Raw genomic sequence first — 98,182 nt, forward strand, 5'->3', positions numbered from 1 at the left:
GGGATGCCGCCGGAGAGCCCCCGATCTCCGAACGGATCCCCGGCCGGAGCGCCAGCGGAGAGCCGGGGCCTACTCTCCTCGCAACCTGCCGCGAGGCCCTGTTTTCTCGCGTGATCTTGACGCGGCCGTGAGGCGAGTAGGTCCCGGATCGGCGGCCCGGCGGGCCTTGTCCGGGATTGCGGTTGGGGGGTGGAAAGGGGCGGGGGATGCCGCCGGAGAGCCCCCGATCTCCGAACGGATCCCCGGCCGGAGCGCCAGCGGAGAGCCGGGGCCTACTCTCATGGCTACTTACCGCAGTGCCCCAAATTCACGCGTGATCTTGATGCCGTTGCGACGCGAGTAGGTCCCGGATCGGCGGCCCTTCGGGCCTTGTCCGGGATTGCGGTTTCGAGTGGGGGATGGCGGCGGATCGCCCTCAACCTCCGCCTCCGTCAGCCCAGGCTCTTGCCGTGGGTTTCGAGGCTGGCGGCAAGGGGGGTGGTGCCGGCGCCGGGCTGTTCGGGGCGGACATAGCGGCCGTCGACCACCCGGATCGGCTCGGCGAAATGGTCCTTGATCCAGGGGATGTATTCCAGGATCGAGGAGGCCGGGTGCCAGAAGCTCAGATGGACATGGACCTGACTCATCTCGCCGGCATGCGGGGCGACCGGCAGCCGGTGCGCGAGAGCGAGGTCGGCGACCTCGATATATTCCGTGATGCCGCCGAGCCGGGTCACGTCGGGCTGGACGAAATGCACCGCCCCGGCATCGAGGAAGCTGCGGAAGGCGTCGAGCGTGTAGAGCTGTTCGCCGAGGGCGACGGGGATGCGGCTGGAACGGGCGAGCGCGGCATGCGAGGCCACGTCGTCGTACCAGAGTGGTTCCTCGAACCATAGGATGTCGAGCGGTTCGGCGGCGCGGGCGAAGCGCAGCGCGGTCGGCAGGTCCCACTTGCCGTTGCCGTCGATGGCCATGGTCACGTCGGGGCCGATGGCGCGGCGCACGGCCTCCAGCCGGCGCACGTCGCGCATCGGATTGTCGTGGCCGACCTTGACCTTGATGCGCCGGAAGCCCTCCTCCTCGACGGCCTTCCGGCAGAGATCGACCAGGAGATCGTCGCCGAAGGAGAGCCAGCCGATATCCGTATTGTAGGCGTCGAGATGCTCGCGGGTCGCCCCGCCGAGATGGCGCCAGAGCGGCAGGTCGGCGCGCTTGGCGGCCAGATCCCAGAGCGCGATGTCGACGGCCGCCACCGCCAGATGGGTGATGCCGGCGCGACCGACCCATTGGGTCGCCGGATTGCGGGCGAGCTTCTTCCAGAGCCGGCGATGGTCGCGCGCATCCTCGCCGAGCAGCAGCGGGGCGTAGCAGTCGCGGATGCAGGCGGTGATCAGGCGGTCGGAGGCAAGATGGGCGTGGGTGCCGGTGAAGCCCCAGCCCTCCAGGCCGTCCTCGGTGCGGATGCGCGTCCCGACCACGCCCCAATGGGTGATCGAATGGGTCGAGTCCGCGATCGACGACGCCGTCAGCGGCAGGTGCATGATGAAGGGATCGACGGCGGTGATCTTCATGGCGGGGACGCGCTCCATTCTTCCGGAGAGAAACATCGGCCGCAGGGCTTGGCAATAAAAAATTTTCTGTTTTTTATTTTAATAGGCAAAACGAGGAGACCGCCGTGAGCCTGAGCAGAGCCACCCTTGCAGATCGGGCCTATGCGGAACTGCGCGACCGGATCCTGTCCGGCCGCCTCGGCGGCGGACGCCGACTGCTGCCGGAGGAACTGGCGGGCGACCTGGACATCAGCCCGACGCCGATCAAGGAGGCGCTGATCCGGCTGGAGGCCGATGGGCTGGTCGAAAGCCCCTTGCGCAAGGGCGCTTTCGTGCGCCGTTTCACGGCGCGGGTGGTCGAGGAACTGTGCGAGGCGCGCATGATGATCGAGCCGCCCTCGCTGCTGAACGCCTTCGTGTCGGGCGGCATCACGGCCGAACTGGTCGCCAGCCTGCGGCGCAATCTCGCTCTCCATGCGCGCCACGCGGAGGGGGGCACGCTGGACGACCTGCAGATGGCGCTGGCACTCGACCGCGAATTCCACGAGATGATCGTCGCGGCGGCCGACAACGAGACCGTCAGCGCCTGGCACGCGAAGCTGCTCTGTCAGACCCATACGGTGCTGGTCTGCCGGAACGATTCCTATGGAAGCGCGATCGGGGAACATGCGGCCATCGTGGACGCAATTGCCGAGGGCCGCCCCCAGGAGGCTGCCGAGGCCTTGCACCGGCATCTGCACGAGGCGATGGCCAACATGCTGCGCGCGGTCCGCCTCTACGAGGACCGCTCGACAAGCCGCGGGTGAAACGAGCGGGCGCGCCCGCGCAGGTGGGACGAGCCGTATCCGGCATTCCCAAGCATGTATCCGGGGCTTTAGGGTCGAGGCCGTCCGAAACCATCGTGGGGCCGCCATGCCGCTTCCCTTCCGGCAGACCTTCGCCCGCACGCTCGATATCCTCGTCGCCGCGACCCGGCCGGGCGAGACGGTCGAGGCCTGGACCTTCGACGACGCGGCAGCGCGGCGGGCGGCGGAACGGCGGGTCGCCGCAGCCGGCGGCCATGCCACATTCCGCAGCGCCTACAAGCCGCTCGTCACCTTCTTTCGCGAAGAACTCGAACTCACCGATTGCCGGAGCGTGACCGTGCGCTATCCGGTCCACCCGGCCGCGCCCGCGACCCGCTTCCGGCTCGAGGCCTATCCGCTCGCCGCGCTGCTGGCGCCGGTCCCCCTGTACCTGGAGCCGCTGCCCGCCGGCGAGGACCTGCACTACCGGGTCGAGATCGAGCGGGCTGCCGGCATCGAGCATCATCGCGTGTTCGCCCCCAACCATCTCCGGACCGATCATCTCGGCGCCGAATGCCTGACGCCGACCGGCTGGGCGCGGCGGATACGGGCAGCGGAGGGGGCCCTGGATGGGAATGGCGCGGGCCTCGCGGACGGGCAGGACGCACGGCTCGAGACCGACTACGAGGCCCTGTTCGGGGCGGCGCTGGCGGCCGTCGCCGACCATCCCTGGCCGGAGACCGAGCCCCATTACGAGGAACTGCTCCTGCGCGTCCGCATCCCTGCCGCCGACGAACCGCTCGGCGTCGGCCACGAGACCCTGAGCCTCGCCGAGGCGATGCACGAGGAGCTCTATTTCTCGATCCTGGAAGGGTTCGGCGCCCGCTCCGGACGCCCGCCCGGCGACCGGCGGCTGCGCCCGGGCCAGATCGTGCCGGAGGTCGCGGTCGGCGCCGGCCCGCCGGAGATCGAGATCGCACTCCGGCCCTTCGCCGTCGACGAAGCCGAGGCGCCGGGCCGTTTCGACGAGGCCGACGACGGCCCGCCGTCGCCCGTGACCATCGCCGCCGAACTCGACCGGCTCGGCGGTGTCGCCTTCCAGGTCCGCAGTCGCGCGGGGCGCCCGGTCTGGGCGCGCCATTTCGCCGGGTCGGATGCGGCCGTGATGATCTCCGCCGCCCAGCATGCCAACGAGACCACCGGCATCGCCGGCGCGCTCGCCGCGGCGGGCGCGATGGAGCCTTGGCCGGGCCGGCATTTCACGCTCTGCCCTTTGGAGAATCCCGACGGCCACGCGCTGCACCGGCGCCTCTGCGGCGAGCATCCCGCCCACATGCACCATGCCGCCCGCTACACCGCACTCGGCGACGATCTCGAATATCGCGAGGCCGGGCCGGACGGCACCGGTCTCTACGAGAAGGCGATCCGCCACGAGGCGGTCCGGCGTTCCGGCGCGCGGCTGCACGTCAATCTGCACGGCTACCCGGCGCATGAATGGACCCGGCCGCTGACCGGCTACATTCCGCGCAACTTCGCGCTCTGGACCATCCCGAAGGGCTTTTTCCTGATCCTGCGCCATCACGCCGGATGGGCGGCGGCGGCCGAGGCGCTGCTCGACCGGGTCACGCGGGACCTTGCCGAGTTCGACGGACTCGTCGCCTGGATTGAGGCGCAGCGGCGGCAGTTTGAGACCTATGCTGGCGCCGTCGAGGTCCGGATGGTCAACGGCCTGCCGTGCCACGTCTCCGCCGACGATCGCGGCGTGGTGCCGGTGACGTTGATCACCGAGTATCCCGACGAGACCATCCGTGGCGATGCCTATCGCCGCGGCGTCGCGGTGCAGAAGGCGACGGTGCTGGCCGCCTACCGGGCCTGGCAGGCGGTCGCCCGTGCCGGTCTGGCGCCCGGGGGCGGTTAGCTCCCGGGGTCGGATGACGCAAGGGCTCAGAGCCGCTCGATCGCCAGTGCGATGCCCTGGCCGCCGCCGATGCACATGGTGATCAGTGCCCGCCGGCCGCCGGTGCGCTTTAGATGCGAGATGGCCTTCACGGTCAGGATGGCGCCGGTGGCGCCGACCGGGTGACCGAGCGCGATGGCGCCGCCGTCCGGGTTGGTCTTGGCGGGATCGAAGCCGAGATCGCGGGCGACGGCCAGCGCCTGCGCGGCAAAGGCCTCGTTCGATTCGACCAGATCGAAATCCTCGATGGTGAGGCCGGTCCGCGCGAGCAGGCTGCGCACCGCCGGCACCGGGCCGATGCCCATCAGGCCCGGTTCGACGCCGGCATGGGCGTAGCCGATGATGCGGGCCAGTGGGGTCAGCCCAGCGGCGGCCGCGCGGCGCTCGGAGGTCAGCACGACGGCCGCCGCGCCGTCATTGATGCCGGAGGCGTTGCCGGCCGTGACCGTGCCACCCTTCCGGAAGACGGTCGGCAGCTTGGCGAGGCTTTCGACGGTCGTGTCGGGCTTTGGATATTCGTCGACCGCAAACGAGACCGTGGTGCGGCCCTTCTGCACCTCGACGGCGAGGATCTGGTCGGCGAAGCGGCCGTCGGCGAGCGAGGCCGTCGCGCGGCGCTGGCTTTCGGCGGCGAAGGCGTCCTGCTCGGCGCGCGAGATGCCCCATTTCTCGGCGACGTTTTCGGCCGTGATGCCCATGATGCCGCTGCCGAACGGGTCGGTCAGGACGCCGGTCAGGCCGTCGGCGAGCGTGGTGTCGCCGAGCCGCTGGCCGAAGCGGCCGGAATTCAGATAGTGCGGCGCCCGGCTCATCACCTCCGCACCGCCCGCCACCGCGACCTCGACATCGCCGAGCATGATCGACTGTGCGGCGGAGACGATCGCCTGCACGCCGCTGCCGCAGAGCCGGTTCAGCGTCATGGCCGGGGTGGATTTGGGGATGCCGGCGTCGATGCCCGCGACCCGGGCCAGATAGGCGTCCTGCGGGCCGGTCGGGATGACGTTGCCGAACACGACATGGCCGACCTGTTCGGCCTCGACCGTCGCGCGCCTCAGCGCTTCCGCCGCCACCTTGGCGCCGAGCCCGGCCGGCGTCTCGCCCGAGAGGCTGCCGCCGAAACTGCCGATCGCGGTCCGCGCCGCGCCGACGATCACCACCTGTTCGGTCATTCCGCCCCTCCTACTTCTTTCGTTCTGTGTCGTTTGCGGCTCAGGTCCGCTCGGCGATCGAGGCGGCGACGAGGCGCGGATAGTGGGACCGCATCTCGGCCGCAAAGGTCTCGATCGGCATGTCGTCGTAGCTGCCGCGGTCGAGCACATAGTCCATGTGCCGGCGGCCGTCGGGGTCGAATTCGTGGAAGATCGAGTCGCTGCGGCCGTCGAAATCGAGCGGCTTGACGTTGAACTTCCGGCAGAAGGCCAGGTCGAAGGCCGGCGTCGCCTTGACCCATTGGCCGTCCAGGTGAAGCACCGTGTAGGCGTGCCAGTAGAAGACGTCGGTGCCGATCAATTCGAGCATGCGCGGCGTCGAGAGATGGTTGCGCACGTCCGCAAAGCCGATCCGGGCCGGGATGCCCGCCGCTCGCGCCGCCGCGGCCAGCGCGATCGCCTTGGGCACGCAGAAGGCCGCCGGTGCTGCCAGCACGTTGGAGGCGACGAAAAGATGCGGCTCGATGCCGAAATGGCGCATGTCGTAGGGGATGGCATCGCGCATGGCGTAGTAGAGGCGGATTGCCCGTTCGCGGTCGCTGCCCGTGCCGGCATGCCGGGTCACGAAATCCCGCACCGGTTCGGACTGCGAATCGATGAAGGCCGTCGGCTGCAGTGCCGCGTTCCCGTCAGCCTCGCTCATGGCGCCCATCTCCCTATGCCGTTGCGTCTCGGCGCTCGCCGAGCCGCCAGGCGATCTGCGGCAGGCGGTCCGCTCCGAAGAAGCCCTCGCCGTCGACGACCGCGTAGGGCGAGCCGATCACGCCGATGCCGGCCGCCTCCTCGATCGCCGCCGCCAGCCGGCCGCGGCCGTCTGCCCCGTCGATCATCGCCTGAACCGCCTCCGGGCCGAAGGCTAGCACGCTCGGCAGGTCGGCCAGCACTGCCCGATCGGCTATGTCGCGGCCCTCGACGAAGAAGGCGCGGAAGATGTCGCGGGCGAGCGGCAGCGCCAGGTCGGGACGCTCCGCGGTCGCAGCGTGATGCAGCCGGGCGGCGAGATGGGCCGAGATCTGCAACGGATCCGGCATCCGGTACGGCACGCCATAAAAGGCGGCCGAGCGCGCCACATCCAGGTCGAAATAGGCGCGCCGGGCCGGCTTTTCGAGCGGATTGCCGACGCCCTGGCCCTTGAACACCGCCCAGAGCAGGATCGGGCGCAGTTCCAGCGCCCGGCCGTGGCGTGCGGCCAGTTCGGCCAACGGGTCGAGGGCGAAATAGGCGTAGGGCGAGGCGAAGTCGAAGTAGAGGCGGATCGGTTCGGGCATGGTCAGAACCTGAAGACGCCGTAGCCCGGAGGTCCGAGCGGGGCATTGAGGGAGGCCGAGAGGGCAATGGCGAGGGCGTTGCGGGTGTCGACCGGATCGATGATGCCGTCGTCCCACAGTTCCGAGGTCGAGTAGTAGGCCGACAGCTGTTCCTGGTAGGCCTTGCGGGTCTCTTCCCAGACCTGATCGACCGCCGCCTGATCGAAGGTTCCGCCGGCCCGCTTCATCTGGTTGGCCTTGACCTCGGCCAGCGTGTTGGCGGCCTGGTCACCGCCCATGACGCCGATCTGGTGGTTCGGCCAGGCGAACAGGAAGCGGCCGTCGAAGGCGCGCCCGCACATGCCGTAATTGCCGGCGCCGAAGGAGCCGTTGCACATCACGGTGAATTTCGGCACCCGCGAGCAGCTCTGCGCCATGATCATCTTGGCGCCGTCCTTGGTGATGCCGCGGCGCTCGTATTCGCGGCCGACCATGTAGCCGGTGATGTTCTGCAGGAAGACCAGCGGGGTGTTGTTCTGGTTGCAGAGCTCGATGAAGTGGGCCCCCTTCAGCGAGCTGTCGTTGAACAGCACGCCGTTATTGGCCAGGATGCCGACCTTGTAGCCCCAGATGTTGGCATAGCCGCAGATCAGCGTGGTGCCGTAATTGGGCTGGTATTCGTGGAAGCGGCTGCCGTCGACCATGCGGGCGATGATCTCGCGCATGTCGAAGGCCTTCTTGATGTCGTCGGGCACGATCCCGTAGATGTCCTGCGGATCATAGAAGGGATCCTCCGGCGCCTCGCGCTGCAAAGGCCAGCGCTCCGACCGGTCCCATTGCGCGACGATCTCGCGACCGATCGCGATGGCGTGCTCCTCGCTGTCGGCCGGGTAATCGCAGGTGCCCGACACGCTGGTATGCATCTCGGCGCCGCCGAGATCCTCGACCGAGACATCCTCGCCGGTCGCGGCCTTGACCAGCGGCGGCCCGCCCAGGAACACCGCTCCGGTGCCGCGCACGATAACGCTGTAGTCCGAGAGCCCGGGAATGTAGGCGCCGCCGGCCGTGCAATGGCCGAACACCAGCGACAGCTGCTTGACCCCCATCTTGGACAGGATCGACTGGTTGCGGAAGATGCGGCCGGCCATGTAGCGGTCGGGGAAGACTTGGCTCTGCAGCTGCAGGAAGCCGCCGGCGGAATCGCACAGATGCACGACCGGCAGGCGGTTCTCCATGGCGATGTCGAGCGCCCGCACGATTTTCTTGGCGGTCAACGGATACCAGGCGCCGCCCTTCACGGTCGGGTCGTCGGCGCGCACGATCACCTCGCGCCCCGACACGATGCCGATGCCGACGATCGAACTCGCCGACGGCGCCTCGCCGCCATAGGCCATGTTGGCGGCGAGCGAGGACAGTTCCAGGAAGGGTGTGCCGGGATCGAGCAGCTTCTCGATCCGCTGGCGCGGGGTCAGCTTCTTCTGACGGGCGAGCCGGTCGAGGTCGCGCTGCGGCCGCAGATGGCGGGCGGCCTCCTGCTTCTCGCGGAACTCCGCGACCAGGCGCCGATTGTGCGCCTCGTTGCGGCGGAACTCGGCCGAGGCGGTGTTGATGGAGGATTCGATCCGTCGCATGGGGTCAGCGCTCCTCGGTCACCGGCTGCAATCGCGCCAGGACCGCATCCTTGTCGAACACGTCGCCCTCGCGCACCGCGACCTCGGCCAGGATGCCGTCGCGCGGGGCGGCCAACGCCATCTGCAGTTTCATGCTCTCGATGGTGATGATCGCCTCGCCGCGGCGCACCGCATCACCGGCCGCCTTGTGGACGGCGACGACAGCGCCGGGCATCGGCGCGCGCACGCGATCGGACCCGCCGCCGCTCGCCGCGGCCTCGGCGGCCGGGTCGTAGGGCCGCGCCTCGTAGGTACGCCCGTCCAGGCGGATGTCGACGCCGCCGCCGGCGCCGGGCGCGCGCGTGAAGGCGACCGGTCGGCCGTCGATGCGCAAGCTCTGCGGTCCGGACCGGCCGTCGCACAGGTCCTCGACCCGGTAGCGGTGGCCGCCGATCTCGACGAGGAGATGCGGGCGGCGGGCCACGATCGCGATGCCGTGGACCTGGCCGTCGATCATGATCTTGAAGGTCATGGTCAATTCCTCCAGGCGCCGATGGACGCGTGCGGCTCCGGCACGTCGAGGACGAGCGCGCGGAATTCGCGCAGGCCGAGCGCGGCGGCGATCAGCGCCTCGTGCAGTCGTCCGGTCTCCGGTGCGCCGGAGGCGAGCGCCTCGCGGTGCTCGGCGACGAAGCCGGTGTGAAGGTCGCCGGCGCGGAAGGCCGGATGGTCGAGCACCCGGGCCAGATAGTCGATGTTGGTCGTCACCCCGAACAGCGCGAGGTCGCCGAGCGCGGCGATCGACCGGTCGATGGCTGCCGTGCGGTCGGCGCCATGGGCGACCAGCTTGGCGAGCATCGGATCGAAATCGGCCGTCACCTTCTGGCCGCGGTCGAGCGCGTTCTCGAAGCGCAGATAGGGGGCTTCGGGCACGGCCAGATGCTGGATGGTGCCGGTCTCGGGCAGGAAGTCGCGCTCCGGATTCTCTGCGCAGATGCGGCACTCGACGGCATGGCCGCGGGCGGTCACGGCGTCCTGGCCGAAGGGCAGGCCATGGCCGGCGGCGATCTCCAGCTGCAGCCGCACGAGATCGAGGCCCGTGATCATCTCGGTGACCGGATGCTCGACCTGGAGGCGGGTGTTCATCTCCAGGAAGAAGAAGCGGCCGTCGGCGCCGAGGATATACTCGACCGTGCCGGCATTGCGGTAGCGCGCGGCGGCGGCGAGACGAACCGCGGAGGCGCAGATCTCGTCGCGCAGACCCGCCGGCAGGTTGGCGGCCGGAGCCTCCTCGATGATCTTCTGGAAGCGGCGCTGCACCGAGCATTCGCGCTCGAACAGATGGATCGCGCCGCCTTCGCCATCGCCGAAGACCTGCACCTCGATATGACGCGGCCGTTCGACGAAGACCTCGGCATAGACGCGACCGTCGCCGAAATAACGCTGCGCCTCGCTCGAGGCGATGCGGGCGGCGCCTTCCAACTGGTCCGCCGAGCGGACGATGCTCATGCCCTTGCCACCGCCGCCGGCTGCCGCCTTGATCAGGAGAGGGAAGCCGATCGCCTCGGCGCGGCGAACGAAATCGGCCAGATCGTCGGTCGGCATCACCGACGGGGCGACCGGGACGCCATGCTGGTCGGCGAAGTTGCGTGCCGAGATCTTGTCGCCCATCAGCGCGATCGAGGCCGCATCCGGCCCGACGAAGACCAGGCCGGCCTCCGCGACGGCCCGCGCAAAGCCGGCATTCTCGGACAGGAAGCCGTAGCCCGGATGGATCGCGTCCGCCCCGGTGGCGAGCGCCGCGGCGACGATCTGACGGATGTCGAGATGGGCGGCGACCGGGGTGTCGCCCTTCAATTCGACCGCCTCGTCGGCGAGCCGGACATGCTGGGCGCGCGCCTCGACGGCATGATGCACCGCAACCGCCGCGATGCCCATCTCGCGCAGGGTCCGGATGATACGGCAGGCGATCTCGCCGCGATTGGCGATCAGCACCTTGCGGAATGGGACGTGACGCGACGCCCGCCCGGCAGGATCGGAGGAGGAGAGGCTCATCGGCGGGTTTCCATGGCGGCGACACCTTCGAGGCGGCCACCGGGTTGGAGCCAGGCAGCGGGCACCGGCACGGGCATGTCCATCAGCACCTGCGCCATGGCCTTGCCTTGCGGATCGTAGCGCAGCGACGCGATGCCGCCGCCGCCGAGCGCGCGGTGCAGGAGGAAGTTGAAACCGTCGAGGCCGGGCCAGTCGAAGCGCTCGACCGGGCCGCGGACGTGGTGGGCGAACCAGCCGCGCACGGCTTCCGCCGTCAGCGCGCGGGCGATCGGCGCCACGAAGTCCGGGTGCCGCGCCATCACGCCGATATTGGCGATGTCGCCCTTATCGCCGCTGCGGGCCGTGGCCAGAGCGACCAGCGGCACGGCGACGGTCGGTCCATCCGGCACCGGCGCCGTTGCGACCTCGCCGGGGGCGGTCTCCGGGACGGAGCGCTCGGTTCCCGGCGCGGTCGCAACCTCGATCGCGGCGTCGCCGGTCTTCACCGACACGACGACATCGCGCTTGTCGATCAGGAAGGAGAACAGCCGCACCACCGGCTGCGGCTCGGGCCGGCCGCCGGCAAAGCCGGTCAGGCTCTGCGCCATCGCGGTGGCGGCGGGATAGATCTCGCGGGCGAAGATCTGCAGCGCGTCCCGGCTGGCATGGCGCACGCCGACCTTCAGGATCACCTCGCGCGCCGGCGAGGCGGCGGGGGCGACGCCGTAGCTGGTCTCCGCGCCGAGCACTTCGATCGACGTTTCCGCAAACCGGTCGAACCCTGCCGCCGCGATCAGCCGCTCGGAGCGGGCCAGGATCGCCGTGCCGACCTTCTCGGCCCGCAGCGCCGCGTCGCGGCCGACGATCATCATGGTCGCGGTGCAGCGCCAGCCGTCCGCATAGGTGGCGCTGACCTTGTAACTCGGCGTCGGCGGCAGGCCGCGCGCGCCGGTGACCCGGACCCGGTCCGGCCCGACGGCCTCCAGCCTGACGTCCGACCAGTCGCAGATCACGTCGGGAAGCAGATAGGCGGCCGGATCGCCGACCTCGTAGACGACCTGCTCGGCGACGATTGGAGGCGTGATCCGACCGCCGGTGCCGTCCGGCTTGCCGACCTCGAAGCTGCCGTCCGCCCGGCAATCGGCGATGGGGAAGCCCATGTCGGCCCAGTCGTCGGCGACCGCGCGCCAGTCGGTCGTGATCCCGCCGGTCGCCTGCGCGCCGCATTCCAGGATGTGACCCGCGAGGCTGCCGGCCGAGAGCTGATCGTAGTCTTCCGGCGTCCAGCCGAACTCGTGGATCAGCGGCCCCAGCACCACCGCGCTGTCGACGCAGCGGCCGGTGACCACCACGTCGGCGCCGGCATCGAGCGCGGCGGCGACGCCGAAGGCGCCCAGATAGGCATTGATGCTGGCGGTCTTCGCCGGGAAGGGGGCGCCCGAGAACATCTCGGTGACGCCGGCGGCGCGGAACTGCTCGGCCCGGTCGGACAGGTCGTCGCCGGTCACCACCGCGACCTTGAGATCGACCCCGACTTCCGCGAAGGCGGCCAGCAGTGCGTCACGGCAGGCTTCCGGATTGACCCCGCCGGCATTGGTGACGACGCGGATGCGCTTCTCCGCGATCTCGCGGGCGAGCGGTTTCATGACCAGCGACACGAAGTCGGTCGCATAGCCGAGGGTCGGCGTCTTGGCCTTCATCCGGGCCAGGATCGACATGGTGATCTCGGCCAGATAGTCGAGCACCAGATAGTCGATCCCGCCGGAGCGGACGAGCTGGCGCGGGCCTTCCGGGCTGTCGCCCCAGAAGCCGGCGCCGCAGCCGATGCGGATGGTGTCGCGCATGGCCGGCCTCACTTGCCGGTCCACACCGGCGGGCGCTTCTCGGCGAAGGCGGTGAAGCCTTCGCGGGCGTCCTCGGTGCGGGCCATGTTGGCGAGCATGAATTGCGCATATTCGAGCGCGGCGTCGGTCGACATCTCGCGGATCTTCGCGAGCGCCTGCTTGCCGAGACGGATGCCGGTCGGCGACTTGTCGACGATGCGGCCGATGAGCCAGTCGGTCTTGGCATCGAGCTCGGAGGCCGGCACCGCATAGTTGACGATCGAGGCGGCCTCCGGGTCTCCGGCGCGGATCAATTCCCCGGTGATGCACAATTCGGTCAGACGGCGATAGGGCAGCACGCGTAAGAGATAGGGCAGGATCATCATCGGGAAGAGGCCGACCTTGACCTCAGTGACGCCCATCAGCGCATCCTCGCGGGCGACCACCAGGTCGCAGGCGCAGACCAGCCCGAAGCCGCCGGCCAGCGCATGGCCGTTGACGCGCGCCACGATCGGCAGGCGGCAGGCATCCATCCGGCGCAGCAGGCGGCTGACATAGTGGCGCGGATCGGCGGCGTCGATGGTGAAGGGCGTGCCGTCGGCGCCGGGCTTCAGGTCGCCGCCGGCACAGAAGGCCTTGTCGCCGGCGCCGGTCAGGACGACCACGCGCACTTCGGGATCGGCCTCGGCGGCATCGAGCGCCACCACGATGGCGGCGGCGACGGATTCGTTCAGCGCGTTGCGGCGGCTCTCGCGGTCGATGGTGACGACCATCGCGGCGCCTTCGCGACGGGTGGTGACGGCGTCGGTCACGATTCCTCCCAAGTCGGTGGGTCCGTCCGGCGCCCGAAACAGCGGCCGGCGAACTCTTCGCCTCGTAAATGATTTGAGTTCATTTGTGCTGTCAATATGCCTTCGCGGCCAATTCAGCGCTTCCCCGCGCGAAATCTGAACCTTGCCCGAAAGGCCCGGAAAACGAGTGTTGACACTGCGGTCCGGTCACTGATGAAATGCGCTCAGTAAAAACGGTCGGAACGGCCGGGTTCGCTGTCGTTGCCGGATCGGTCGCGGCGGCCGGCCCTTCCAGGGAGGAGACGAAATGAACGCTGCCAGCGGAGTTGGGGCGGGGCGCAACCAGGCCATGGCCTTCGATCTCGACGAGGATCAGCGCGCCATTCTCGATCAGGCCGACCGCTTCGGCCGCAACGAACTCTATCCTCTCTGCCGGCGCATGGACGACGAGGAGTGGTGGCCGGAGGAGGCCTTTCCGAAGCTCGGCGCGGCCGGCTTCTTCGGTGCCACCATCCCCGAGCAATATGGCGGGGCCGGGCTCGATCTGCTCGCCGCCGGCCTGGTGCTGCAGGGCTTCAGCCGCTGGAACCACGCCATGGCGCTGTCGGTGGCGGCGCACGACAATCTCTGCGCCAACAACATCTACCGAAACGGCAACGAGGACCAGCGCCGGCGCTATCTGCCCGATCTCTGCGCCGGCCGCACCATCGGCGCGCTCGGCCTGACCGAACCGGGGGCCGGCTCCGACGCGCTCGGCTCGATGCGCACCACCGCCCGCCGCGACGGCGACCATTATGTGCTGAACGGATCGAAGATCTACATCACCAACGGTCCGGTCGCCGACGTGCTGCTGGTCTATGCCAAGACCGACAAGGAGCGCGGCGCGAAGGGCATCTCGGCCTTCATCGTCGAGAAGGATTTCCCCGGCTTCCGCGTGGCGCAGAAGCTGGTGAAGATGGGCTATCGCGGAAGTCAGACCGCCGAACTGGTGTTCGAGGATTGCCGCGTGCCGGTCGCGAACCGGGTCGGCGAGGAGAATCAGGGCGTCGCCGTCGTGATGAGCGGCCTCGATCTGGAACGGGCCATGATCTCGCCGATCTGCCTCGGCGTCGCCGAGCGGGCGCTCGAGCTTTCGATCGACTATGCCAAGACGCGCCAGCAGTTCGGCAAGCCGATCGGGTCCTTCCAGATGGTCCAGTCGATGCTGGCCGACATGTATGTGCTGGTCGAGACCATGCGCAGCTTCACCTACCGGGTGCTCGCGGAAGCCGCCCCGCTGGAGATCGGCGGCGGCGGGCGCGGCGACATCCACAAGCTGACCGCGGCCTCGGTTATGTATGCCGCCGAGGCCTGCCACCAGGTGCTGGATAAGGCCGTCCAGGTCCATGGCGGCAGCGGCTACATCTGGGAATCGGAGATCAATCGCCTGTTCCGGAGCACCAAGCTCCTGGAGATCGGTGCCGGCACGACCGAAGTCCGCAAGATGATCATCGCCGGCGAACTCCTGAAGGGCATGACGCGGAATGGCTGAGGCGACCTCCGGACAGGCCCCCGAATTCGGGCTCGAAGATGCCGATCTGGCCGCGGAACCGACCGTGTTCGGCGAGACGGCGTTTGCCGGCAAGACCGTGCTGATCTCCGGCGGCGCCGGCGGCATCGGCAAGGCGACGGCCTGGCTGATGGCTCGCTGTGGTGCCGCCGTCGTGCTGACCGGGCGCGACGAGGCCAAGCTCGACAGCGCCGTGGCCGCCTTGCGCGCCGCCGGTCTGGACGCTTCGGCGAAACCCTGCAACGTGCGCGATCCGGCCTCGATCGCCGCGTTGCACGACTGGATCTGGGACGAGATCGGCGGGCTCGACATTCTCGTCAACAGCGCCGGCGGACAATTCCCTCAGCCGGCGATCGACTTCTCGGTCAAGGGTTGGAACGCCGTCATCGACACCAACCTGAACGGCACCTGGTACATGATCCAGGAAGCCGGGCGGCGCTGGCGCGACGCCGGGCGGCCGGGCAGCATCGTCTCGATCGTGGTCGTCACCCGGCAGGGCCTGCACGGGGTCGCCCATTCGATCGCGGCGCGCTCCGGCGTGATCGGGCTGACCCAGGCGCTGGCCGTGGAATGGGCCCCGCTCAACATCCGCATCAACTGCGTCGCGCCCGGGTCGATCGAGACGCCCGGCTGGCGGGTCTACGATCCGAGCGTGATCACCGCCTATCCGCGCTCGAACCCGATGATGCGCACGGCCAGCAGCTGGGAGGTGGCCGAGGCCTGCGCCTATCTGACCGGGGACGGCGCGCGCTACGTTACCGGAGAAGTCTTGAACGTCGCCGGCGGCGGCCAGCTGTGGGGCGAGACCTGGACGATCCCGCGTCCGGATTATTTCAGCGGCCCCGGCCGTACCCTGCGCCAAAAGGACGATACGCCATGACCCAGCCGCCGCTCGAAATCGGCAAGACCTATCTCACCCCCGGCCGCACGGTCGGGGAGGGCGACATCACCCTGTTCGCGGGTCTGGTCGGCGACTTCACGCCCGTCCACATGGATGCGGACTATTGCAGCCGGACGAGCTTCGGCAGCCGCATCGCCCACGGCCCGCTGACCATGGCGACCGCCATCGGCCTGTTCACCCATGTCGGCGTCCTGGGCGAACGGGTCGTCGCGCTCCTGAACCTGAACTGGGATTTCTCCGCCCCGGTGCGCATCGGCGACACCATCCGGGCCGAGGTCACCATCGAGGCGCTCCGCCCGACCTCGAAGGGCGGACGCCATGTCTGCTCCCTGCTGTTCCGGGTGCTGAACCAGACCGGCGCAGAAATCCAGCGCGGCACCATGAAGGTTCTGCTGCAGGGGCTTTGAGTCCGCAGGTGCACGGGGTGTCGGGGGCAGAGCCGCCCGGGCCGTCGCCCGGCCTTCGGCTTGCTTGTCCGGACCTCGAATCTCCCGATCTCGCAGTCTCGGTCCGGCTGCCGTCGGCGGGGCTGGGAGCCACGGGGCAGGGCGGAGGCGTTCGTGCGAACGCCGCTCCCCCGGGGAATTCGGCTACGCCGTCTTTCGAACGCGCTTCTTCGGCGGCGTTTCGGTGATCGCTTCCAGGCGCTGGGTGGCGGCGTCGAGGCGGGCGAAGAGGGTGTCGAAGGTGACGGCGCCCTTCCGGTCTGTGGCGAGGCCGCGATAGACCATGTTGGTGATTTGGTCGGCGATCTGATCGGGATCGAAATCGCCCTCGTTGCGCAGGAAGGCCCAGGTGCGATGCTCGATCGCGCCGAAGACCATGTCGCGCACTAGGCTCGGCGACGTGTCCGGGCGCAGTTCCCCATTGGCGACCGCCGCTTTCACGACATCGATGAGACGGTGGGTATAGGCCTGATTGAGCTTGAACAGTCGCGAGCCGCGATAGTCGGGGGTCGGGCGGATCTCTTGGAACATCAGCCGCGACAAGGCCGGATCGCGCCGGATCGACATGAGATGCGTGTGGACGATGAAGCGGATCTGGTTCCAGACGCCGCGAATGCCTGCGAACTGTTCGGCATCCTGGGTCAGAAGTTCCTCGAACCAGAGTTCGACGACCTTGACCAGAAGCTCGCGCTTGTTGGCGAAGAAGCGATAGATGCTGCCTTCGACGACGCCGGCCCTCACGGCAATGTCCGTGATCAGGGCTTCGCTGTAGCCCTTTTCTGTAAACACATCGCGCGCCGCCTTCATGATGTCGGAGATCCGGCGTTCCGGCGGCAGCCGGTTGACCTGTCTTTTCACCGCACTTCGTGCCATTCCGCTCCCTTTCCGGTGGTGTCTGGAATTGCCAGCGTCGGAGTTCAGCTGAGAAGATCCTTGTAGAGACGCTCCATTTCATGCCGCAGGATCTTGCCCGTGGTCGAGCGGGGAAAATCCTCGAAGCGGATGAAATGGATCGCCTTCGGCCGCTTGTAGCCGGCCAGGTGTTCCTTGCAGAGCCGGTCGATCTCCTCCGCGCCGAGACTGTCGTCAGTCCGCGCCACGAAGGCGACCGGGACCTCGCCCCAGCGGCTGTCCGCACGGCGCAGGACGATGGCATCGCCGATGCGCGCGTCGGCCAGCAGCACCCGTTCGATCTCGGCCGGATAGATGTTCTCGCCGCCGGACTTGATCATGTATTTGGCGCGGTCGACGAAGTCGTAGCTGCCGTCCGGATTGCGGCGGAACAGGTCGCCCATGCGGAAATAGCCGCCGGCGAAGTCCCGCGCATTGGTCGCCGCCGCGTTCCAGTAGCCGGAGAACACGGTCGGTCCGCGCACCGCCGCCTCGCCGGGCTCGCCGTCGGGCACCTCGTTGCCGTCCGGATCCAGCAGGCGCAGGTCGCACATCGAACTCTTGCGCTTCGACAGGCGCTCCGGGATTTTGCCCGGCGGGATCAGCATGGCGGAGGCGGGCGGCAGGCCGGTCTCGGTCGAGCCAAAGCTGTTCAGGTAGGGGGCGCCGGTCAGGCCCGACAGTTCCGCCATCAGCTTCAGCGGCACGAGGTCGGCCATGGCGCCGACCGCGCGGATGCCGCGGGGCCGGATGCCGCGCGCCTTCAGAAGTTCGACCACGGGCTCGATCGAGCCGGGCATGAGCAGGAGCCAGCCGAGCAGGTGGCGCTCCATGATCGCGACGATTCGCTCGGCGTTGAACCCGTCGACCACATGCACGATCGAGCCGGACATCAGGGCGCCGAGCATCTGGTCGGTCGAGCCCATGTGGAACATCGGCGCCCAGGCGACGAAGCCGTCGGCTTCGGTGGCGCGCATGTCCATGCGCAGCACCGCATTGCGGGCGATTTCGGCGCGGTGGCTGATGGCGGCGCCCTTGGGCAGGCCGGTCGTACCGCTGGTATAGAGGACGATCAGCGGATCTTCGGGCTCGGCGGCGACCGGCGGGGCTTCGTCCGCGGCGTCGGCGAGGAGCGCCGCATAGTCGCGCTCGATCACCAGGCTCGGGACATCGAGACCGAGCGCAGCGGCAGCCTCGGCGAAGCGCTGCGAGGCGATCAGCAACTGCGGGCCGACCAGCGTCACGCAATGGGCGAGCTCGGTCCGGCTGAGCCGCCAGTTCTGGCAGGCGACCACGGCGCCGAGCCGGGCGGCCGCAAGCTGGATCTCGATATACTCGTGCCGGTTCTCGGACAGGAGTGCGATCACCGATCCGCGCTTCAGGCCGCGAGCGGCAAGGGCGGCGGCGAGGCGGCGGACACGGGCGTCCAGCTCGGCATAGCTGCAGGCCGTGTCGCCCTGCAGAATCGCCGTGGCTGCAGGCCTGTCGCGGGCCTGGGAGGCGAAGAGCTCATAGACTGTCAGGCCGCCGGCACGGCCGATCGCTGCGCTCGTCGCTTCCGCCATCGCTTCGTTCATTCCCATCTCCCGAACGTCTTTTCATGCTTTCCGGCGGATCGGCCGGGCGACCGTGCAACGGTCTCAGGAAGCTGGCAGAATAGTCCGCGCAGCGAACCCGCGCGAGCCGGCGTCCCTGCTTCGAGGGCCTGCCCGTCTGCCGCATGGGCAGGCGCCCCAAAGGCTGTCCCGGAAGCCACGAATTAGGCCTCCGACCGCATTGACAAAGACACTGGGGTCGCCACTAATAAACATCATTCATCATCGCTCGATGCGATGCAAGTGCCTCGAAAGAAGGCACGCAATCGGGAAGGAACCGGCGTGAACAGGCGCAAAATTCGGCCACGGCAGCGCCCGATGCGGGTGCGCCGAACCGAGTTCCGCAGCTTTCAGCGCCCGATCGGGACGAGCGGGGGTGGTCGTTGATAAGTCTCGTTCATTTAGCACATGCAGCATGGTGTCGTGTCGCGCTGCGGGACGGGATGGTGGCATGCTTGCGCTGACCAACGTCCAAGTCCTCTACGATCGCTCGATACAGGCGGTGCGCGACGTGTCGCTGACCGTGCCGCAGGGCAAGGTGGTCGCCCTGCTCGGCTCCAACGGGGCCGGCAAGTCGACCATCCTGAAGGCGATTTCCGGCGTGCTCGGCCAGGAAGACGGCGAGGTCATCGGCGGTGACATCCGCTTCGAGGGCAGCAGCCTCCTCGGCGCCCCGCCGCGGGCGATTATCGAGCGTGGGCTGCTCCAGGTGCCGGAGGGGCGCGCGCTGTTCGCGACCCTGACGGTCGAGGAGAACCTGATCATGGGCGGCTACCTCCGCTCGCCGGCCGAAACGCGCGAGGGGCTGGAGCGGATCTATGCCATGTTCCCCCGCGTCAAGGAGCGGCGCAAGCAGATCGCCGGCTACCTGTCGGGCGGCGAACAGCAGATGGTCGCGATCGGGCGGGCCCTGATGGGGCGACCGCGGCTCCTGATGCTCGACGAGCCGTCGCTCGGCCTCGCGCCCCAGATCGTGGAGACGATCTTCGAGACCGTGTTGGCGCTGAACCGCGACACCGGGCTGACCGTGCTGCTGGTCGAGCAGAACGCCCAGGTGGCGCTGAAGGCGGCGAGCTACGGCTACATCATCGAGAACGGGCGCATCGTGCTGGACGGCCCGGCCGAGAAGCTGGCCGCCAATGACGATGTGCAGGAGTTCTATCTCGGCTTCGCGGCCGGCGAACGGAAGAGCATGCGCGACGTGAAGCACTACAAGCGTCGCAAGCGGTGGCTGTCATGAGCAGGATTCTCGAACTCGAAGGCGTCAGCAAACGCTTCGGCGGGCTGACCGCCGTCAACGAGGTCAGTCTCTCCGTCGAGGAGGGACAGATCTACAGCCTGATCGGTCCGAATGGGGCCGGCAAGACGACCCTGTTCAACCTGATCAGTGCCGTGCTGGCACCGACCTCCGGCCGGATCGTGTTCGACGGACGCGACATCACGCGCCTGCCGACCCATGCGCTGGCACGGCTCGGCATCGCCCGGACCTTCCAGAACCTGGCCGTTTTCAAGCACGAGACCGTGGTCAACAACCTGCTCGTCGGCCTGCACACCCATCTCGGCGCGGATCCGATCTCGGCCGCCTTCTTCTGGGGACGGGCGCGCCGGGAGGAGTTGAAGGCGCGCGAACGGGTCGAGGAGATCATCGACTTCCTGGAGATCGAGGACCTGCGCGACCATGTCGTCGGCACGCTCTCCTACGGCCAGCAGAAGCGGGTCGAACTCGGCCGGGCGCTGGCCATCGGGCCGCGGCTGCTTCTGCTCGACGAGATGGTCTCGGGCATGAACCAGGAGGAGCGCGAGGACATCGCCCGCTTCATCCTGGACCTCAAGGAGGAACTCGGAATGACCGTGTTCATGGTCGAACACGACATGGGCATCGTGATGGACATCTCCGACCACGTCTGCGTCGTCAATCACGGCCGCAAGATCGCCGATGGAACGCCGGCCGAGGTCGCCGCCGACCCGGCCGTGATCGAGGCCTATCTCGGGACGAAGCAGGCAGCATGACCGAGGCCGATCTCCTCACGACCCGGACCATGCCGCAGATCCTGGCTTGGCGCGCGGACCAGATGCCGCGCGCCCTGGCGCTGCGCGAGAAGGTGCGCGGGCTCTGGCGGCAGACCACTTGGCGGGACTATTTCGAGCGCACCCGGGCCTTCGCCATCGGCCTCCATGCGCTCGGCTTCCGGGCAGGCGACCGGCTCGCGATCGCGGCCGACGACTGCCCGGAATGGTTCCTGGCCGATCTGGCCGCCCAGATGCTCGGCGGCGCCGGGCTCGGCCTCTACCCGACCAATCCCTGGCCGGAGATGCAATATATCCTGCGTCACTCGCGCGCCCGCTTCGTCGTCTGCGGCGACCAGGAGCAGACCGACAAGGTGCTCGACGCCCGCCGTCTCGACGGCGGCCTGCCGGACCTGGAGCGGATCGTCACCATCGACCAGAAGGGCATGCGCGGATACTCCGAGGATGGGCTGACCGCCTTCGAGGCCGTCCTGCAGCTCGGTCGCGACCGCGCCGCCGAACTCGGGCCGGCCGTCGATGCCGCGCTCGCCGCCGGCCGACCGGACGACACCGCGATCATCGTCTATACCTCCGGCACGACCGGCCATCCGAAGGGCGCGATGCTCAGCCATCGCAATATGCTGCATTCGGCCGGCGAGGTGGTGCGCATCCACGGGCTGGATGCGAAGAGCTATTCGGTGTTGTGCTATCTGCCGCTCTGCCATGTCGCCGAACGCAGCTTCTCGACCGTCATGCAACTGGTCACCGGCTGCACGGTCAGCTTCGCGGAATCGATCGATACCGTCGTTGTCAACCTGCGCGAGGTGGCGCCGAAGGGTTTTCTCGGCGTGCCGCGCATCTGGGAGAAGATGCAGCAGAGCATCTTCTACAGGCTCAAGGACGCGACGCCCTTGCAGCAGCGCGTGCTGGCCAGGAGCCTCGCGCTCGGCCGCGATATCGCCTTGCGGCGTATGGCCAATGGCGGCCGCTTCGCCTCGCTCGGCGACCGGCTGACCTATGCGTCGCTGTGGATCGCCTGCTTCCGGGGCCTGCAGACCTTCCTCGGGCTCGACCGGGTCCGCGCCGGCTTCTGCGGCGGGGCGACGGTCTCGCCGGAGGTGCTGCTGTTCTTCTGGACCATCGGCGTGCCGGTCTATCAGATCTACGGCATGACGGAATCGGCCGGCGTCTGCCACACCCAGCGCCCCGGAGCGACCACGCTCGGCTCGTCGGGCACGAAGATCGACGGCATTGACGAGCGCATCGCCGCGGATGGCGAAATGCAGATCCGCGGCCCGAGCGTGTTCAAGGGCTATCTGTTCGACGAGGAGGCGACCGCGCGCGCCGTGCGCGACGGTTGGCTCCTGACCGGCGACATCGTCGAGATCGGTCCGACCGGCGAGATGACCGTGCTCGACCGCAAGAAGGACATCCTGATCACCTCCGGCGGCAAGAACATCACGCCGTCGCTGATCGAGAATGCCCTGAAGGATTCGCCCTTCATCCGTGAGGCGATCCTGCTCGGCGACGGCCGCAACTTCCTGGCCGCGCTGATCCAGATCGACCTCGACACCACCGGCCAGTGGGCGCAGTCGCGCAACATTGCCTACACGACCTATCCGACGCTCGCCGCCCACGAGCAGGTCTACGACCTGATCCGCGAAGAGGTGAACCGCGTCAACGAGCGTTTCGCCCGGGTCGAGAACATCCGCAAGTTCGTGATCCTGAAGAAGGAACTCGACCATGACGACGGCGAGCTGACCGCCACCATGAAGGTGCGTCGCAAGGCCATCGAGGCCAAGTTCGGGGCCGAGATCGAGCAGATCTACGGGAGGGCCGGCTGATGGATTTCCTGGTTCTCCTGATCGCCACCGGCCTCGTCGCCGGCGCCACCTACGGGCTGATCGCGATCGGCTTCGCGCTGATCTACAAGGCGACCGGCGTGGTCAATTTCGCCCAGGGCGAGCTGGTCATGCTGACCGCCTATATCGGCTACTCGCTCGCCGGCGCCTTCGGGCTCACCTTCATTCCGCTGCTCTTGGTCGCGGTGCCGATCTCGATGGCGGTCGGCCTGGTTCTGGAACGCATCTTCATTCGCCCTATGCTCGGCGAGCCGCCCTTCGCCATCGTCATGGTCACGGTCGGACTGGCCGTCATACTGCGCGGCCTGATCATCGTGGTCTGGGGCTCCCAGCCGGCCAATTTCGATGCCGGCATCCCGACCACGGTGATCCGTCTCGGCAACGTGCCCTTCTATCCGGCGCAGCTGATCATGATCGCCGCGCTCGGACTGGTGGTTCTCGCCATGTGGGCCTTCATGCGCTTCAGCCGCTACGGCATCGCCATGCGGGCGGTCGCCGCCAACGAGACGGCGGCGCTTTTGACCGGGGTCAGCGTCAGCCGCATCCACGCGCTCGCCTGGGTGCTCTCCTCCGGCATCGCCGCGATCGCCGGCATGCTGTTCGCGGCCAACTTCAAGCTGGCGCCGGACCTCTGGTTCCAGGGCCTGAAATCCTTCCCGGCCGTGATCCTCGGCGGCATGGATTCGATCGTCGGCGCGGCGGTCGGCGGCATCGCGATCGGTCTGATAGAGAGCCTGTCGCAGGGCTATATCGGCGAGGGCATGCGCGAGATCGCCGGCTTCATCGTCATCATCCTGGTCCTGATGGTGCGTCCCTACGGGCTGTTCGGCAGCCGTGATATCGAGCGGGTGTGAGATGCGTACGGGACACCTGAAGACCTCGCCCGGCCAGTTGGTCGCCCTCAGCGACAGCCCGGCCGTCTGGGCCTGGGTCGGCGTGCTGGCGGTCGGCCTGATCCTGCTGCCCTATCTCGTCGGCAACTACATGCTGACCCTGGTCGTCTCGGCCATGGCGGCGGTAATCGGCGCGGTGGCGCTCAACATGCTGACCGGGCAGACAGGCCTGATCTCGCTCGGCCAGTCGGGCTTCCTGGCGGTCGGCGCCTATGCCAACGCGATCCTCTTGTCCGACTACGGGCTGCCGGTCTGGCTGACGCTCCCGGGTGCCGGCCTGACCGCGACCGCCATCAGCCTGATCGTCGGCGTGCCGTCGCTGCGCCTGAAGGGCCTCTACCTGGCGATCACCACGCTCGCCTTCTCGTTCATCATCAGCCACATCATCCTCTATTCCGAGGAGCTGACGCACGGGCCCAACGGCATCTTCGTCAAGGGCGCGCGGCTCTTCGGCTACGACGTGCAGCGCGGCTGGCCGCTCTACTATCTGGCGCTCGCGCTGACGGCCGGCACGATCCTGGCGGCCCTCAACCTGACCCGCACCCGGATCGGCCGGGCCTGGATCGCCATCCGCGACCACGACATCGCCGCCCGGGCGATGGGCATCGACCTCGTCCGCTACAAGCTGCTCGCCTTCGCGGTCTCGTCCTTCTTCGTCGGCATCGCCGGAGCGCTGCTGTCGCTGCAGCTGCGCTTCGTGAATGTCGACGTGTTCGGCCTGATCCTGTCGATCGAGGCTTTGGCCATGATCATCCTCGGCGGAATGGGATCGGTCGCTGGCGCCGTGCTCGGGGCGATCTTCCTGTCCTTCCTGCCGGAGGTCCTGCGCATCGGCTTCGCGCTGGTAACCGATCCGAATTCGACCTTCTACACCAACTACGTCTACGAGATCCGCGGCATCGCCTATGGTCTCGTGATCGTCGTCTTCCTGCGCTTCAAGCCCGACGGCCTCGTCGGGATGTGGCGGGATGCGCGGAAATACTGGTCCAACTGGCCGTTGGCCTACTAAGAAACGTACGATACCCGGAGGAAACCATGAAGACGATCGCATCTGCCGTTCTGGGAATGCTCGTCGCCGGTCCGGCCCTGGCGGCCGATCCGGGCGTCACCGATACCACCATCAAGATCGGCGACGTGAACATCATGACCGGCCCAGCCGCCTTCGTCGGGCGCGGCTTCTCGGTCGGCTCCAAGGTGGCGGCCGAGGAGGTCAATGCCGCCGGCGGCATCAACGGCCGCAAGATCGTGGTCATCACCGAGGATGACGGCTACGTGCCGGCGCGTTCCTTCCAGGCGCTGACCAAGCTCCTGGAGGTCGACCAGATCTTCGCGCTCAATGGCACCTCCGGCACCGCCAACGTGCTCGCCATGATGCCGCTGATCACCGAGCACAAGCTGCCGACCGTGGTCAGCCAGGCGCCGGCGCCGGTCGTCTACAACCCGGTCCGCCCGACCGTGTTCACCTTCGGCGCCACCTACGAGAACGCCTTCTACGCCCAGTTGAAATATATCCACCAGAAGATGGCCAAGCCCGATGCCGTCTATGGTCTCGTTCGCCAGGACGACGACTTCGGCAAGGACATCGAGGTTGGCTTCGACCGGGCAGTGAAGGACTTCAACCTCAAGGCCCCGGTGCGCATCCGCTTCAAGAAGGGCACCACCAACTTCTCCGCCGAAGTGGCGCAGATGAAGCAGGCGGGCGTGACGGTACTGGCCAATGGCGGCATCTTCGCCGGCGCCGCCAACATCCTGTCCGAGGCGCGCAAGCTCGACATGCCGCTGATCCCGGCGGAAGTCTGGAGCGAAGGCATCCCGGCCTCCGCGGCCCTGCTGGCACCGGCCGGCTACGACTATCTGGTCGGCGACTACGTCTCGCTGAGCGGGCCGGCCAACGAGAAGTTCCGCGAACTGGCCAAGAAATACGTGTCCGAGGACGAGCTGAAGAACATCAGCCGCTACACCTATGCGTCCTATATCGGCATGAAGGCGCTGATCGAGGCCATGCGCCAGTGCGGCAAGGATCTGACCCGCGCCTGCACGGTCGAGAAGCTGCGTACGCTCAAGGGTCTGGATACCGGCGGCCTGAGTGCCCCGGTCGACTTCACCAACGAGAAGCAGCTCTCGGGAACCGCCGTCGCCGTCTACCAGTACGACATCAAGTCGGCGACCTTCAAGCCGCTGACCGGCTTCGAGCAGTACTGAGCCGAGTGGGGAGCGCCGCGATGGCCATTCCGAATTCCCTTGCGGGCCGGCTCTCGGTGCCGGTCATCGCGTCGCCCATGTTCCTGATCTCCGGGCCGGATCTGGTCGTCGAATGCTGCCTCAACGGCGTCGTCGGCACCTTCCCGGCCCTCAACCAGCGCACGACCGAGGGCTTCGCGGCCTGGCTCGACCAGATCGCGGAGCGCCTCGCGCCGGCCGGGGCGGGTGCGGCGCCCTACGGCGTCAATCTCGTCGTCCACCGCAGCAATCCGCGGCTCGACCGCGATCTCGAGGTCGCGATCGCCCACAAGGTGCCGCTGATCATCACCTCGCTCGGGCTCAACCGGGATCTGATCAAGGCCGTGCAAGCCTATGGCGGCCTTGTCTTCCACGACGTGACCACGCTCGCCTTCGCCGAGAAGGCCGCCGCCGCCGGTGTCGATGGGCTGATCGCGGTAACGGCCGGGGCGGGCGGGCATGCCGGCCTGTTGAACCCGATCGCCGCGCTGGCCGAGATGCGCCGCATCTTCGACGGTACGCTGATCCTCGGCGGGGCCATGTCGAACGGCGCGCAGGTCGCCGCGGCGCGATTGATGGGGGCCGATCTCGCCTATCTGGGCACCCGCTTCATGGCGACCCGCGAAAGCCAGGCCCCTGCGGCGCTGCACGAGATGATGCTTGCCGGCCGCGCCTCCGACATCGTGCTGACGCCGGCCATCAGCGGCGTGCCGGGCAACTTCCTGCGCGCCAGCATCGCGGCGGCCGGTCGCGACCCGGACGACCTGACGAAGCCGGCGCAACTGGATTTCGGCACCGGCGAGGCCAAGGCCTGGCGCGACATCTGGGCCGCCGGGCAGGGGATCGGCGGCATCGACGACATCCCGCCGGCGGCGGAACTCTGCCGCCGCCTGGCGGCAGAGTATGAAGCGGCGCTGACCGGTGCGCCCGGTCTGTCCATGCGCAGCGCGCTACCGTCGATCGCCGGTTGAACGGTTGCCGGAAGGGTCGGTGGCATGATCACGGCTTACAATGTCGGCGTTGACAGTGCTGGCTGGGTGCTATTCATTCACAAGCAATACTAAGCGTCGACACGAACAAGAACGACGCGGGCTGGGAGGTTAGACTTGAGGTGGAGTGAGTTTCACTTCGCGTGGGGGCCGGTGCGCGTGGTCTTCCGCACGGTCGGCACGGCCGCCGAGCAGGGCGGGTCGCCGGCATGACCGGGGCCCCGACCGTCCCGTCACCCGCCATTCCGTCCGCGGCCGCGTCGCGCGCCGATCGGCCGGTCGTCCTCGGCTGCCAGGGCATCGAGCGCTCCTTCGGCGGTCTGCGTGCGCTGAAGGGCGTTTCGCTGGAGGTGCGCGAGGGCGAGATCCTCGGCCTGGTCGGCCCGAACGGGTCCGGCAAGACCACCATGGTCAATGTGGTCACCGGCTTCTATCCGCCCCAGGGCGGCAAGATTACGCTCTACGGTGACGACGTGACCGGCCTCGCCCCGCACAAGGTCGCGCAACGCCGCGTCGCCCGCACCTTCCAGAATCTCGCCCTGTTCAAAGGCATGAGCGTGCTCGACAACATCCTGATCGGGCGCCACGTCCACATGCGGCCGAGCGCGCTCGGGGCGCTGTTCTACTGGTGGTGGGCGGAGCGCGAGGAATTGGCGCATCGGCGCGTCGTCGAGGACGTGATCGAGTTCATGCAGCTGCAGGACATCCGCGACGAGCCCGTCGAGGTGATCCCGCTCGGCCTGCAGAAGCGTGTCGAACTGGCCCGTGCGCTGGTCTCCGAGCCGCGCTTCCTGATCCTGGACGAGCCGATGGCCGGCATGAACCAGGAGGAAAAGGAATATATCGCCCGCTTCATCCTCGATGCGCGCGAGGCCCGCGGCGTCACCATCCTGATCATCGAACACCACATGGACGTGGTCACCGCCATCTGCGACCATGTCGTGGTTCTCAGCTACGGGGAAATCATCGCGGAAGGGCCGCCCGCGCAGGCGATCGCCCATCCGAGCGTGGTCAGTGCCTATCTGGGCGAGCGCGCGGCCAAGCGCCAGCGCGGGGGAGCGGCGACATGACGGCGCCCCTCGTGCAGACCGGGCTCACCGCCGCGGCGGACCTGCCGCAGACCTTGATCGCCGCCCTGGTCCGAAACGCCACGGTCTATCGCGACCGCGTCGCTTTCCGCGAACGGCGCTACGGCATCTGGCAGGAGCAGACCTGGACCGAGGTTCTCGACGAGGTTCTGGCCATCGCGGCGGGACTGGAAACGCTCGGGCTGTCCGCCGGCAGCGCCATGACGGTGATCGGTGACAACCGACCCCGGCTCTACTATGCGATGCTGGCCGCCAACATGCTGCGCGCCTTCCCGTCGCCGGCCTTTCCGGATATCCCGCTCGAGGAACTGATCGCCGCCACCCGGCATGGCAACGCGATGATCGCCATCGGCGAGGACCAGGAACAGGTCGACAAGCTCCTGGAACTGCGTGCGGCCACCGGCCGCGCGGCCACCATCCTCTATGACGACGAGCGCGGCTTCGACACCTATGCGGCCGACGGGCTGATGTCGATCGAGGCGCTGGTTGGCCGCGGCCGCGAACGGCTCGCCCGCGAGCCCGGCTTGCGCGATCGCCTGATCGGCGCCGCCCGCCCCGACGACGTGACCGTGCTGCTGCATTCCTCCGGCACGACCGGCCTGCCCAAGGGCATCCCGCTGCTCCACCGCAATGTCACCCGGGGCGTCGCGAATGCCGCCCGCAGCGGCTATTTTTACCCGCACGAGGAGCTCTACGCCTATCTGCCGACCGCCTGGGTCGGGGATTTCGTCTTCACGCTCGGCGCCGGGCTGATGATGGCGGCGACCATCAACGTGCCCGAGCGCCAGGAGACGGTGTTGCGCGACCTGCGCGAGGTCTCGCCGACCTTCTATCTCGCCGCCCCGCGCGCCTGGGACCAGATGCTGACCCGCGTCCAGGTCGGCATGAAGAACTCGACCCCGTTCAAACGCTGGCTGTTCGACACCATCATGCCGCGCGCCATCGAACTGGAGCGCAAGCGCCTGGCCGGCGGCACGCCGACGCTGTCCGAACGGGTGGTCGACGCCATCGGCAACCTGCTGGTCTACGCCCCCTTGCGCGACTATCTCGGGCTCGCGCGGGCCGAGCGGGCCTTCACGGGCGGCGAGGCGCTCGGCGAGGACACCTTCCTGTTCTTCCGCGCGCTCGGCATCAAGCTGAAGCAGTTCTACGGCCAGACCGAAACCTGCGCGCTGACCGCGGCCCAGACCGAAGGCCACGTCAAGCTGCACACGGTCGGCCGGCCGATCGAGGGGGCGGAGATCCGCATCGACGACAGCGGCGAGATCCTGGTGCGCTCACCCTCGGTGATCCCCGGCTATTTCGACGACCCGGAGGCGACCGCCAAGGCGATCGAAGACGGCTGGCTGCATACCGGCGATGCCGGCCGCTTCGACGAAGACGGCGACCTGATCGTGCTCGGCCGCGTCAGCGAGGTCGTGCGTACCGCCGCGGGCGAGCGCTACATCCCGAACTTCATCGAGAACCGGCTGAAATTCAGCCCCTATATCCGCAACGTCGCGGTGCTCGGCGCCGGCCGCGACCTCTTGACCGCGATCGTCTGCATCGATTTCGACGCGGTCGGCCACTGGGCCGAAGAGCGCGCGCTGTCCTACACCTCCTATGCCGAGCTGTCGCAGCGGCCGGAGGTGCAGGGCCTCGTCGCCGAGGTCGTCCGGCACGTCAACAAGACCCAGCCCGAAGCCCTGCGCGTCCGCCGCTTCGTCAACCTGCACAAGGATTTCGATGCCGATGACGGCGAGATCACGCGCACCCGCAAGCTGCGCCGCAACATGATCGAGACCACCTATGCGCCGCTGATCGATGCACTCTATGGCGGGGCGGTCGAGACCGTCTACGAAGCGGCCATCACCTACGAGAATGGCGAGCGGGGCGTCATCCGGCGCACCCTCCGGATCGGCGAGGTCTGACGCCCATGGACTGGATGCTGATCGCCGAACTCGCCGTCAACGGGGTCTTCGTGGGGCTGATGTATGCCCTAGTCTCGCTCGGCATGGTGTTGATCTACAAGACGTCCGGCATCGCCAACCTGGCGCAGGGCGCCATCGCGATGACCGGCGGCTATGTCGCCTGGGTGCTGCTCGCCGGGCTCGGTGCGCCGGTCTGGCTGGCCATTCCCGGTGCGCTGGTCGGCATGTTCGGCTTCGGCATGCTGATCGAGCGCGTCGCATTGCGGCGGATGATCGGCCAGCCGGTGATCATGACCATCATGCTCACCCTCGGCATCGAGATCATGCTGCGCGGGCTGCTGCCGGGCGTGTTCGGCGCCTCGGTCAAGCGGCTCGACATCGGCATCCCGCAAGCGCCGCTGTTCGTCGCCGACCTCCTGATCAACCGCGCCACCCTGATCGGCGGCGGCATCTCGCTGGTGCTGATCGTCGCCTCGCTGATCTTCTTCAATTCGCGCTTCGGCGTCGTCATGCGGGCAGTCGCCGACGACCAGACCGCATCCTGGTCGGTCGGCATCCGGGTCGAGCGGGCGATCGCGGTCGCCTGGGGCCTCGGCGCGGTCGCCGCCACGGCGGCCGGCATCCTGTGGGGCTCGACGCAGGGCGTCGACTGGTCGCTCTCGCTCCTGCTCATCAAGGCGCTGGCGATCGCCATCCTGGGCGGGCTCGATTCCATCGGCGGCGTGCTGATCGCCGGCGTCATCGTCGGCGTCGCGGAGAGCCTCGCCACCGGTGTGGTCGACCCGCTGGTCGGCGGCGGCACGCGCGATATCGTTGCCGCCGTGATCATCCTGGCCACGCTGCTGTTCAAGCCGCACGGCCTGTTTGGCCGCGAACATATCGAAAGGGTGTAGCCCCGTGTTCTACAGACGCGCCGGCATCCGGCACACCCGCTATCAGGACGAACGCCAGCTGTTCCCGCTCGCCTTCGACCGCGGCCTGATCCTGACCGTCCTCGCAGTGCTTCTGGCTGCGCCGATCCTGTTCGACCGGCTGTGGCTGACCGGCTATCTGCTGCCCTGGCTGATCTGGACCTCGGCCGCGCTCGGCCTCAACCTGCTGATGGGCTGGGCCGGGCAGATCCATCTCGGCTACGGCGCCGTGATGGGGATCGGGGCCTATACCGGCGTGCATCTCGTGCGCTTCGGGGTGCCGCTCGAAATCGCCATGATCGCGGGCGGCATCATGAGCGCCGGCATCGGCACGGTGTTCGGCGCCGCCGCGCTCCGGATGAAGGGCATCTACCTGGCCATGGCGACGCTCGCCATGCAGTTCATCGTCGACTTCGTCATCTCGCACAATGCCGCGATCAGCGGCGGCACGCTCGCCACCCTGCAGGTGCCGTCGGTGCGCTTCCTCGGCGTGCCGCTGACCAGCGATTGGGCGACCTACTATTTCGCGCTCTTCGTCTGCTTCGTGATCACGCTCTTCATGCTCAACGTGAAGCGCACCAGTTTCGGGCGGGCGCTCGCCGCCCTGCGCGAGAAGGACTATGCGGCCCAGATCCTCGGCGTCTCGACCTTCCGCTACAAGCTGATGGCCTTCTGGGTCTCGTCCTTCATCGGCGGCGTGGTCGGGACGGTGCTGGCGGTCGCCTATCTGCGCGCCGTCTCGCCCGACCAGTTCCACCTGGAGCTCTCGATCCAGATCCTCGCGATGATCATCGTCGGCGGCCTCGGCAGCGTGCTCGGCCCCTTCTTCGGCACGGCGCTGATCCTGTTTGCCCCGATCGTCCTCAACAACATGCTCGGCAGCGTGGCTGCGACCTTCGGGCTCGACCTGCCGATCGACATGCGCGCCCACCTGCCGCTGCTCGCCTACGGCCTGCTGGTGATCGGCTTCCTGCTCTACGAGCCGCTCGGCCTCGCCAAGCTCTACGCCAACTTCCGCAACTACATGCTCGTCTGGCCGTTCCGCCACGCCCAGCGGTGACGGCCCCCCAACAGAACAAGGGCTAGGAGGAAACACTCATGTCGATCGATCGTCGGAGTTTCATCGCCGGCACGGCCGCCGTCGCGGCCCAGTTCGGCTTCGCGTCCCGGGTCTATGCCGAGGACAAGATCGTGCGCTTCACCATCGCGCAGGATTTCACCCGCATCTACACCTTCGTCACGTCCGAATACAATCAGGGCCAGCGCGACTACTTCGCCCTCGTCAACGAGCGCGGCGGGGTCGGTGGCTACAAGATCGTCGCCGACGTGACCGATCACGCCAACGACCTGCCGCGCGCCATCGAGGCCTATGAGCGCGGCAAGCGCGAGGGCGCGGTGCTGATCGATCCGCTCTCCACCCCGGTCGCCCGCGCCCTGGTGCCGCGCGCGCTCGAAGACAAGATCAACATGATCACCGCCTATTCGGGCCGCAGCGACGCCGCCGACGGCACCGCCTTCCCGTATGTTCTGCCGCTGTCGATCAACTACTGGACCCAGGCCGGCCTGATCATCGAGAATTTCAAGAAGACCGAGAAGGGCAGCCTGAAGGGCAAGAAGATCGTCTTCGTCCATATCGACACGCCCTTCGGCAAGGAGCCGCTGTCGATCCTGCAGGTGCTCGCGCAGAAGGAAGGCTTCGAGCTTCTGACCTTCCCCTATACCCCGCCGGGCAACGACCAGTCGGCGATCTGGCCGCAGGTGCGCCGCGCCCGTCCGGACTTCGTGATCTTCTGGGGCGCCGGCGTCGGCCAGACTGTGGCGCTGACCGAGGCGATCCGCAACGGCCTGCCGATGGACCGGGTCTCGTCGAGCGTCTGGCTGTCGGAATCCGACATGGATGTGGTCGGCCGCGATGCCGCCAAGGGCGTGATGAAGGTCGAGCCCTGCGTCGGCGGCCGCGAACCGAAGATCATCAAGGACATCCTGGCCGAGGTGGTCGGCAAGGGGAAGGGCGCCGGGCCGGAGGCCAAGGTCGGCACCGCCTACTACAATTACGGCGTCCAGATGGGTGCGCTGATGGTCGAGGGCGTCCGCCTCGCCGCCGCCAAGGCGCCGAACGGCCCCGTCACCGGTCCGTGGCTCAATGACGGCCTGCGCTCGATCACCAACTTCACCGCCGAGGGCCTGCTGCCGCCGACGACGGTGACCCGCGAGGACCACCAGGGCGGCGGCATGGGCCGAATCTCGCGTTGGGACGGGGCGAAGTTCGTGCCCGTCACCGACTGGTTCTCGGCCAACCAGGATGTGGTCTGGGGCGAGATCAAGAAGAACTCCGAGACCTTCAAGACGACCGGCAAGTGACCCGGATCGACACAACGGAACCCGGCCGCGCGCAGCGCGGTCGGGGCGCTTCTCGGGGTTAGGTCGGAACCATGGCGCTCCTGTCGCTGAACAATATCGAAGTCGCCTACGACCAGGTCTTCCTTGCCGTGCGGGGCGTCTCGATCGAGGTGCCGGAGCGCGGCCTGGTCGCGCTGCTCGGGGCCAACGGCGCCGGCAAGAGCACGGTGCTGAAATCGATCTCCGGTCTCCTCAAGCCGGAGCGCGGTGCCGTCAATCGTGGCGAGATCGCCTTCGACGGCCGCTCGATCCTGGCGATCGATCCGCCCGACCGGGTCCGGCTCGGCATCGTCCATGTGCTCGAGGGGCGGCGCGTCTTCGGCCATCTGACGCCCAAGGAGAACCTGATCGCCGCGGCGACCATGCATCGCGACCGCGGCCATGTCGCGGCCCTGATCGACCGCATGTTCCAGACCTTCCCGCGGCTGGCCGAGCGCGCCAAGGCCAAGGCCGGCTATCTCTCCGGTGGCGAGCAGCAGATGCTGGCGATCGCCCGTGCGCTGATGACCGAGCCGCGCCTCCTGATGCTCGACGAGCCGAGCCTCGGCCTGGCGCCGTTCCTGGTCGACGAGATCTTCGACATCATCCGCGCGATCAACGAGCGCGACGGCGTCGCGGTGCTGCTGGTCGAGCAGAACGCCACCGCCGCCCTGGAGATCGCCCATTCCGGCTATCTGATCGAGAACGGCCGCATCCTGATGGGCGGCACCGCGGAGGTGCTGCGCAGCAATCCGGACGTGGCCGACGCCTATCTGGGCGGCCACCAGAAGGTCGACTATCACGCGGTCAAGCATTACCGCCGGCGCAAGCGCTGGCTGGCCTGAGAGGATGTGAAGGAATGCCCGAAAGGTGCGGACGTGGGCGAAGAATACCCATGATATCGAAGGGCATTCTTTCGCATCCTCGATCCCTTCATAAACTCTGAGGGTCCGATCCATGGCGAAATTCCACGACCGCCGCGAGACGCAGGCGCCGGCCCGACGCGAGGCGGACCTGATGGCCCGGCTGCCCGCCGTGGTCGCCGCCGCCCGGGCACTGCCGGCCTGGCGGCGTCTCCTCGCCAAGGTCGACCCGGCGACGGTGGTCGATCGCGCGGCGCTGGCCCGGCTGCCGGTGTTCCGCAAGTCCGATCTGCCCGCCCTCCAGCGCTCGGGCCTGCCCTTCGGCGGCGCCATCCCGGGCCGGCCGGGCGACTACCGCCGGCTGATGATGTCGCCGGGCCCGATCTTCGAGCCGGAGGCCCATGACGAGGATCCCTGGCGGGTCGCTCGCGCCCTGACCGCCGCCGGGATCGGCCGGCGCGGGGTGATGCTGAACACCTTCTCCTACCACCTGACCCCGGGCGCCTGGTGCTTCGACGCCGGCGCGCGGGCGGTCGGCTGCGCGGTCATTCCGGCGGGCCCCGGCAATATCGACGCCCAGCTCGACCTGATCGAGGCCTACCGGCCGGATGCCTATGCGGGCGTGCCGGACTTCCTCAAGCTGATCCTCGATGCCGGCCGCGACCGGGGCCGCAACGTCGGCTCGATCCGCCGCGCCATCGTCTCCGGCGCGGCCTTTCCGCCCTCGCTGCAGGCGGAGTTCCGCGCGCGCGGCATCGACGCCTATCAGCTCTACGCGACCGCCGAATGCGGCGCGATCGCCTATGAGACGCCGGCCCGCGAGGGGCTGGTCGTCAACGAGGACATCATCCTGGAGATCCTGCGCCCCGGCACCGGCGATCCGGTCGCGGAGGGCGAGGTCGGCGAGGTGGCGGTCACCATCCTCGATCCGAAGAAGCCGCTGCTGCGCTTCGCGCTCGGCGATCTCTCCGCCATCCTGCCCGGCCGCTCGCCCTGCGGGCGCAGCAATGCGCGCATCCGCGGCTGGCTCGGCCGGGCCGACCAGGCCGCCAAGGTCAAGGGCATGTTCGTCCGGCCCGAGCAGGTCGCCGCCGTGCTGGCGCGGCACACCGAGGTCGGCCGCGCACGGCTGGTCGTCGCCCGGGCCGGGGAGGCGGATGTGATGACGCTCCAGGCGGAATGCGCGGCACCCGGACCGGGCCTTTCGGACGCCTTGGCGGCGACGGTCAGGTCGGTCATGAAACTCAGAGCGGCGATCGAACTGGTGCCGCCGGGCAGCCTGCCCAACGACGGCAAGGTCATCGAGGATAGGCGTCCGGTCGGCTGATCGGGATGGCGGGACCGGGAGGGACGGATATGGAGCGCAGGCAGGAAGACGTCGTATTGGTATCGCGACGCGGCTCGACGGCGATCGTGACGATGAACCGGCCGGGCGTGCTGAACGTGCTCGACGAGGCCATGGCGGACGGTCTCGTGGCGGCCTTCTCGACGCTGGCCGCGGACGACACCGTGCGGGTCGTGATCCTGGCCGGGGCCGGACGTTCCTTCATGGCCGGCGGCGATCTTGCCCGCTTTCATGCCGATCTCGAAGGCGCGCCCGGGACGGCGGCCGGTCTGATCGACAAGTTCCACCGGCTGATGCGGATCATGAAGGACATGCGCGCGGTCGTCATCGCGGCCGTGCACGGGCCGGTCGCCGGCGGCGGGGTCGGGCTCGCCTTCGCGTGCGATCTGGTCGTCGCCGCGGAAGGGACGACCTTCCTGTCGGCCTATACCAAACTCGGCACCAGCCCGGACGGCGGCACGACCTGGTCGCTGACCCGTCTAATGGGACCGCGGCGGGCGCTGGAATTCGTGCTCTTCAACCAGCCGCTGCCGACCGACAAGGCGCTCGAATGGGGCATGGTCAACCGGGTCGTGCCGAAGGATGATCTGATGGCTGCGGTGGACGGGCTCGCCGACCGGCTGGTCGCCTCGGCGACCGGGGCGACCGCATCGGTCAAGCGGCTGATCCAGTCGGCCACGCAGGCGAGCTTCGACGAGCAGCTCGACCGCGAAAAGGCCTCCTTCGTCGCGGCCGCCGGCACGGCGGATTTCCGTGAAGGCATCTCGGCCTTCTTCGAGAAGCGGCAGCCGTTCTTCTCCTGATCGGAGGCCTTGCCGGCGTGCCGGGGCGCCCTTCCCATCGGATTGGGGACGGCTTCCTTGCCCGGCCCGCCGGGATGCGGTTTCATTCCTGACAGCCGGCGGGGCCCCCGCCGAACGAATCCCGGCGGTCAGGATTTCTCATCATGCAGACGGACGATCTCGGGCCGAAGCGCCCGTTGGCAGCGGTGTTCAATGTCGGAACCATCCTGACCGCGGCGCTGCTGGTCTCGATCGCTTCGGCCGAAAGGCCGGCGCGGGCGGCCGGCCCTCAGGGAACAGCGAGCGCTGCGGCCGGCGCCGACAAGCGACCGGCCAAGCCGGTGCGCGGCGAGAAGGCCGGCAAGCCCGGCAAGCCCGGCAAGGCCGGTCAACCGTCCGCCGCCGAGACGAAGCCGGCCCCGGTTCCCGCCGCGGATCGCAGCGGCGAAGTGATCGCGCCGCCGAAGGGTCCGGCCGACGCCACGGCGCCCGCCGCCTCGAAAGCCGACACCAAAACACCCGACACCAAGACACCCGAAGCGAAACCGGCTGCGGCCGGCGTCGCGGCACCGACAACCGAGACCAAGGGCGGTCCGGACACCAAGGCCACGACGGAGACGAAAGCCCCCGCCGATGGCAAGTCCGGCGTGTTGCCGGCCGCCGGGTCCGCAGCGGGCGTGGCGGCGGGAGCAGCCGCGGGGGCGGCTGCGGCGCCGGCGGCGCCGCCGGAGGCCGGGAAGCCGGTCACCGGCGGGCCCGATCCGCAGCCGGGAGAGAAGCGCGAACTGGTCGCCGAAAGCGCCGAGCCATCGCTCGACGAGCTTGCCAAGTCGGTCGAACTGGGCGGCCGGGTGATCGGCGGCGCGCCGGCCAAGCCCGGGCAATGGCCCGGCATGGTCGCCATCATGATGACCAAGCCGGACAAGAAGCCGTCGCTGTTCTGCGGTGGTACGCTGATCGACGCCGAATGGGTGCTGACCGCGGCCCATTGCGTTGTGCCGATGACCAAGGCCGCCGGCAAGGCGACCTTCACGGTGCGCGAGGGCACCGCCGACCTCGATACCGCGCCGGCCGGCGATATCGAGATCGCCGCGATGGTCGCGCATGCCGACTATTCGACGACGACCTTCGCCAACGACATCGCCCTTCTGAAGCTTGCCCGACCGGCCAAGTCGGCCCGCCAGACCCTGGTCCGCGGCAGCGAGGTCCCGGGCCTCGTCAAGGACGACGCCAAGGCCACCCTGATCGGCTTCGGCCGCACCAGCGGCGACGGCAGCACGTCGCAATCCCTGCTGCAGCTCGATGTCGGCCTGATCGGTGAACCCAAGTGCCGGGAGGCGCTCGGCGAGCGCATTTCCGGTGCCACGGTCTGCGCTGCGCGGCCGAAGGGATTCGGAGCCTGCAACGGCGACAGCGGCGGCCCGCTCTTCGCCCTCGATGCGCGCAGCCGCTTCGTCCAGGTCGGCGTCGTCAGCTACGGCCCCAAGGGCTGCACCGACAAGCTGCCGGACGTCTATGCATCCGTCGGCCATTTCGAGGCCTGGATCAAGGAGCGCGTGCCCGCCGCCGCGTTCGCGCCGCTGCCTGAGGCGGCGAAGCCCGCGATGGCGGCCGTCGATCAGGCGCTGGTGCCGCTGACGGCCGGTGCCGCTGCGGCGGCGCCGAGCACCGTTGCCCAGGTCCGGCTGCAGATCATTCAGGGCGATCGGCTCAAGGTCGGCAGTTTCGCCGATCTGCGCATCCTGTCCTCGACATCCGGCCGCCTCGTCGTTTTCAGCCAGGGACCCGACGGACAGGCCCACCAGATCTATCCCTCCAAGGGCATGCCGAGCGGGCGCGCGGAAGGGTCGCCCGCCACGATCGAGGCCGGACGCTCGATCTCCATCCCGTCGGCCAAGGCGCGCCAGCAGGGCTACCGCTACAAGATCCTGCCTCCGGCCGGTCCGAACAGGTTGATCGCCGTCGTGGTCCCCGAGCGCGCCAAGGCCGACGACCTGATCGTCCGTCATGCCGACGGTGACCCGATTCCGGACTTCGACCGCTTCGTCGCCGAACTGATCCAGCGCGAGGTGGCGAGCCGGGCGGAGAGCGACGTGAAGGACCTGATCGTCGCCCCGCTCGACCGCGGAACCGCGACCCTCGACTACGAGATCGTCGAGTAGGGCCGGGCGCGGCCGGGCACGGCCACCGTCATTGTCGACGGCGCTCCCCTGGAACCGGGCCTCATTCCGGATTGCCGAGGGGTGCGACGGCATGGCACATGTCTCCGATCCGCCCGCGAGAGGCGGGGAGGAGATGGCCGGGAATGACAAGTATCGATGGGGACTACGATTATATCGTCGTCGGCGCCGGCTCGGCCGGCTGCGTGCTGGCGAACCGGCTGTCGGCGGATGCCTCCAAGCGCGTCCTGGTGCTCGAGGGCGGCGGCTGGGACAACTGGATCTGGTTCCACATTCCCGTCGGCTATCTGTTCGCGATCGGCAATCCGCGCTCGGACTGGATGTTCGAGACCGAGAAGGAGCCGGGCCTGAACGGCCGCGCCCTGCGCTATCCGCGCGGCAAGGTGATCGGCGGCTGCTCGGCCATCAACGCCATGATCTCGATGCGCGGCCAGGCGGCGGACTACGACCACTGGCGCCAGCTCGGCCTCGCCGGCTGGGGCTGGGACGATGTGGCCCCGGTCTTCCGCCGCCTCGACGACCATTTCATGGGCGACAGCGAACATCACGGCACCGGTGGCGAATGGCGCGTCGAGCCGCCGCGCCTGCGCTGGGACGTGCTCGACGCGGTCGCCAACGCGGCCGCCGAGATGGGCGTGCCGCGCACGCGCGACTTCAACACCGGAGACAACGAGGGCGTCGGCTATTTCCACGTCAACCAGAAGCGCGGCCTGCGCTGGTCGACCGCGCGCGCCTTCCTGAAGCCGGTCCTGAAGCGACCGAACCTGCGCCTTCTGACCTCGGTTCTGGTCGAACAGGTGCTGGTCGAACAGGGCCGGGCGGTCGGCGTCCGGTTCCGGCAGGGCGGCGAGACGAAGACGGTGCGCTGCCGCGGCGAGGTGATTCTCTCGGCCGGCTCGCTCGGCTCCGCGCAGATCCTGCAATTGTCCGGCATCGGCCGACCCGACTGGCTGGCCGAACACGGCATCGAGACCCGGGTCGAACGGATCGGCGTCGGCGGCAACCTGCAGGACCACCTGCAGCAGCGGGCGATCTACAAGGTCACCGGCGTCAAGACGCTCAACGAGACCTACCATTCGCTGATCGGCCGCGCCCTGATGGGGCTCGAATTCGCCGCCTTCCAGAGCGGCCCGCTGACCATGGCGCCGTCTCAACTCGGCATCTTCACCCGCTCCAACCCGTCCGCTGAGCGGGCCGACATCGAGTTCCACATCCAGCCGCTGTCGCTGGAGAAGTTCGGCGATCCGCTGCACCGCTTCCCGGCCATCACGGTCTCGGCCTGCAACCTGCGCCCGACCTCGCGCGGCAGCGTGCGCCTGCGCTCGGCCGACCCGGCCGCCAAGCCGGTAATCGCGCCGAACTATCTGGCCACCGAGGCCGATCGCCTGGTCGCCGCCGATGCCATCCGGGTCACCCGCCGGCTGATGAAGCGGCCCGCCGTCGCCCGCTTCCGGCCCGAGGAATATCTCCCCGGACCGTCCGTCGGCGACGACGATGCGGCCCTCGCCAAGGCGGCCGGCGATATCGGCACGACCATCTTCCACCCGGTCGGCACGGCCAAGATGGGCCTGCCGAGCGATCCGACGGCGGTCGTCGACGAGCGCCTGCGCGTCTATGGCGTGGCCGGGCTCAGGGTGATCGACGCCTCGGTGATGCCGACCATCACGTCGGGCAACACCAACACGCCGACCATCATGATCGCCGACAAGGGCGCCGCCATGGTGATCGAGGATGCGCGCGGGCGCTGAGCGGAGCGCGCGTTAGCCTTCGCCCCGCGCCGTGCGCCGGGCGAACACCGCCTTGGCGGCGAAGAGGCCGTTGAGGGCCGCCGGGAAGCCGGCATACACGGCCATCTGCATCAGCACCTCGACGATCTCGGCCCGGCTCAGGCCGACATTGAGGCCGGCTTCGATATGGACCTCCAATTGCGGAGCGGCGTTGCCGAGGGCAGCCAGGGCCGCGATGGTGGCGATCTCGCGTTCGCGCAGGCCGAGGCCGGGGCGGGAATAGATGTCGCCGAACGGGAACTCGAACACATAGGTGGCGAAGTCCGGCGCGATGTCGGCGAGCGCGGCGATCACCGCCGTGCCGGCATTGCCGTCGATTTCAGCCAGCGCGCGCCGACCGCGTTCGAGCCGGCTTTCGGCTCCCGACGGAATGGGACCGGCCGGAAGCGGGGCGACCGGGGTGGAGGCGTTCGGGATGGAGGGATGCAGCATGGTTGTCGATCCTCGTCTCGGCGTCGGCATAGCCGGCGATTTTGCTGTCGAGGACGATCAGGCAGGCCTGCCATTCGGCGACGCGGGCGCGCACGGTCTCCCGGTGGGCTTCTAGCAGGCGCTGCCGCTCGGAACCCGTGTCCGGCCCGGCTCCCCGCAAGGCCGCGTAGCGCAGCATCTCGCGGATCGGCATGCCGGTGGTCTTCAGCCGGGCGAGGAACTCGATCCAGTTCAGGATCGAGGCGTCGTAGTCGCGCTGGCGGGAGCCGTCCCGGTCGGCATAGGGCAGGAGCCCGATCCGCTCGTAGTAGCGGATCGTGTGCGCCGACAATCCCGAACGCCGGGCCAGTTCACCGATCTTCATGAAAGTCTGCCTTTCGTCTCGACGCCCGGGACGCTACGGGTTCGAGCGCGCTCGAAGTCAAGGAGCATTCTTGGCGATTTCGCTCGCGCCGCAGGACCGCATCGCCGACCGTTGGATCGCATCGCTCACGGCCCCCGGGTGCCGGCATGGTGGCGCTGGTACTGTGCCGGCGTGATGCCGACCGATTTGCGGAACTGGCGCGTGAAGGCGGCCTGGTCGGCGTAGCCGCAGTCGAGTGCGACGCTGACGATCGGCGCATCGGTGTGGCGCAGGCGGCTGCAGGCACGCTCGATTCGCGCCCGGATCAGATACTGGCGCACCGAGACCCCGAACAGGCTGCGCATGCGCGCGTCGAGCTGGTGGGCGGTCAGGCCGGCGCGGGCCGCCAGGTCGTCGATGCGCAGCGGCCGATCCAGTTCGGCCTCGATATGATCGATCACCCGCGCGAGATTGCCCATGTCGCGGCCTGCGCCGCCGATCGACTGCAGATCGCGCGAGATGCCGGTCAGCCCGATCACGGCATGGTCATCGCCGACGATCGGTTCCTTCCAGGTCAGGCACCAGTCCTCGCTGCCGCCGGGATACAGATGCAGTTCGAGCTTGCCGTGGATAGGCTGCCGGTCGGCGATCACGCGCCGGTCCTGCTCGGCGATGCGCCGGCCGAGGATGCCGGGAAAGACCTCCGCGGCCGTCAGCCCGATCAGCTCATCCTTGCGGGCGCGGCCGGTGCGCGCGGCGAGCGTCCGGTTGACGGTGACGTAGCGGCCGAGAGCGTCCTTCACGAAGAAAACCGTGTCGGTGATCGCGTCGAACAGGTCCTCGCAGACGAAGGAATGGCCGAGCCGCTTCAGGAGGGGCGACGGATCGCCGGCGGAGCCGCCCGAAGCGGGGACGCCCGGAGCTAGGCCTTCGGGGGCGGGGAGGGGCTTGGTCTGGGGCCGCTGCACGCTTGTGCCGATTCCGGATTGTGCGGCCCGGGTTCGGACAAGACCGCCTGCCGTTGATGCTGGCACGATCGCGGCCATCGAGACAAGCGCGGCGGCCCCGGACGGACTGCCGCGGCATGGAGGGACACATGTCGGCCACCATCTTCCGCGGCACGATGCCGGCCTTGATGACGCCCGTGACGGCGGATCGCGAACCCGATTTCGACGCCCTGGTGCGCAAGGGCCGGGAGCTGGTCAGGGCCGGCATGTCGGCCGTGGTCTATTGCGGCTCGATGGGTGACTGGCCGCTCCTGACCGACGAACAGCGCATGACCGGCGTCGAACGCCTCGTCGCCGCCGGCCTGCCGGTGGTCGTCGGCACGGGCGCGCAGAACCCGAAGCGGGCGGCCGCGCTCGCCGCCCATGCCCGCGCGGTCGGTGCGCAGGGCCTGATGCTGATCCCGCGCGTTCTGTCGCGCGGCGCCTCGATGGCGGCGCAGCGCGCCCATTTCGATGAAGTGCTGGCGGCCGGCGAGGGCCTGCCGTCGGTCATCTACAACAGCCCCTATTACGGCTTCGAGACCCGCGCCGACCTGTTCTTCGAACTGCGCGCGCGCCATCCGCACCTGATCGGCTTCAAGGAATTCGGTGGCGCCGCGTCGCTGCGCTACGCGGCCGAGCACATCACCGGCCGCGATCCGGACGTGATGCTGCTGGTCGGCGTCGACACCCAGGTGGTGCACGGCTTCGTCAATTGCGGCGCGGTCGGTGCCATCACGGGTATCGGCAACGTGCTGCCGCGCGAGGTGCTGCAGCTGGTCGCCCTGTGTCAGCAGGCGGCGGCGGGCGATGCCACCGCGCGCCGGCTGGCCGGCGAACTCGATCAGGCGCTCGGCGTGCTGTCGTCCTTCGACGAGGGCGTCGATCTGGTGCTCTATTACAAGTATCTGATGGTGCTCGAAGGCAATCCGGAATATGCGCTGCACGTCAATTCGAGCGACGCACTCAGCGCCAGCCAGCGGCGCTATGCCGAGACCCAGCTGAAGCTGTTCAAGGCCTGGTATCAGTCCTGGTCCGGCGCCGCGGAGCTTGCCCGATGCGCGTGATCGATTCGCACACCGAGGGCGAGCCGACCCGCCTGATCGTCGACGGCGGCCCGCCGCTCGGCACCGGCCCGCTCGCGCTCCGGCGCGAGCGCTTCGCCCGGGACTTCGACGACTATCGCCGCTTCGCCGTCAACGAGCCGCGCGGCAGCGATGCGGTGGTCGGGGCGCTGCTGTGCGAGCCCGAGGATCCGACCGCGGCCGCCGGGCTGATCTTCTTCAACAACACCGGCTATCTCGGCATGTGCGGCCACGCCACCATCGGGGCGGCCGTGACGCTCGCCCGGATGGGACGCATCGGCCCCGGCCGGCATCTGTTTGAAACGCCGGTCGGCCCGGTGACGGTCCTGCTCGACGGTCCGAACGCGGTCACGATCGAGAATGTGCCGAGCTTCCGGCACCGTGCCGGGGTGGCGATCGAGGTCGACGGACTCGGGACGGTGGTCGGTGATGTCGCCTGGGGCGGCAACTGGTTCTTCCTGGCCGAGGCCTCGCCTTTGCCGCTCGAGATGGCCCACATTCCCGGGCTGATCCGCGCCGCCGAGGCGGTCGCGCGCGCGCTCGCTGCCGCCGGGATCACCGGCACGGACGGCGCGGCCGTCGATCATGTCGAGTTCTTCGGCCCGCCCGCCGGTGCCGATGCGCACAGCCGCAACTTCGTGCTCTGTCCCGGCGGCGCCTATGACCGGTCGCCCTGCGGCACCGGCACCAGCGCCAAGCTCGCCTGCCTCGCCGCCGGCGGCAAGCTCGCGCCGGGCGTCGACTGGGTCCAGGAAAGCATCGTCGGCAGCCGCTTCACCGCGCGCTACCGCCTGGACGAGGCCGGCCGCGTCATCCCGAGCATCACCGGCCGCGCCTATGTGGTCGCCGAGGCGACGCTGCTGCGCGACCCGGGCGACCCCTTCGCCAATGGCATCGTACCGCTGGCGGCGTGAGAATCTGTCCCGGGTGCTATGGCGGCTCCGCTGGTCGGGGCGCCCGGGCCTCGACGATACCGGGCCTGCCGGAAATCCGGCAGGCAGGTCGTTCTTTCTGATGCCGCAACGGCGGGAACGACCGGACCGCATCAGTTCGAACCGGACCGATCCTTGAGGTACCCGCCGGGGGCATCCCCGTCGGTCATCGTCCGCCCTTTCCGGTCAGGGGAGGCCGGCACCGTGAACCGCAGAAGTCGCGAGCCCGCAGCAACGGTTTCGCGGTTCAGGTGCCGCCTCCTCTGGCCCGAGACGGTGGTCGCCCACCGGCGGAGCGCGCCGGAGCGTTGGCGTCCCCTGGCGGCCGGCGGCTGGGGCCGGGCGCGCGGAGCGCCACACGCCCCATGACATGGTCATCGATTGGATGTTCCGGGCAGCCGGGGCGAGGCGTCAGCCGGTCGAGGGCATCCGCCCGAAGCGGACGCCCGTCCGCACCGGGTTGCCGACGGCGCCGGGCTACGCGATGACCGGCCGAGCCGGTCAGCTGCCGCCGGCCAGCCGCTTCCAGGCCGGCATTTCGGTGCGCATCTGGCGGATTTCGCGATCGACGATGGCGACGGTCTCGCGGATCTGCGCCTCGTCATGCTCGGCGGTGATGAAGAAGCGCAGGCGCGCCTGCTTCTCCGGCACGGCCGGGAAGATGATCGGCAGCACATTGACGCCAGCCTCGTAGAGGCGGTTGGCGCACATCACGGCGGAAGTCGAATCGCCGATGATTACCGGCACCACGGCGGCATTGATGGCGGTGCCGGTATCGAGACCCGCCTCGCGGCAGAGGTCGAGGAACAGCTTGGCGTTGGTGCGGATCTTCTGGGCCCGCCAGGGTTCGCGCTCCAGCACCTCGATCGACTTGATCGCCGCCCCGGCCAAGGCCGGCGGGAAGCCGACCGAGAAGACGAAGCCCGGCGCGCCGGCCTTCAGGATCTCGATCAGGGCATGCGAGCCTGCGATATAGCCGCCTGCGGCCGCGAAGGACTTGGACAGGGTGCCCATCCAGATCTCGATCTCGTTCGGATCGACGCCCTGCTCCTCGGCGAGGCCGCGGCCATGCGCGCCAAGCACGCCGGCCGAATGCGCCTCGTCGACCATCAGCCAGGCATCGTGCCGGCGCTTGATGTTCACCAGCCGCTTCAGGTCCGGCATGTCGCCGTCCATGCTGTAGAGGCCCTCGACCACGATCAGGCAGCGCTCGTGACGCGACCGGGTGCGGGTCAGGTGCTCTTCGAGCGCGTCGAGATCGTTATGGGCGAACATCAGCCGCGTGGCGCCCGACATGCGGGTACCCTCGACGATCGAGTTGTGGCTGAGCGCGTCGCACAGGATGAGGTCTTTCGGCCCCATCAGGTGGCCGATGGTCGACACGTTGGTGGCATGGCCCGAGACGAAGACGACCGCGTCCTCGGTGCCGTGCAAGCGGGCCAGCGCCATCTCCAGCTCGTGGTGGATCGGCCGCTCGCCGGCGACCAGCCGGCTCGCCGACACCGTCGTGCCATAGCGGTCGATCGCCGCTTTGGCGGCCGCCGAAACCTCCGGATGGCCGTTCAGGCCGAGATAATTGTAGGACGCGAAGTTGAGCAGCGTGCGGTTGCCACACAGCGTGGTCGCGCCGGCCCGGCCCTCATGAACGTGGAAGAACGGGTTGGCGATGCCCGAAAGCTCCGCTGCCGCCGCCATCATGCGCAACTGCTTGTGCTGCGGCATGGCCGAGAAGTCGAATGCCTTGGGACCGACCGGCGCAGATTCGAGCATGGCGGGTTCGTCGCCGTCGCGTTCGCGCCGATTTTGAGCTTTCGCCTTCAAGTCCGCGAGAAGCTTGGACTTCTCATTCTTGGCCAGACCTTCGATTCCACGCGGAGCCGTCATCAGAACACCTTCTTGATCGTCTGGCCGCGCCGCTCGATCGCCTCGGCCACGGCGGCGAGATCCTCCGCCGTCGATCCCTGGAAATCGGTATGGCTGTTGGCCAGCGTCTCCGTATCGCTGGTCGCCGACATGGCATCGCCGCCCTGGATCCGCGCCACCATCTTGGTGGCGATATCGTGCAGCGTGGCGCCGTTGGCAAGCGACATGAGCGGGATTTCCACGCCGAGCCGGCTTTCGGCGGCCATGCGCAGTTCGAGCGCCATCAGCGAGTCCATGCCGATTTCGGAGAGCGGCTTGTGGCGGTCGATATCGTCGCCCGGCATCCGCAGAATGCGGCCGATTTCGGCTCCGAGCAGGCGGATGACCCGCTCCAGCGCCTCGGCAGGCGGCAGGGCCATGATCTCCTCGCGTGCGGCCTGATCGCCGCCCTCCGCGCTTTCCGCCGCGCCGAGATCGCCGAGATCGGCGAAGAGCGGGGTGGAGACCAGCTTCAGTTCCTTCGAGGCCGACGCCCAGTCGATCCGGGCGAAGCCGATCGCAGCCTTGTCCATGGCGGTCGGATCGAGCGCCATCAGGGCCTCGAGGCCGTCGAGTGCCTCCTCGACCTTCAGAGCGCTGCGGCCGAGCTTGCGCGCCAGCATCTCGTTGACCTGCGTGTTGCGGGCCAGGTAGCCGGCATCGCCGATCGCACCCCACGCCACGGCGAGGCCGGGGAGGCCTTCGGAGCGGCGCTTGCGGGCCAGGGCTTCGAGATAGGCGTTGGCGGCCACGTAGTTGGCCTGGCCCGGATTGCCGACGATGGTCGTTGCCGACGAGAACAGCACGAAGCAGTCGAGATCGAGACCGCGCGTTGCCCGGTCGAGGATCGCCGCAGAAGCGACCTTCGGATGCAGGACGGTCCGGATGCGTTCCGGCGTCAGATTCTGCACCAGGGCATCGTCCAGCACCATGGCGGTGTGGAAAAGGCCCTTGAGCGGCGGTCCGCCGGCGGCAAGCCGGGCAAGCAACGCCTCGACGGCCTTCGGATCGGCCGCGTCGACCGCCAGGGTCTCCACCGTGGCGCCGATCGCCTCAATCTCGCGTACGATCTCGACCGCATCACCTTCGACGCGCCCGCGCCGACCGATCAGGACCAGATGGCGCGCGCCGCGCTGGGCGAGCCGCCGTGCGAGGCCGAGACCGAAGCCGCCGAGGCCGCCGACGATCAGGTAGCGGCCTTCGGCCGAGACCTTGAAGCCGGGTGCCGTCGGCATGGCCGAGACTGCCGGCATCGCCGGCGGGGTGATCACGATCTTGCCGATATGGCCGGCCTGCTGCATCAGCCGGAAGGCCGCTGTGGCATCCTCGGCCACGAAGGCGCGGAACGGCAGCGCGGTGAGAGAGCCGTCCTCGAACAGACGCATCAGGTTGCGGAACAGCCGCTCGGCCAGTTTCAACTGACGGGTCAGCAGTTGGTCGGCGTCGATGCCGAAATAGCTCAGATTCTGGCGGAACGGCCGCAGGCCGAGCCGGGTGTTGCCGTAGAAGTCGCGCTTGCCCAGTTCCAGGAAGCGGCCGAAGGGCTTCAGCACCTGGACCGAACGCTCCATCGCCTCGCCGGCGAGCGAGTTCAGCACCACGTCGACACCCTGGCCGCCGGTCAGGCGCATCACCTCGTCGGCGAAGGCCAGACTGCGCGAATCGAGCACATGATCGGCGCCGAGCGTCTCCAGCAGCACCCGCTTCTCGCGGCTGCCCGCGGTGGCGATCACGGTGGCACCATGCGACTTGGCGATCTGCAGGGCGGCCAAGCCGACGCCGCCGGCGCCGCCGTGGACCAGCACGGTCTCGCCCTCCTCGAGGCGGGCGAGGTGCACCAGCGCATAATAGGAGGTCAGGAAGGCGACCGGTATGGTGGCGGCCGCTTCGAACGACATCTGGGCCATCAGCGGGGCCACGGCATGGGCCGGCACCGTGACATGGCCGGCAAAGGCCGCCGCCGCGAAGGCGACGCAAGGGTCGCCGACGTTGAAGCCGGTCACGCCCGGCCCGACCGCGCTGACCACGCCGGCGCATTCCATGCCGAGGGTCGGGCCGGCGAAGCCGTCCTCCAGAGCTTCCGGCGGCAGCAGGCCCATGGCCCACATCACGTCGCGGAAGTTGAGGCCGGTGGCGCGGATCTCGATCTCGATCTCGCCCGCGCCGGGCGCGGTCCGCGCCACGGTCGACCAGGTCAGCCGATCGAGCGAGCCCTGGCCGGCGATATCCAGGCGCCGGGTCAGCGGACCGCCGACGCCGGCAAGGCTGCTTTCGCCAAGCAGGCCGCCGCGCACCACGCGCAGCGCCGAGCGGCGGTCGGCGTCGAGCACGATCTCGTGCTCCGCGCCGGCATTCTCGATCTCGTGGGCGATCCGGATGGCCGCCTCGGACGGCGCCAGCGACGGCGACGCGTCGATCTGGCGGATGTCGAGATTGGGATGTTCGTTGGCGACCACACGGGCAAAGCCCCACAGTGCCGCCTGAGCCGGGCGATGCGTCGGCAGCCCGACGATCGCCTGCGCCGCGCCCGGCGCAATCGTCCAGACGCGAACCTCACGGGTGCCGAGCGCTCGGGCGAGCGACCCGAATGCCGCGGTGCGCGCCAGCACGGCTGCTTCCGCATCCTCCTCGGAAGCCGAAGCGCCGTAGGCGAACACCACCTCGAAGTCGCCCTCGGGCAGAGCCTCGCGCAACTTCGCATCGGCATCGGCCGAGCCGTCGAGCGGCACCACCTTGGTCGAATAGGCCGCCGGCGGATGCGCCTCGTCGGACGGGAGATGATCGATCAGGATCTTCACCGGGCGACGGCCGCCGTTGAGCTGGGCGACCAGCGCGTCGGAGAGCGCGCGACCGCGGCCCTCGCCGTTGGTCACGAGCACGACCGGCTTGCGCACCGGCGCCGGGGCCTCGGCCATCCGGGGCGCCTCGGGCGCCGTGCCGGTCACCAGGAAGGCCGCCGCAGCGCCATCGATCAGATGATCGACGCGCACATCGCGGAACCCGGCCTGACCGGCCAGGTTCGACCAGCGCGCACGCCGGTCGGGCAGGCGACCGACGGGACGGTCCGGATCGGCCGACAGACGCCACCAGTCGGGGGCGATACCGCGCAGGGCATCCACAAAAGGCCGGCCTTCCGGCTCGCACAGGACGATCGCGCCGCCCGGGACGAGTCCGCGCCCGACCAGCGACAATGTCGCGCCCAGATCCGGCCAGCGATGCGCGCCATCCGCGGAGACGGCGAGGTCGTAGCGCACGCCGTTCTCACCGTCGAAGCTCGCCCATTCCGCCGTATTCAGCAGGCGGTGATGGCCGATCAGCAGGCGCGCCCGTTCGAGGACCGACGGATCCGGATCCGTCAACGTCACCGAACCGGTCTCCGGATCAAGTCCGGCCAGAATGCGCCGGACGAGGCCCTGGTTTTCGGCGCCGAGCACCAGGATCGACAGCGGACGATCCTTCGGCGCGACCGCGATCAGGTCCTCGACGAGGCGGGCGACGGTCACGGCGATCGGCGCGAAGCTCGGCGATCCGCTCGCCAGATGATCGCGCATCGCCTCCGAGCCGATCGGATCGCTGCCGCCATCGACCAGCCGCCGCTCCAGAAGGTCGGCGAGGCGCGACAGCATCGTGGCTTCGGCGATCCAGGCCGGCTGATCGGCCACGATGGTGCGGATCAGACTGTCGACGGAAGGGTTGTCGGAATCGTCCTCAAGGACCCAGCGGCCGTCGGTCTGACGGGCCTGGCCGTCCTCTTCGAGGCCTGCGAGCAGGCGGGCGAAGAGCGGACGCATGTCGGGATGGATGCGACCGCGAGCCACCAGATCGGCGATCTGGAACCCGTTGCGGTCGGCGCCGACGATCCGGCCGATCACGCCGGCGGCCAGATAGGTCAGGGCGGCGTCGACCAGGATGCGGCCTTCCGCGGGATCCGCGGCTCCGTCCTCCGAGGCGAGCCCGAGCCGCTCGGCGGCGGCGGCCGGACCTTCCGGCCAGGCGGCTTCCACTGCAGAGGCCAGTCCGTCCTGCGGCAGACGGACCGGTACGGTCTGATACACGAAGTCGTCGAGCGTCGCTTCCCGCGACAACTGGACGGCCGAGAAGCGGGCGCCGGAGAGCGAGGCGACGACCGCGCCGGCGTCATCGAGGAGCGTGAACACCGCTTCGATCGACTTGACCGAACCCTTGGTCAATTCAAGCCGCGCCGAGGCCACCGCCGCGCCGGGGGCGAAAATGCGCAGCGAGCCGATCCGGGTCGGCAGGAAGCTCTGCTGGCGGCCGCCCATGCCACGCTCTGCAAGAAGGGCGAAAAGGCCGTGGAAGGCGGAGTCCAGCAGCGTCGGATGCAGCATGTAGCCGCGCTCGTCCAACGGGGCCTGAGGACCGGCGAAGCGGATCGTGGCGGTCCGGTCGTCGACCACGTCGACGCTGGCGGCGCGACGGAACGCCGGGCCGTATTCCAGCCCGAAGGTCTCGGTCAGACGATAGAGTTCCGCCGCCGACATGGTCCGACGGGCCGGACCGATCGCGGCCGGCGCCGGCATGGTCTCGACCGGAACGGCGGACAGGGCGCCGCGGGCGTGCAGGCTCCACTCGTCGCCGGTCAGGCGATGGCGGCTCAGAATCTCGACCACCATGCCGTCATGGGAGACGCGGACCGACACCTCGCGCGGCTCCGACGGCTCGATGACGAGCGCGCGGACGATATCGAAATCCTTCAGCTCGATATGGTCGGTGCCGAGCAGTTCCCGACCGGCGGCGAGCGCCATTTCGGCAAGGCCGGCAGCCGGCACGACGATGGCACCGTCGACCTTGTGGTCGGCGAGCCACGGCTGCAGTTCCGTGTCGAGATGGTTGAAGAAGACCGGTCCGCCCTGACGGTCGGCCAGACCGATCAGCGGATGCGCGGTCGGCCGATAGGTCGACAGGGCTTCGGGCGTGAGGTCGAGCTTGTAGGGCTGGTTCTGCCAGGCGTAGGCCGGCAGGTCGGCCGTGCGGGGGCCGGTGCCGAACAGGGCACGATCGTCGACCGCCGCCCCATGGGCGACGACGCCCGCCGCGATGCGGGCGATCGGGTCGACCGCTTCGGAATCGGCCCTGTCGAGAGACGACAGCGCGGCGCCGGTGAGGCTCGCTTCCTTCAGGATGTCGTTGACATAGGCGCCGAGCACCGGGCGCGGGCCGATTTCGAGGAAGACGCGATAGCCGTCCTCGGTCAGAGCCTTGACGCCCGCTTCGAAGGCGACGGGCTGGCGCACATTCTCCCACCAATATTGCGCGTCGAGCGCCTCGCCGGGCACGATCCCGCCCTTGACGGTGGAATAGAACGGAATCCGCGATGCCCGCGGCCTGATATCCGCCAAGGTCTGCATCAGCGGCTGACGGATCGGATCGACCAGCGCGCAATGGAACGGATAGTCGAGGTCCAGCCGCTTGAAGGCCCAACGCTTGGAGCGGGCGAATTTCAGGAACTGGTCGAGCGAATCGATCCGGCCCGAAATGGTTACGCCGCGCGGGCTGTTGATGGCCGCGATCTCGATGCCCGGATAGCCGGCCTCGGCGATCGCCTTCTCGGCCTCCGCGGCCGGCATCAAGAGGGCGGCCATGCCGCCGAGATGGCGCGTGATCTCCTGGTGGGTCGAGCGCGCGTGGATGACCTTCACGGCATCGGCGAGATCGAGCGCACCGGCCGCCCAGGCGGAGGCGACCTCGCCCACGCTGTGCCCGACCACGGCCCGGGGCTTGATGCCACGCATCGCCAGCGCCTCGACCAGCGCCACCTGGACGCCGAACAGCAGCGGCTGTGCGACTTCGGTCCGCTCGATCTCGTTCTCGATCTCTTCGGAGAACATGGTCGTCAGAAGCGACCAGCCGGCCCGACCCATGAACACCCGGTCGACCTTCTCGAAGGCCTTCTGGAAGTCCGGATTGACCCGGTAGGCAACGCGGCCCATGCCGGCCCATTGCGAGCCGTTGCCGGAGAAGACGAAGGCGAGCCCGCCCTCGCGGACCGGGGCGCGGGCGTCGACGATCTGGGCCGTGCGGTTACCGGCGAGCCATTCGTCGAGCGCGCCGACCATCTGGTCATGCGCCATCGGCAGGGTGACGATCCGGTGCTCGTGCCGATCACGGCCGTGTGCGGCGGCGGCGAGCAGGGCCTGGGCCGCCGCAGGGGTCGCCGCGGCCAGGCGGTCGCGATAGCCGGCGACCAGCTTCTTCAACGATTCGCGGCTATGGGCGGAAACCACGAGCGGGGTCGGGCCGCTGCCGGCCTCGTTGGCGCGGACCGGTTCGCCCTCGCGGATGACCACATGGGCGTTGGCGCCGCCGAAGCCGAAGGAGTTGATGCCGGCATGGCGCGGCCGGCCGCCGCGCGGGATGGCGACGGGCTCACTGGCGACCGACAGGTTCAGTTCGCCGAAGGGGATGTCCGGGTTCGGCGTGTGGAAATGCAGCGAAGCCGGCAGGACCTCGTTTTCCAGCGCCAGGATCGATTTCAGCATGCCGGCCACACCCGAGGCCGGCTCCAGATGGCCGACATTGGTCTTCACCGAGCCGACCGGCAGCACGCGCTGGCGCCGCTGGCCGAGCTTGCGGCCGAGCGCTCCGGCTTCGGCCGGATCGCCGACCCGAGTGCCGGTGCCGTGCGCCTCGACGAAGGCGAGGTCTTCCGGATCGATGCCGAAGCGGGAATAGACCTCCTCCAGCAGGGCGGCCTGCATGTCGGACGACGGCAGCGACAGGCCGACCGTGCGGCCGTCGGAATTGATGCCGGTGCCGACGATGGTGGCGCGGATGCGGTCGCCGTCGGCGCGCGCCTTCGGGGCGGCCTTCAGCACCATGGCAACGGCGCCCTCGGAGCGCACATAGCCGTCTCCGGCTGCGTCGAAGGCGCGGCAAAGGCCGGTCGGCGACAGCATCGACGCACGGGCGAAGCCGATGAAGGGCACCGGCGAGCCGAGCACGTTGACCCCGCCGACGATGGCGGTGTCGATCCGGCCGGAGCGAATGGCCTCGGCGGCCTCATGCATGGCGACGAGCGAGGACGAGCAGGCGGTATCGACCGTGAAGCTCGGGCCGCGCAGATCGAAAATATAGGAAATCCGATTGGAGATGATCGACAGCGTGTTGCCGGTCATGAACTGGGCATCGATCGCCGCCGGATCGAAATAGAAGCGGTTCATGTAGTCCGACGACGAGGCGCCGATATAGACCCCGACGCGCTCGCCGGTCAGGCGCGACGGGCGCAATCCGGCGTGTTCGAGCGCCTCGTAGGTCACCTGCAGCAGCATCCGCTGCTGCGGGTCCATCTGGATCGCTTCGCGCGGGCTGATGCCGAAGAAGCCCGGGTCGAAGTCGAAAACGTCCTCAACGATGCCGGCCGAGAAGGTGTAGCTCTTGCCCCACACATTCTTGTTCGGGTGCAGGAAGCGTTCCGTGGCGAAGCGGTCCGAACTGATCCGGGTCACGGCGCAGCGGCGTTCGTTCAGAAGCGTCCAGAACGAAGGCACGTCCGGTGCGGAAGGCAGCCGGCAAGCGTAACCGACGATCGCGATTTCGGTTTCTCGGTCAGCCATGGTCAATCGGTTCGCCGTCATTCGCTCTCATTCGCGTCCGCCAAGGGACGTCAGTCTCGCCGCCGTCCCATCCGGGCCGAGCGAATCGACTGCCGGACCCCCGGGCGCCCAGTCCGCCACCGTCCGACTGTCCTTAACCGCCGATCCGCGCGAAGGAATCAGCGTCCCGTCACTGGGTTTTCGATCAAGTGCGCATGGACCCCGTCCGGGTGATACCCCATCGGGTGCGATGGTCGCAACTGCGGACTGATCACGGTTTCTATCGAAACTGTAATGGTCCCCAGCAATGTTCGGTTTACGGTGCCGTCGTTTTCAGACGTCCGAATCCGCACCGGCAGGGCGGCGCGTGAGGCGACGTCGGGGCTGCCGTCGCTGTCGGCGACCGACAGGGAATGCACATCTGTCGGAAGTGTCTTTCGTCGATGCCGGTCACCGGCGCGTCTGGCCCGGCCGGACCCGTCCCGGCTTTCGAATCCGAGACGAATGCCCGTCCGTACCGGGCTGTCGCGAGCACGGTTTGCGCCCCGAAGGCTCCCGGTGACCGAAACGATAGTGGCGCCTCCCGGCGATACGCCAAATCCTTGGCTCCGAAACTACGCACCTACTAATCTATCTAATCCTTGCCCTCCCGCGCCCTTTCCGGGTGTGGACGCGTCGCTGGCGGCAGATTAAGTTCGGCCCGATTGTCGGCCGTTCGTCAGGTTCGGAACTTCGCCAAGGCCTGCTTGCGAAGCGACACACAAGGGGAAACGGGTGCTGTGACGACCGGACTGGAGGCGTTGAATCTACGGCGCGTCACGGCTTTCTCTCGTGGGATCATAGAGATCCCGACTCTCGGAATTCTTCTCGGGGTGGAGACGTTTGTACCCCGACCTCGAGCGCGAGCAAATCCGTCGGACTTGGATGCAGTGGTCGGCTGGGGCTTCAAGGCCACGGCGACTCGGGCGCGCGGCTTCGCCTCCCGCAATGGGTTGCGCTACATCGCCCTCGAAGACGGCTTCCTGCGCTCGGCCGGCAACAGTGTCGTCAAGCCGCCGCCCATTTCGGTCGTGCTCGACGATCTCGGCATCTATTACGAAGCGCGCCAGCCTTCGCGTCTGGAAACGCTGATCATGCAATCCGCTAGCGATCCGGGCCTGATGGCGACCGGTCGTGAGGCGCGGCGGCGCATGGTCGACCTGGGGCTGACCAAGTACAATACGCTTGGCAAGGGGCATCCGGCCGACCGTCTCGGTCGCCGGCGCCGCGTGCTTCTGATCGATCAGACCTTCAACGATCAGTCCGTCGCCGGGGCGGGGGCCTCTGCGGTCACCTTCCAGCGCATGCTGTCGGAGGCTCTGGCCGCCTACGAAGCCTCCGACATCGTGGTCAAGTCCCATCCAGACGTGATTGCCGGCCGGGCACGCGGCTATCTCGATCAGGATGCGGCCCGCCATGGCGTGGACGTGCTGCGCGAGCATCTCGGCACCTATGAACTGTTACCCTGGTTTGACGAGATTTGGACGGTCTCGAGCGGTTTCGGCTTCGAGGCCTTGATGGCCGGCGCAAAGGTGTGCTGTTTCGCGGCCGCCTTCTACGCCGGCTGGGGCCTGACCGACGACAGCCGGTCGGAAGTACGGGCCCAGGCCTGGATGAAACGCAGAACGCGCGGCATTACGGCCGATATGCTGGCCGCCGCCGCGCTGGTCGCCTATCCGCGATATGCCGATCCGGTGCGCGACGAAGCGCTGTCGGCCTTGACGGCCATGGACCGGCTGGCGGCCTGGCGCGACCGGTATCTCGTCGAGACGCGCAATTTCGTCGCGGTCGGCTTTTCGACCCAGAAGCGCGTGGTGGCGCGCAACTTCTTCGAAGCCGGGCCCGGCCATCTCAGTTTCTGCGAACCGGCGGAAGCGATCGAACTGGCGACGGCTCTCTCGGCGGGCCTGCTCGTCTGGGGCGACCGGATTGATCCCCAATTGGAGGAGACCGCTCGGCGGAGTGGACTGGCCGTCACCCGGCTGGGCCCGGGTCCGATCGACGCGCGGGCGGTGGCGACCGAAGCTGTCCCGCTTCCTTCGATCGCCCAAGACGATTTGGGCATCGACTATGATGCGACGCGTGCATCGAGTTTCGAAGACTTGGTCAATACCGCCGCGCTCGACCAGCTCATGGTCGCCCGGGCGGCGTATCTTGGCGAGCGCCTGGTCGCGCTGGATCGTGCCGCCGCGACCAGCGGTGGGGACCTCAAGGCGAGCGTGCTGGCGCGTGCCGAGGGGCGGCCGGTTGTGGTGGTGGTCGGAGATCTGCTGAACAAGGCGCAGACGCGACTGGGCCAGGCGGCGATCCGGAACAACCGGGCGCTGCTGCGCGCCGCGCGCCGCGAGGCACCCGACGCCTACGTGGTCTTCATGGAGCCACCGGGGCTGGAATCGCGCCGGCGCGCCGGCTGGATCCCGCATGCCGCGCTCCGCCCCTACGCCGATCTCATCCTGTGCGACCCGGACATGTCGGCATTGTTCGAGATTGCGGCGGAGGTGCATGTCAACACCTCCTCGCTCGGGCTCCTGGCCTTGCTCTACGGCGCCAAGGTGGTCTCCTGGGGCATGCCGGCCTATGCCGGCTGGGGGGTAACGGAAGACCGGGCGCCGATCCCGCGCCGCAATCGCCGCCTCAGCCGGGACGAACTGCTGGCCGCGATCTTCCTGCTCTATCCCCGCTATCTCGATCCCCAGACCGGAATTCCCTGCGAAGCGGAGGATCTGGTGCGGCGGATCGAGACTCTCGGGCCGGGGCCGGCCCGTTCCCTGACGAGTGGCCGGCGCCTGCGCAACCAGTTGATCCGGCTCGAGGCGACGGTGCGCCATATTCTGTTCGGATGGATGGGCGACAAGTCCTGACGGGTATGCCTCGCGGCTGGCTTCGGCGGCCGATAAGGCCGGCCACCGGTGGTCGCTGGTCGGTTCGGGCAGGCCGGGGCTTCAGACCACGACGGTCAGGGTCTCTGCCGCCCGGGTCACCCCCGTGTAGAGCCAGCGATCCCGGTGCTCCCGGAACGCGAAGGCTTCGTCGAACAGGACCACATCGTCCCATTGCGAGCCCTGCGCCTTGTGCACCGTCAGCGCATATCCGTAGTCGAACTCGTCGGAGGAACGGCGCATCTGCCATGACAGATCGCCCTCCTTGCCTTCGAAGAAATCCGGCAGGACCGAGACGTGAATGCGTGCCCGCGTGCCGGCCTCGTCGGGCGCGACATCGTATTTCAGGTAGCCGCCTTTCGGTTCCTTGCGCCGATTGACCCGGAAGATGCCGCCGTTCTGCAGACCCTTGGACTTGTCGTTGCGCAGGCAGACCAGTTTCTCGCCGACCTCGGGATGCGGACTTGTATAGCCGCGCAGTTCCCGGATGCGCTTGTTGTAGCCGTGCCGGGTCCGGTTCAGGCCGACCAGAACCTGGTCGGCGGCCAGGATCCGTTCGGCATCGATGTCCCGACGCCGTATCACGCTCGATCGGCCGAAATGCCCGATTTCGAGCGGCCGGCCCTCGCGGATGTCCATCGACATGCGAACGATCGGATTGTCGGCCGCCTGCCGATGGACCTCGGTCAGCATCACGTCCGGCTCCGCTTCGGTGAAGAAGCCGCCGCCCTTGATCGGCGGCAACTGGGCCGGATCGCCCAGGACGAGCGTCGGCTTGCCGAAGGAAAGCAGGTCGCGGCCCAGTTCCTCGTCGACCATCGAACACTCGTCGATGACGATCAGTTTGGCCTTGGAGACGTCGCTTTGATGGTTGATGGCGAAGGAGAAGGTTTCCTCCTCCTCGTCCTCGGCCGACTTGCGGCGTGGGCGGTAGATCATGCTGTGGATTGTGGTCGCGCCTTCGCAGCCCTTCTGGCGCATAACCATCGCCGCCTTGCCCGTGAAGGCGCCGAAGCAGACATCGCCGTCGATCCCTTCGGCGACATGGCGGGCAAGCGTCGTCTTGCCCGTGCCGGCGAAGCCGAACAGGCGGAAGACCTGCGGATGGCGTCCCTTCAGCCAGTCCTTGACGGCCTTGAGCGCCGCATCCTGTTCGACAGACCAATCCAAGGGCGCGTCCGACACTGGAACGAAACAAGAATCATCGGCACGGTACCGGCTCGCCGACAAGTCTGCAACCGAAGCCACCAAACGCGCCGATCATGATGGGACGAACAAAGCCCGGCGTAACACCCGGCAATCCATACGCCGCCACGGCGGCGCTCCGTCGGCAGAATTCGGGCACCGGCCGGTCGGATTCAGCGGGCGAGCGCCATGGCCCGGTCGAAGGCCGGGCCGAAGCCCTTCAGGGCGACTTTGAGGATGACGTTGCCGCCGGATGCGGCCTCGGCGGTCAGGTTCAAGGTCTGCGCTTTGCGCAGGGTCGCCACGGCCTTGGCGTCCAGGCTCAACGGCACGACACATCCGCCGGGCAGGCAGGTTCGGAACTTCGCCGTCGAGAGCGGCGGCGCCGCCTCTGGCTGGAGATCCACGCCCCGTTCGATGACCAGGCCGAACGGCAGGATGGCGGTCCCCTCGGTCTTCTCGCCGCCGGACAGTCGGAGTTCGATCGCCAGGATGCGCTGCCGGGTCGTCCCGTCGAACTGTTGCAACACGACCGAACACCGGCGCGGGCCCGGTCCGGCTCGTCCCGAGGCGGGGGCCGGTTCCTGCAGGCAGATCACCCTCCAGCCGTCGTACGTCTCCTCGATCGTGGACGGGGTCACATCCTGCGATGACGGCCCCGATGCGCCCGACGGCGACAGGGCAGGGGCCGTCGCGGCGGCATTGCTCGCCGGAGCGCCGACGGGTGCCGCAGGGCGCTGGCTGGCGGCCGGCCTGATCGACTGTGCTTCGGTGATCGACGTGCCTGCCAGCACGGCGATCGCAGTGATCACGGCAGCAACAGGTCCGGCCGGTCGAGGCGCATGGCGCCTCACATGATCAGGCACACGCGGACAGCCGGAAGACCGGTTCGGGCGCATCGACCGCATTCGCCTCTCCGGTCGCTCAGAATGCCACCTTCATGCCGCCGCGCACCGAACCGGCACGGGCATGATCGGAGGTGAGGGTGCCGTCGATGTCCGAGAAGATGCTGACATTCTTCACCAGGACGATATCGAAGCCGAGCCCGACCGTGGTTCCGTAGATCGTCCGATCGCCGAGCGCGCGCACCGTGAAGTCGGTATCGAGCACGGTTGCGCCATAGCCGGTCTTGCCGATGGTCTCTTGCGCGAAGCCGGCGGCCTTGAGCCAGTAGTTCATCGGGCGGCCTTCCGAACTGGTCTGATAGTTCAGCTTGGCTTCGAAGCGCTGCTCCAGGCCCTGCGCGGTGTGGGCGTCGTAGCGGACATTCTGCGACGAGCCGCGCTCCCTGTAGCCGTCATAGGCGGCGGCGACGTAGCGCGCCTTCAGGCTCGGCGTCAGCGACCAGCGATCGCCGAGCGCGAAGCGGGTGGCGAGCGCCAGTTCGCCCGCGCCGAACCAGCCGTCGAAGCTGCCGGTGGCGGTTTCGCCACCGCTTCCAATCCGGCGCTTGGTTTCGGTCCGGATGTAGCCGCCGGCCAGCACCGCATCGAGCCAGGCGGTGCCGAGCGTGCGCCGGGCATAGCCACCGGCCAGGCCGATATCGCCGCTCGACGAGCCGGAACCGCCATCCAGCGTGGACGAGGTCTTGCCGCCGCCGCCGAAGGTGCCGAAGCGCCAGTCGTCATGCTGATGGTCGATACCGCCCGCGAGGCCCCACTGGCGCGATTGCAGGGCGCCCTGGCCGCCGCTGGCATCCTGCTGGCGCGCAGCGGCGAGGCTGCGCAGCCAGACCAGGTTGCCATAGGCGTCATAGGTGGTGCCCTGGCCGATCGAGCCGGTCTGAATGTCGGTCGGCGAGGGCCGGGCGGTGGTGTCGGCGTAACCGAGCGGCGCGCCGGAGGTGCGGACCGGGCGCGGTGCGTCGATGGCGATGATGTCGCCGACCAGGCCCAGGATGCCGCTTGAGAAGTCGCGCACCATGCTGGGGCTGGCCGAAACCGTCTTGTTGTCGACGACGACGATGTTGCCGGCCTTGGTGTCCGGATCGATGCCGGAGGTGATCAGCGTCAGCGACTTGTCCCTGACGTTGATCTGGTTCGAGTTGACCAGATAGTCCTCGACCGCCAGCGTATACGAGCCGGTGTGGAAATTGATGGTGTTCCCGGTCGTCGAGTTGAAGTCGACCGCACCGTTGAAGCGCGCCGAATTGTAGACGTTGAGCGTGTTGTTCGAGCCGTTATACCAAATGGCCGCGGAACCGCCGGAGATGCGGCCGCTGGCATTGATGGTGCTGCCGGACCCGCCGATCTCGATGCCGTAGGTCCCGCCCGAGACCCGGCCACCGGCCCCGACGGTGACCGTCGTCGTACCGGTGTCGTTATAGGCATAGATGCCGCGGCGCGTGCCCCCGGTCACCTTGCCGTCGACCGAGATCGTCTGGATGCCGCCGAAGGCGTGGGAGTTGATGCCATCGTCCCCGCCCGTAATCTTGCCGCTGGTTTGGACGATGGTCTGGTTGCCGCCGAAGGTGTTGGCTTCGATGCCGGAGATCGTGCCGATGACGTTCCCGGCCGTCTGGACCTTGGTGTCGCCCGTGCCCAGGTGACTGACCTCGATGGCCGCTTTGCCGTAGATCAGGCCGGCGGTCTGGACGACCGTTAGGTCCCCCGTATTGGAGGAATAGTTGCCGACATAGAGACCTCCGGAATAGGGCTCCGTCGATCCGATCGTGCCGGATACGGTGACGTTGGTGTCGCCGGTACCCCCATTGAACAGCAAGGCACCGGCTCCGGAACCGATGATCGAACCGCCCTTCTGGGTGAAAGTCAGGTCGGTGGAATTCGGACCATTCTGCACGTAAACGCCGTAGCTGCCGGCACCAAGCGACTGAACGGTGCTCGATGTCGTGACGTTGGTGTGCCCGGTGCCGGCATTGTAGGCATAGATCCCGTAGGAATCGCCCGTGATGGATCCGCCGTTCTGGACGATGTCGAGGTTCTTGGCGGTGATGCCGTTGGAGACGTAGAGCGTGTTGAGCGTCCCGGCCACGGCCACCGAGGTGTTCCCAGTGCCACCGTTAAAGGCCTCGATGCCGCTATAGCCGCCGGAGATCGTGCCGCCCGTCTGATTGATGGTCAAATCGGTCGTATTGGAATTGGTCGAGACGCTCAGACCGGTCAGGGCCCCTGACAGTTCGCCGGCACTCGTAATGGTCGTTGCGCCGGTGCCGCCGTTGTAGACATACAGTCCGAAAGCGAATCCGACGATCTCGCTGCCCGCCTCAGCCGTGACTGTCATGGAGCCGCCGACGGTGTCGACATAGGCACCGAAAGTTTCAAGCGGCCCGACGGTCTTGTAGGTCTTCTCGAACAGGACCGATCCGTTCAAAAAATTGTTGCCGCGCGTCTCCCCCGAGCAGACGGTGATGTCGCCGTTATACATGCAGTCGGCGCGGGCGGGGCCGATGGCGAAGAGCAGACCGACGCCGGCCAGGATCGCGCTGGCCGCCACGCTGCCGAGCAGCCGTTCGACTGTCCGGCCTTGATCCGACACATCTATGGCGGGCAATGCGGCGGATGAGCCGGCCCATTGGCACGGGGATCCGAGGGCACAAGCGGGCGCATGGCGAACGAAGCTGAGCATCAGCATCTCCGGCCGGATCGAACGGTTCAAACTGGTGAAGTCCAACGAATCATTGGGTGAATCGCATGGTTAATCGGTATCGTAATGTTGGTTAATTCTGCAATAACGGAACAATCAAAGACTTGCAGATTTGCCGCGTTTGCGCCGTCGATAGGCGTATTCCGACCGGCCTTGTCACATGCCCGGGCGGCCATGGTGCTTCCGCCCGGCAATGATCTGAGTTGAATTCATTTAAATGAATATATCGGGCCGGTGCTCATCCGCGGCGGCGGCTTTTGCAGGGACGTCACGATTGTCATCCCGGCCAATCCGGCGCAAAACCTGCGGCGACGCCAGCAAGGCTTCTCGTCGGGATGAGGATACTGTGATGGACGACCGCGCGCTGGCCCTGCGCCTGCATGCCGCCTGCTCGATCGCCACCGAGGCCGGCGCCCTGGCGCGGCGTCTGTTCCTGGAACGGCCTCAAGGCGACTACGCCCTGAAGGGTCCGCAGGACTACCTGACCGAGGCCGATGGCGCCGTCGAGGCGCTGGTGCGCGCGCGCCTAGCGGCCGTCTTCCCCGACGACGGCATGATCGGCGAGGAGACTGGCGGGTCGGCCGCCGCGGCGACCTGGATCGTCGATCCGATCGACGGGACGGCCAATTTCGCGCGGGGCGTGCCGCATTTCTGCGTCTCGATCGGGCTCCTGGTCGACGGGCGCCCGGAACTCGGTGCGATCGCGGCGCCGATGCAGAGCGAACTCTACGCCGCACGACGCGGCCAGGGCGCGACGTTGAACGGGCGCCCGATCCGCGCGGCGTCGACCGGCGCGCTGGCGGAAGCGGTGGTCGAACTCGGCTGGTCGCCGCGCCGCCCGGCAGCCGACTATCTGGCGCTGACCGAACGGGTGCTGGCATCCGGCGCCAGCGTCCGCCGCGCCGGGTCGGGCACGCTCGGTCTCGCCTATGTGGCGGCCGGGCGCTCCGACGGCTATGCCGAACTGCATATCCGTGCGTGGGATGTCCTGGCCGCCCTGGTACTGGTCGCCGAGGCCGGCGGCCTGACCAGCGATTTCTTCGCCGAGCCCGACTGGCTGGCCGGTGCCCCGGTGCTGGCCGCCGCGCCGGGGATCGGCACGGCGCTTTCGGAAATGGTCGGGATCTCGCTTTCCCCTACGAGATCATAACCTTGGCGGCGGGCCGGCATCCGTGCGCAGCGGCTGCGAACGTTTTGGATTCAGCGGCACTCAAGCACCCGCCCGATCGATACTTGCGAAAATTGAGCATTTTTCGACTTCCATCAAATATGTCAGTCGTCGTTATGGTTCTTTACACAAACGCAAGACTTTGATGTCATCGTATTCGTAGCCAGGGTGATTCGTTATCGCCTTTGCCGCTCGCCCTTCGGGCGTTTCCTCCCAAGACTGGGCCGCCGCTTCGACGGCCCTTTTTTTTGCCCGAAGCCCGACCTCTGTCGGGCCATCGGCCGGTGGATGCGGGGCCCGCAAGCCGGGAGCGGGCCATCGGCAGGCCCGAGAGCAGGGCGCGCCCGTCGAGGGCAGAGGTCGGCATCGGCGTGCATCGAACCGCTGGCATCCTTGGGCGATCGGCGCCATAACTGACTCCGTCGCACCATGAGGGGCCCTCCCAACGGGCTGATCGACAAACATATTCAAGAATTTGGGTGTTCGGCCGGAGCCGGGGCCGAAGGCGGGGTCTGCCATGCTGATTTCCGAAATCGTCGCCGAAGAGAACGACTTCGTCGCCCTGCGGCGGCAACTGCACAACCGCCCCGAACTCGGCTACGAGGAGCATGAGACCAGCGACCTGGTCGCACGCCTGCTCGGCGACTGGGGCTATGCGGTGCATCGCGGTCTGGGCGGGACTGGCGTCGTCGGCACGCTCACGGCCGGCACGGGCACGCGGCGGATTGGCATCCGCGCCGACATGGATGCCCTGCCGATCCTGGAGGAGACCGGGCTCGCCTATGCGAGCGCTATCCCCGGCAGGATGCATGCCTGCGGACATGACGGTCACACGGTCATGCTGCTTGCTGCCGCCCGCCATCTCGCCCGCTCGCGCAGCTTCGACGGCACCATCCATCTGATCTTCCAGCCTGCCGAGGAAGGCCTTGCCGGCGCCCGGCGGATGATGGACGAAGGCCTGTTTCGGCTGTTCCCGTGCGACGCGGTCTTCGCCGTGCACAACTGGCCGAACCGGCCGGTCGGCGATTTCCTGTTCCGGCCGGGTGTGCTGATGTCCGCCGCCGACAACGTGATCATCACCATCGAGGGCAAGGGCGGCCACGGCGCCCATCCCGAAATGGCGGTCGATCCGATCGTGGCCGGCGCCTCCACCGTGATGGCGCTGCAGACGATCGTCTCGCGCAACATCGACCCGCAGGAGCCGGCGGTGATCACCGTCGGCGCCTTCCAGTCCGGGCAGGCGTCCAACGTCATCCCGGGCGCGGCGACCTTGAGACTATCCGTGCGCAGTTTCGCCGAGTCCGTACACGACCAGTTGGAAGACCGCATCACCGCGGTCGCGCGACTGCAGGCGGAAAGCTACGGCTGCACGGCAACGGTCGACTATCGGCGCATCTATCCGGCACTGGTCAACACGCCGGAGGAAACCGCCTTCGCTCACGCCCTTGCGGTGGAGATCGCCGGCGCCGACCGGGCCCATATCGTGGCACGCCCGACGCCCGGCAGCGAGGACTTCGCCTTCATGCTGCAGGAGAAGCCGGGCTGCTACTTCCTGCTCGGCGCCGGCGACGGACCGATGCTGCACCACGCCAAATTCGACTTCAACGACGCCATCCTGACCCGCGGGGCAAGCTTCTGGGTCCATCTGGCCGAGCGCTATCTCGCCAAGGCGGCGTGAGCGCGGCGCGGCCGCACCGGGACGCGGCGCCGGGATAGGGACGTCGATGGACGCGGGGGCTGCCGACGAGGGGCGCCGGCAGACGCGGGGGAACGCCGTTCAGATGCGGATCATCGCCCCCACTTCTGCGGCGTCGGCCGGGGCGTCGTCCTCGTCCGACGGAGCGGCGATGACCTCGCTCCAGGCACGGATCGTGTTCAGATAGGTTTCCATGATGCGCGCCAGGCGGGCACCGTCGAGGCCACGCCAAGCGACCGGCAGGGTCAGGATGACCCGCGGCGTCTCGTCGCCGGACAGGCTCAAGGTCGCGCCGAGCGTCGCATGCCAGAAATGGTTGCCCTTGAGCAGGTCTTCGTAGACCGCAGGTCCGTTGGCCGGCACGCCGAGATCGGTGATCAGCCAGAGGGCGTCGGCATCCGCGCGATACTGAAAGTTGATCTGCAGGCCGCCGTCGAAGGCGAGGGCGGTCGCGCCGTCCGCGTCGAGCGCCAGGGCCGGTAGACCGATCTGGCCTCCGAACTCGGTCAGCAGATTGGCAAGCGCCGGATCGATGTTCATGGCTGTCCCCCCATTCGGATGCGTTGCGGTCCGCCGAAGCGGATCGTTTCCTCTCGGTCTGGCCGGCGTCGCGCCGTCAAGCCAGTGTTCGGCGGCCGGCAAGAAGCTCGTCGAGCGCGGCGTTGACGGCTTTCGAGACCGGCACTTCGGTCGAGAAGTCGACCGCGTCGCGATTGTCGACGCTGCCCCGGACGAAGCCCCAGCGCGAAAGGTCGAACTCGGTGACGACGGCGACGAGCCGCCAGTCCTTCGGCAGGGCGCCGGCAGCGCGAGCCTCGCGAATGCGGCCGCGCAGGCTGCCGACCCAGGCGAAGGCGCGCTCGATCATCCCGCGGGCCTCGTCCACATCGGTGTAGGCGCCGCCCCAGCCGATCTGAATGAAGACGGCCAGTCCGTCTTCGACCAGGAAGTAGTGCAGGGCCGAACTGGCCAGGCCGCCGCCGTCGAAGCCGAACAGCGTGTAGGGCGACGGCGCGGCATCGGCGAGCGCCTCATCCAGATAGACATCCAGCGTGTAGGGTGGCGTCTCGATCGCCCGCGTGGCGAACAGGAATTCGCCGTCGGACTGCAACCGGGCCGTCTCTTCGGCGGTGAGGGGCGGCATGGGCAGGCCTTCGGCCTCGAAAATGGCGCGCGCCTTGTCGAAGGGGCTGGCGGCCGTCATGGCATCGGTCATGGTTGGAACCTCCGGAAGCCGTCAGATGATCTGGTTGGTGCGCTGCAGCGCGCGCTCGTAGTCGCGGCCGACATAGCTGTTCTCGTTGCGGAATTCGGCACCGACCCAGTCCTGGCCCCACTGTTCCGGCTTGATGATGCGGTTCTTCATCTGTAGATCGGACACGTGCACCTTGAGGCCGACCAGGCGATCCTTGGCGGCGCGGATTTCCTCCGGCTTCAGTCCCTTCAGGCAATCGGCCAGGTCGGTGTCGGTCATGCCGCGGATCATGCTCGCCATGTCGGTGTCGATGATCGGCGGCATCTTGCGGCCGCGGAAGCCCTTGTCGAGGGGCGACGTGCCCTGGGCGATGCCGTTCGGATCGTGCAGATCCTTGCCGAGGCACTGGTCGTTGTCGATGCCGGTGACCACGGCTTGGCCGTTCTTGTCGATCGCGATGAAGTAGTTGTTGCCGTGCCGGTCGCCCTGGCCGACCAGATGGTCGAGCAGCTGCAGCTTGACGATCTCGCGCCGGACGTCGCCGCGCTCGAACAGCGCCGGATCCGTCTTGGCGGCCGGATTGCCGGGCGCGCGCGACATGACGATGCCGAGTTCGCCCCCGCCGGACGACAGGCCGCGGATGCCGATCTCGGTATGCGGCACCACGTCGAAACCGAGCTTTTTGGCGACCGAGCAGGTCGCGACGTTGCGCAGCGCGATCTGCGGGTTGTAGGGGTCGATGCCGGTGCGCGCCGCCACCCAGCCCTTCTCGACCTTTGTGGTCCGGGTCAGATCGGGCGGGCTCAGGGGCTTGTACACCGCGTGGTAGTCGCCGCCGCCCGAATCGTAATCCACAGAATAGACCGTGTTGAAGGCGCCCGAACCGAGCTTGGTCATCCCGCTCGTGCGCGTGGTTTCGTCGAAACTGGTGACGATGGTATCCGGCCGGATCGGAATATCCATCTTGCGATAGAGGAGACCGCCTTCGATGCCGATGCCGGACTTCTCCAACAGGATCGCCTCGCCGCGCGTGAAGCCGGCCTTTCCGTAGTCGTGCAGTTGCGTCGGGGTCAGGTTGCGGTCGAGCAGGTTGTTCTCGACGATATGCCGCGCCTGGGCGGGCGTCAGGCCGTGCAGGTCGTGCATGTTGTCGAGCGTGAAGCCGAGGCGGGCGAAATCCATGATCTCGGAGAGGCTGCGGTCCGGCGGGAAGGTACCGCCCTTCTTCATCTGAGACAGCAGGGACTCGACCAGCTTCTGCTCCGCCTTGATCTGCTCGCGGACCTCACCGATCTCGGTCTTGTGGCTATGCGAGCGACCCTTCATGTATTTGTTCGCCGACGCCATGGCGAAGTCGAGAGTATTCTCCAACTCGTGCAGGCGACCCGAGTCGGTATAGGATTTCATCGGCGACCGATAATGCGGCGGCATGCTCATCTCATGCGCGTCGTCCGACAGGAACTTATGGACATCGTCCATCTTGGCGAGCATGTCCTTGTATCCGGTCGACATCTTGTGCACGCCGAAGATGCCGAAGCTCTTGTCGGCCTTCGGATCGCCCGCCCGGCCCTTCAGGGTCGCGCTGGTTTCCACGCCGGGGGCGCGCTCGGCCGCCCGGGTCAGGCGATAGTCCGGCGTGCGCGGCTCGACATTGCGGCCGGGGAGGGGTTTGGGCGAACGGTCGACCGTCGTCGGCTTGGGTGGGGTGGACGGCTTGAAGGCCACCACCTTGACGCCCGAGCCGCCCCATTGGCCGGTCCCGAGGCTAGGACCCGTGGATTTCGGGCCCGTGGTGCCGATGGTCGGCTGGTGCAGCGTAGGACCGCTGGTCTGACTGATGGCCATGGCGCGCTCTCCCTCGCGGCTCGTTCCTGCGCCGACTATGCACTCAGTGAAATTGCGGACTGTCACAAACGGCACTTGGCGCTGCCGTAGCGTAAAACCCGACGCGAAGGTGGCGAGGCCGGCCGCCTGACGACCCTAGCGGCATCGGGGATCACGGCGGCTCGCCGTCCGGCCTCCGTCGGGCCATCGCAAGGCCTTCGACAAGGCCCGGGGACAAGGCGAGCCGAACCGATCCGGACGTCCCGGGCGCCCGGTTTTGCGGGCAACGTCCAGGCATCTGCCCCGCGGGGCGCTTCCGATCGGTCGTCAACCGGCCGTCAGCGGCGGGCAGTCAAGGCCGTGTCGAAGGCGTCCTCGGCGCGGCTGCCGATCGGTGCCTCGGTGTCGAGTTGCACGCGGTCGACGGGCTTGGAGGCGTCGAGCCAGGTCCAGCCAGACGTGCCGAAGGGCGTGAATACGAACAGCAGCGTCTTCTCGAACGGCAGCGTGCCGGCTTGGCGGGCGGCGGCCGCCTTGTCCTGCATGCGCCCGGCCCAGGCGAACAGCCGCTCGGCCATGGTCCGCGACAGTTCGACATCCGTGTAGGCGCCGCCCCATTCGATCTGGATCAGCAGGGCGAGGCCGGGCATGACCCGGTAGTAGTGGGCCGCCCAGCTGTTCGTGCCATGGCCGGCGAAGCCGATCACGGCATAGTCGGCCGGGGCCCGGCCGCGGCCGAGTTCGCGCGTATAGATTTCGATCTGATAGGGCGAGGCGGGCAGGTCGGCCCGGGTGGAAAAGACCGTCCGCTCGTCGTCGTCGCGCAGCAGCCTCGCCGCCAGGGCGTCGGACAGGGGCGGGAAGGGCAGGTTGTCCGCCGCAAACAGGGCGCGGGCCGCATCCGCAGGTGAAATGGTCTCGTCGATCTCGGACATGGGGTCATCTCGCGGCAAAAGGGATGAGGGGCGGCGAAGCGGCGATCGTCAGATGAAGATCTGGGCCAAATTCTGCTGGATGATCTTTTGCCGCTCGTCCAATTCCTGGCGCTGCGACGGCGAGGCCCGCCGGGCATCCTGACGATCGCGACCCAGATAGCTGTTGTCTTCATCGAAGCGCTTCATGACGTCCTTGTCGCCCCACTTGTCCGGATCGATCACACGGCCCTTGGTGCGCAACTCGCCGATATGGTCCTGCATAGCCTGGAGGCGATCCTGGGCGGCCGAGATTTCGGACGGGCGCAGGCCCTTCATGCTGTCCGCCAGACCTTCCTTGGTCATCGTCTCGAAGGCCCGCGCCATGTCGCTGTCGATCACCGGCGGCAGGGTGGTGCCACGGAAGCCCTCGTTGTGGTCCTCGTAACCGTAGGCGATGCCGTTCGGGTCGGTCAGGTTCTTGCCGAAGCACTGGTCGTTGTCGATGCCGGTGACCGTGACCTTGCCGGTATCCTTGTCGACGTTGATGAAATAGTTGTTCGAGTGCCGGTCGCCCTGGCCGACCAGATGGTCGAGCAGCTGCAGCTTGACGATCTCCCGACGAACCTCGGGATTGTCGAACACTTCTCGGCTGGTCTTGCTGGCCGGGTTGCCCTTCGCGCGCGCCATGACCAGCCCGAGCGTCTCGCCCTTGCCGAGATCGGCGAAGCCGATTTCGGTGTGCGGTACGACATCGAATTTGAGGGCATGGGCAACCGAGCAGGTCGCCAGATTGCGCAAGGCGATCTGCGGATTGTACTGGTTGACGCCGGTCTGCTTCGCCACCCAACCATGTTCCGGCCGGTGTGCGCGATCGGTGTCGTTGGGAGCGAGCGGCTTGAACACGCCATCGAAGATCGTGCCGCCATCCTGCTTGAACTTTGCCTTGTAGACCGAATTGAAGGCGCCGGAGCCGAGTTCCTCGATCTTGCCGGTGCGCGTCGCCTCGGCGAACTTGCCGCTGACCGTCTCCGGGATGATCGGAATATCCAACGCCCGATACTTCATGCCGCCGAACAGGCCGAGACCGGATTTCTCCAGCAGTACGGCCTCCGAGGCGCGGAAGCCCTGCTCGGTATATTCGGTCTTGGTCTTATCCGGGATGTCCTTGCCGATCGTCTGGTATTCGATGTGGTTGCGCGCCTCCAGCGGCGTCATGTCCTTCACGGAGGCCATGTCGTTCAGCGAGATGCCCTCGCGGGCAAAGGCCAGCACCTGCTCGAAGCTCATGCCGGGCGGGATCTTGCCGCCGGAAGCCAGTTCCTTGTCGAGCCCGGCCAGCACCTCGCGGTCCTGCTCGACCTGCATCTGGACCTCGTTGACCATGCCCTTGTGCGAGTGCTTCGCCTTGGCGCCGTAGCGCTCGGCATGGTCGTAGACGCGGTCGAGCTGGCCCATCAGCGACTTGACCGTCTCGCGCGGCGTCTCGCCCGAGGTGTCGGCCTTCTTGATCGTGCCGTGATAGTCCTCCAGGCCGCCGAGCACGGCCTTGTAGCCGGTCGACATCTTGTAGAGGCCGAAGAAGCGGTCGTCCTTCGGGCGCCCGGAGGTCTTGATCAGGTCGTCCTTGGTCGAGACGCCGGAGGTCCAGGCGGCCCGGACCAGCTTCGGTGCCGGCTTCTGCTGCTCCACGACGCGGTCGGACAGCGACACGCCCTCGCCGGATTTCGTCGTCGGCGGCGGGGTCGGGTCCTGGCTCTTGGGCATGACCTGGACGAGCTTCGTCTGCAGGACGCCCGTCTGTTCCGGCGTGCCGGTCGACTTGCCCAGCGGGCCGGTGCCGATCTGGACCTGGTGCGAAGCGCGACCGGAATCGACGATGGCCATGGCTCTTGCGTCCCCTGAAGACCGGGCCTTGCGGCCGATGCACGGAGAATAGCCGGGAGCGGCCCGCCCGCTGTCACAAAAGCTACTCGCCCGCCAGTGCCCGCCACCGGTCCGGTCGTCCCACGGAGAGCGGTTGCCCCCGGGGAGCGGTCACTCAGATGGCGCGGTCGCTCAGATGCGGATGAAGGTCATGGGCTCGGTGCTGCTGGCGAGCGATTCGGAGGCTGCGGTGCGGCCCTCGCCGGGATCGGCGATGACCTCGGACCAGTCCTCAGTGGTATTGACGAAGCTTTCCAGCTGCTTGGCCAGGCGGGCGCCGTCCAGGCCGCGCCAGGCGACCGACAGGGCGAGGATCACATGCGGCGGCTGGTCGCCGGACAGGCTGAGCGTGGCCCCGAGCGTCGAGCGCCAGAAGAAGTTGCCGCGCAGCAGGTCCTCATAGGCGGCCTCGCCGGCCGCCGGCACGCCGAGATCGGCGAAGAACCACAGGGCATCCCGGTCGGGTCGGTACTGGATGTTGACCACCGACCGCCGGTCGAAGCCGAGCGCGCAGGTCAGGTCGGCATCAAGGGCGAGATTCGGCAGGCCCATGCGCGCGCCGAGTTCCGTGATCAGATTGGACAGGGCCGGATCGATGGTCAAGAAGCGCTTCCTCCGCCGGACGGGGCGCCGGCTTGTTGAATCATTGTGACTGAGGCGCCCCGGCGATCAAGCCGTCTCGGCGATCGAGCGATCAGGCGATCGCGAAGGCTGCCGGCGGGGCGGTTTCGGTCCGTCCCTCCTCGACCGCATGGCAGGCGACCCGGGCGGCGCCGTCGCGCGTATAGCCGGGCGCCTCGCGCCGGCAGCGCTCGTCGGCGAGCGGACAGCGCGGATGGAAGGTGCAGCCGGAGGGCGGATCGATCGGGTTCGGGATCTCGCCGGTGATGGCGCGGCGCGGCCGGCCGCCGGGGCGGAGATCCGGCACCGCGTCGAGCAGCATCCGGGTATAGGGATGGCGCGGCCGGGCGAACAGGTCTTCGGTCGGGGCGACCTCGGCGAGGCGGCCGAGATAGAGCACGCCGACATCGTCGGCCATGTGCCGGACAACGGCAAGATTGTGGGTGATCAGCAGATAGGTCAGGCCGAACTCGTCCTGCAGGTCGCGCATGAGGTTGAGGACCTGCGCCTGGACAGAAACGTCGAGCGCCGAGGTCGGCTCGTCGCAGACGATGAATTCCGGATTGGCAGCGAGCGCCCGCGCGATGGCGATGCGTTGGCGCTGGCCGCCGGAGAATTCGTGCGGATACTTGCGTCCGTCCGCCGGGTCGAGCCGGACCAGCTTCAGGAGATCGGCGACGCGCGCCTCGATCTCGGCGCGGTCCGACATCAGCCCGAAGGCGGTCAGCGGCTCGGCGATGATCGCGTCGACCCGGAAGCGCGGATTGAGGCTCGCGAAGGGGTCCTGGAAGATCATCTGGAACCGCCGGCGCAGGCGCGCGACATCGGCCCTGCGGCCCGGATCGGCGATGTCGACATTGTCGAACAGGATGCGCCCGCGCGTCGGCTGGATCAGGCCGACCACCATGCGGGCGATGGTCGATTTGCCGGACCCGGATTCGCCGACCAGCGCGAAGGTCTCGCCCTTGGCGATCGAGAAGGAGACGCCATCGACCGCCTTCACGAAACGGCGCGGTTCGCGTTCGATGACACGGGCGAGCCAGGGCTTCGAGACGTCGAAGACGCGGGCGAGGTCTTCCACCCGCACAAGCGGTGGTGCGCTGCGGTCGAGGGTCATCGGGCGGCCTCCGCCGGGCGCGAGGCGGGATCGAGCAGGAAGCAGGCGGCCTCGGACGCATCCGCCCGGTAGGCCGGCGGCCGCTCGGCGACGCAGCGCGCGAAGGCCTGGGCGCAGCGCGGGTTGAAGGCGCAGCCCGGCGGAATATGCGACAGCCGCGGCATCGAGCCGGGGATCTGCTCCAGCCGGTCGCGGCCGCCGTCGAGCGACGGGATCGAGCCCATCAGGCCGCGCGTATAGGGGTGATGCGGGCGGCTGATGACGTCGGCAACCGGCCCGATCTCGGCGAGCCGGCCGGCATAGAGCACGGCGACCCGGTCGGCGGTCTCGGCGATAACGCCCATGTCGTGGGTGATCAGGATCACGGCGGTACCCTTGTCGCGGCAGAGGTCCTTCAGCACCGCGATGATCTGCGCCTGGACCGACACGTCGAGGGCGGTGGTCGGCTCGTCGGCGATGATCAGTTCCGGATCGGCGGCGAGCGCCAGCGCGATCACAACCCGCTGGCGCATGCCGCCGGAAAATTCATGCGGGTAGGAGTCGATCCGCGCCCGCGCGGCCGGGATGCCGACCGCCTCCAGAAGGGTGGCGGCGTGCAGCTTGGCCTCCCAGGGCGTCCGCTCGGTATGGGTGACGATGGTCTCGACCAGCTGGTCGCCGATCCGGATCAGCGGATTGAGCGAGGTCAGCGGGTCCTGGAAGATCATGCCGATGCGCCGGCCGCGGATGCGCCGCATGGCCTCGGCCGGCAGGTTGTCGATGCGCTCGCCCTTCAGCCTGATCTCGCCGCCGGCGATGCGGCCGGGCGGCTCCAGGAGGCCGATGATGGCCGAGCCGGTCATCGACTTGCCGGCGCCGCTTTCGCCGACCAGGCCGAGCACCTCGCCGGGCGCCAGGTCGAAGGATAGCCGGTCGACGGCGGTCAGCAGGCCGCGCCGGGTCGGGAACTGAACGGTTAGGTCGCGGACGGAGAGGAGCGGTTCGGCCATCACCGGAGCCTCGGGTTGAGCGCGTCGCGCAGCCAGTCGCCGAGCAGGTTGACCGACAGGGCGATGGCGACCAGCGCGATCGCGGGGAAGAACAGGATCCACCATTCGCCGGAGGCTATGTATTCCTGGCCGATGCGCAGCAGGGTGCCGAGCGACGGGCTGGTCGGCGGCACGCCGACGCCGAGGAAGGACAGCGTCGCCTCGGTGATGATGGCCAGCGACAGGCCGAGCGTGGCGATCACCAGCACCGGGCCGAGCACGTTGGGCAGGATGTGGCGGCGCATGATCTTGCCGGCCGGCAGGCCGACCACACGGGCGGCCTGGACATAGTCCTTGCCGCGCTCGACCATGGTCACGCCGCGCACCGTGCGGGCATATTGCGGCCACTTGGCGATCCCGATCGACAGGATCAGCACGGGAATCGCCATGTGCTCCTGCGCCGCGATCGGCAGGGCGCCGCGGGCGATGCCGAAGATCATCAGCGCGACCAGGAGGTCCGGGAAGGTCAGCTGCACGTCGGCGACGCGCATGATCACGCTGTCGACCCAGCCGCCGCGATAGCCGGCGAGCAGCCCGAGCGCGATGCCGATCGCCATCGAGACGACCACCGAGGCGACGCCGACCAACAGCGAGATGCGTGCACCGTAGAGGATCGCCGAGAATACGTCGCGGCCCTGGTCGTCGGTGCCGAGCAGGAAGGTATGGCCGGTGAATTCGTTCGGCTTCAGGGGCGGCGTCTTGCCGTCCATCAGGTCGAGCGATGACGGGTCGAACGGATCGGTCGGCGCGATCCAGGGTGCGAGCAGGGCGGCGAGGCCGATCACCAGCACGACCACGGCCGCCACCACGGTCAGCGGCGAACGCCGGAACGAGTAGAACAGGTCCGATTCGAGGGCGCGCCGGAGGCGGCCGGCCCGGACGGTATCCGCGGCGGCCATCTCAGTGCCCTCCTGTCGCGGCGACGCGCAGGCGCGGATCGACGGCGAAATAGAGGAGATCGACGATCAGGTTCACGAACACGAAGAAGCCGGCGACGAACAGCAGGTAGGTGGCCATCACCGGCACGTCGACGGCCTGGACCGAGGAGATGAACAGCGAGCCGACCCCGGGCCACTGGAACACCGTCTCGGTGATGATCGCGAAGGCGACGATCGAGCCGAGCTGCAGGCCGGTCACGGTGATCACCGGCACCAGCGTGTTCTTGAGCGCGTGGCTGAAATGGATCGCGCGGGTGGTCAGGCCGCGGGCACGGGCGAAGCGGATATAGTCCGCGCGCAGCACCTCCAGCATCTCGGAGCGCACGAGGCGCATGATCAGCGTCATCTGGAACAGGCCGAGCGTGATCGAGGGCAGGACCAGCGAGGCGAGGCCGGAGCCGGTCAGGAAGCCGGTCGTCCAGCCGCCGATCCGGACCGTCTCGCCGCGGCCGAAGCTTGGCAGCCAGCGCAGTTCGACCGCGAACAGATAGATCAGCGCGATGCCGATCAGGAAGGTCGGCAGCGAGACGCCGATCAGCGAGATGGCCATGATCGCCCGCGAAAGGAGACCGTCGCGCCGCAGCGCCGTATAGACCCCGAGCCCGATCCCGCCGACCAGCGCGAACAGGCCGGAGATCAGCGCCAGTTCCAGTGTCGCCGGTAGACGCTCCTTGACGAGGTCGATGACCGGCCGGCCGACCCGGAACGAGACGCCGAAGTCGCCCTCCGCGACATTGCCCAGAAAGGTGGCGAACTGCACCGGAAACGGCCGGTCGAGGCCGAGTCGCTTGGTCATCGCCTCCCGGTCGGCGATGGTTGCATCCGGACCCATCATGTTGGCGACGGGGTCGCCCATGAAGCGGAACATGGAGAAGGCGAAGAAGGCGACCACCACCATCACCACGAGGGCTTCGGCGAGGCGGCGGATCAGGAATGCGAGCATGCGGTCACCGGCAAATCGTGAGATCCGAGACTAGCAGGATTTGGGCCGGTCCACCCGACCCCGGCCTGCCCCAGGACGAGGTTATGGCCACCGCCCCTCGGTCCGATCGGCACGGCAGCCCGAATTGTTTCGATGCCGGTCGCAATCCGCAAGAGGCCGGCGCCGATCATCGACGGCGGAAGGGGGGCTATGGCAGGGGCGGTTAAATCTGTCTTCCGGTTCTTGTGCCTATCCCGCGAGGGGACAAAGGGGAAGGGGCCGGGAGATCGAGCGACTGGATGTCCGAACGCCCCAAGCACCGAATTTCCGGCTCCATCCCCTTCTCCCTCCGGAGGGGGGAGAAGGTGCCCGAAGGGCGGATGAGGGGGACGATCCGGCGTCAAGTCTACATATTTCAGTTGGTTCCGATCGCGCGGACGGATCAGGTCGCGCAGACCGCCAGCATGGGCATGGTGGTGGCATCCAGCCCCCTCATCCGGCCTTCGGCCACCTTCTCCCCCAAGGGGGAGAAGGGGAAAGGGTCGAGAGATCGGGCCACAGGATGCCTGCGCATGCAAAATACCGAACCTCCGGCTCCTTCCCCTTCTCCCTCCGGAGGGGGGAGAAGGTGCCCGAAGGGCGGATGAGGGGGACGCCCCCCTCGTCGACACGATGAAGCCGCGGTCCGGACCACCGGTTCCGACGATCCTGCGGTATCCCAACCCCCTCATCCCGCCTTCGGCGACCTTCTCCCCCAAGGGGGAGAAGGGGAAAGGGTCGAGAGATCGCACCGCGCAACATCAATCGATCTTGACGTATTTCACGTAGAGCTGGTTCTCGGGCTGGACCTTGACCTCGATGCCCTTCTTCATGCCCCAGGCGAGCAACTGGTTGTGGATCGGGATGAACAAGGCCTCGTCCTTCACATGGGCGAGGATCTCGGCCAGCAGCTTGTCGCGCTTGGCGGTGTCGGTCTCGGTGCCGAGCGCCTCCATCTTCTTGTCCCAGTCCGGCTCGGTCACGCGGGTGGCGTTGTAGGCGCCGTAGACCTTGTCGCGGCTGTGGTAGATGGAGTCGAGCGTATAGGCCGCGTCGAACGAGGCGACGCCCCAACCGAGCATGTAGAAATCGGTCTCGTTCTTCAGGATGGTCGGCGTGTGCTGGGCCATCGGGCGGGCATCGAGCGTGACCTTGATGCCGATCTGGCCGAGGAAGCCGACGGTCGCCTGGCAGATCTTCTCGTCGTTGATGTAGCGGTTGTTCGGGCAGTTGAGCTTGACCCCGAAGCCCCCCGCATAGCCGGCCTCGGCCATCAGGGCCTTGGCCTTGGCGATATCCCATTTCGGATACTGATCGAGTTCCTTGGAATAGCCGTTCACGCCCGGCGGGATCAGGGTGCCGGACGGCGCCGACTGGCCGCCCATGACCACCTTCTGGATCGCCTCGCGGTTGATCGCCATCTCGATCGCCTTGCGTACGCGCTTGTCGGCGAAGGGATTCTTGCCCTTCACGTCCGAGGTGGCGAGTTCCGGGTCGCCGGCATTGAGTCCGTAGAAGATCGAGCGCACCTCCGGGCCGGTATTGACCTTGAGGTTCGCGGTCTGGGCGACGCGGTCGATGTCCTGGACCGGCATGTCCTGGACGAAATCGAGTTCGCCGGAGAGCAGGGCGGCGATGCGGGTCGGCGCGGAGGTGATCACGCTATAGACGACTTCGGTCGCCTGCAGCGGGAACTGGCCCTTGCCCCAATAGCCCTCGTTGAGCTTCATGACCGTCTTGGAGTCGGGCTCGCGCGACACCAGAATATACGGGCCGGTGCCGTTGGCATTGCGGACCGCGAAGGTCTCTTCCTTGTTCTTGAAATCCTGCGGCCGGGTGACCTTGTTGGCCTCCGCCCACTTCTGGCTCATCATGAAGATGTTGGTCAGCTGGTTGACCAGAAGCGGCATCGGCGCCTGCGTCTTCACATGGACCGTCAGGTCGTCGACCTTGACCACGTCGACGACGCCCGCCAGCGTCGTGCGGACGCCGGCGAGCGGGTCCATCGCGCGCTTCAGCGAGAAGACCACATCGTCGGCCGAGAAGGTGTCGCCGCTGTGGAACTTGACGCCGGGACGGAGCTTGAATTCCCAGGTCTTCGCGTCCGCAGGCAGCAGACCCCAGGACAGCGCCAGTGCGGGAACGATCTTGCCGTCCTGATCGCGGTGGATCAGCGGCTCGTAGATCTGGTGCAGCAGGCCGAAGACCTGGTTGGAATTCTCTGTATGCGGGTCGAGCGTCGGGGCATCCTGGCCGCGCGCCCAGCGGAAGGGCTTGGCATCGGCCGGATCGGACAGGATCGGAACGGACAGGGCCGTCCCGGAAAGTGCGAGCGCGAGAACTACCGAAAGGTTGCGGATCATCACACAGGGCTCCTGTCCGAGGAAGCGCGGTGAATTTGGACGCAGCCGGGAACCGCGTCCAAATGCATCGCGCTTCATGCAGAATTTCTGAGGGCCAAATCTGCGTCCCGGCATGCCGCCTGTACGCGCCCGCCCCCGACGGCCTCAGGGAATGTCCCGAGGCGCCGGCGACAGGCTAGCCCGAAGTCGAACCCGGCGGCAACCCTCCGTGCGTCATCGCCTTGGTGTTTCTTCAGTCGTAACACACGCTTGGGCCGGGCGAGTCAGCGACGTGTCAGGCGTTCCGTGCCGATCTTGGTGCCGCCCGTGTAGGTCCAAGCACCCAGCCAGCCGTCGCCGTCCTTGCCGTAGACGGCAATGCCGGTAGAGCTGCCCGAGCGGTATGCAACGGCAAAGAAGTTCTCGTTGCCGACGGCGGTGCCGACGAACTTCTCGCGCGCGATCACCCAGGTGACCTTGAAGGCGTCGCCCTGCGGCTCGATCACCGCCACACCCGAGTAGCCGCCGCCGTCGGGTCCGCGCCCCTCCACGGTGTATTGCCCGACCGGATCGGCATGCGCCGGGGCCAGCGTCAGGGCGCCGAACAGCAGCACCCCGGACAGGGACTTTCCGGTCATGCGGACTGCGGATGCAAACGGGCTCTTCATGGCAGTTCCCCCTCGCGGTTGCCTCGGGCCGTCGGAATCGCGCCGAGCGTCAGCCGGGCCGGAAGCGTCGCGCGAACCGGATCGGTATGCAATCGCGGCGCTTGCCGGAAATCCGCTGTCGGCCGGATTCACGTCCCGTTGAGGCTGCCGCAAGGATGTCGGCCGGCCGGGCCGTCCTGCAAACCCGATGGCAAGGCGCGGAATGGTAGCGGCATCGGGTGGAGGCCCGCGCGGGCCGCCCGGCTATCCCATGGAGTCAGCATGTCGTTGCGCCATCGCCTTCTCGCGTTTGCGGCCTTCCTCGCCACGGCGGCGATTGTCGCGGCCATCGCCTGGCGCGGCCTGCACGAGCCGGCCGACACCAACAGCTTCACGCTGCTGGCCGACGCCTTCCTGAACGGCCGGTTCGACTTCAAGGGCTGCTACGATTTCGAATGCGTGCGCTCGGGCGGCAAGACCTACCTGATCCAGCCGCCGTTCCCGGCGGTCCTGTCGATGCCGCTGGTCGCCGCCTTCGGACTGCACGTCCACTACTACATCTTCTTTGCTGCGGCGCTGACGGCGCTGACGCTTCTCGTCTGGTGGCGCGTCTTCATGCGCCTCGGCACCGAACCGGCGACCGCCGGCTGGCTGCTGGTCGCCATCTTCGCCTCCACGCCGCTCGCCTATTCGGTCGTCCGCTCGGATGGCGTGTGGCTGTTCGCCCATGTGGTCGGCTTCCTGATGGCCTCGCTCGCGGTCCACGAGGCGCTGGCGGGCCGGGTGGTGATGGCCGGTCTCGCCCTCGGCTGTGCCTTCCTCAGCCGGCAGATGACGCTGTTCATGTTCCCCTTCGTCTTCGCCATCGCGCTGACCGTCCAGGCGCGGCTGCTGCCGCCCTCGCGCGAGACGATCGTCAAGGGCCTGAAGATGGGGCTGGCCTTCTCGCTCGCCGTCGTCTTCTACCTCTTCTACAACTGGTCGCGCTTCGGCCTGCCGATGGAGACCGGCCACAACATCCTGGCCGCCCAGGCCGCGACCAGCCCCGACATCACGCCGCTGGTCTACCGCCTGCGCGACATCGGCGTCTTCTCGAAGGACTACGTGGTCTTTAATTTCTTCTACATGTTCCTGCAGGGCTTCCATGCCCAGTTCACCGGCCCGACCATGCTGAAGCTGGAGGGGCTCGACCCGTTCGGCGCCTCGTTCCTGGCGGCGAGCCCGTTCCTGCTGTTCCTGTTCTTCTGCCCACGCGACCGCACCATCTGGTTCGGCGCGCTGGCCGTATTGCCGGTGGTGCTGTGGCTGCTGTTCTACCATTCGAACGGGTTCAAGCAGTATAACGGCATCCGCTACATGCTCGACTTCCTGCCCGTGCTGATGGTCTTCCTGGCGCGCGCGGTGCGGCCCGAGTTGCGCCCGGCCTTCGGACTGCTGGTCACCTGGGGCGTTCTGCTCAACCTCGCCACCATCGGTGTGCTCGCCGTCACGCGCGGCTGATTTTTGTACGAGGAATTACAGGCGCGCGTCGGCTGCCCCCTTGCGGTCTGGCGCGACCTCGGCTCCGATGGCGGTCCCGAACGACAAGAAACTCGGAAACGCCTCATGAGCGACTATGTCATCCTGGATCCGCGCTTCAACGCCCTGATCATCGGCCATGTGAAGCTCGAGAAGCTCTATACCGGCTGCCGCTGGGCGGAGGGGCCGGTCTATGTCCCGCTGTCGCGGCAGCTGATCTGGTCCGACATCCCGAACGACCGGCTGATGCGCTACGACGAGGCCGACGGCTCGGTCGCGGTGTTCCAGACCCCGTGCGGCTATCACAACGGCCACACGCTCGATCACGAGGGCCGGGTAATCGCCTGCGAGCATGGCGGCCGGCGCGTGTCACGGCTCGGCCATGACGGCCGCTGGACCGCGCTCGCGACCCACTACCAGGGCAAGCGGCTGAACTCGCCGAATGACGCGGTGGTCAAGTCGGACGGTTCGATCTGGTTCACCGATCCGAGCTACGGCATCGACACCAACTACGAAGGTTTCCAGGCCGAGCCCGAGATCGGCGGCTGCTACGTCTACCGCCTCGATCCGGCGACCGGCGACGTGACCGCCGTGATCACCGACATGGTGCGCCCGAACGGGCTCGCCTTCTCGCCCGACGAGACGATCCTCTATGTCGCCGACACCGGTGCGACCCATGTTCCCGGCCATCCGGCCGAGATCCGCGCCTATACGGTCGCGGCGGACGGCCATTCGGTCGTCGCGGGCTCGGGCCGGCGCTTCTCGCTGTGCGGCTTCGGCCTCTATGACGGCTTCCGGGTCGACCGGGGCGGCCATATCTGGACCTCGACCGGCAACGGCGTCGACTGCTACCACCCGGACGGCACGCTGCTCGGCCAAATCCCGATCCCCGAACTGGTCTCCAACGTTGCCTTCGGTGGTCCCAAGCGCAACCGCCTCTACATCACCGCCCAGACCTCGCTCTACTCCATCTTCCTGAACGCCCACCCGGCCGGTTGGCAAGGGTAACGGGGCGATCCGGCGGTGGCTTGATTGGGGCATTGACCGTCTCTTGCGCCGGGCGACGATGCTTGGGAGGGCCAGCGCGTGATCCAGTCAGCGTTTGTGCAATCCCTCAACGGGTTAAGCCCTTCTCCCTCCGCAGGGGGCGAAGGGGAAGGAGACGGGGGGTGGGGCGTCGATTTCCTCGATCCCTCAACGCGTTACCCCTTCGCCCCCCAAGGGGGGAGAAGGTGCCCGAAGGGCGGATGAGGGGGGCGATCGAGCGGATATATGCCGAAGTGGCGGTCCAGTCGCCGGCCCTGCCAACCCGGACCGCCGGCTTTTCGCTATGCGGCAGCATCCAGGCCCCCTCATCCGGCCTTCGGCCACCTTCTCCCCCCCTTTCGGGGGCGAAGGGGAAGGGGGCGCAGGATCGCGGGGGCTGTTCGGCCGGCGCGCCGGCCCCCCATCAGGCCCGGTCGCCAACGGCGGCGGGGGGCGCCGAGGCACCCGTCAACGCGCCGGATCGTCAGGCGGCCCTTCCGGACGGCACCGCGTAGGGCGACAGACTGCGCTTCAGGAAGCGGCCGTCGGTCTTGGCGCCGAGGATCCGACCTTCCTCGCAGACGACGGCGCCGCGCAGGATGGTCATGACCGGCCAACCGGTTACGGCGAGACCTTCATACGGCGTATAATCCGAGTTGTGGTGCATCAGCGACTGGCTGATGGTCTCCCGGCGGTTCGGGTCCCAGAGCACGATGTCGGCATCGAAGCCGACGCCGATCGAGCCCTTGTGGGGGTAGAGGCCGTAGATCTTGGCGTGGTTGGTCGAGGTCAGCGCGACGAACTCGTTGACGGTGATGCGGCCCTCGGCGACGCCCTTGGAATAGAGGATCGGCAGGCGGGTCTCGACGCCCGGGATGCCGTTCGGCACCCACCGGAAAGAGGTGCGCGCCTTGGGGTTCAGCTTGCCCTGGCTGCCCTCGTAGAAGAACGGGCAGTGATCCGACGAGAAGGTCTGGAACACACCGCCGCGGATGCCCTCCCAGATCGCCTCCCAGGAGGCATGGTCGCGCGGGGGCGGCGAGCAGACATACTTGCCGCCGGTCTCGTCCATGTTGAGACCCTTGAGGTCGTCGGCGGTCAGCGCGACATATTGCGGGCAGGTCTCGCCATAGACCTTGAGGCCCTTCTGCTGCGCCCAGCGGATCTGCTCCATCGGCTCGCGCCCGGAGACGTGGACGATCATGATCGGCACGTCGAGCAGTTCGCCATGGCTGATCGCCCGGTGGGTCGCCTCGCGCTCGACCACCTGCGGGCGCGACACGGCGTGATAGTAGGGCGCCGTCTTGCCGGCGGCTTCCAGCCGCTCGGTCATGAACTTGATCGAGTCGTAGCCCTCGCAATGGACCATGACCAGCGCGCCGCAGCCGCGCGCGCAATCGAACACCTCGAGCAGCTGCCGGTCGTTCAGCACCAGGTCGTCATAGGTCATGAAGACCTTGAACGACGAATAGCCGTCCTCGACCAGCGACGGCAGTTCCTGGCCGAGCACGGTCGGGGAGGGGTCGGAGATGATCAGGTGGAAGCCGTAGTCGCAGTAGGATTGCCCGTCGGCTTGCCTGTGATAGTCCATCACCGAGGCCCGGAGCGAGGCGCCGCGCGGCTGCAGGGCGAAGGGCAGGAGCGTGGTGTTGCCGCCCGCGATCGCCGAGCGGGTGCCGGTCTCGAAGCCGTCCGCCATGGCCGGGCCGCCGAAGGCCGGCTGGGCGAGATGGACATGGCTGTCGATGCCGCCGGGCATGACCAGCAGTCCGGCCGCGTCGATGGTCTTCGCGCCGCCGGTCAGCGCCTCGGCCAACGCGACGATCTTGCCGCCGCGAATGCCGACATCGGCGCGCATGGTGTCGGCGGCGGTGACCACCGTGCCGCCGCGGATGACGAGATCGTAGTCGCTCATGGTCTGCTCCCAGGGGCGCGGCGGGGCGCCGTCAGCCCAGTTCGAAGGTGGTGATGCCGAAGATGCGGGACAGCGGCAGGCCGGGATCGGCGCCGCGATACATGCGTGCCGTCTCGAAGACCGGCACCAGTCCGTGCCGCTCGGCGAGCGCGACCGCCGCCGCATTCGGCGCGGGCGTGTCGAGCGCGATGGTCGCGCCGTCGGCCTCCGCGGCGAGGGCCAGGAACAGGGCCTCCGCGCCGGCCGCGTCGTCGGCGAAGAGCGGGCCGATCTTGTAGCCGGTGCGGCAGGGGCGGATCGTGCCATATCCGGCGAGCCGGCCGTCCTCGACCAGGTGGCGGGTGACGCGACCCGCCGAGCCGTCGGTCCAGGCGGCGAGGAAGCCGGGCCGGTCGAAGCCGAAGGCTGCCCGGTCATAGGCCACGAGTGCCGCGCGATCGTCCGGGCCGGGCGCGCGGATGCGCGGATCGGCTGGAGCAGGGGCGGCGACGATACCGGCGTGGCGGATGGAGCGGTGGGCGAGGACGAAGCCCGACTTCGCATAGTTTGCCTGCTGGGCGACGACGCCGTCGAGGCCGACCGTGCGGTCGCCGAGCCGCGCCATGCCCGCCGTCCAGGTCGCCCAGCCGAAACCGCGGCCGCGGAACTCCGGCCGGCAGATATAGAAGCCGAGAAAGCCGTAGGCCGGGCCATAGGTCACGACCGAGATGCAGGCGACCGGTTCGCCGTCGAGGCGGGCGAGGAGGAAGCCGCCTGGATCGGCGGCGAGGAAGGGCGCGGCATCGCCGAGCCCGGGATTCCAGCCCTCGGCCGCCGCCCACTCGGCCATCACGGCGAGCCCGGCGGCGTCCGCGGGCGCGATCGCGAGCCCGGTCACGCGCCGTCCCCCGCCGCGCCGCCCCCGACCGCAAACGGGGCGAAGATGCCGACATAGGGCTTCGGCGGCGGCGGCGCATAGCCGCCGAGCTTGGATGTCCTCACGCCGAGCCGGACCAGGCTTTCCGCGAGCGTCACGGCGGCGGCGACGCCGTCGATCACCGGCAGGCCGTGCTTGGCGGACAGGTCGGCGGCGAGATCGGCCATGCCGGCGCAGCCGAGCACGATCGCCTCGGCATGGTCGTCGCGCTTGGCCGCCTCGATCTCGGCGGAGATGCGCTCGACGCCGCCGGACGCCGGATCCTCGAGCGCCAGCACCGGAATGCCGGCCGCGCGCACCTTGGCGCAGCGCGTGGCGAGGCCGTAGCGGACCAGATTGTGCTCCATCACCGGGATGGCCAGCGCCAGCGTGGTGACGACGGCGAACTTGCCGGCGACGAGGCTCGCGACATGGTAGGCGGCCTCGCCGATGCCGATCACCGGCGCCCGGGCCAACTGGCGGGCGGCATCGAGGCCGGTATCGTCGAAGCAGGCGATGACATGGGCATCCGCGCCGAGCGCCTCGGCCTCGCGGATGCGCGCCAGCATGCCCGGAATGGCGTAGGCCTCGTCGTAATAGCCCTCAATCGAGACCGGCCCCATCACTGGCTGGGTGGCACTGATCTGCGTCCCCGGTGAGGCGACGGCGCGCGCGGCATGATCGATCTTGTCGGTGAAGGAGCGGCTGGTATTCGGATTGACGACGTGGATCAGCATCAGACGAGCCCCGAACCGGCATCGGATCCCTGCCGCTCCTGCCGCTTCTGCAGCAGACGGATGGCATAGAGCGCGGCGAAGATGACCAGGAAGGAGACCGCGCTCGTGACCGTGCCGAGGGCGTAGATGTCCGGCTTGGTGACCGTGGTGGTCAAGCCCTGCAATTCGAGGGGCAGGGTGTTGACCGAGCCGATCGCCTGGCTGGAGCGGGCGAGTTCGTCCCACGACAGGGTGAAGCCGAACAGCCCGATGCCGACCACGGAGGGGAGGATGATCGGCAGCACGACATGCCGGAAGGTCTGCCAGGGCGTGGCGCCGAGGTCGCGCGCGGCCTCTTCCAGGCGGCCGTCAAAGCGGTTGAAGATGGCGAACATGATCAAGAGGCCGAAGGGCAGCGTCCAGGTCAGATGCGCGCCGAGCCCGGAGGTGAACAGGCCCATGCCGGTGGTCCACTCCTCGGCGAGCTTCGCAAAGCCCCAGTCGGCGGCATGCAGCTTGACGGCGTCGTCGAGCACGCGGAATTCGAGCGCGATGCCGAGCGAGGTGATGATCGAGGGCACGATCAGGCTGGCGATGGCGGTGTAGAACAGGAAAGCGGAGCCCGCGAAGCGCTTGCGGAAGGCCATGCCGGCGGCGACCGAGAACACCACGGTGATCATCATCACGACCAGGCCGAGCTTCAGCGAGCGCCAGAAGGCCGCGCCGATGTCGACGATGCCGCCGCCGCCGAACAGCTTGGCGAACCAGGTCAACGAGACGCCGTTCATCGGGAAGGTCAGCCCGCCCTCCGGCCCCTGGAAGGAGAGCACGTAGATGGCCAGCATCGGCCCGTAGAGAAACAGCACGTAGAGCGTGAAGACGAAAGCCAGGATGTAGAAGCTCAGCGGACGGCCTTCGCGCAGCATGTCACAGCTCCTTGCGCACGTCGACCAGCCGCGACAGCATCGCGATGATCATGAAGGTGATCCCGAGCAGGATGACCGCGTTGGCGGCGGCGGCCGGGAACTGCAGCGCATTGAGGCGCGTCTCGATGATCTTGCCGGCGGCGGCGATCTGCTGCCCGCCCATGACGCCGATGGTGACGAAGTCGCCCATCACGATGGTGATGACGAAGATCGAGCCGATCACGATGCCGGGCTTGGCGAGCGGGATGATCACGTTGGTCAGCGTCTGGAAGCCGGTCGCGCCGGCATCGTAGGCGGCCTCGATCAGCCGCTTGTCGATGCGGATCATCGAATTGAAGATCGGCACGACCATGAAGAAGGTGAACAGGTGGACCAGCGCCAGGACCACGGCGAACTCTGAATAGAGCAGCCATTCCAGCGGCTTGTCGATCACGCCGGCCTTGACGAGGCCGGAATTGACCAGCCCGTTGCGCCCCAGGAGCGGGATCCACGCGATCATGCGGATCACGTTCGAGGTCCAAAACGGGATCGTGCAGATCAGCGACAGGGCGATCTGCCAGGTTTTGGAGCGGATGTGGAAGGCCAGGAAATAGGCGACGGTGAAGCCGATCACCAGCGTGATCAGCCAGACCAGGAAGCACAGCTTCAGCGTCTTCAGGTAGGTCTTGAGGATGGTGCACAGGTCGGGAAGCTGCGCGAGACAGCCCTCGAAGGTCTCAACATAGCCGCGCGTCGTGAAGCTCGGGATCATCTCGTATTCGTTGTAGTCCCAGAAACTCACGATGATCACGAAAGCGAGCGGGACCAGGAAGAACACGAGGAAGACGAGCATCATCGGCCCGGCCTGGAGCCAGGCGACGAATTGCGAGGGTTTGTCTCTGAGCGCCATCGGGGCTCCACGCGGGCTGCGGGGGAAGGCGCGGCTCCGGGATCGGAGCCGCGCCGGAGGTCGCTGGCGGATTCAGGCGGTCAGGCCGCGATGAACTCGTTCCACTTGCGAACCATGTAGTCGTTCTCGTCCATGACCGCGTTCCAGCAGGCGACCGAGCCCATGCGGTCGTCGTAGGAACCGCCATCGCGGATCGCACCGGCCTTTTCGAGCAGCGAGCCGTCGGGGGCCTTGATGTCCTTCTCGGCCGCCTTGCCTTCCATCCAATAGGCCCATTCGTAGGGTTCCATATTGGCCTTGGCGGTCGACAGCACGGCCGAATAGTAGCCCTGGCGGTTGAGATAGGCGCCCGCCCAGCCCGACAGGAACCAGTTGACGAACTCGTAGGCCCATTCGAGCTTCTTGCCCGAGACGCCCTTGGAGACGCAGAAACCCGACGCCCAGGAGCGGTAGCCTTCCTTCAGCGGCTGGAACACGCAGGGGATGCCCATCGAGCGGACCTTGGTCACCGCCGGCGACCACATCGACTGGATCACGGTCTCGCCCGAGGCCATCAGGTTGACCGACTCGTTGAAGTCCTTCCAGAAGGCGCGGAACTGGCCGGACTTCTTGGCCTCGGTCAGGATCTTCATGGTCAGGTCGATCTCGGCCTTGGTCATGTTGCCCTTGTCGGCATACTTGTACTGGCCGGTGGCTTCCACAACCATCGCCGCATCCATGATGCCGATCGACGGGATGTTGAGGATCGAAGCCTTGCCCTTGAATTCCGGGTTCAGCAGTTCGGCCCAGGACGAGATCGGGCGCTTGATCAGGTCGGGGCGGATGCCGAGCGTGTCGGCGTTGTAGACCGTCGGGATCAGGGTGACGAATTCGGTCGGGCTCTTGGCGAAGGTTTTGGAGTCCTTGCCTTCGAGATAGAGCACTTTCCAGGGCGCGGTGCCCTGATCGCCGATCTTCTTGCCGGAGGGCAGTTGGCCCTTCGTAAAGACGGGCGTGATATTATTGAATTCCTTGATCTTCTTGGCGTCGAGCGCCAGGATGTTGCCCGACGGGACCAGCTTCTTGAGCGAGAAATACTCAGTATCGAGCACGTCGAACGAGTTCGGCTGGGTCACGACGCGCTTGGTCACGTCGTCGGTCGTGACCGTGATGTATTCGATCTTGATGCCCGTGTCGGCGAGGCACTTCTTGGAAATCTCGTCGCCGGCATTGACGGCGGTGCCGAGATAGCGAAGCACCTTGGCTTCCTGGCTCATCACATACGGGAAGCCCGTTATGGCGCCCGATCCGGCGGCGAGGCCGGCACCGGCCGCGGCGCCCTTGAGCAGCGTGCGCCGGCTGAGGCCCGACTTGGTGGTGTCTTCCGTCATGGTTGCAGTCTCCCCTTTGGTCTTCGCAGACTGATTAGGACTGTTCATTCGAGCGGATGGGCGAGGGCGGGTGCCCAGGTCGCCACGACGCTCGCGCCGACCGTCTGCGGGTCGGCATCGAAAGCGGCCTCCGGCACCTGCGCGACGAGATCGTTGCCATCTCCCGTGGCGACGTTCACCTGCACGTAGGTGCCCTGGTATTCGACTTCGGTGACCGTGCCGGCCAACATCGGTCCGTCGACGGCGACGCCCGGCCGGACCAGCGTCAGCCGGTCCGTGCGGACGGCGAGCTTGCGGCCGTCGAGCGCGACCACGTTGTGCCCGCCGATGAAGCGGGCGACGAACTCGGTGCGCGGCTTGTTGAAGATCTCGCGCGGCGTGCCCTGCTGCTCGATCCGGCCGTTGTTCATCAGCACGACCAAGTCGGACAGCGCCATCGCCTCCTCCTGACCGTGGGTGACGTGGATGAAGGAGATGCCGAGCTCGCGCTGCATCTGCTTCAGTTCGGCGCGCATGCGGATGCGCAGGAACGGATCGAGGGCCGAAAGCGGCTCGTCGAGCAGCAGGATTTGCGGTTCGGTGATCAGGGCCCGGGCGAGCGCGACGCGCTGCTGCTGGCCGCCCGACAACTGGGCCGGCAGCCGGCCCGCATAGGCGCCCATGGCGACCAGATCGAGCAGCGCCCTGGCCTTGGCGTGCCGCTCCGTCTTCTCGACGCCGCGCATCTTGAGCGCGAAGGCGACGTTGTCTATCACGGTAAGATGCGGGAACAGCGCGTAGGACTGGAACATCATCGCCGTGCCGCGCCGCGCCGGCGGCAGGTCGGTGACATTGTGGGCGCCGAGGATGATGTCGCCCTCCGAGGCCGCCTCGTGGCCGGCAACCATGCGCAATGTCGAGGTCTTGCCGCATCCGGACGGGCCGAGCAGGCAGCAATAGGTTCCGGCGGGGATCTTGAGGTCGACCGCCTCGACGGCGACGGTGGCGCCGTAGCGCTTCGTGACCTGGACCAGTTCCAGTGCCGCCGGTTGGGCCATGCCGCCGTTGCTCCCGCTCTTCGCCTGGCCGGTCGGACCGGCCGTGGGAAGCTCGCAAGGCCTGTGCCAGACGGGTCCGGGCCGCCCGGCCTGCGGGGGCGCCCTGAAATGCCGCTCTTTGCATCCCGACCGCCGGTCCGGTCGAAACCGGAATTGCCTAGGATCCAGGCAGTGTGGACACAGTTTGCGCGGCGATCGTATACGATCCAGGCGCCGTTTCGAAGCCCGCTGACGTTAGACTGAGTGGCGAGAGGTCGAAACCGGAGCGACCGCGCCGATGACGGCCGGGGACGAGGATGGGGCGCCGCCGCAGGCGCCGGGATCGGGAGCGCCGGCGGCGCCGCGGGCGGATCGGCTGTCCGTGTCCCGCACGGCGGAGGACCGCGCCGGCCGCATCCGCACCGGGATCGTCACCGCGATCCTGGAGCAGAGGCTTCACCCCGGCACCAAGCTTGGCGAGGACGAGATCGGCGCGGTTTACGGCGCCAGCCGCACCATCGTGCGTGCAGCCCTGCAGGCTCTGGCCCACGAAGGCATCGTGGTGATCGAGAAGAACCGCGGCGCCTTCGTGGCGCGGCCGAGCCCCGAGGAGGCTCGCGAGGTGTTCGAAGCCCGCCGCCTGATTGAGACCGCGATCGCCGGGCGGGCGGCTCTGCGCTACACGCCGGATTGGGGCGCGGCGCTCGATCGCCATCTCGCAGAAGAGCGTGCCGCGCTCGCCCGCGGCGACGATCGTGCGGCCATCCGCCTCAGCGGCGAATTCCACGGCCTCGTCGCCGCACTGGCTGGCCACGGAATCTTCCAGTCCCTGCTGGCCGAACTGATCGCCCGGTCCTCCCTCATCATCCTGCTCTATCGCAGTCGCCGTGCCCAGTTCTGCGGCAGCGACCACCATGCCGCCATCGCCGAGGCGATCCGCCGGGGTGACGGCAGTTTGGCCGGTCGGTTGATGGGCGAGCATCTGATCGAGATCGAAGCCGGTCTCGATCTCAAGGGCGACGCGGAACCCGAACGCAGTCTCGCCGACATCCTGCGCGGCTGACCCCGCGGCCCGGCCCGACCGACCCCGGTATCCTCCCGCCATTTTGCGCGCTCAACCGCCTTGCTTTCCGCAAGTGCGAACATAACTGTCGTCGGCGGCCGTTGCGCCGCTCCCGATCAAGGATCTGTTTCATGACCGCAGACGCGCTTTTCTCGCCCGTAAAGTTCGGAAGTATCGAACTTAAGAACCGCATCGTGCTCGCGCCCCTGACGCGCAACCGGGCGGCTCCGGGCAACCTGCCTTCGACGCTCGCCGCCACCTACTATTCCCAGCGCGCTTCCGGCGGGCTGGTGATCACCGAGGCGACCCAGGCGACCGAGGATGGGCAGGGCTATCCCGACACCCCCGGCCTCCATTCCGACGCCCAGGTTGCGGCCTGGAAGGTGGTGACCGATGCGGTCCATGCCGCGGGCGGCAGGATCGTCGTCCAGCTCTGGCATACCGGCCGCATCTCGCATTCGGTGTTCCGTCCCGACGGGCTGCCGCCGCTCGCGCCGTCCGCCATCGCGCCGGCCGGCGCCGTCTATCTGCCGGGGTGGCAGAAGGCGGCCTTCGAGACCCCGCGCGAAATGACCCAGGCCGATATCGACCGCGTCGTCGACGGCTGGCGCACGGCCGCCGCCAATGCCCGCCGGGCCGGCTTCGACGGCGTCGAGGTCCATGCCGCCAACGGCTACCTGATCGACCAGTTCCTGCGCGACGGCGCCAACAAGCGCACCGACGGCTATGGCGGCCCGATCGAGAACCGGGTCCGGTTCCTCAAGGAGGCGGTCGCGGCCGCGGTCGCCGGCTGGGGTTCGGGAGACGGCGTCGGCGTGCGCCTGTCGCCGCACAATCCCTATAACGACATGCAGGATTCCGACCCGGCCACGACCTTCACGGCGGCCGCCGCGGCGCTGAAGCCGTTCGGCCTCGCCTATCTGCATGTCCTCGAGCCGGTCGGCACCAGCCCGGCCCTGGCGCCGGCCATGAAGGCCGCGTCCGGCCTGCCGCTGATCGTCAATGGCGGCTACGGGGCGGAAACCGGCGCGGCCGCGATCGCCGAGGGGACGATCGACGCGATCGCCTACGGCACCCTGTTCCTGGCCAATCCGGACCTGCCCGCCCGCTTCGCCGCCGGCGCGCCGCTGAATACGCCGAACCCGAAGACCTTCTACGGCGGCACCGAGGTTGGCTACACCGACTATCCGGCACTGGCGTCCTGATCGTCACAGGCGCCGCCACGGCCGCTTGCCAGTCCGGCAGCCGCGGCCGTGCGGGCTGCGATCAGCAATTGGTGATCCCGGCCGGCGCCATCGGCGCCGTCCGGAGATTGCGTCCGGCCCTCCGGGTCCCTAGATCTTGGCACCGAAACAGAGGAGGGGCCTCATGGATACCCGCGTCTATCCGGTCACGCGCACCGACGACGAGTGGCGCAAGGTGCTGACGGCGGAGCAGTACCAGGTGATGCGCCGGCACGGCACCGAGCGGCCGGGCAGTTGCGCTCTGCTGCACGAGAAGCGCGCCGGCACCTTCGCCTGCGCCGGATGCGACCAGCCGCTGTTCCGCGCGGATGTGAAGTTCGAGAGCGGCACCGGCTGGCCGAGCTTCAACGATCCCGTGCCGGGCTCCGTCGAGACGACGACCGACCGCAGCTACGGCATGGTGCGGACCGAAGTCCATTGCAGCCGCTGCGGCTCCCATCTCGGCCATGTCTTCGACGATGGCCCGCCGCCGACCTATCAGCGCTACTGCATCAACGGCGTGGCGCTGAACTTCACGCCGGCGTCCTGAGCGCGGCCCGCCTGGGGCGACGGTCGAAACCGGCCGCCGGCTTGCGTGCATTGCCATGACGGACAGCTTGCCCCTCGTCCGCCCGAAGTGGCGGGTACGCATTGCCGGACTGCATGGCAAGGGCTGTCCGTGTTGCTGCGGACAGGCTAAACGGGAGGCGACCGGAATCGAGGGGATTCCGGTCGGGGCGTTTCGAGGGCGGGCGATGGTGGCCATCCGCCGTGCCGTGCCGAAATGCCTGCCTCGACCAGGAGCGGGCTCGCCCGAGCCCGTCGTTCGGCCCCGGCGGCGGATCCCGGACGGTTGGGATTCGCGGCCGGGGACGCTTTTCCGGAGCAGCAGACTTGTCCCAGCCGACGAGCGAATCCGATTTCGATCCGAGCGAACACGGCTGGGAAATAGTGCAGCAGGACGGCTATGAGGCTCTCGTCGGCCCGTTCTGGACGTGCCACGACCAGGGCGCCTTACGGGTCGCCCTGAAGACCCGTACAGAGCACCGCAATCGCAACGGCGCCGTCCATGGCGGGGTGATCCTGTCGCTTGCCGATCAGGGGCTGGGTCTCGCGGTGCTGGAGGCGACCGGCGGTCTGAAGCAGGCGACCATCCAGCTCGACCTTCACTTCGTCGCGGCGACGCGCCCCGGTCAATTCGTGGTCTGCATCCCGAAGGTCGACCGGGTCACCTCCGGCGTCGCCTTCGTGCGCGGCGAACTCAAGGTCGGGGACCGTCTGGTCGCGACCGCCGAGGGAATCTGGAAATATGTCGAGGCCAGGCGGTAGGCGGGACAGCTGACGCGGTCACGCGCCGAGCGCGTCGAGATGGCGACGCAGAGCCGAGAGACCGCGTGAAAGTTCGTTGCGCGCCTGGGGTTCCAGACCGCCGATCAGGCCGACGACCCAGTCTTCGTGACTGGCGGCCATGGCCAGGAAACGGGCACGGCCTTCCGCGGTGAGGCGGATGACGGTGGTGCGCCGATCCTCGGCACGGGTTTCGCGCGTGACGAAGCCTTCCTCCACGAGCCGGTCGACGAGGCTGGTGATGGCGCCGTTGGTGACCATCATGCGCCGGGACGCGTCGGTCATGGTCAGGCCGTCGGGGGCCCTTTCGAGTTGGGCGAGCAGATCGAAGCGGGCCAGCGAGATGCCGAATTCCTTGGTGATGCGGCTCGACAGGATCGACTCGATCCGGTTCGAGGCGCCGAGTAGGCGCAGCCAGACCCGCAGTTCGTCATGCGGCGTGCCTGCCGGGCGACCGTCCGGCACGGCCACCGGGGCCTGATACGATCCGTCGGCCGGGACGCCGGCAACCGATGCGGCAGCCGCGGCTTCGGGCCTCGTTTCGGCGGCGGAAGCGGAGCCTGTCTCCGATTTGGCGCGTCGCGGCCTCGCAGCCATGGTCGGGTCCCATCGTGCTTCGCAGGCGCGGCGCGGACGTCATTCCGATCGGACCGGGCCGCCTGGACTTGCCCGGAGCGAAAAAGACACTGCGATGCGCGTCGCAGGGACTGGACGAGACTCGCAAGCCGACCATTTCATACATCAAATATTGAACCCTGCAATGCAGCCCGCGCGCATGGGAGCCGCATGCGGAGGAGCACGGACCGGATTGACCGCATCCCTTCAGACCTCTATATTTTAATCCTAAACTAATTCGCCGGAATTCGGGGGCGAGGGCGTTTCCGGTCCGGCGGCCGTGGGAGAGGCTCATGCGCATCGTCTGCATCGGCGGAGGCCCGGCCGGGCTTTATTTCGGTCTTCTGATGAAGAAGCTCCAACCGGCCCATTCGGTCACGGTGGTCGAGCGCAACCGGCCCTATGACACGTTCGGTTGGGGCGTCGTCTTCTCCGACGCGACCATGGAGGCGATGCGGGTCTGGGATCCGGAAACCGCCACCGAGATCGAAGACGCCTTCAACCACTGGGACGACATCGAGCTGCTGTTCAAGGGGACGCGTCAGCGCACCTCCGGCCACGGCTTCGTCGGCATCGGCCGCAAGAAGCTGCTCAACATCCTGCAGAAGCGCTGCGAGGACCTGGGCGTCGAACTGGTCTTCGAGCGCGACGTGGACTCCGATCTCGAATTCCCCGATGCCGATCTGATCATCGCGTCGGACGGCATCAATTCGAAGATCCGCAACGCCTACGCGGATGTCTTCCAGCCCGATCTCGTCGTCCGCCCGAACCGCTACATCTGGCTCGGCACCGACAAGTCCTACGACGCCTTCACGTTCGACTTCCGCAAGACCGAGCACGGCTGGTTCCAGGCACATATCTACAAGTTCGACGACAAGACCTCGACCTTCATCGTCGAGACGACCGAAGACACCTTCAAGGCCCATGGCATCGAGGCCTTCGACCAGGACCAGTCGATCGCCTTCTGCGAGGATCTCTTCGCCGAGGTGCTCGACGGCTCCAAGCTGATGACCAATGCGCGCCATCTGCGTGGCTCGGCCTGGCTCAACTTCAATCGCCTCATCTGCGGCCGCTGGAGCCATTTCAACGGCAACAGCCATGTCGTGCTGATGGGCGACGCCGCGCACACCGCCCATTTCGCGATCGGCTCGGGCACCAAGCTGGCGATCGACGATGCGATCGAACTGACCCGCCAGTTCGAGGCTTTCGGTCACGAGCCGGATAAGATCCCCGCCGTGCTCGACGCCTATGAGGAAGTCCGCCGGGTCGACGTCGCTCGCATCCAGAATGCGGCGCGCAACGCGATGGAATGGTTCGAGGTGGTCGGCAGCCGCTATGCCGATACGCTGCCGCCCGAGCAGTTCATGTATTCCATGCTGACCCGCTCGCAGCGCATCAGCCACGAGAACCTGCGCCTGCGCGACAAGACCTGGCTCGAAGGCTACGAGCGCTGGTTCGCGCAGTCCTGTGGGCTGACGGTCGGCAACGGGCGGACGACGCCGCCCATGCTGACGCCGTTCCGCATCCGCGACCTGACCCTGCCGAACCGCATCGTGGTTTCGCCGATGGCCATGTATTCGGCGACCGACGGGCTGATCAACGACTTCCATATGGTCCATCTCGGCGCCCGTGCGCTCGGCGGCGCCGGGCTCATCTTCGGCGAGATGACCTGCGTGTCGCCCGATGCGCGCATCACCCCCGGCTGCCTGGGTCTGTGGAACGAAGAGCAGGCGGCGGGCTGGCGCCGGCTGGTCGACTTCGTGCATGGCCAGAGTGCCGCCAAGGTCGGCATCCAGATCGGTCATGCCGGCCGCAAGGGCGCCACCCGGCTCGCCTGGGAGGGCATCGACCAGCCGCTCGCCGAGGGCGGCTGGCCTCTCTATGCCCCGTCCGATCTGCCCTATCTGCCCGTCAGCCAGACCCCGCGCGCCATGACGCGCGCCGACATGGACCGCGTGCTGGCCGATTTCGTCCGCGCCACCGAACTCGCCGCCACGACCGGCGCCGACCTCCTCGAACTGCATTGTGCGCACGGCTATCTTCTGTCCGGCTTCCTGTCCCCGGTCACCAACCGGCGCACGGACTCGTATGGCGGCAGCCACGAGAATTGTGCCCGCTTCCCGCTCGAAGTGTTCCGGGCGGTGCGCGCGGCGTGGCCGGCGGAGAAGCCGATCTCCGTGCGCCTGTCCTGTCACGACTGGGTCGACGGCGGCAACACGCCCGAGGATGCGGCGATCTATGCCCGCATGTTCAAGGAGGCCGGCGCCGATCTGATCGACTGCTCGTCCGGCCAGGTCACCAAGGAGGAGAAGCCGGTCTATGGCCGGCTCTGGCAGACGCCCTTCTCCGACAAGATCCGCAACGAGATCGGCATCCCGACCATCGCGGTCGGCGCCATCTCGGAGGCCGACCACGCCAATTCGATCATCGCGGCCGGCCGCGCCGATCTCTGCGCCGTGGCCCGCCCGCATCTCGCCGACCCGGCCTGGACCCTGCACGAGGCCGCTCGCATCGGCATCAACGATGTGGCTTGGCCGAAGCAATACCGCTCTGCTAAGGGCCAGTACGAAAGCAACCTGGCCCGCGCCGCGGGCGTGAAGTGATGGCGCTGCCCACTCTCCGGTCGCTTTCCCCCGGATCCCGACCGTCCGTCGGGACCTGCTCGCGCCGGTCATCCGGCGCGCGCGCCTTGGATCGCGTCAGGATTGGCCAATCCCTCAGCGCATTCCCGGCCGGAGCGAAGCGTAGAACCGGGTTTCTGGCGTCGTCCACGCGCGTCGTGAATCGCGCTGGGGATGCTCAATCCCTCAACGCATTCCCGGCCGAAGCGCAGCGTAGAGCCGGGACCCACTCTGCGGCCGGTTCGCTGCAAAGTCGGTGCGAGACCCGGGCGCTGCAACCCGACATGCGCAGAGTGGGCCCCGGATCGGCGGGCCTGCGGCCCTTGTCCGGGGATGCGCTGGGGGATTGTGCAACTGAGGTCCAAAACGGGGATCTGGTTAGCGCCAATTTGATGGTGCGTGAGGATTCCTCGGTACGGGTTGACGCTTGCCATGGCGCAAAGGCCACCACGATCGCAACGATCGGAAAGGGACCCCGATGACGCTGCCCTTGGCGAACCGGCATGCCTTCATCACCGGCGCGGGATCGGGCATCGGCGCGGCCGCGGCGGTCGCGCTGGCGGCGGCCGGGGCGACCGTCACCCTGGCCGGCCGGCGCCTGGAACCGCTGCAGGCGGTGGCCGGGAGCCTCGGCGCCCGCGCCGGCGCGATCGTCACCCTCGACGTGACCGACGAGGCGGCGATCGCGGCGGCGGCCGAGCACGTCGAGGCGGCGCATGGGCCGGTCGACATTCTGGTCGCCAATGCCGGTGCGGCGGCCTCCGGGCCCTTCGACAAGACCGAACGGGCGACCTGGGATGCCATGCTGGCCGTCAACCTGACCGGCGTCTGGCTGACCACGCGTGCCTTCCTGCCCGGCATGGTGAAGCGCCGGTCGGGCCGCGTCATAGCGATCGCCTCAACCGCGGGGCTGGTCGGCTATCCCTATGTCGCCGCCTATGTGGCCGCCAAGCATGGCGTGGTCGGGCTGGTGCGCGCGCTGGCGCTGGAGGTCGCGCGCAAGGGCGTCACCGTCAACGCGGTCTGCCCGGGCTTCACCGACACGGAACTGATCGCCCAGTCGGTCGCCACCATCGTGGCCAAGACCGGCCGCAGCGCCGACGAAGCGCGGGCGGAACTGGCGAAATCGAACCCGATGGGTCGCCTGGTCACGCCCGGGGAGGTCGCCGACGCGATCCTCTGGCTCGCCGGATCCGGCGCCGCATCGATCAACGGACAGGCGATCGCGGTCGCCGGTGGGGAGGTGATGACCGGATGAGCGAACAATCGGCACTGGGGGCCATGCTGCGGCCGTTCAAGGACTATCAGGCGCGCCACTTCGTGTTCGATGCGCCGGGTGACGGCCGGGTCGCGACCATCCGGCTCAACCGGCCGGACAAGAAGAATCCGCTGACCTTCGACTCCTATGCCGAGCTGCGCGACCTGTTCCGCGACCTCGTCTATGCCTCCGACGTGCGCACGGTGGTGCTGACCGGCGAGGGCGGCAATTTCTGTTCCGGCGGCGACGTGTTCGAGATCATCGAGCCGCTGACCCGCATGGCCATGCCGGACCTGCTCGCCTTCACGCGCATGACCGGCGACGTGGTCAAGGCGATGCGCCGCTGCCCGCAGCCGATCATCGCCGCGGTCGACGGCATCTGCGCCGGTGCCGGCGCGATCCTGGCCATGGCGTCGGACCTGCGCTACGCGACGCCGGAGGCCAAGACCGCGTTCCTGTTCACCCGCGTCGGCCTCGCCGGCGCCGACATGGGTGCCTGCGGCTATCTCCCGCGCATCATCGGCCAGGGCCGGGCGGCCGAACTGCTGTTCACCGGCCGCGCCATGACGGCGGCCGAAGGCCATGCCTGGGGCTTCTACAACCGCCTCGTCCCGGCGGCGGAACTCGAGGCCGCGGCCGGGGACCTGGCCCGCTCGCTCGCCGACGGGCCGTGGTTCGCCCATGGCATCACCAAGACCATGATGAACCAGGAATGGGCCATGGGCATCGAGGAGATGATCGAATCGGAGGCCCAGGCCCAGGCCGTCTGCATGGCGACCGGCGATTTCCGCCGCGCCTTCGAGGCCTTCGCGGCCAAGCGCAAACCCGTCTTCGAGGGGAACTGACCATGGCCGAAGCCGCCCGCGCCGCGCGCGAAACCTCGCTCCTCGAAGTGCTGCAGCCGGAAGGCTGGGCGAAGCCGGTCGGCTATGCCAACGGCATCGCCGCCACCGGCCGCGTCGTCTTCGTTGGCGGACAGATCGGCTGGAACGGCCAGTGCCAGTTCGAGACCGACGATCTGGTCGGCCAGGTCCGCCAGACGCTGGAGAATGTCGTCGCGGTCGTCGCCGAGGCCGGCGGCGGGCCCGAGCACATCACCTCGATGACCTGGTATTTCGTCGACAAGCGCGACTATCTCGCCAACCTGAAGGGCATCGGCGAGGCCTACCGTGCCGTGATCGGCCGCCACTACCCGGCCATGGCCGCCGTCCAGGTCGTCGCCCTGATGGAGGACCGCGCCAAGGTCGAGATCCAGGCCCATGCGGTGATCCCGGAATAGCCGGCCGTCTCAGGCCCGCAACCGCCCGCGGCCGACGGGGCTGGGCAGCCCGGTCGGCCGTGTTGCGTCTCGGCGACCGTCAGCTCACTTCTGGATAGAGATCGTCCCAGTCCGGGTTCATCGCCTCGATGATGCGTACCTTGGCGTGGCGGTGCCGGCGGCGCAGGTCGCGCGCGAAGGCCATCGCGGCCTCGACGCGATCGAAGGCGGCGTACCAGACCAGCCGCTGCATGGCGTGGCCGAGCGAGAATCCCGCCGGCACGCGGGCCCGATGGTGATAGACGCGGCCGACAAGGTCCTCGGCCGTGCCGACGAAAAGGGCGCCGTCCGGGCGGCTGGCGAGAATGTAGACCCAGGCGTTCATGACGCCATTTCATGCCAGCCGCCGCCCCGGCCTCAAGCGCACCGAACCGCGCAGCGACAACCCGCCGCGGCAGGAGCGTCAGGGTTGGAACGGGATCGTCCGCCCGGGTTGCTTCGCCTGCTCCCGCGTGTAGGAAACGCCATGGACTTTGATGCCATGACCATCCAAAAGCGTGATGATGCCGCCGCGATTTGACAACGCAACCGGTTGCTTGACCTCGACAACTCGAGTGGCACCGGCAGCGATCATGCCGTCCAGCGGCATGGCGTTCTTTTGCTTGTCCTTGATCTGCCAGCCGGTGAGATCGATATCCCGGTCGGCGATGTTGAGAAGGGTGATGGTCTCGCGTTCGGGCGAATGGATGTCGTTCACCAGCGCTGCGACGATTCGGATGAGACCATCCGGGACATCGATGTTGGGAATGACATCCCGGTCGACAGGCGTATGGGGACGGTCCGGGTGTTCCGGATCATGACCGACAATCGGATGGCCGGTGGCATCGTCGGTATGCCATGCTTGGGTCTGGAACTTCAGAAAAATCGCAACCCATTGTCCAGTCTCGATAAACTGGAAAAGCAGGCCGCCGTCCTGCCATGGCCCGTTGTCTTCGGAGTGTCGACCGATCGGATTTCCTTGGTTCATGTGAATGTCGTGGATGCCGTTGCCAGGCAAGAAGCCGAAATAGCCATCCTCCTTCTGAGGTTCCGGTCCCCACCGATCACCAAAGGCATAGATCATAGCCGTTTCGTCGGACATCGCTCGCTGCACATAGGCGTCGATCTTGTCGTTGAGATCGTTGTCTGGTCCGTTGCTGGACAAGGGGAGGGGTTTCATCTCCCATGGTTGCATAAGGTTGCCGCGAATGAAGTCGAGGGCAATTCCGTCCGGCTTCGGTTCAGCAATATGAAAGCCCGCTTCCAGCGCGCCGAGGCGATCCGTAATCGGATGCTCGAATCGCGAGCGAACGAGAAACTCGACCTCGCTACCGTCCTGAGATCGCACATTGATCGCAATCCGATACTTGACTCCTTTCGCTGTCACCTCGATTTGGTAGTGAGGCTTGGCGCCTGTTGCCAGTCGGTTGCGTATCGGACGACCTTTCAAGCACCCGTACTTAAGAGCCATTGCAGTGTCCTCCCGAACTATGAATTGGATCGAATGTAGAGAATACTAGGCCCTGTTGACAAATGCCCGTATCCAGAGGCGGATGGCTGCGATCTGGACGAAGCCGAGGTAGCTGGCCGCG

General features: G+C 67.9%; 78 protein-coding genes. 37 read left to right on the plus strand and 41 right to left on the minus strand.

The window, feature by feature from the left end:
• Positions 1–431: 431 nt before the first annotated feature.
• Positions 432–1,550 (minus strand): mandelate racemase/muconate lactonizing enzyme family protein, encoded by a 1,119-nt coding sequence (locus KL771_RS25785; RefSeq protein WP_261971385.1) that lies wholly within the window; start codon positions 1,548–1,550, stop codon positions 432–434.
• 104 nt (positions 1,551–1,654) lie between these two features.
• Between KL771_RS25785 and KL771_RS25790 the strand changes: the two genes are divergently transcribed.
• Entirely contained in the window at positions 1,655–2,335 is a 681-nt protein-coding gene (locus KL771_RS25790) for a GntR family transcriptional regulator (RefSeq protein ID WP_261971386.1), read from the plus strand.
• Between the two features lie 106 nt (positions 2,336–2,441).
• On the plus strand, positions 2,442–4,232 hold the full coding sequence (locus KL771_RS25795; protein ID WP_261971387.1) for a peptidase M14: 1,791 nt from the start codon (positions 2,442–2,444) through the stop codon (positions 4,230–4,232).
• A gap of 26 nt (positions 4,233–4,258) precedes the next feature.
• Here KL771_RS25795 and bktB read toward each other — a convergent pair whose 3' ends face one another.
• The 8 genes from bktB to KL771_RS25835 are packed head-to-tail and all read right to left on the minus strand — an operon-like array spanning position 4,259 to position 13,005.
• On the minus strand, positions 4,259–5,440 hold the full coding sequence (bktB, locus tag KL771_RS25800; protein WP_261971388.1) for a beta-ketothiolase BktB: 1,182 nt from the start codon (positions 5,438–5,440) through the stop codon (positions 4,259–4,261).
• Positions 5,441–5,480: 40 nt separating this feature from the next.
• Positions 5,481–6,122 (minus strand): transglutaminase domain-containing protein, encoded by a 642-nt coding sequence (locus KL771_RS25805; RefSeq protein WP_261971389.1) that lies wholly within the window; start codon positions 6,120–6,122, stop codon positions 5,481–5,483.
• Positions 6,123–6,135: 13 nt separating this feature from the next.
• Complete coding sequence (locus KL771_RS25810; RefSeq protein ID WP_261971390.1) at positions 6,136–6,747, minus strand: 2-hydroxychromene-2-carboxylate isomerase; 612 nt, start codon at positions 6,745–6,747, stop codon at positions 6,136–6,138.
• Positions 6,748–6,749: 2 nt separating this feature from the next.
• Positions 6,750–8,357 (minus strand): acyl-CoA carboxylase subunit beta, encoded by a 1,608-nt coding sequence (locus KL771_RS25815; RefSeq protein ID WP_261971391.1) that lies wholly within the window; start codon positions 8,355–8,357, stop codon positions 6,750–6,752.
• A gap of 4 nt (positions 8,358–8,361) precedes the next feature.
• Positions 8,362–8,868 carry an acetyl-CoA carboxylase biotin carboxyl carrier protein subunit gene (locus KL771_RS25820; RefSeq protein WP_261971392.1) on the minus strand — a complete coding sequence of 169 codons (507 nt, stop codon included), beginning with the start codon at positions 8,866–8,868 and terminating at the stop codon, positions 8,362–8,364.
• 2 nt (positions 8,869–8,870) lie between these two features.
• Positions 8,871–10,391: an acetyl-CoA carboxylase biotin carboxylase subunit gene (locus tag KL771_RS25825; RefSeq protein ID WP_261971393.1), complete on the minus strand. Its 1,521-nt coding sequence runs from the start codon at positions 10,389–10,391 to the stop codon at positions 8,871–8,873.
• Positions 10,388–12,214, minus strand: a complete 1,827-nt coding sequence (locus tag KL771_RS25830; RefSeq protein WP_261971394.1) for an acyclic terpene utilization AtuA family protein — start codon at positions 12,212–12,214, stop codon at positions 10,388–10,390. The genes KL771_RS25825 and KL771_RS25830 overlap by 4 nt, the downstream gene beginning before the upstream one ends.
• An 8-nt stretch (positions 12,215–12,222) precedes the next feature.
• Positions 12,223–13,005 carry an enoyl-CoA hydratase-related protein gene (locus KL771_RS25835; protein WP_261971395.1) on the minus strand — a complete coding sequence of 261 codons (783 nt, stop codon included), beginning with the start codon at positions 13,003–13,005 and terminating at the stop codon, positions 12,223–12,225.
• Between the two features lie 286 nt (positions 13,006–13,291).
• On the opposite strand from KL771_RS25835, the gene KL771_RS25840 reads away from it, so the two are divergent.
• The 3 genes from KL771_RS25840 to KL771_RS25850 are packed head-to-tail and all read left to right on the plus strand — an operon-like array spanning position 13,292 to position 15,841.
• Positions 13,292–14,515, plus strand: a complete 1,224-nt coding sequence (locus KL771_RS25840) for an acyl-CoA dehydrogenase family protein (RefSeq protein WP_261971396.1) — start codon at positions 13,292–13,294, stop codon at positions 14,513–14,515.
• Positions 14,508–15,413: an SDR family NAD(P)-dependent oxidoreductase gene (locus KL771_RS25845; RefSeq protein ID WP_261971397.1), complete on the plus strand. Its 906-nt coding sequence runs from the start codon at positions 14,508–14,510 to the stop codon at positions 15,411–15,413. The genes KL771_RS25840 and KL771_RS25845 overlap by 8 nt, the downstream gene beginning before the upstream one ends.
• On the plus strand, positions 15,410–15,841 hold the full coding sequence (locus KL771_RS25850; RefSeq protein WP_261971398.1) for a MaoC/PaaZ C-terminal domain-containing protein: 432 nt from the start codon (positions 15,410–15,412) through the stop codon (positions 15,839–15,841). The genes KL771_RS25845 and KL771_RS25850 overlap by 4 nt, the downstream gene beginning before the upstream one ends.
• A gap of 183 nt (positions 15,842–16,024) precedes the next feature.
• Here KL771_RS25850 and KL771_RS25855 read toward each other — a convergent pair whose 3' ends face one another.
• Both KL771_RS25855 and KL771_RS25860 read right to left on the minus strand, forming a co-directional pair.
• Entirely contained in the window at positions 16,025–16,753 is a 729-nt protein-coding gene (locus tag KL771_RS25855; protein ID WP_261971399.1) for a TetR/AcrR family transcriptional regulator, read from the minus strand.
• Between the two features lie 44 nt (positions 16,754–16,797).
• Positions 16,798–18,348, minus strand: coding sequence for a class I adenylate-forming enzyme family protein (locus tag KL771_RS25860; protein WP_261971400.1), 1,551 nt, complete (start codon positions 18,346–18,348; stop codon positions 16,798–16,800).
• A 469-nt stretch (positions 18,349–18,817) separates the two neighbouring features.
• Here KL771_RS25860 and KL771_RS25865 point away from each other — a divergent pair, with 469 nt between their 5' ends.
• The 17 genes from KL771_RS25865 (at position 18,818) to KL771_RS25945 (ending at position 39,543) form a co-directional block, all read left to right on the plus strand.
• Positions 18,818–19,606 carry an ABC transporter ATP-binding protein gene (locus KL771_RS25865; RefSeq protein WP_261971401.1) on the plus strand — a complete coding sequence of 263 codons (789 nt, stop codon included), beginning with the start codon at positions 18,818–18,820 and terminating at the stop codon, positions 19,604–19,606.
• Positions 19,603–20,376, plus strand: coding sequence for an ABC transporter ATP-binding protein (locus tag KL771_RS25870; protein ID WP_261971402.1), 774 nt, complete (start codon positions 19,603–19,605; stop codon positions 20,374–20,376). The genes KL771_RS25865 and KL771_RS25870 overlap by 4 nt, the downstream gene beginning before the upstream one ends.
• Entirely contained in the window at positions 20,373–22,217 is a 1,845-nt protein-coding gene (locus tag KL771_RS25875) for an AMP-dependent synthetase/ligase (protein WP_261971403.1), read from the plus strand. Before KL771_RS25870 ends, KL771_RS25875 begins: the two co-directional genes overlap by 4 nt.
• Positions 22,217–23,089, plus strand: a complete 873-nt coding sequence (locus tag KL771_RS25880) for a branched-chain amino acid ABC transporter permease (protein WP_054357346.1) — start codon at positions 22,217–22,219, stop codon at positions 23,087–23,089. Before KL771_RS25875 ends, KL771_RS25880 begins: the two co-directional genes overlap by 1 nt.
• A gap of 1 nt (position 23,090) precedes the next feature.
• Positions 23,091–24,137, plus strand: coding sequence for a branched-chain amino acid ABC transporter permease (locus KL771_RS25885; RefSeq protein ID WP_261971404.1), 1,047 nt, complete (start codon positions 23,091–23,093; stop codon positions 24,135–24,137).
• 26 nt (positions 24,138–24,163) lie between these two features.
• On the plus strand, positions 24,164–25,330 hold the full coding sequence (locus tag KL771_RS25890) for an ABC transporter substrate-binding protein (RefSeq protein ID WP_261971405.1): 1,167 nt from the start codon (positions 24,164–24,166) through the stop codon (positions 25,328–25,330).
• Positions 25,331–25,350: 20 nt separating this feature from the next.
• A complete protein-coding gene (locus KL771_RS25895) occupies positions 25,351–26,319 on the plus strand; it encodes an NAD(P)H-dependent flavin oxidoreductase (protein WP_261971406.1) in 969 nt (322 codons plus the stop codon).
• A 227-nt stretch (positions 26,320–26,546) separates the two neighbouring features.
• The gene (locus KL771_RS25900) at positions 26,547–27,407 is read left to right on the plus strand and encodes an ABC transporter ATP-binding protein (protein WP_261971407.1); all 861 of its coding nucleotides are present in this window, start codon (positions 26,547–26,549) and stop codon (positions 27,405–27,407) included.
• Positions 27,404–29,335: an AMP-dependent synthetase/ligase gene (locus KL771_RS25905; RefSeq protein WP_261971408.1), complete on the plus strand. Its 1,932-nt coding sequence runs from the start codon at positions 27,404–27,406 to the stop codon at positions 29,333–29,335. The genes KL771_RS25900 and KL771_RS25905 overlap by 4 nt, the downstream gene beginning before the upstream one ends.
• 5 nt (positions 29,336–29,340) lie before the next feature.
• Positions 29,341–30,228 (plus strand): branched-chain amino acid ABC transporter permease, encoded by an 888-nt coding sequence (locus KL771_RS25910; RefSeq protein ID WP_261971409.1) that lies wholly within the window; start codon positions 29,341–29,343, stop codon positions 30,226–30,228.
• Between the two features lie 4 nt (positions 30,229–30,232).
• Complete coding sequence (locus KL771_RS25915; protein WP_261971410.1) at positions 30,233–31,306, plus strand: branched-chain amino acid ABC transporter permease; 1,074 nt, start codon at positions 30,233–30,235, stop codon at positions 31,304–31,306.
• Positions 31,307–31,344: 38 nt separating this feature from the next.
• Positions 31,345–32,607 carry an ABC transporter substrate-binding protein gene (locus tag KL771_RS25920; RefSeq protein ID WP_261971411.1) on the plus strand — a complete coding sequence of 421 codons (1,263 nt, stop codon included), beginning with the start codon at positions 31,345–31,347 and terminating at the stop codon, positions 32,605–32,607.
• A gap of 71 nt (positions 32,608–32,678) precedes the next feature.
• Positions 32,679–33,470: an ABC transporter ATP-binding protein gene (locus KL771_RS25925; protein ID WP_261971412.1), complete on the plus strand. Its 792-nt coding sequence runs from the start codon at positions 32,679–32,681 to the stop codon at positions 33,468–33,470.
• Positions 33,471–33,582: 112 nt separating this feature from the next.
• Positions 33,583–34,815 carry a phenylacetate--CoA ligase family protein gene (locus KL771_RS25930; RefSeq protein ID WP_261971413.1) on the plus strand — a complete coding sequence of 411 codons (1,233 nt, stop codon included), beginning with the start codon at positions 33,583–33,585 and terminating at the stop codon, positions 34,813–34,815.
• Between the two features lie 29 nt (positions 34,816–34,844).
• On the plus strand, positions 34,845–35,636 hold the full coding sequence (locus tag KL771_RS25935; RefSeq protein ID WP_261971414.1) for an enoyl-CoA hydratase/isomerase family protein: 792 nt from the start codon (positions 34,845–34,847) through the stop codon (positions 35,634–35,636).
• A gap of 143 nt (positions 35,637–35,779) precedes the next feature.
• Positions 35,780–37,777 carry a trypsin-like serine protease gene (locus KL771_RS25940; protein WP_261971415.1) on the plus strand — a complete coding sequence of 666 codons (1,998 nt, stop codon included), beginning with the start codon at positions 35,780–35,782 and terminating at the stop codon, positions 37,775–37,777.
• Between the two features lie 143 nt (positions 37,778–37,920).
• Positions 37,921–39,543 carry a GMC family oxidoreductase gene (locus tag KL771_RS25945; RefSeq protein ID WP_261971416.1) on the plus strand — a complete coding sequence of 541 codons (1,623 nt, stop codon included), beginning with the start codon at positions 37,921–37,923 and terminating at the stop codon, positions 39,541–39,543.
• 12 nt (positions 39,544–39,555) lie between these two features.
• Here KL771_RS25945 and KL771_RS25950 read toward each other — a convergent pair whose 3' ends face one another.
• From KL771_RS25950 to KL771_RS25960, 3 genes are all read right to left on the minus strand, one after another.
• Positions 39,556–40,014 carry a carboxymuconolactone decarboxylase family protein gene (locus tag KL771_RS25950; RefSeq protein WP_390867759.1) on the minus strand — a complete coding sequence of 153 codons (459 nt, stop codon included), beginning with the start codon at positions 40,012–40,014 and terminating at the stop codon, positions 39,556–39,558.
• A complete protein-coding gene (locus KL771_RS25955; RefSeq protein WP_390867761.1) occupies positions 39,902–40,345 on the minus strand; it encodes a MerR family transcriptional regulator in 444 nt (147 codons plus the stop codon). Before KL771_RS25955 ends, KL771_RS25950 begins: the two co-directional genes overlap by 113 nt.
• Before the next feature lie 158 nt (positions 40,346–40,503).
• Entirely contained in the window at positions 40,504–41,325 is an 822-nt protein-coding gene (locus KL771_RS25960; protein WP_261971418.1) for an AraC family transcriptional regulator, read from the minus strand.
• Positions 41,326–41,453: 128 nt separating this feature from the next.
• Here KL771_RS25960 and KL771_RS25965 point away from each other — a divergent pair, with 128 nt between their 5' ends.
• Complete coding sequence (locus tag KL771_RS25965) at positions 41,454–42,410, plus strand: dihydrodipicolinate synthase family protein (protein WP_261971419.1); 957 nt, start codon at positions 41,454–41,456, stop codon at positions 42,408–42,410.
• The gene (locus KL771_RS25970) at positions 42,401–43,342 is read left to right on the plus strand and encodes a proline racemase family protein (protein ID WP_261971420.1); all 942 of its coding nucleotides are present in this window, start codon (positions 42,401–42,403) and stop codon (positions 43,340–43,342) included. The genes KL771_RS25965 and KL771_RS25970 overlap by 10 nt, the downstream gene beginning before the upstream one ends.
• Positions 43,343–43,861: 519 nt before the next feature.
• Here the strand turns inward: KL771_RS25970 and KL771_RS25975 are convergent.
• The gene (locus tag KL771_RS25975; protein ID WP_261971421.1) at positions 43,862–45,244 is read right to left on the minus strand and encodes an aminotransferase class I/II-fold pyridoxal phosphate-dependent enzyme; all 1,383 of its coding nucleotides are present in this window, start codon (positions 45,242–45,244) and stop codon (positions 43,862–43,864) included.
• Positions 45,244–52,836, minus strand: a complete 7,593-nt coding sequence (locus KL771_RS25980; RefSeq protein WP_261971422.1) for a type I polyketide synthase — start codon at positions 52,834–52,836, stop codon at positions 45,244–45,246. The genes KL771_RS25975 and KL771_RS25980 overlap by 1 nt, the downstream gene beginning before the upstream one ends.
• Positions 52,837–53,456: 620 nt before the next feature.
• Here KL771_RS25980 and KL771_RS25985 point away from each other — a divergent pair.
• Positions 53,457–55,715, plus strand: coding sequence for a capsular polysaccharide export protein, LipB/KpsS family (locus KL771_RS25985; protein ID WP_261971423.1), 2,259 nt, complete (start codon positions 53,457–53,459; stop codon positions 55,713–55,715).
• 81 nt (positions 55,716–55,796) lie between these two features.
• Here the strand turns inward: KL771_RS25985 and KL771_RS25990 are convergent, their stop codons facing one another.
• The 3 genes from KL771_RS25990 to KL771_RS26000 all read right to left on the minus strand — a co-directional run bounded on the left by KL771_RS25990 (position 55,797) and on the right by KL771_RS26000 (position 60,413).
• The gene (locus KL771_RS25990; protein ID WP_261971424.1) at positions 55,797–56,903 is read right to left on the minus strand and encodes an ATP-dependent DNA helicase; all 1,107 of its coding nucleotides are present in this window, start codon (positions 56,901–56,903) and stop codon (positions 55,797–55,799) included.
• A gap of 188 nt (positions 56,904–57,091) precedes the next feature.
• Positions 57,092–57,826, minus strand: a complete 735-nt coding sequence (locus KL771_RS25995) for an invasion associated locus B family protein (RefSeq protein ID WP_315901529.1) — start codon at positions 57,824–57,826, stop codon at positions 57,092–57,094.
• 16 nt (positions 57,827–57,842) lie between these two features.
• The gene (locus KL771_RS26000; RefSeq protein WP_261971426.1) at positions 57,843–60,413 is read right to left on the minus strand and encodes an autotransporter family protein; all 2,571 of its coding nucleotides are present in this window, start codon (positions 60,411–60,413) and stop codon (positions 57,843–57,845) included.
• Positions 60,414–60,870: 457 nt separating this feature from the next.
• Between KL771_RS26000 and KL771_RS26005 the strand changes: the two genes are divergently transcribed.
• Positions 60,871–61,671, plus strand: a complete 801-nt coding sequence (locus tag KL771_RS26005; protein ID WP_261971427.1) for an inositol monophosphatase family protein — start codon at positions 60,871–60,873, stop codon at positions 61,669–61,671.
• Between the two features lie 535 nt (positions 61,672–62,206).
• Positions 62,207–63,367, plus strand: coding sequence for a M20 aminoacylase family protein (locus KL771_RS26010; RefSeq protein WP_261971428.1), 1,161 nt, complete (start codon positions 62,207–62,209; stop codon positions 63,365–63,367).
• Between the two features lie 99 nt (positions 63,368–63,466).
• Here KL771_RS26010 and KL771_RS26015 read toward each other — a convergent pair whose 3' ends face one another.
• The 12 genes from KL771_RS26015 to KL771_RS26070 all read right to left on the minus strand — a co-directional run bounded on the left by KL771_RS26015 (position 63,467) and on the right by KL771_RS26070 (position 76,886).
• Positions 63,467–63,925, minus strand: coding sequence for a type III secretion system chaperone (locus KL771_RS26015; RefSeq protein WP_261971429.1), 459 nt, complete (start codon positions 63,923–63,925; stop codon positions 63,467–63,469).
• A gap of 76 nt (positions 63,926–64,001) precedes the next feature.
• Positions 64,002–64,601, minus strand: coding sequence for a hypothetical protein (locus tag KL771_RS26020; RefSeq protein WP_261971430.1), 600 nt, complete (start codon positions 64,599–64,601; stop codon positions 64,002–64,004).
• Between the two features lie 21 nt (positions 64,602–64,622).
• Positions 64,623–66,425, minus strand: a complete 1,803-nt coding sequence (locus tag KL771_RS26025) for a hypothetical protein (protein ID WP_261971431.1) — start codon at positions 66,423–66,425, stop codon at positions 64,623–64,625.
• 317 nt (positions 66,426–66,742) lie between these two features.
• Positions 66,743–67,339 carry a hypothetical protein gene (locus KL771_RS26030; protein WP_261971432.1) on the minus strand — a complete coding sequence of 199 codons (597 nt, stop codon included), beginning with the start codon at positions 67,337–67,339 and terminating at the stop codon, positions 66,743–66,745.
• Between the two features lie 48 nt (positions 67,340–67,387).
• The gene (locus KL771_RS26035) at positions 67,388–69,202 is read right to left on the minus strand and encodes a hypothetical protein (RefSeq protein WP_261971433.1); all 1,815 of its coding nucleotides are present in this window, start codon (positions 69,200–69,202) and stop codon (positions 67,388–67,390) included.
• A 171-nt stretch (positions 69,203–69,373) separates the two neighbouring features.
• Entirely contained in the window at positions 69,374–69,844 is a 471-nt protein-coding gene (locus tag KL771_RS26040) for a type III secretion system chaperone (protein ID WP_261971434.1), read from the minus strand.
• A 91-nt stretch (positions 69,845–69,935) separates the two neighbouring features.
• Positions 69,936–70,979 (minus strand): ABC transporter ATP-binding protein, encoded by a 1,044-nt coding sequence (locus tag KL771_RS26045; protein ID WP_261971435.1) that lies wholly within the window; start codon positions 70,977–70,979, stop codon positions 69,936–69,938.
• Positions 70,976–71,968: an ABC transporter ATP-binding protein gene (locus KL771_RS26050; protein ID WP_261971436.1), complete on the minus strand. Its 993-nt coding sequence runs from the start codon at positions 71,966–71,968 to the stop codon at positions 70,976–70,978. The genes KL771_RS26045 and KL771_RS26050 overlap by 4 nt, the downstream gene beginning before the upstream one ends.
• Positions 71,968–72,906 carry an ABC transporter permease gene (locus KL771_RS26055; RefSeq protein WP_261971437.1) on the minus strand — a complete coding sequence of 313 codons (939 nt, stop codon included), beginning with the start codon at positions 72,904–72,906 and terminating at the stop codon, positions 71,968–71,970. The genes KL771_RS26050 and KL771_RS26055 overlap by 1 nt, the downstream gene beginning before the upstream one ends.
• A 1-nt stretch (position 72,907) precedes the next feature.
• Positions 72,908–73,888 (minus strand): ABC transporter permease, encoded by a 981-nt coding sequence (locus KL771_RS26060; RefSeq protein WP_261971438.1) that lies wholly within the window; start codon positions 73,886–73,888, stop codon positions 72,908–72,910.
• A 779-nt stretch (positions 73,889–74,667) separates the two neighbouring features.
• Positions 74,668–76,269: an ABC transporter substrate-binding protein gene (locus KL771_RS26065; RefSeq protein ID WP_261971439.1), complete on the minus strand. Its 1,602-nt coding sequence runs from the start codon at positions 76,267–76,269 to the stop codon at positions 74,668–74,670.
• A gap of 263 nt (positions 76,270–76,532) precedes the next feature.
• A complete protein-coding gene (locus tag KL771_RS26070) occupies positions 76,533–76,886 on the minus strand; it encodes a hypothetical protein (RefSeq protein WP_261971440.1) in 354 nt (117 codons plus the stop codon).
• 291 nt (positions 76,887–77,177) lie between these two features.
• Between KL771_RS26070 and KL771_RS26075 the strand changes: the two genes are divergently transcribed.
• Both KL771_RS26075 and KL771_RS26080 read left to right on the plus strand, forming a co-directional pair.
• A complete protein-coding gene (locus KL771_RS26075) occupies positions 77,178–78,395 on the plus strand; it encodes a hypothetical protein (protein WP_261971441.1) in 1,218 nt (405 codons plus the stop codon).
• Between the two features lie 105 nt (positions 78,396–78,500).
• Positions 78,501–79,421, plus strand: coding sequence for an SMP-30/gluconolactonase/LRE family protein (locus KL771_RS26080; RefSeq protein WP_261971442.1), 921 nt, complete (start codon positions 78,501–78,503; stop codon positions 79,419–79,421).
• Between the two features lie 502 nt (positions 79,422–79,923).
• Here the strand turns inward: KL771_RS26080 and hydA are convergent.
• From hydA to KL771_RS26115, 7 genes are all read right to left on the minus strand, one after another.
• Positions 79,924–81,354 carry a dihydropyrimidinase gene (gene hydA / locus KL771_RS26085; RefSeq protein ID WP_261971443.1) on the minus strand — a complete coding sequence of 477 codons (1,431 nt, stop codon included), beginning with the start codon at positions 81,352–81,354 and terminating at the stop codon, positions 79,924–79,926.
• Between the two features lie 31 nt (positions 81,355–81,385).
• A complete protein-coding gene (locus KL771_RS26090; RefSeq protein WP_390867772.1) occupies positions 81,386–82,231 on the minus strand; it encodes a GNAT family N-acetyltransferase in 846 nt (281 codons plus the stop codon).
• On the minus strand, positions 82,228–82,986 hold the full coding sequence (locus KL771_RS26095; protein ID WP_261971444.1) for an aspartate/glutamate racemase family protein: 759 nt from the start codon (positions 82,984–82,986) through the stop codon (positions 82,228–82,230). Before KL771_RS26095 ends, KL771_RS26090 begins: the two co-directional genes overlap by 4 nt.
• The gene (locus tag KL771_RS26100) at positions 82,986–83,891 is read right to left on the minus strand and encodes an ABC transporter permease (protein WP_390867774.1); all 906 of its coding nucleotides are present in this window, start codon (positions 83,889–83,891) and stop codon (positions 82,986–82,988) included. Before KL771_RS26100 ends, KL771_RS26095 begins: the two co-directional genes overlap by 1 nt.
• Position 83,892: 1 nt before the next feature.
• Positions 83,893–84,780: an ABC transporter permease gene (locus tag KL771_RS26105; protein ID WP_261971445.1), complete on the minus strand. Its 888-nt coding sequence runs from the start codon at positions 84,778–84,780 to the stop codon at positions 83,893–83,895.
• An 80-nt stretch (positions 84,781–84,860) separates the two neighbouring features.
• Positions 84,861–86,150 carry an ABC transporter substrate-binding protein gene (locus KL771_RS26110; RefSeq protein WP_261971446.1) on the minus strand — a complete coding sequence of 430 codons (1,290 nt, stop codon included), beginning with the start codon at positions 86,148–86,150 and terminating at the stop codon, positions 84,861–84,863.
• A 44-nt stretch (positions 86,151–86,194) separates the two neighbouring features.
• Complete coding sequence (locus KL771_RS26115; RefSeq protein WP_261971447.1) at positions 86,195–87,187, minus strand: ABC transporter ATP-binding protein; 993 nt, start codon at positions 87,185–87,187, stop codon at positions 86,195–86,197.
• A gap of 277 nt (positions 87,188–87,464) precedes the next feature.
• Between KL771_RS26115 and KL771_RS26120 the strand changes: the two genes are divergently transcribed.
• The 4 genes from KL771_RS26120 to KL771_RS26135 all read left to right on the plus strand — a co-directional run bounded on the left by KL771_RS26120 (position 87,465) and on the right by KL771_RS26135 (position 90,781).
• The gene (locus KL771_RS26120; protein ID WP_390867778.1) at positions 87,465–88,229 is read left to right on the plus strand and encodes a GntR family transcriptional regulator; all 765 of its coding nucleotides are present in this window, start codon (positions 87,465–87,467) and stop codon (positions 88,227–88,229) included.
• Between the two features lie 131 nt (positions 88,230–88,360).
• A complete protein-coding gene (locus tag KL771_RS26125) occupies positions 88,361–89,434 on the plus strand; it encodes an alkene reductase (RefSeq protein WP_261971449.1) in 1,074 nt (357 codons plus the stop codon).
• A gap of 163 nt (positions 89,435–89,597) precedes the next feature.
• Positions 89,598–90,002, plus strand: a complete 405-nt coding sequence (gene msrB / locus KL771_RS26130) for a peptide-methionine (R)-S-oxide reductase MsrB (protein WP_261971450.1) — start codon at positions 89,598–89,600, stop codon at positions 90,000–90,002.
• A 344-nt stretch (positions 90,003–90,346) separates the two neighbouring features.
• Positions 90,347–90,781 carry a PaaI family thioesterase gene (locus tag KL771_RS26135; protein ID WP_261971451.1) on the plus strand — a complete coding sequence of 145 codons (435 nt, stop codon included), beginning with the start codon at positions 90,347–90,349 and terminating at the stop codon, positions 90,779–90,781.
• An 18-nt stretch (positions 90,782–90,799) separates the two neighbouring features.
• On the opposite strand, the gene KL771_RS26140 is transcribed toward KL771_RS26135, so the two are convergent.
• Complete coding sequence (locus KL771_RS26140) at positions 90,800–91,396, minus strand: MarR family winged helix-turn-helix transcriptional regulator (protein WP_261971452.1); 597 nt, start codon at positions 91,394–91,396, stop codon at positions 90,800–90,802.
• 311 nt (positions 91,397–91,707) lie between these two features.
• Here KL771_RS26140 and KL771_RS26145 point away from each other — a divergent pair, with 311 nt between their 5' ends.
• The 4 genes from KL771_RS26145 (at position 91,708) to KL771_RS26160 (ending at position 96,572) form a co-directional block, all read left to right on the plus strand.
• Positions 91,708–94,017, plus strand: coding sequence for a bifunctional salicylyl-CoA 5-hydroxylase/oxidoreductase (locus KL771_RS26145; RefSeq protein ID WP_261971453.1), 2,310 nt, complete (start codon positions 91,708–91,710; stop codon positions 94,015–94,017).
• 496 nt (positions 94,018–94,513) lie between these two features.
• A complete protein-coding gene (locus tag KL771_RS26150) occupies positions 94,514–95,293 on the plus strand; it encodes an SDR family NAD(P)-dependent oxidoreductase (RefSeq protein WP_261971454.1) in 780 nt (259 codons plus the stop codon).
• Complete coding sequence (locus tag KL771_RS26155; RefSeq protein ID WP_261971455.1) at positions 95,290–96,138, plus strand: enoyl-CoA hydratase family protein; 849 nt, start codon at positions 95,290–95,292, stop codon at positions 96,136–96,138. The genes KL771_RS26150 and KL771_RS26155 overlap by 4 nt, the downstream gene beginning before the upstream one ends.
• A gap of 2 nt (positions 96,139–96,140) precedes the next feature.
• Positions 96,141–96,572: a RidA family protein gene (locus tag KL771_RS26160; RefSeq protein WP_261971456.1), complete on the plus strand. Its 432-nt coding sequence runs from the start codon at positions 96,141–96,143 to the stop codon at positions 96,570–96,572.
• Positions 96,573–96,651: 79 nt separating this feature from the next.
• On the opposite strand, the gene KL771_RS26165 is transcribed toward KL771_RS26160, so the two are convergent.
• Together KL771_RS26165 and KL771_RS26170 are read right to left on the minus strand one after the other, a co-directional pair.
• Positions 96,652–96,936: a GIY-YIG nuclease family protein gene (locus KL771_RS26165; RefSeq protein ID WP_261971457.1), complete on the minus strand. Its 285-nt coding sequence runs from the start codon at positions 96,934–96,936 to the stop codon at positions 96,652–96,654.
• A 78-nt stretch (positions 96,937–97,014) separates the two neighbouring features.
• Entirely contained in the window at positions 97,015–98,061 is a 1,047-nt protein-coding gene (locus KL771_RS26170) for a DUF2278 family protein (protein ID WP_261971458.1), read from the minus strand.
• Positions 98,062–98,182: the final 121 nt, after the last annotated feature.

Origin of the sequence: Prosthecodimorpha staleyi, from assembly GCF_018729455.1 — a bacterium.
In the GTDB taxonomy this organism is placed as follows: domain Bacteria; phylum Pseudomonadota; class Alphaproteobacteria; order Rhizobiales; family Ancalomicrobiaceae; genus Prosthecodimorpha; species Prosthecodimorpha staleyi.

Coding starts and splice junctions, on each gene's coding strand:
- KL771_RS25865 (WP_261971401.1), top strand. CDS start 18,818: ATGCTTGCGCTGACCAACGTCCAAGTCCTCTACGATCGCTCGATACAG.
- KL771_RS26170 (WP_261971458.1), bottom strand. CDS start 98,061: ATGGCTCTTAAGTACGGGTGCTTGAAAGGTCGTCCGATACGCAACCGA.
- KL771_RS26070 (WP_261971440.1), bottom strand. CDS start 76,886: ATGACCGGAAAGTCCCTGTCCGGGGTGCTGCTGTTCGGCGCCCTGACG.
- KL771_RS25820 (WP_261971392.1), bottom strand. CDS start 8,868: ATGACCTTCAAGATCATGATCGACGGCCAGGTCCACGGCATCGCGATC.
- KL771_RS25930 (WP_261971413.1), top strand. CDS start 33,583: ATGGCGAAATTCCACGACCGCCGCGAGACGCAGGCGCCGGCCCGACGC.
- KL771_RS25925 (WP_261971412.1), top strand. CDS start 32,679: ATGGCGCTCCTGTCGCTGAACAATATCGAAGTCGCCTACGACCAGGTC.
- KL771_RS26005 (WP_261971427.1), top strand. CDS start 60,871: ATGGACGACCGCGCGCTGGCCCTGCGCCTGCATGCCGCCTGCTCGATC.
- KL771_RS26010 (WP_261971428.1), top strand. CDS start 62,207: ATGCTGATTTCCGAAATCGTCGCCGAAGAGAACGACTTCGTCGCCCTG.
- KL771_RS25970 (WP_261971420.1), top strand. CDS start 42,401: ATGCGCGTGATCGATTCGCACACCGAGGGCGAGCCGACCCGCCTGATC.
- KL771_RS25815 (WP_261971391.1), bottom strand. CDS start 8,357: ATGCGACGGATCGAATCCTCCATCAACACCGCCTCGGCCGAGTTCCGC.
- KL771_RS25855 (WP_261971399.1), bottom strand. CDS start 16,753: ATGGCACGAAGTGCGGTGAAAAGACAGGTCAACCGGCTGCCGCCGGAA.
- msrB (WP_261971450.1), top strand. CDS start 89,598: ATGGATACCCGCGTCTATCCGGTCACGCGCACCGACGACGAGTGGCGC.
- KL771_RS25825 (WP_261971393.1), bottom strand. CDS start 10,391: ATGAGCCTCTCCTCCTCCGATCCTGCCGGGCGGGCGTCGCGTCACGTC.
- KL771_RS26020 (WP_261971430.1), bottom strand. CDS start 64,601: ATGACCGATGCCATGACGGCCGCCAGCCCCTTCGACAAGGCGCGCGCC.
- KL771_RS26030 (WP_261971432.1), bottom strand. CDS start 67,339: ATGTCCGAGATCGACGAGACCATTTCACCTGCGGATGCGGCCCGCGCC.
- KL771_RS25785 (WP_261971385.1), bottom strand. CDS start 1,550: ATGAAGATCACCGCCGTCGATCCCTTCATCATGCACCTGCCGCTGACG.
- KL771_RS26035 (WP_261971433.1), bottom strand. CDS start 69,202: ATGGCCATCGTCGATTCCGGTCGCGCTTCGCACCAGGTCCAGATCGGC.
- KL771_RS26155 (WP_261971455.1), top strand. CDS start 95,290: ATGAGCGAACAATCGGCACTGGGGGCCATGCTGCGGCCGTTCAAGGAC.
- KL771_RS26160 (WP_261971456.1), top strand. CDS start 96,141: ATGGCCGAAGCCGCCCGCGCCGCGCGCGAAACCTCGCTCCTCGAAGTG.
- KL771_RS26120 (WP_390867778.1), top strand. CDS start 87,465: ATGACGGCCGGGGACGAGGATGGGGCGCCGCCGCAGGCGCCGGGATCG.
- KL771_RS25910 (WP_261971409.1), top strand. CDS start 29,341: ATGGACTGGATGCTGATCGCCGAACTCGCCGTCAACGGGGTCTTCGTG.
- KL771_RS25935 (WP_261971414.1), top strand. CDS start 34,845: ATGGAGCGCAGGCAGGAAGACGTCGTATTGGTATCGCGACGCGGCTCG.
- KL771_RS25810 (WP_261971390.1), bottom strand. CDS start 6,747: ATGCCCGAACCGATCCGCCTCTACTTCGACTTCGCCTCGCCCTACGCC.
- KL771_RS25995 (WP_315901529.1), bottom strand. CDS start 57,826: ATGCGGTCGATGCGCCCGAACCGGTCTTCCGGCTGTCCGCGTGTGCCT.
- KL771_RS25805 (WP_261971389.1), bottom strand. CDS start 6,122: ATGAGCGAGGCTGACGGGAACGCGGCACTGCAGCCGACGGCCTTCATC.
- KL771_RS25850 (WP_261971398.1), top strand. CDS start 15,410: ATGACCCAGCCGCCGCTCGAAATCGGCAAGACCTATCTCACCCCCGGC.
- KL771_RS26015 (WP_261971429.1), bottom strand. CDS start 63,925: ATGAACATCGATCCGGCGCTTGCCAATCTGCTGACCGAGTTCGGAGGC.
- KL771_RS25795 (WP_261971387.1), top strand. CDS start 2,442: ATGCCGCTTCCCTTCCGGCAGACCTTCGCCCGCACGCTCGATATCCTC.
- KL771_RS26100 (WP_390867774.1), bottom strand. CDS start 83,891: ATGCTGCGCGAAGGCCGTCCGCTGAGCTTCTACATCCTGGCTTTCGTC.
- KL771_RS25885 (WP_261971404.1), top strand. CDS start 23,091: ATGCGTACGGGACACCTGAAGACCTCGCCCGGCCAGTTGGTCGCCCTC.
- KL771_RS25880 (WP_054357346.1), top strand. CDS start 22,217: ATGGATTTCCTGGTTCTCCTGATCGCCACCGGCCTCGTCGCCGGCGCC.
- KL771_RS26140 (WP_261971452.1), bottom strand. CDS start 91,396: ATGGCTGCGAGGCCGCGACGCGCCAAATCGGAGACAGGCTCCGCTTCC.
- KL771_RS26125 (WP_261971449.1), top strand. CDS start 88,361: ATGACCGCAGACGCGCTTTTCTCGCCCGTAAAGTTCGGAAGTATCGAA.
- KL771_RS25940 (WP_261971415.1), top strand. CDS start 35,780: ATGCAGACGGACGATCTCGGGCCGAAGCGCCCGTTGGCAGCGGTGTTC.
- KL771_RS25905 (WP_261971408.1), top strand. CDS start 27,404: ATGACGGCGCCCCTCGTGCAGACCGGGCTCACCGCCGCGGCGGACCTG.
- KL771_RS25830 (WP_261971394.1), bottom strand. CDS start 12,214: ATGCGCGACACCATCCGCATCGGCTGCGGCGCCGGCTTCTGGGGCGAC.
- bktB (WP_261971388.1), bottom strand. CDS start 5,440: ATGACCGAACAGGTGGTGATCGTCGGCGCGGCGCGGACCGCGATCGGC.
- KL771_RS26165 (WP_261971457.1), bottom strand. CDS start 96,936: ATGAACGCCTGGGTCTACATTCTCGCCAGCCGCCCGGACGGCGCCCTT.
- KL771_RS25840 (WP_261971396.1), top strand. CDS start 13,292: ATGAACGCTGCCAGCGGAGTTGGGGCGGGGCGCAACCAGGCCATGGCC.
- KL771_RS26110 (WP_261971446.1), bottom strand. CDS start 86,150: ATGACGGAAGACACCACCAAGTCGGGCCTCAGCCGGCGCACGCTGCTC.
- hydA (WP_261971443.1), bottom strand. CDS start 81,354: ATGAGCGACTACGATCTCGTCATCCGCGGCGGCACGGTGGTCACCGCC.
- KL771_RS25870 (WP_261971402.1), top strand. CDS start 19,603: ATGAGCAGGATTCTCGAACTCGAAGGCGTCAGCAAACGCTTCGGCGGG.
- KL771_RS26080 (WP_261971442.1), top strand. CDS start 78,501: ATGAGCGACTATGTCATCCTGGATCCGCGCTTCAACGCCCTGATCATC.
- KL771_RS26150 (WP_261971454.1), top strand. CDS start 94,514: ATGACGCTGCCCTTGGCGAACCGGCATGCCTTCATCACCGGCGCGGGA.
- KL771_RS25950 (WP_390867759.1), bottom strand. CDS start 40,014: ATGCTGCATCCCTCCATCCCGAACGCCTCCACCCCGGTCGCCCCGCTT.
- KL771_RS25900 (WP_261971407.1), top strand. CDS start 26,547: ATGACCGGGGCCCCGACCGTCCCGTCACCCGCCATTCCGTCCGCGGCC.
- KL771_RS26095 (WP_261971444.1), bottom strand. CDS start 82,986: ATGCTGATCCACGTCGTCAATCCGAATACCAGCCGCTCCTTCACCGAC.
- KL771_RS25975 (WP_261971421.1), bottom strand. CDS start 45,244: ATGACGGCTCCGCGTGGAATCGAAGGTCTGGCCAAGAATGAGAAGTCC.
- KL771_RS26050 (WP_261971436.1), bottom strand. CDS start 71,968: ATGGCCGAACCGCTCCTCTCCGTCCGCGACCTAACCGTTCAGTTCCCG.
- KL771_RS26145 (WP_261971453.1), top strand. CDS start 91,708: ATGCGCATCGTCTGCATCGGCGGAGGCCCGGCCGGGCTTTATTTCGGT.
- KL771_RS25980 (WP_261971422.1), bottom strand. CDS start 52,836: ATGGCTGACCGAGAAACCGAAATCGCGATCGTCGGTTACGCTTGCCGG.
- KL771_RS25875 (WP_261971403.1), top strand. CDS start 20,373: ATGACCGAGGCCGATCTCCTCACGACCCGGACCATGCCGCAGATCCTG.
- KL771_RS26045 (WP_261971435.1), bottom strand. CDS start 70,979: ATGACCCTCGACCGCAGCGCACCACCGCTTGTGCGGGTGGAAGACCTC.
- KL771_RS26075 (WP_261971441.1), top strand. CDS start 77,178: ATGTCGTTGCGCCATCGCCTTCTCGCGTTTGCGGCCTTCCTCGCCACG.
- KL771_RS25845 (WP_261971397.1), top strand. CDS start 14,508: ATGGCTGAGGCGACCTCCGGACAGGCCCCCGAATTCGGGCTCGAAGAT.
- KL771_RS26115 (WP_261971447.1), bottom strand. CDS start 87,187: ATGGCCCAACCGGCGGCACTGGAACTGGTCCAGGTCACGAAGCGCTAC.
- KL771_RS25895 (WP_261971406.1), top strand. CDS start 25,351: ATGGCCATTCCGAATTCCCTTGCGGGCCGGCTCTCGGTGCCGGTCATC.
- KL771_RS25890 (WP_261971405.1), top strand. CDS start 24,164: ATGAAGACGATCGCATCTGCCGTTCTGGGAATGCTCGTCGCCGGTCCG.
- KL771_RS26055 (WP_261971437.1), bottom strand. CDS start 72,906: ATGGCCGCCGCGGATACCGTCCGGGCCGGCCGCCTCCGGCGCGCCCTC.
- KL771_RS26060 (WP_261971438.1), bottom strand. CDS start 73,888: ATGCTCGCATTCCTGATCCGCCGCCTCGCCGAAGCCCTCGTGGTGATG.
- KL771_RS25945 (WP_261971416.1), top strand. CDS start 37,921: ATGACAAGTATCGATGGGGACTACGATTATATCGTCGTCGGCGCCGGC.
- KL771_RS25965 (WP_261971419.1), top strand. CDS start 41,454: ATGTCGGCCACCATCTTCCGCGGCACGATGCCGGCCTTGATGACGCCC.
- KL771_RS25920 (WP_261971411.1), top strand. CDS start 31,345: ATGTCGATCGATCGTCGGAGTTTCATCGCCGGCACGGCCGCCGTCGCG.
- KL771_RS26105 (WP_261971445.1), bottom strand. CDS start 84,780: ATGGCGCTCAGAGACAAACCCTCGCAATTCGTCGCCTGGCTCCAGGCC.
- KL771_RS25860 (WP_261971400.1), bottom strand. CDS start 18,348: ATGAACGAAGCGATGGCGGAAGCGACGAGCGCAGCGATCGGCCGTGCC.
- KL771_RS26025 (WP_261971431.1), bottom strand. CDS start 66,425: ATGGCCATCAGTCAGACCAGCGGTCCTACGCTGCACCAGCCGACCATC.
- KL771_RS26065 (WP_261971439.1), bottom strand. CDS start 76,269: ATGATCCGCAACCTTTCGGTAGTTCTCGCGCTCGCACTTTCCGGGACG.